The sequence below is a fragment of the Peribacillus sp. NPDC097295 genome, assembly GCF_044761665.1.
Taxonomy (GTDB): domain Bacteria; phylum Bacillota; class Bacilli; order Bacillales; family DSM-1321; genus Peribacillus.
This window is the reverse complement of sequence record NZ_JBIWCW010000002.1, coordinates 115,344-230,686: the sequence shown is the minus strand read 5'-3', so window position 1 is coordinate 230,686 and position 115,343 is coordinate 115,344. Positions and strand designations below refer to the sequence as shown.

Annotated in this window: 116 protein-coding genes, 1 tRNA gene and 1 riboswitch (2 of these 118 cut by a window edge); of the genes, 17 read left to right on the top strand and 100 right to left on the bottom strand. The window is 42.5% G+C overall.

What is annotated here, in order from left to right; translation table 11 throughout:
* From murA to ACIQXN_RS04160, 45 genes are all read right to left on the bottom strand, one after another.
* On the bottom strand, window positions 1–310 hold the beginning of the coding sequence (gene murA, locus ACIQXN_RS04380) for a UDP-N-acetylglucosamine 1-carboxyvinyltransferase (protein ID WP_402962212.1). The gene continues 992 nt to the left of window position 1, outside the view; only the first 310 of its 1,302 coding nucleotides appear in the window; the start codon lies at window positions 308–310; its stop codon lies off the left edge, out of view.
* A gap of 32 nt (window positions 311–342) precedes the next feature.
* Window positions 343–1,092, bottom strand: a complete 750-nt coding sequence (locus ACIQXN_RS04375) for a YwmB family TATA-box binding protein (protein ID WP_402962210.1) — start codon at window positions 1,090–1,092, stop codon at window positions 343–345.
* Between the two features lie 166 nt (window positions 1,093–1,258).
* Window positions 1,259–1,501: a DUF1146 family protein gene (locus ACIQXN_RS04370; RefSeq protein ID WP_402962209.1), complete on the bottom strand. Its 243-nt coding sequence runs from the start codon at window positions 1,499–1,501 to the stop codon at window positions 1,259–1,261.
* 141 nt (window positions 1,502–1,642) lie between these two features.
* Entirely contained in the window at window positions 1,643–3,169 is a 1,527-nt protein-coding gene (gene nuoN, locus ACIQXN_RS04365; RefSeq protein WP_402962207.1) for an NADH-quinone oxidoreductase subunit NuoN, read from the bottom strand.
* A 2-nt stretch (window positions 3,170–3,171) separates the two neighbouring features.
* On the bottom strand, window positions 3,172–4,695 hold the full coding sequence (locus ACIQXN_RS04360) for a complex I subunit 4 family protein (RefSeq protein WP_402962205.1): 1,524 nt from the start codon (window positions 4,693–4,695) through the stop codon (window positions 3,172–3,174).
* Entirely contained in the window at window positions 4,692–6,563 is a 1,872-nt protein-coding gene (gene nuoL / locus ACIQXN_RS04355) for an NADH-quinone oxidoreductase subunit L (RefSeq protein WP_402962203.1), read from the bottom strand. Before nuoL ends, ACIQXN_RS04360 begins: the two co-directional genes overlap by 4 nt.
* A 43-nt stretch (window positions 6,564–6,606) precedes the next feature.
* A complete protein-coding gene (gene nuoK, locus ACIQXN_RS04350) occupies window positions 6,607–6,921 on the bottom strand; it encodes an NADH-quinone oxidoreductase subunit NuoK (protein WP_402962201.1) in 315 nt (104 codons plus the stop codon).
* On the bottom strand, window positions 6,918–7,442 hold the full coding sequence (locus tag ACIQXN_RS04345; RefSeq protein WP_402962199.1) for an NADH-quinone oxidoreductase subunit J: 525 nt from the start codon (window positions 7,440–7,442) through the stop codon (window positions 6,918–6,920). Before ACIQXN_RS04345 ends, nuoK begins: the two co-directional genes overlap by 4 nt.
* Entirely contained in the window at window positions 7,439–7,858 is a 420-nt protein-coding gene (gene nuoI, locus ACIQXN_RS04340) for an NADH-quinone oxidoreductase subunit NuoI (RefSeq protein ID WP_402962197.1), read from the bottom strand. The genes ACIQXN_RS04345 and nuoI overlap by 4 nt, the downstream gene beginning before the upstream one ends.
* 34 nt (window positions 7,859–7,892) lie before the next feature.
* Window positions 7,893–8,900 (bottom strand): NADH-quinone oxidoreductase subunit NuoH, encoded by a 1,008-nt coding sequence (nuoH, locus tag ACIQXN_RS04335; RefSeq protein WP_402963329.1) that lies wholly within the window; start codon window positions 8,898–8,900, stop codon window positions 7,893–7,895.
* A gap of 1 nt (window position 8,901) precedes the next feature.
* Window positions 8,902–10,002, bottom strand: a complete 1,101-nt coding sequence (locus tag ACIQXN_RS04330; RefSeq protein ID WP_402962195.1) for an NADH-quinone oxidoreductase subunit D — start codon at window positions 10,000–10,002, stop codon at window positions 8,902–8,904.
* A gap of 4 nt (window positions 10,003–10,006) precedes the next feature.
* Entirely contained in the window at window positions 10,007–11,014 is a 1,008-nt protein-coding gene (locus ACIQXN_RS04325; protein ID WP_402962193.1) for an NADH-quinone oxidoreductase subunit C, read from the bottom strand.
* On the bottom strand, window positions 11,015–11,491 hold the full coding sequence (locus tag ACIQXN_RS04320; RefSeq protein WP_402963326.1) for a NuoB/complex I 20 kDa subunit family protein: 477 nt from the start codon (window positions 11,489–11,491) through the stop codon (window positions 11,015–11,017).
* A 26-nt stretch (window positions 11,492–11,517) separates the two neighbouring features.
* Window positions 11,518–11,892, bottom strand: coding sequence for an NADH-quinone oxidoreductase subunit A (locus ACIQXN_RS04315; protein ID WP_402962191.1), 375 nt, complete (start codon window positions 11,890–11,892; stop codon window positions 11,518–11,520).
* A gap of 353 nt (window positions 11,893–12,245) precedes the next feature.
* The gene (locus ACIQXN_RS04310; RefSeq protein ID WP_402962189.1) at window positions 12,246–12,647 is read right to left on the bottom strand and encodes a F0F1 ATP synthase subunit epsilon; all 402 of its coding nucleotides are present in this window, start codon (window positions 12,645–12,647) and stop codon (window positions 12,246–12,248) included.
* Between the two features lie 24 nt (window positions 12,648–12,671).
* Complete coding sequence (gene atpD / locus ACIQXN_RS04305) at window positions 12,672–14,069, bottom strand: F0F1 ATP synthase subunit beta (protein ID WP_402962187.1); 1,398 nt, start codon at window positions 14,067–14,069, stop codon at window positions 12,672–12,674.
* 87 nt (window positions 14,070–14,156) lie between these two features.
* Window positions 14,157–15,017 carry a F0F1 ATP synthase subunit gamma gene (locus ACIQXN_RS04300; RefSeq protein WP_402962185.1) on the bottom strand — a complete coding sequence of 287 codons (861 nt, stop codon included), beginning with the start codon at window positions 15,015–15,017 and terminating at the stop codon, window positions 14,157–14,159.
* 37 nt (window positions 15,018–15,054) lie between these two features.
* Window positions 15,055–16,563, bottom strand: a complete 1,509-nt coding sequence (gene atpA / locus ACIQXN_RS04295; RefSeq protein WP_402962183.1) for a F0F1 ATP synthase subunit alpha — start codon at window positions 16,561–16,563, stop codon at window positions 15,055–15,057.
* Window positions 16,564–16,587: 24 nt separating this feature from the next.
* Window positions 16,588–17,124: a F0F1 ATP synthase subunit delta gene (locus ACIQXN_RS04290; protein ID WP_402962181.1), complete on the bottom strand. Its 537-nt coding sequence runs from the start codon at window positions 17,122–17,124 to the stop codon at window positions 16,588–16,590.
* Window positions 17,121–17,642 carry a F0F1 ATP synthase subunit B gene (atpF, locus tag ACIQXN_RS04285; RefSeq protein ID WP_402870335.1) on the bottom strand — a complete coding sequence of 174 codons (522 nt, stop codon included), beginning with the start codon at window positions 17,640–17,642 and terminating at the stop codon, window positions 17,121–17,123. Before atpF ends, ACIQXN_RS04290 begins: the two co-directional genes overlap by 4 nt.
* A gap of 168 nt (window positions 17,643–17,810) precedes the next feature.
* Window positions 17,811–18,035 (bottom strand): F0F1 ATP synthase subunit C, encoded by a 225-nt coding sequence (atpE, locus tag ACIQXN_RS04280; protein WP_048685857.1) that lies wholly within the window; start codon window positions 18,033–18,035, stop codon window positions 17,811–17,813.
* A gap of 63 nt (window positions 18,036–18,098) precedes the next feature.
* Window positions 18,099–18,794, bottom strand: a complete 696-nt coding sequence (gene atpB / locus ACIQXN_RS04275) for a F0F1 ATP synthase subunit A (protein ID WP_402962179.1) — start codon at window positions 18,792–18,794, stop codon at window positions 18,099–18,101.
* Between the two features lie 22 nt (window positions 18,795–18,816).
* Entirely contained in the window at window positions 18,817–19,185 is a 369-nt protein-coding gene (locus ACIQXN_RS04270) for an ATP synthase subunit I (RefSeq protein ID WP_402962176.1), read from the bottom strand.
* A 479-nt stretch (window positions 19,186–19,664) separates the two neighbouring features.
* On the bottom strand, window positions 19,665–21,899 hold the full coding sequence (locus tag ACIQXN_RS04265) for a S8 family serine peptidase (protein WP_402962173.1): 2,235 nt from the start codon (window positions 21,897–21,899) through the stop codon (window positions 19,665–19,667).
* A gap of 84 nt (window positions 21,900–21,983) precedes the next feature.
* Entirely contained in the window at window positions 21,984–23,123 is a 1,140-nt protein-coding gene (wecB, locus tag ACIQXN_RS04260; RefSeq protein WP_402962171.1) for a non-hydrolyzing UDP-N-acetylglucosamine 2-epimerase, read from the bottom strand.
* Between the two features lie 21 nt (window positions 23,124–23,144).
* Window positions 23,145–23,774, bottom strand: a complete 630-nt coding sequence (upp, locus tag ACIQXN_RS04255; protein WP_402962168.1) for a uracil phosphoribosyltransferase — start codon at window positions 23,772–23,774, stop codon at window positions 23,145–23,147.
* 231 nt (window positions 23,775–24,005) lie between these two features.
* Window positions 24,006–25,247 (bottom strand): serine hydroxymethyltransferase, encoded by a 1,242-nt coding sequence (locus ACIQXN_RS04250; protein WP_402962166.1) that lies wholly within the window; start codon window positions 25,245–25,247, stop codon window positions 24,006–24,008.
* A 337-nt stretch (window positions 25,248–25,584) separates the two neighbouring features.
* A complete protein-coding gene (locus ACIQXN_RS04245; RefSeq protein ID WP_402962163.1) occupies window positions 25,585–26,178 on the bottom strand; it encodes a TIGR01440 family protein in 594 nt (197 codons plus the stop codon).
* 62 nt (window positions 26,179–26,240) lie between these two features.
* Window positions 26,241–26,687 (bottom strand): ribose 5-phosphate isomerase B, encoded by a 447-nt coding sequence (rpiB, locus tag ACIQXN_RS04240; RefSeq protein WP_402962161.1) that lies wholly within the window; start codon window positions 26,685–26,687, stop codon window positions 26,241–26,243.
* 127 nt (window positions 26,688–26,814) lie between these two features.
* Window positions 26,815–28,104 (bottom strand): methyl-accepting chemotaxis protein, encoded by a 1,290-nt coding sequence (locus ACIQXN_RS04235; RefSeq protein WP_402962159.1) that lies wholly within the window; start codon window positions 28,102–28,104, stop codon window positions 26,815–26,817.
* Between the two features lie 19 nt (window positions 28,105–28,123).
* Window positions 28,124–28,567, bottom strand: coding sequence for a low molecular weight protein arginine phosphatase (locus ACIQXN_RS04230; RefSeq protein WP_402962156.1), 444 nt, complete (start codon window positions 28,565–28,567; stop codon window positions 28,124–28,126).
* Window positions 28,568–28,783: 216 nt separating this feature from the next.
* Entirely contained in the window at window positions 28,784–29,350 is a 567-nt protein-coding gene (locus tag ACIQXN_RS04225; RefSeq protein WP_402962154.1) for a manganese efflux pump MntP, read from the bottom strand.
* 87 nt (window positions 29,351–29,437) lie between these two features.
* The gene (locus tag ACIQXN_RS04220) at window positions 29,438–30,487 is read right to left on the bottom strand and encodes an L-threonylcarbamoyladenylate synthase (protein ID WP_402962151.1); all 1,050 of its coding nucleotides are present in this window, start codon (window positions 30,485–30,487) and stop codon (window positions 29,438–29,440) included.
* A gap of 292 nt (window positions 30,488–30,779) precedes the next feature.
* Complete coding sequence (gene spoIIR, locus ACIQXN_RS04215; protein ID WP_402962148.1) at window positions 30,780–31,562, bottom strand: stage II sporulation protein R; 783 nt, start codon at window positions 31,560–31,562, stop codon at window positions 30,780–30,782.
* A 131-nt stretch (window positions 31,563–31,693) separates the two neighbouring features.
* A complete protein-coding gene (gene prmC / locus ACIQXN_RS04210; protein WP_402962145.1) occupies window positions 31,694–32,563 on the bottom strand; it encodes a peptide chain release factor N(5)-glutamine methyltransferase in 870 nt (289 codons plus the stop codon).
* Entirely contained in the window at window positions 32,556–33,626 is a 1,071-nt protein-coding gene (gene prfA, locus ACIQXN_RS04205) for a peptide chain release factor 1 (RefSeq protein WP_402962143.1), read from the bottom strand. Before prfA ends, prmC begins: the two co-directional genes overlap by 8 nt.
* Window positions 33,627–33,787: 161 nt before the next feature.
* A complete protein-coding gene (locus ACIQXN_RS04200) occupies window positions 33,788–34,240 on the bottom strand; it encodes a hypothetical protein (protein ID WP_402962141.1) in 453 nt (150 codons plus the stop codon).
* Between the two features lie 150 nt (window positions 34,241–34,390).
* Window positions 34,391–34,996, bottom strand: a complete 606-nt coding sequence (locus tag ACIQXN_RS04195) for a thymidine kinase (protein WP_402963323.1) — start codon at window positions 34,994–34,996, stop codon at window positions 34,391–34,393.
* A 136-nt stretch (window positions 34,997–35,132) separates the two neighbouring features.
* Complete coding sequence (gene rpmE, locus ACIQXN_RS04190) at window positions 35,133–35,333, bottom strand: 50S ribosomal protein L31 (protein WP_402962139.1); 201 nt, start codon at window positions 35,331–35,333, stop codon at window positions 35,133–35,135.
* Window positions 35,334–35,484: 151 nt separating this feature from the next.
* Window positions 35,485–36,774: a transcription termination factor Rho gene (gene rho / locus ACIQXN_RS04185; protein WP_402962136.1), complete on the bottom strand. Its 1,290-nt coding sequence runs from the start codon at window positions 36,772–36,774 to the stop codon at window positions 35,485–35,487.
* A gap of 315 nt (window positions 36,775–37,089) precedes the next feature.
* Window positions 37,090–38,052, bottom strand: a complete 963-nt coding sequence (glpX, locus tag ACIQXN_RS04180; RefSeq protein ID WP_402962134.1) for a class II fructose-bisphosphatase — start codon at window positions 38,050–38,052, stop codon at window positions 37,090–37,092.
* 97 nt (window positions 38,053–38,149) lie between these two features.
* Window positions 38,150–39,433: a UDP-N-acetylglucosamine 1-carboxyvinyltransferase gene (locus ACIQXN_RS04175; protein WP_402962131.1), complete on the bottom strand. Its 1,284-nt coding sequence runs from the start codon at window positions 39,431–39,433 to the stop codon at window positions 38,150–38,152.
* 213 nt (window positions 39,434–39,646) lie between these two features.
* Window positions 39,647–40,297, bottom strand: a complete 651-nt coding sequence (fsa, locus tag ACIQXN_RS04170) for a fructose-6-phosphate aldolase (RefSeq protein WP_402962128.1) — start codon at window positions 40,295–40,297, stop codon at window positions 39,647–39,649.
* Between the two features lie 139 nt (window positions 40,298–40,436).
* The gene (locus ACIQXN_RS04165) at window positions 40,437–41,294 is read right to left on the bottom strand and encodes a class II fructose-bisphosphate aldolase (protein WP_402962126.1); all 858 of its coding nucleotides are present in this window, start codon (window positions 41,292–41,294) and stop codon (window positions 40,437–40,439) included.
* 239 nt (window positions 41,295–41,533) lie between these two features.
* Window positions 41,534–41,905 (bottom strand): response regulator, encoded by a 372-nt coding sequence (locus ACIQXN_RS04160; protein ID WP_402962123.1) that lies wholly within the window; start codon window positions 41,903–41,905, stop codon window positions 41,534–41,536.
* Window positions 41,906–42,187: 282 nt separating this feature from the next.
* Between ACIQXN_RS04160 and ACIQXN_RS04155 the strand changes: the two genes are divergently transcribed.
* Entirely contained in the window at window positions 42,188–42,724 is a 537-nt protein-coding gene (locus tag ACIQXN_RS04155) for a DUF2529 domain-containing protein (protein WP_402962121.1), read from the top strand.
* 48 nt (window positions 42,725–42,772) lie between these two features.
* Here the strand turns inward: ACIQXN_RS04155 and ACIQXN_RS04150 are convergent, their stop codons facing one another.
* The 9 genes from ACIQXN_RS04150 to ACIQXN_RS04110 all read right to left on the bottom strand — a co-directional run bounded on the left by ACIQXN_RS04150 (window position 42,773) and on the right by ACIQXN_RS04110 (window position 56,582).
* Window positions 42,773–44,377, bottom strand: coding sequence for a CTP synthase (locus tag ACIQXN_RS04150; protein ID WP_402962118.1), 1,605 nt, complete (start codon window positions 44,375–44,377; stop codon window positions 42,773–42,775).
* Window positions 44,378–44,801: 424 nt separating this feature from the next.
* Complete coding sequence (rpoE, locus tag ACIQXN_RS04145) at window positions 44,802–45,374, bottom strand: DNA-directed RNA polymerase subunit delta (protein ID WP_402962116.1); 573 nt, start codon at window positions 45,372–45,374, stop codon at window positions 44,802–44,804.
* A 490-nt stretch (window positions 45,375–45,864) separates the two neighbouring features.
* Window positions 45,865–49,131: a fused isobutyryl-CoA mutase/GTPase IcmF gene (icmF, locus tag ACIQXN_RS04140; protein WP_402962113.1), complete on the bottom strand. Its 3,267-nt coding sequence runs from the start codon at window positions 49,129–49,131 to the stop codon at window positions 45,865–45,867.
* Window positions 49,118–49,759: a TetR/AcrR family transcriptional regulator gene (locus ACIQXN_RS04135; protein ID WP_402962111.1), complete on the bottom strand. Its 642-nt coding sequence runs from the start codon at window positions 49,757–49,759 to the stop codon at window positions 49,118–49,120. Before ACIQXN_RS04135 ends, icmF begins: the two co-directional genes overlap by 14 nt.
* 101 nt (window positions 49,760–49,860) lie before the next feature.
* Window positions 49,861–51,000: an acyl-CoA dehydrogenase gene (locus ACIQXN_RS04130; RefSeq protein WP_402962108.1), complete on the bottom strand. Its 1,140-nt coding sequence runs from the start codon at window positions 50,998–51,000 to the stop codon at window positions 49,861–49,863.
* A 25-nt stretch (window positions 51,001–51,025) separates the two neighbouring features.
* A complete protein-coding gene (locus ACIQXN_RS04125) occupies window positions 51,026–52,156 on the bottom strand; it encodes an acyl-CoA dehydrogenase (RefSeq protein WP_402963320.1) in 1,131 nt (376 codons plus the stop codon).
* Between the two features lie 37 nt (window positions 52,157–52,193).
* Complete coding sequence (locus ACIQXN_RS04120) at window positions 52,194–53,045, bottom strand: 3-hydroxybutyryl-CoA dehydrogenase (RefSeq protein WP_402962106.1); 852 nt, start codon at window positions 53,043–53,045, stop codon at window positions 52,194–52,196.
* A gap of 27 nt (window positions 53,046–53,072) precedes the next feature.
* Complete coding sequence (locus ACIQXN_RS04115) at window positions 53,073–54,266, bottom strand: acetyl-CoA C-acetyltransferase (protein ID WP_402962103.1); 1,194 nt, start codon at window positions 54,264–54,266, stop codon at window positions 53,073–53,075.
* A 186-nt stretch (window positions 54,267–54,452) separates the two neighbouring features.
* A complete protein-coding gene (locus tag ACIQXN_RS04110) occupies window positions 54,453–56,582 on the bottom strand; it encodes a heterodisulfide reductase-related iron-sulfur binding cluster (RefSeq protein ID WP_402963317.1) in 2,130 nt (709 codons plus the stop codon).
* 320 nt (window positions 56,583–56,902) lie between these two features.
* Here ACIQXN_RS04110 and cls point away from each other — a divergent pair, with 320 nt between their 5' ends.
* Together cls and uvsE are read left to right on the top strand one after the other, a co-directional pair.
* A complete protein-coding gene (gene cls / locus ACIQXN_RS04105) occupies window positions 56,903–58,099 on the top strand; it encodes a cardiolipin synthase (RefSeq protein WP_402963314.1) in 1,197 nt (398 codons plus the stop codon).
* Between the two features lie 26 nt (window positions 58,100–58,125).
* Entirely contained in the window at window positions 58,126–59,082 is a 957-nt protein-coding gene (uvsE, locus tag ACIQXN_RS04100; protein WP_402962101.1) for a UV DNA damage repair endonuclease UvsE, read from the top strand.
* Between the two features lie 38 nt (window positions 59,083–59,120).
* On the opposite strand, the gene argS is transcribed toward uvsE, so the two are convergent.
* The 4 genes from argS to speE all read right to left on the bottom strand — a co-directional run bounded on the left by argS (window position 59,121) and on the right by speE (window position 63,200).
* Window positions 59,121–60,791, bottom strand: a complete 1,671-nt coding sequence (gene argS, locus ACIQXN_RS04095) for an arginine--tRNA ligase (RefSeq protein ID WP_402962098.1) — start codon at window positions 60,789–60,791, stop codon at window positions 59,121–59,123.
* A 3-nt stretch (window positions 60,792–60,794) separates the two neighbouring features.
* On the bottom strand, window positions 60,795–61,235 hold the full coding sequence (locus ACIQXN_RS04090) for a YwiB family protein (RefSeq protein WP_402962096.1): 441 nt from the start codon (window positions 61,233–61,235) through the stop codon (window positions 60,795–60,797).
* A 245-nt stretch (window positions 61,236–61,480) separates the two neighbouring features.
* Window positions 61,481–62,359, bottom strand: a complete 879-nt coding sequence (gene speB / locus ACIQXN_RS04085) for an agmatinase (RefSeq protein ID WP_402962094.1) — start codon at window positions 62,357–62,359, stop codon at window positions 61,481–61,483.
* A gap of 13 nt (window positions 62,360–62,372) precedes the next feature.
* Window positions 62,373–63,200, bottom strand: coding sequence for a spermidine synthase (gene speE / locus ACIQXN_RS04080; RefSeq protein ID WP_402962091.1), 828 nt, complete (start codon window positions 63,198–63,200; stop codon window positions 62,373–62,375).
* A 205-nt stretch (window positions 63,201–63,405) separates the two neighbouring features.
* On the opposite strand from speE, the gene ACIQXN_RS04075 reads away from it, so the two are divergent.
* Window positions 63,406–65,472 carry a transglycosylase domain-containing protein gene (locus ACIQXN_RS04075; protein WP_402962089.1) on the top strand — a complete coding sequence of 689 codons (2,067 nt, stop codon included), beginning with the start codon at window positions 63,406–63,408 and terminating at the stop codon, window positions 65,470–65,472.
* Window positions 65,473–65,620: 148 nt separating this feature from the next.
* Here ACIQXN_RS04075 and ACIQXN_RS04070 read toward each other — a convergent pair whose 3' ends face one another.
* Together ACIQXN_RS04070 and ACIQXN_RS04065 are read right to left on the bottom strand one after the other, a co-directional pair.
* Window positions 65,621–66,130, bottom strand: a complete 510-nt coding sequence (locus ACIQXN_RS04070; RefSeq protein ID WP_402962086.1) for a YwhD family protein — start codon at window positions 66,128–66,130, stop codon at window positions 65,621–65,623.
* Between the two features lie 38 nt (window positions 66,131–66,168).
* On the bottom strand, window positions 66,169–66,837 hold the full coding sequence (locus ACIQXN_RS04065) for a site-2 protease family protein (protein WP_402962084.1): 669 nt from the start codon (window positions 66,835–66,837) through the stop codon (window positions 66,169–66,171).
* 138 nt (window positions 66,838–66,975) lie between these two features.
* Between ACIQXN_RS04065 and ACIQXN_RS04060 the strand changes: the two genes are divergently transcribed.
* Window positions 66,976–67,161 carry a 2-hydroxymuconate tautomerase gene (locus tag ACIQXN_RS04060; protein ID WP_402962081.1) on the top strand — a complete coding sequence of 62 codons (186 nt, stop codon included), beginning with the start codon at window positions 66,976–66,978 and terminating at the stop codon, window positions 67,159–67,161.
* A gap of 29 nt (window positions 67,162–67,190) precedes the next feature.
* On the opposite strand, the gene ACIQXN_RS04055 is transcribed toward ACIQXN_RS04060, so the two are convergent.
* The 3 genes from ACIQXN_RS04055 to ACIQXN_RS04045 form a co-directional block, all read right to left on the bottom strand.
* Window positions 67,191–67,700, bottom strand: a complete 510-nt coding sequence (locus ACIQXN_RS04055; RefSeq protein ID WP_402962079.1) for a YwgA family protein — start codon at window positions 67,698–67,700, stop codon at window positions 67,191–67,193.
* A gap of 34 nt (window positions 67,701–67,734) precedes the next feature.
* A complete protein-coding gene (locus ACIQXN_RS04050) occupies window positions 67,735–69,042 on the bottom strand; it encodes an HD domain-containing protein (protein WP_402962076.1) in 1,308 nt (435 codons plus the stop codon).
* Between the two features lie 229 nt (window positions 69,043–69,271).
* Window positions 69,272–69,493 (bottom strand): YuzB family protein, encoded by a 222-nt coding sequence (locus ACIQXN_RS04045; protein ID WP_402870227.1) that lies wholly within the window; start codon window positions 69,491–69,493, stop codon window positions 69,272–69,274.
* Between the two features lie 306 nt (window positions 69,494–69,799).
* Between ACIQXN_RS04045 and ACIQXN_RS04040 the strand changes: the two genes are divergently transcribed.
* A complete protein-coding gene (locus tag ACIQXN_RS04040; RefSeq protein WP_402962074.1) occupies window positions 69,800–70,561 on the top strand; it encodes an RsfA family transcriptional regulator in 762 nt (253 codons plus the stop codon).
* Window positions 70,562–70,752: 191 nt separating this feature from the next.
* Here the strand turns inward: ACIQXN_RS04040 and lipL are convergent, their stop codons facing one another.
* Window positions 70,753–71,604, bottom strand: a complete 852-nt coding sequence (lipL, locus tag ACIQXN_RS04035) for an octanoyl-[GcvH]:protein N-octanoyltransferase (RefSeq protein WP_402962071.1) — start codon at window positions 71,602–71,604, stop codon at window positions 70,753–70,755.
* A gap of 33 nt (window positions 71,605–71,637) precedes the next feature.
* A complete protein-coding gene (gene pta, locus ACIQXN_RS04030) occupies window positions 71,638–72,624 on the bottom strand; it encodes a phosphate acetyltransferase (protein WP_402962069.1) in 987 nt (328 codons plus the stop codon).
* A gap of 258 nt (window positions 72,625–72,882) precedes the next feature.
* Between pta and hemQ the strand changes: the two genes are divergently transcribed.
* Both hemQ and gerQ read left to right on the top strand, forming a co-directional pair.
* Window positions 72,883–73,632 carry a hydrogen peroxide-dependent heme synthase gene (gene hemQ, locus ACIQXN_RS04025; RefSeq protein ID WP_402962067.1) on the top strand — a complete coding sequence of 250 codons (750 nt, stop codon included), beginning with the start codon at window positions 72,883–72,885 and terminating at the stop codon, window positions 73,630–73,632.
* Window positions 73,633–73,970: 338 nt separating this feature from the next.
* Window positions 73,971–74,492, top strand: coding sequence for a spore coat protein GerQ (gerQ, locus tag ACIQXN_RS04020; RefSeq protein ID WP_402962065.1), 522 nt, complete (start codon window positions 73,971–73,973; stop codon window positions 74,490–74,492).
* A gap of 107 nt (window positions 74,493–74,599) precedes the next feature.
* On the opposite strand, the gene ACIQXN_RS04015 is transcribed toward gerQ, so the two are convergent.
* From ACIQXN_RS04015 to ACIQXN_RS04005, 3 genes are all read right to left on the bottom strand, one after another.
* Window positions 74,600–74,968: a DUF423 domain-containing protein gene (locus ACIQXN_RS04015; protein WP_402962062.1), complete on the bottom strand. Its 369-nt coding sequence runs from the start codon at window positions 74,966–74,968 to the stop codon at window positions 74,600–74,602.
* Window positions 74,969–74,995: 27 nt separating this feature from the next.
* A complete protein-coding gene (locus ACIQXN_RS04010; protein WP_402962060.1) occupies window positions 74,996–75,253 on the bottom strand; it encodes a YwdI family protein in 258 nt (85 codons plus the stop codon).
* Window positions 75,254–75,494: 241 nt separating this feature from the next.
* On the bottom strand, window positions 75,495–76,193 hold the full coding sequence (locus tag ACIQXN_RS04005) for a uracil-DNA glycosylase (protein WP_402962057.1): 699 nt from the start codon (window positions 76,191–76,193) through the stop codon (window positions 75,495–75,497).
* 128 nt (window positions 76,194–76,321) lie between these two features.
* On the opposite strand from ACIQXN_RS04005, the gene ACIQXN_RS04000 reads away from it, so the two are divergent.
* Both ACIQXN_RS04000 and ACIQXN_RS03995 read left to right on the top strand, forming a co-directional pair.
* Window positions 76,322–77,755, top strand: coding sequence for a phospholipase D family protein (locus ACIQXN_RS04000; RefSeq protein WP_402962055.1), 1,434 nt, complete (start codon window positions 76,322–76,324; stop codon window positions 77,753–77,755).
* Between the two features lie 138 nt (window positions 77,756–77,893).
* Window positions 77,894–78,241 carry a YflT domain-containing protein gene (locus ACIQXN_RS03995; protein ID WP_402962052.1) on the top strand — a complete coding sequence of 116 codons (348 nt, stop codon included), beginning with the start codon at window positions 77,894–77,896 and terminating at the stop codon, window positions 78,239–78,241.
* A gap of 76 nt (window positions 78,242–78,317) precedes the next feature.
* Here ACIQXN_RS03995 and ACIQXN_RS03990 read toward each other — a convergent pair whose 3' ends face one another.
* From ACIQXN_RS03990 to mobA, 4 genes are read right to left on the bottom strand one after another with little or no spacing between them, the layout of a single operon-like run.
* Window positions 78,318–79,337: a thiazole biosynthesis adenylyltransferase ThiF gene (locus ACIQXN_RS03990; protein WP_402962050.1), complete on the bottom strand. Its 1,020-nt coding sequence runs from the start codon at window positions 79,335–79,337 to the stop codon at window positions 78,318–78,320.
* A 19-nt stretch (window positions 79,338–79,356) separates the two neighbouring features.
* Window positions 79,357–79,590 (bottom strand): molybdopterin converting factor subunit 1, encoded by a 234-nt coding sequence (gene moaD, locus ACIQXN_RS03985; protein ID WP_402962047.1) that lies wholly within the window; start codon window positions 79,588–79,590, stop codon window positions 79,357–79,359.
* On the bottom strand, window positions 79,583–80,047 hold the full coding sequence (locus ACIQXN_RS03980) for a molybdenum cofactor biosynthesis protein MoaE (RefSeq protein WP_402962046.1): 465 nt from the start codon (window positions 80,045–80,047) through the stop codon (window positions 79,583–79,585). The genes moaD and ACIQXN_RS03980 overlap by 8 nt, the downstream gene beginning before the upstream one ends.
* The gene (gene mobA / locus ACIQXN_RS03975; protein ID WP_402962043.1) at window positions 80,037–80,672 is read right to left on the bottom strand and encodes a molybdenum cofactor guanylyltransferase; all 636 of its coding nucleotides are present in this window, start codon (window positions 80,670–80,672) and stop codon (window positions 80,037–80,039) included. The genes ACIQXN_RS03980 and mobA overlap by 11 nt, the downstream gene beginning before the upstream one ends.
* A gap of 439 nt (window positions 80,673–81,111) precedes the next feature.
* Between mobA and pdxK the strand changes: the two genes are divergently transcribed.
* The 3 genes from pdxK (at window position 81,112) to bshB2 (ending at window position 83,174) form a co-directional block, all read left to right on the top strand.
* Window positions 81,112–81,930 (top strand): pyridoxine/pyridoxal/pyridoxamine kinase, encoded by an 819-nt coding sequence (gene pdxK, locus ACIQXN_RS03970; protein ID WP_402962041.1) that lies wholly within the window; start codon window positions 81,112–81,114, stop codon window positions 81,928–81,930.
* 125 nt (window positions 81,931–82,055) lie between these two features.
* Window positions 82,056–82,403, top strand: coding sequence for a YojF family protein (locus ACIQXN_RS03965; RefSeq protein ID WP_402962039.1), 348 nt, complete (start codon window positions 82,056–82,058; stop codon window positions 82,401–82,403).
* A 105-nt stretch (window positions 82,404–82,508) separates the two neighbouring features.
* Window positions 82,509–83,174 carry a bacillithiol biosynthesis deacetylase BshB2 gene (gene bshB2, locus ACIQXN_RS03960; protein WP_402962037.1) on the top strand — a complete coding sequence of 222 codons (666 nt, stop codon included), beginning with the start codon at window positions 82,509–82,511 and terminating at the stop codon, window positions 83,172–83,174.
* 142 nt (window positions 83,175–83,316) lie between these two features.
* Here bshB2 and ACIQXN_RS03955 read toward each other — a convergent pair whose 3' ends face one another.
* From ACIQXN_RS03955 to ACIQXN_RS03850, 22 genes are all read right to left on the bottom strand, one after another.
* Window positions 83,317–84,525 (bottom strand): MFS transporter, encoded by a 1,209-nt coding sequence (locus ACIQXN_RS03955; RefSeq protein ID WP_402962035.1) that lies wholly within the window; start codon window positions 84,523–84,525, stop codon window positions 83,317–83,319.
* A gap of 15 nt (window positions 84,526–84,540) precedes the next feature.
* Window positions 84,541–84,966, bottom strand: a complete 426-nt coding sequence (locus ACIQXN_RS03950; protein ID WP_402962033.1) for a MarR family winged helix-turn-helix transcriptional regulator — start codon at window positions 84,964–84,966, stop codon at window positions 84,541–84,543.
* Window positions 84,967–85,111: 145 nt separating this feature from the next.
* Complete coding sequence (locus ACIQXN_RS03945) at window positions 85,112–86,188, bottom strand: PQQ-dependent sugar dehydrogenase (protein WP_402962030.1); 1,077 nt, start codon at window positions 86,186–86,188, stop codon at window positions 85,112–85,114.
* 28 nt (window positions 86,189–86,216) lie between these two features.
* Complete coding sequence (locus ACIQXN_RS03940; RefSeq protein ID WP_402962028.1) at window positions 86,217–87,086, bottom strand: Cof-type HAD-IIB family hydrolase; 870 nt, start codon at window positions 87,084–87,086, stop codon at window positions 86,217–86,219.
* A 151-nt stretch (window positions 87,087–87,237) separates the two neighbouring features.
* Window positions 87,238–88,356 carry a PRK06851 family protein gene (locus tag ACIQXN_RS03935; RefSeq protein WP_402962025.1) on the bottom strand — a complete coding sequence of 373 codons (1,119 nt, stop codon included), beginning with the start codon at window positions 88,354–88,356 and terminating at the stop codon, window positions 87,238–87,240.
* Between the two features lie 101 nt (window positions 88,357–88,457).
* Complete coding sequence (gene ybaK, locus ACIQXN_RS03930) at window positions 88,458–88,934, bottom strand: Cys-tRNA(Pro) deacylase (protein ID WP_402962023.1); 477 nt, start codon at window positions 88,932–88,934, stop codon at window positions 88,458–88,460.
* A gap of 89 nt (window positions 88,935–89,023) precedes the next feature.
* On the bottom strand, window positions 89,024–90,568 hold the full coding sequence (gntK, locus tag ACIQXN_RS03925) for a gluconokinase (RefSeq protein ID WP_402962020.1): 1,545 nt from the start codon (window positions 90,566–90,568) through the stop codon (window positions 89,024–89,026).
* A gap of 564 nt (window positions 90,569–91,132) precedes the next feature.
* A complete protein-coding gene (locus tag ACIQXN_RS03920; protein ID WP_402962018.1) occupies window positions 91,133–91,717 on the bottom strand; it encodes a cob(I)yrinic acid a,c-diamide adenosyltransferase in 585 nt (194 codons plus the stop codon).
* Between the two features lie 13 nt (window positions 91,718–91,730).
* Entirely contained in the window at window positions 91,731–92,159 is a 429-nt protein-coding gene (locus tag ACIQXN_RS03915; RefSeq protein ID WP_402962015.1) for a bifunctional adenosylcobinamide kinase/adenosylcobinamide-phosphate guanylyltransferase, read from the bottom strand.
* Window positions 92,093–92,731, bottom strand: coding sequence for a histidine phosphatase family protein (locus tag ACIQXN_RS03910; RefSeq protein WP_402962013.1), 639 nt, complete (start codon window positions 92,729–92,731; stop codon window positions 92,093–92,095). Before ACIQXN_RS03910 ends, ACIQXN_RS03915 begins: the two co-directional genes overlap by 67 nt.
* Window positions 92,689–93,480 carry an adenosylcobinamide-GDP ribazoletransferase gene (gene cobS / locus ACIQXN_RS03905; RefSeq protein ID WP_402962010.1) on the bottom strand — a complete coding sequence of 264 codons (792 nt, stop codon included), beginning with the start codon at window positions 93,478–93,480 and terminating at the stop codon, window positions 92,689–92,691. Before cobS ends, ACIQXN_RS03910 begins: the two co-directional genes overlap by 43 nt.
* On the bottom strand, window positions 93,477–94,052 hold the full coding sequence (locus tag ACIQXN_RS03900; RefSeq protein WP_402962008.1) for a bifunctional adenosylcobinamide kinase/adenosylcobinamide-phosphate guanylyltransferase: 576 nt from the start codon (window positions 94,050–94,052) through the stop codon (window positions 93,477–93,479). The genes cobS and ACIQXN_RS03900 overlap by 4 nt, the downstream gene beginning before the upstream one ends.
* A complete protein-coding gene (gene cobD / locus ACIQXN_RS03895) occupies window positions 94,025–95,098 on the bottom strand; it encodes a threonine-phosphate decarboxylase CobD (RefSeq protein ID WP_402962005.1) in 1,074 nt (357 codons plus the stop codon). The genes ACIQXN_RS03900 and cobD overlap by 28 nt, the downstream gene beginning before the upstream one ends.
* The gene (cbiB, locus tag ACIQXN_RS03890; protein WP_402962003.1) at window positions 95,073–96,038 is read right to left on the bottom strand and encodes an adenosylcobinamide-phosphate synthase CbiB; all 966 of its coding nucleotides are present in this window, start codon (window positions 96,036–96,038) and stop codon (window positions 95,073–95,075) included. Before cbiB ends, cobD begins: the two co-directional genes overlap by 26 nt.
* Window positions 96,035–97,507 carry a heme ABC transporter ATP-binding protein gene (locus ACIQXN_RS03885; RefSeq protein ID WP_402962000.1) on the bottom strand — a complete coding sequence of 491 codons (1,473 nt, stop codon included), beginning with the start codon at window positions 97,505–97,507 and terminating at the stop codon, window positions 96,035–96,037. Before ACIQXN_RS03885 ends, cbiB begins: the two co-directional genes overlap by 4 nt.
* Window positions 97,508–97,512: 5 nt before the next feature.
* Window positions 97,513–98,523, bottom strand: a complete 1,011-nt coding sequence (locus ACIQXN_RS03880; RefSeq protein WP_402963312.1) for a FecCD family ABC transporter permease — start codon at window positions 98,521–98,523, stop codon at window positions 97,513–97,515.
* A gap of 7 nt (window positions 98,524–98,530) precedes the next feature.
* Window positions 98,531–99,496, bottom strand: a complete 966-nt coding sequence (locus ACIQXN_RS03875; protein WP_402961998.1) for an ABC transporter substrate-binding protein — start codon at window positions 99,494–99,496, stop codon at window positions 98,531–98,533.
* Window positions 99,497–99,688: 192 nt separating this feature from the next.
* A riboswitch (cobalamin riboswitch) is annotated at window positions 99,689–99,869 on the bottom strand.
* A 145-nt stretch (window positions 99,870–100,014) separates the two neighbouring features.
* A complete protein-coding gene (locus tag ACIQXN_RS03870; protein ID WP_402961996.1) occupies window positions 100,015–100,860 on the bottom strand; it encodes an ABC transporter ATP-binding protein in 846 nt (281 codons plus the stop codon).
* Complete coding sequence (locus tag ACIQXN_RS03865; protein WP_402961993.1) at window positions 100,857–101,855, bottom strand: FecCD family ABC transporter permease; 999 nt, start codon at window positions 101,853–101,855, stop codon at window positions 100,857–100,859. The genes ACIQXN_RS03870 and ACIQXN_RS03865 overlap by 4 nt, the downstream gene beginning before the upstream one ends.
* Window positions 101,856–101,869: 14 nt before the next feature.
* Window positions 101,870–103,000, bottom strand: a complete 1,131-nt coding sequence (locus tag ACIQXN_RS03860; RefSeq protein WP_402961991.1) for an ABC transporter substrate-binding protein — start codon at window positions 102,998–103,000, stop codon at window positions 101,870–101,872.
* A gap of 12 nt (window positions 103,001–103,012) precedes the next feature.
* Window positions 103,013–103,609 carry a hypothetical protein gene (locus ACIQXN_RS03855; RefSeq protein WP_402961988.1) on the bottom strand — a complete coding sequence of 199 codons (597 nt, stop codon included), beginning with the start codon at window positions 103,607–103,609 and terminating at the stop codon, window positions 103,013–103,015.
* A complete protein-coding gene (locus tag ACIQXN_RS03850; RefSeq protein WP_402961986.1) occupies window positions 103,609–104,226 on the bottom strand; it encodes a hypothetical protein in 618 nt (205 codons plus the stop codon). Before ACIQXN_RS03850 ends, ACIQXN_RS03855 begins: the two co-directional genes overlap by 1 nt.
* A gap of 674 nt (window positions 104,227–104,900) precedes the next feature.
* Here ACIQXN_RS03850 and ACIQXN_RS03845 point away from each other — a divergent pair.
* Window positions 104,901–104,974, top strand: a tRNA-Arg gene (locus tag ACIQXN_RS03845).
* A gap of 110 nt (window positions 104,975–105,084) precedes the next feature.
* On the opposite strand, the gene ACIQXN_RS03840 is transcribed toward ACIQXN_RS03845, so the two are convergent.
* Window positions 105,085–105,768 carry a DUF421 domain-containing protein gene (locus ACIQXN_RS03840; RefSeq protein WP_402963309.1) on the bottom strand — a complete coding sequence of 228 codons (684 nt, stop codon included), beginning with the start codon at window positions 105,766–105,768 and terminating at the stop codon, window positions 105,085–105,087.
* A 356-nt stretch (window positions 105,769–106,124) separates the two neighbouring features.
* Here ACIQXN_RS03840 and ACIQXN_RS03835 point away from each other — a divergent pair, with 356 nt between their 5' ends.
* A complete protein-coding gene (locus tag ACIQXN_RS03835) occupies window positions 106,125–106,286 on the top strand; it encodes a hypothetical protein (RefSeq protein ID WP_402961983.1) in 162 nt (53 codons plus the stop codon).
* Between the two features lie 138 nt (window positions 106,287–106,424).
* Here the strand turns inward: ACIQXN_RS03835 and ACIQXN_RS03830 are convergent, their stop codons facing one another.
* Both ACIQXN_RS03830 and ACIQXN_RS03825 read right to left on the bottom strand, forming a co-directional pair.
* Window positions 106,425–106,568: a hypothetical protein gene (locus ACIQXN_RS03830; protein ID WP_402961981.1), complete on the bottom strand. Its 144-nt coding sequence runs from the start codon at window positions 106,566–106,568 to the stop codon at window positions 106,425–106,427.
* 445 nt (window positions 106,569–107,013) lie between these two features.
* A complete protein-coding gene (locus ACIQXN_RS03825) occupies window positions 107,014–109,206 on the bottom strand; it encodes a DNA topoisomerase III (RefSeq protein WP_402961978.1) in 2,193 nt (730 codons plus the stop codon).
* 268 nt (window positions 109,207–109,474) lie between these two features.
* Between ACIQXN_RS03825 and ACIQXN_RS03820 the strand changes: the two genes are divergently transcribed.
* Window positions 109,475–111,025, top strand: coding sequence for an ABC-F family ATP-binding cassette domain-containing protein (locus ACIQXN_RS03820; RefSeq protein ID WP_402961976.1), 1,551 nt, complete (start codon window positions 109,475–109,477; stop codon window positions 111,023–111,025).
* A gap of 174 nt (window positions 111,026–111,199) precedes the next feature.
* Here ACIQXN_RS03820 and ACIQXN_RS03815 read toward each other — a convergent pair whose 3' ends face one another.
* The 3 genes from ACIQXN_RS03815 to ACIQXN_RS03805 are packed head-to-tail and all read right to left on the bottom strand — an operon-like array spanning window position 111,200 to window position 114,872.
* Window positions 111,200–112,405, bottom strand: a complete 1,206-nt coding sequence (locus ACIQXN_RS03815; RefSeq protein WP_402961973.1) for a class I SAM-dependent methyltransferase — start codon at window positions 112,403–112,405, stop codon at window positions 111,200–111,202.
* 29 nt (window positions 112,406–112,434) lie between these two features.
* Complete coding sequence (locus ACIQXN_RS03810) at window positions 112,435–113,343, bottom strand: phosphotransferase (RefSeq protein ID WP_402961971.1); 909 nt, start codon at window positions 113,341–113,343, stop codon at window positions 112,435–112,437.
* Between the two features lie 14 nt (window positions 113,344–113,357).
* Window positions 113,358–114,872, bottom strand: coding sequence for a DEAD/DEAH box helicase (locus ACIQXN_RS03805; protein ID WP_402961969.1), 1,515 nt, complete (start codon window positions 114,870–114,872; stop codon window positions 113,358–113,360).
* A gap of 299 nt (window positions 114,873–115,171) precedes the next feature.
* Here ACIQXN_RS03805 and ACIQXN_RS03800 point away from each other — a divergent pair, with 299 nt between their 5' ends.
* Window positions 115,172–115,343: the beginning of an NCS2 family permease gene (locus ACIQXN_RS03800; RefSeq protein WP_402961966.1), read on the top strand. 1,121 nt of this gene lie beyond the right edge of the window; the window shows 172 of its 1,293 coding nt (coding positions 1–172); the start codon lies at window positions 115,172–115,174; its stop codon lies off the right edge, out of view.

Genomic DNA, 115,343 nt, shown 5'->3' with positions numbered 1-115,343 from the left:
CTAATAATGACCCCATTACTAAAACGGAAGCTCTCATTTTACGTACATACTCAAATGGTGCTTCGTCTAATAACTCTCTTGATGCATCTACAGTTACTTGATTATCTTGAAAGGCAACATCAGTGTTTAAGTTGCGCAATACTTCGTTGATTGTATATACATCGGAGAGCGTAGGAACGTCTTTAATGATACTTTTCCCATCACTTGCTAATAATGTTGCAGCGATTACTGGCAAAACGGCGTTTTTAGCACCTTCTACTTTTACTGTTCCGCTAAGCCTGTTTCCGCCGCGAACGATGATTTTTTCCAAAAGTATTCCCCTCCGCGTCCATTTTCTCTATATTAATATTCAAACGTTATGATTGGTGTGCCAACTACAAAGTTCGTCCGGTCACCCAATCCTTCTGTCCGTAGCCCAAACTGCAAATTTAATTTTTCTTTAGTCAAAGGTTGTTTAAACAAAGTTGAATGTGCAGATATAGATGTAAAGTTTGTTTCATGCACACTCTCAATTTCCCTCGCTTCGAATTTATCTAATAGGCTCTCGGTTTTAGAGTTTAAAATCGAATCCATATTATCATTGATAGACCCTGTAATACAAGAAAAAATTGAAGGAGTTCCCCTAAATATGTCATCCACTCTGTTTTGGTACGTGCTGGTAAAGTAGGCTGGATAGCCTTCCCTCCATTCTTGTCCCTTCACTTCGTAAATAACATAGGTAACTTTATCAGATTCATCTCCGGTTGTCATTAATTTAATAGATTCCGTCAGACCCGAATCGACATGGTAAAAGAACGCCTCAGCCTTCAAGGCGGATGCGCCATCTTCCCGGTACCAATTAAATTGAGGATACTGTTGTTTTAAAGCGACCACTTCTCTTTCAAACTCTTGTTTATTCGTGATCTCTTCATTTATCTCTCGTGCATACACAGACCAATTTCCTATGTTTACTGAATTATCTTGTTGCAGCAGTTCCACCATTTTGACTACATCGGCTTTACCCTTTGCCGCAATTGTACTATTCCCAATTAAAATCACCGTCAAACCAAGAATTACTATGTATGATAACATTTTTTTCTTCACTACAAACATGTTAAATCCCTCCCCTTTTATGCATTATTTCCATAAAAGGGAAGTTCATACTTCGCATTTCCCGACAATTGGTGATGCTTTCTTCTAATGCTATAAAAATCAGTAGAATAATGGCGAATACAAGAGTAGAATCATATTTTGCTATAAATGAAACCTTATAGCCTTTTTAATCCTCACTAAACATATAAGGAAGTTGGTTAGCAAACCCAAGGTAGTCAAGGAAGAAGTTACTCACAACAGAACCTATCGCCACCGTTAATAAAATATATAATACCCTGGCCTTAAGGACCGAATTAGATCTTAATATCTTATCAAAATGTAAGGCCTGTAGAGCCCACCATGTAACTGCAATGAAAAATAAGTGGGAAACTATCCCCAGCAAGGCTTGCTGTCCCATTGGTGAAAACATGTACATACCTCCTAAAAGACACCCGTCTTCCATTCTATCACAGATTCCCTTGAAATTTGGAATTAAAAAGGAAAAACCGCAAGAAATATTTCAGAATTGAAAGACAGAGACTGAATACCAGCCTCTGATAAAGGCATTATATCATTCACTTGATATAAAGTCTTTAAAATCACCAAAATGGTTATGCAGGAAATCAAAGGCCAGGTTAGGAGCTAATCCAAAGAGAATCGTGCCTCCTATACAAACCATTATAACGATGGACAAACCTGTGCGCACCTTTATTAACTTGTCTGAATGGGCCGGACGGAAAAAGACTTGGACCAATAAGCCAAAATAATAGACATAAGACACGATCGTCCCCGCTATCATGATCCCGGCAAGGACATAATGTCCAGGTTCCGTAATGAAAGTACCGAGAAAGATATTCAGTTTCCCTATAAAGCCAGCCGTTCCGGGAATGCCTGCTAATGAGAGAATAAACACGGTAAAGGCTATGCCAAGATATGGCGATTTCCTACCTAAGCCTGCAAGGATACTGATATCCTCTGAACCACTTTGGCTCGAGAGCACTTGAATGATCGCGAAAGCACCCAAGTTCATAAGTAAATAGGCAAGTAAGTAAAACCAGACTGTATCCATCAAGAAATATCCGCCACCCAATGTGGTCACGGCTACCAGAAGGTAACCTGCATGTGCGATGCTCGAATAAGCGAATAATCGTTTTAAATTTTGTTGCCTTAACGCCACCACATTACCTACTATGATCGTCACCCCTGATACAAAAGCAACATATCCATTGTTTTTCTCAAAAAAGTCGAGCGCCCCGATAGTATCCCCGGGTGCAGATAGGAACAATGAAAGGAAAATACGCAGGAGGATGACAAATCCCGCTGTTTTCGATATGACGCTTAAAAAGGCTGTAACCGGTGTAGGTGCCCCCTCGTAAACATCCGGGGCCCACATATGAAATGGAGCAGCGGCAAGTTTAAAGGCTAATCCGATGAAAACCATGAAAAAAGCAATTCCCGTAATGTATAGGAGCTGCCCATCTGTCATGCCTGCCATCGTTCGACTCATTTCCCCCAAATTGACCGATCCGGTCACACCATACAAATAACTCATGCCAAACAGAGTGATAGCGGTGGAAATCCCCCCGTTTATTACATATTTCATGGCCGCTTCATTGGACTTACGATTTTGTTTCCGTACGCCCGCTAATATATAGGAAGAAAGTGAGAGTAACTCCAGACCGATAAACAACGTTATCAAATCTCCACTTGAAGTCATGATCATCGCACCAAGCAATGCCGCAAGGAATAGATAATAAAATTCCCCGCGATGTTCCTTCAAGCCTTCCTTGGGCTCATAGCTTTCTGCAAGCAGGATGATAAGCCCCCCTCCGAGCAGTAAAATTAGCTTAAACGCTTTTGCAAATGAATCTAAACGAAACGTATCGGATAAAATGCTTACCGTTTCAAAAGACAACAAACTAATCAGAGAGAAAAAGGCTAGTATGATTCCCGTCACAGCCAGCCAGGCAAGCTTCCTCCGATTAAAATGCTTCGGCCAGAATATATCCAATATGGAAAGTGCCATCGCCGTTCCAAGGATGATGAACTCCGGCATCATCGCTCCCCAATGATATGAAAGCATCGTGTTCCAATCCACCTTCATCGCCCCCCTACGGCTAGCATGATCGCATCAATCGTTCCTTGAAGAGGCCTGCCAATTAGATTAGGATATACACCGACAGCTATTATTAGGCCAAGAAGAACTGCCGTCGATACAAATTCCGCACCCTTAAGATCATATTTCTCATTCTCTATCAAACTATTATCCTTGCCAAACGTCATCATGAGTACAGCTCTCAGCACATAGACAGCCGTTAAAATGAGGCCGATGGAGCCAATTGCCGCGAGGACAGGCTGACTCTTAAACAAGCCGAGAAAGACCATGAATTCGCTGATGAACCCAGACATGCCCGGTAACCCAAGAGAGGCCATTCCACCCGCTAATAGCAGCCCCGAAAAGCGTGGCATTGACTTGGCTAGGCCCCCCAGCTTAGTAAGCACCATTGTACCTGTTCGCTCATACAGCACAGCAACCAAGAAGAATAGTAAAGCAGCAATCAAACCATGTGAGACCACCTGAAAAATAGCACCCTGCAAGCCCACTTCATTCAACGCACCAAGCCCCATCATCACAATTCCCATATGTGAAACGGACGAGTAGGCTAAAACGAGCTTGAAATCCGTCTGCACCAAAGCTAAGAAGGCACCATACAGCAAGCTGATGACCCCAAATAGAACAAGGACGAAGGCAAGGCTTCGATATTGGTCTGGAAAGATCCCCATTCCAAACCTTATGATTCCGTAAGCACCAATTTTCAAGAGGATTCCTGCATGAATCATGACGACCGATGGTGGTGCCTCGCCATGAACCCGCACCATCCAGGTATGGAAAGGAAACACGGGCAACTTAATGGCAAAAGCAATAAGAAGGGCCAAGCATAGCCCATACTTCATCGAAGCGGAAATGGGGGCAAAAAGTGAAACACCGCCCATTGTCATCATCTGGGACAGTGCCGCAATATTCGTTGTCCCTGTCCGGGCAAATAAAATCAGAATCACCACCAATAAAATGGCCGACCCAATTCCGTTATAGATTAAAAATTGGTAGGAAGCTTTTTCTTTCTCGAAATATCCCCACTTGCCAATCAAGAAGAATGTTGGTATCAGTGTCATTTCAAAAAAGATAAAAAACAAAATAAGGTTTTCCGCTGTAAAGACGCCCAGCATACCAATCTCTAAAAGTAAAAATAATAAGTAATATCCCTTCCACTCCCGCTTTATATAAAATGAGGCCAAGGACGCCAACGAGGAGATAATCGTCGTCAGCAAGAGGAAGACGAGGGCTAATCCATCCAGACCCAATTCAAAGTTAACGGCGAATAAGTTTGGGTCGTACATCGATAGATTCCCAAATCGAATCCAATTCACCTTGGTGTCAAAAGACGAGATTGCTGTTCCTGAATGATACTGCACAAATAAAAATAACGTCAGTATCAGGGGTGGCAATGTCCCGAAGAAACCGAATTGCTTAATGGTCCTTTCCTCCGTTCGAGGCATGATGGCCACCATTGCCATACCAAGCAGTGGCGAAAACACCAATAGCGTAAGCAAGTATCCGTTCATCTCAAATACCCCCCCGTGAACGCAAAGATGACCATCAGTACCGCAAGTCCGAGAAAGGCAATCACGCCATACTGCTGTACCTGTCCCGTTTGAAGCTTAGCCCCTATTTTCCCTAACCCTTCTATTGAGCTAGTCACGGTAGACACCAATCCCCCGACAATGAACTTTTCCATATAAGATAGGAACAAGCTAAAGCCTCTAGTAAGATAGCCTACAGTAAAATAGTACGCTTCATCTATGAAGTACTTATTATCCAAAACTCTATATAGAATGGAGTCCTCTCCTATGAGCCAGTGGCGTGATAGCCCCTTTTTTGCGTAGATGAGATAAGCTAGGAACATACCACCAAGGGAAACGGCCACAGCCAGCAGCATGATCCATATCGGTCCCTCATGGTGACCGACGCCAAGCAGCGACTCATCTCCCTCGACGAGCCAATTACCCAGGAAGGAACCGAACCACGGAGTTTGTATATATCCACTGACTATGGAAAGCACCGCAAGGACCACCATCGGAAGCAACATGTAGCGAGAGGACTCTTGAACGGGATTGACAGCTCCTCTCGATTCTCCCGCAAAGATCATGAAAAATAAGCGGAACATATAAAACGCCGTTAAAAAAGAGGTGATCAAAGCGAGCGTGAATAGAAAATAGCTCCCATTCCCCCAGGTTGCCATCAGGATTTCATCCTTACTGAAAAACCCAGACAAAAGGGGAAATCCCGATATCGAGAGCGTACCAATTAAGAACAACGGGCCCGTTATCTTTAACTTCTTCCATACCCCTCCCATTTTTTCGGCATCCTGTGTATGTAAAGCATGAATGACACTACCCGCTGCCAAAAACAGCAAGGCTTTAAAGAAAGCATGTGTCATTAAGTGAAACACTCCTGCGACATATCCTGCTGTACCCAACGCTAGCATCATAAAGCCAAGCTGACTGATAGTGGAATAGGCAAGCACCCGCTTCACATCTTTTTGGACTAGGGCGATGCTTGCAGCGAAGATGGCTGTAAGTCCCCCGATTACCGCGACGACCTGCATGGCTGACGAGCTTGCCAGAAACAAAGGAAACATCGTGGCTACCAAGTAAACGCCGGCGGCTACCATAGTCGCAGCATGAATCAAGGCAGATACCGGAGTAGGTCCTTCCATCGCGTCAGGAAGCCATGTATGGAGCGGGAACTGTCCGGATTTCCCGACTGCCCCGATAAAAATCAATATTGCAATCAGGGTCAACCTCCCACTTGAGATCTCACCCGTTTGAACAGCCGAGAATATATCCCCATATTCAAAGCTTCCAGTTTCCCAGAATAACAGAATGATTCCAATCAGAAGCCCCACATCACCAATCCGGGTCATGATAAATGCCTTTTTCGCAGCGAGCTTTGCTTCCTGTTTATAATAATAAAAGCCAATTAATAGGAAAGATCCGGCTCCTACAAGCTCCCAGAAAAAATAAAGCTGTAATAAATTCGGTGCCATCACAAGCCCAAGCATGGCAAAGGTAAAGAAACCAAGGTAAGCATAAAAAGTGGAAAAGCGCTCTTCGCCTTTCATGTATCCCACGGAATAAATCTGAACAAGCAGGCTTACGAAAGAAACGATCACAAGCATCATGGCATTGAGTTGGTTGACCTCAAAGCCTGATGTAAGCTGCAACCCGCCGATAGATAGCCAATCCAACGTCACCTTATAAGTAGGCTCCTGCAGCCGTTCCACCAAGACGAATACAGATAAAATGAACGATGTGAGTGTAAATAATATTCCAATATAGGCGCCTTTTTCCCGCCATCGTCTACCGTATAAAAGCAGCATCACAAACGAGACGAGTGGAAAGATCGGTATGACCCAAGCATTCTCCATCATCTTATCAAATCCCCTTCTTCATACACTTCATTTGTATGAACGATCAATGCTTCATCGTATCCATTTCATCAACATTGACCGTTTTTCGATTTCGGTAAAGTGCCATTAATATGGCTAGCCCAACAGCCGCTTCAGCTGCAGCAATCGTGATCGTAAATAATGAAAACACTTGACCCGTGATAGACGGAGTGACCCCGAATTTACTGAAGGCGACCAGGTTTATATTCGCAGCGTTCAGCATCAGTTCAATCGATATCAAAACAATAACCGCATTTCTTTTGGTCAAGGCACCATATAGACCGATACAAAATAAAACGAGTGCCAAGACGAGGTAAGCAGACAAGGGGACACCTGTCATAATTGTCCTTCCTCCTCTTCATCATCTTCTTTTTTTGCTAACACTATGGAACCGACTAATGCGACGAGCAAGAGCACTGACAACACTTCAAACGGAATCACATATTTCGAAAACAGCTCGATACCGATTTGCTTCGTATTTTCCTCATGTAGATTTGTTGGCTGAACTGGTATATCCAGATTGTAAATGCCTAGATAAACCACTAAAGCAAAGCCGGCAATCCCTAAAATCAGAAAGAATTTCCGCCAACCGTCCTTAGCCGGTTTTTCCGTTTCATGATGGCGGGTCAGCATGATCCCAAATAGCATTACGATCGTAATCGCCCCCGAATAGATGAGGATTTGTACGACAGCCACAAATTCCGCCGACAAAAGCAAGTAAATGCCGGCAATGCTGAGGAATGTAAAGACCAGCGCAATCACCATGTGCACCACTTTCGTTAACGTAATCAGCAGCAACCCGCCTACTATTGCGACGATCGCCAAGCCGATAAAAGCAATTAATTCACCAGACAAACTCATACTTTATTCACCTTCCGGATATTTTCATCATTTTCATCCAACCACTCCAGATTTTTAAATAGCTGGTCACGACTATACTCGGCCAGTTCAAATTCGTTCGTCATCACGATTGCTTCCGTCGGGCAAACTTCTGTACATAGATCACATAGAATGCATATTTCAAAATTGATGTCATACGTATCGATGATTTTTCCTTTTTTCGTTGTATCCGGATGTTTTTTTCCTGTTAACTGAATGCAATCCGTCGGACAAATCGTCACGCACTGATTACAAACAATACATTTTTCGGGATAGAATTTTTGAATTCCCCGGAACCGATCAGGGAGTGGCAGTGGTTCATTCGGATAGTCATACGTCACCTTTTTCCTGGTCAAGTTTTTCAGCGTATACGTTAGACCTTTTGCTAACCCCAGCATATCGATCCCCCGCTTTCTGAAATCTAGAACGTTTTTAAAATAGATTAAATAATTCTTTAAAAAGTGCTGTAAGAAAAATATTGGCTAACGCTACTGGCAGCAGGACCTTCCAACCGAACTCCATCAATTGGTCAACCCTTATCCTTGGGAACGTAACACGGATCCAAACCAAGACGTAAAAGACAAGACTAAACTTCAAGCCGAACCAAATAGCTCCTGGAATAAAATCCAGAAACGGTATAGAATTCCATCCTCCTAAAAATAATACAGTGGTTAACGTTGCCATTGCAAACATATATACATATTCCGATAGCATAAAGAAGGCCCAGCGGAATCCAGAGTATTCGACATGGTAGCCAGAAACGAGCTCTGATTCTGCTTCCGGAAGATCAAAAGGGACCCTGTTCAACTCGGCCACGGAAGCGATAAAGAACACGATGAAAGCAAGTGGCTGAAGGAAAATGAACCAAACTTTATCCTGCGCGGCAACGATTTCATTCAGGTTTAAGCTCCCCGTCAACAGGACGACTCCCACTAGTGACATGACGAGGGGGATTTCATAGGAAATCATTTGTGCCGCCGCGCGCATCCCACCAATCAAGGAATACTTATTGTTGGACGCCCATCCAGCAGTGACGATTCCTATCGTCGTTATGCCCGATACGGCCACATAATATAGGAGGCCGACACCGATATCCGCAAATTGAAAAGCATCGGTGAAAGGCAAGGTGGCCAATACCATAAAGGCCGGAGCAAAGGCAATAACAGGAGCTAGTATATATAGCGGTTTATCCGCTTTTTTCGGTATCGTATCTTCCTTGATCAAAAGCTTCAACACATCGGCGACCGTCTGTAAAAGCCCCCATCTACCCCCAATTTGGTTCGGGCCAATCCTCATCTGCATGAAGCCCATGATTTTCCGTTCCGAAAGGATGCCATAGGTGACAAACCCTAAAACGACGAATAAGAGCAGAACCGCCAAGCCAAAAAAGATACCAAAATTGAGTAGGCTAGGAGCTGATTGAAGCAGATTAAGTATCATTTTATCCATCCACCTCCCCTAAAACGATATCAATCGCTCCTAATATCGTTATCAAGTTCGCCATGTTTTCTCCCTCGAGCAGTTTTGGCAGGATTTGCAGATTATAAAAGGACGGGCGCCGAAATTTTAAGCGATACGGCTCCTTTTTCCCTTCACTCGCAATATAGCAGCCTATTTCACCCCTTGGGGATTCAATCCGGACGAAGGCTTCTCCTTTTGGCACCTTGATGATCTTCGGGACCTTGGCAAGAATCGGTCCATCAGCTGGAAATTGCTCCACTGCCTGTTCTAGGATTTTCAAGGATTCTTCTATTTCCTCCATCCTGCAGTGATAGCGGGAAAAAGCATCTCCTTCTTCACGGGTGGGCACATCAAATTGGAACCGGTTATAAATTGAATAAGGCTCATCTTTCCTTAAATCAAATTTCACGCCCGTACACCTTAAGTTAGCACCACTCAACGAATAGGAAAGTGCCTCCTCCTTCGAATAAACACCCACACCCTTGACCCGGTTCACAAAAATCTCATTTCCTGTAACCAGCTCGTGGTACCCAACCAGCTGCTCCCTCATATAGGGTATAAACTCTGCCACTTTTTCAATCCAATCCTCCGGCGCATCCCACTTCACGCCTCCTACCCTCATGTAATTGAACGTGAGCCGTGCCCCCGACAATTCGGTTAATAGATTGATGATCATTTCCCGTTCACGAAAGGCATATAAAAAGGGACTGGTTGCTCCAATATCAAGCAAATATGTCCCCCACCAAACAAGGTGGCTTGCCACACGGCCCAACTCCATCGCGATAATCCGTAAGTATTCTGCGCGGTCAGGTACCTCCACCCCCATCATGCTTTCAACAGCGTGACAAAGGACATAGTTGTTCGTCATCGCCGCTAAGTAATCCAGACGGTCGGTGTAGGGGATAATCTGCGTATATTGAAGATTTTCTGCGAGCTTTTCCGTTCCACGGTGCAGGTACCCGATCACTGGGGTCGCCTCTTTAATGATTTCACCGTCGATTTTGATGACAAGCCGGAACACCCCATGTGTACTTGGATGTTGTGGCCCGACATTAAGTAACATCTCTTCCGTCCGTAACATTGAGCTACACCTCCACATCAAAGGGCTGATAATCTTTTCGAAGCGGAAATCCAACCCATTCCTCCCCGAGTAAGATCCTTTTTAAATCCGGATGTCCTTGAAATTGGATACCCAGTAAATCGTAAGCCTCGCATTCCGGCCAATTTGCGCCTGGCCATAACGGCACCAATGAAGGAATAGAAGGAGAATCCCTATCAAGCTTCACCTTCAGGGCAACAGGATGTTTTGTCAGAAAGGAATAAAGGTGAACATACATTTCCATATGCGTCTCATAGTCAGTACCATGCAACTCTGATAAATATTGAAAATTTAATGTTTCATCGTGACGTAAAAAATCTGCTATTTGAAAATATGTAGCTGGTTTAGCAACCAAGGTGGGAATATCTTTTGAAAGGGAATTAATATAGTAATCTACTAGGGTATCTTCTCCCAAATGCCGTTCAATGGCCTGAATAAGTTGATCGAGGATAGGTTGGTTGGGTGAAGGTTCTTCTGGGCTCGCATCTTCCGGACTCTCTTTTACAGTGTTCCTTGCTTTCGCAGCTGCCGCGGCTTTTGCTTTTGCTACAGCAATGGCTTTGGCCTTCTCAGGATCTTCTTCTTTATTTGTTGTCCCTTTCTTTTTCGCTAGTGCAGCTGCCTTGGCCTTCGCTACGGCAGCTGCCTTTTGTTTCACTATATCTTGTTCTTCTCCTGCTGCCTCCGCTCCACTCTCTTTTGCCTGCTTTCGCGCCAGGGCTGCTGCTTTTGCCTTCGCTGCGGCGGCTGCCTTTTGCTTCGCTATATCATGTTCTTCTCCTGCTGCCTCCGCTCCACTCTCTTTTGCCTGCTTTCGCGCCAGGGCTGCTGCTTTTGCCTTTGCTGCGGCGGCTGCCTTTTGCTTCGCTATATCTTGTTCTTCTCCTGCTGCCTCCGCTCCGCTCTCTTTTGCCTGCTTTCGCGCCAGTGCTGCTGCTTTTGCTTTCGCTGCGGCCTCCTTTTTCTGCTGCGTTAGGTCTATCTCTTCACTCATTTATATCACCCGCTCTCCAGTTTTAGCTTCAGACCTAATTTTCTCTTTCAATTTATTAATTCCATAGATAAGGGCAGCGGGATTCGGTGGGCACCCCGGAATATAAACATCTACCGGAACAATCTGGTCTACCCCTTTGACGACAGAGTAGGAATGAACATATGGACCTCCAGCCGTTGCACATGAACCCATTGCTATGACCCATTTGGGTTCAGGCATTTGGTCGTACAAGCGCCTTAATATAGGGGCCATTTTCTTCGTTACCGTGCCTGAAACGATCATGACATCCGATTGTCTCGGAGAAGTACGGAAAAAGGAGCCAAAGCGGTCCAGGTCATAATGGGAAGATCCCACCCCCATCATTTCGATGGCACAGCATGCGAGACCGAAAGTCATTGGCCATAACGAATTGCTTCTAGCCCATGCCTTTACTTGCTCAAGCGTGGATAAAAAAACACTATGACGCATTTCTTCCATTTCTTCGCGAGTAAGGTTATCTAATTTCAATTCCACTTTAACACCTTCTTTTTCCAAGCGTAAATTAGGCCTAACAATAGGATAAGGACAAAAAATAACATCTCAATCAGAGCAAATAAACCCAATTCTTCATATGCAACTGCCCAAGGATAAAGAAACACTGTTTCCACATCAAAGATAACGAACATCAGACCAAATAAATAATACCTGACATTGAACTGAACCCTGGAATCCTGGAAAGGCTCCACTCCACTTTCGTAGGTCGTATATTTCATCTCATTCGGCTTATGAGGTCTAAGAAGCTTTCCGAGAAAAAGTGCTACCACTGGCAGTAAGATCCCCAAGCTAAGGAATACGAAAACAATCAAATAATTATTTTGGTAAATATGCAACTCTTCCATGTCCCATCTCCCTTACAAGGAATCATGTTTAAAAGGTACATTCACAGTTTGCTTGTCTTCATTTTCATATAGAAAACCCGTTTAAAAAAAGTATGCGACGTAACCCTTTTTTAGAAGCAAACTGCCACTTGAAGAATAAAGGCATTAAATGTAAGCGTATACATTATACCATCCAAAAAAGCGGAGTGTCATCGAACAGAGAGTCTATACGATAAATACTTTCCTCTCTTAATCGATATTATATGTTACTGGTCAACATGAACCTACACAATGTGACAAGAACTAACTTTCAGCAGGTGTTTAAAACATAGAAAAAGCACCCCGATTACACGGAGTGCTTTTTCTTTTGAAGTTTATCGCATTTCTGCAATTTGAATCCGATTTACAGCTCGTTTAAGAGCTAAGCCAGCTCTATTAGAGTCATAAGATCCATCATTATTCTGCAATCTTTGTTCTGCGCGTGTTTTTGCTGCTTGAGCACGTGCAAGATCGATAGTTTCAGCTCTTTCAGCAGATTGAGCTAAAATGGTTACCACATCAGGGCGAACTTCTAAGAAGCCACCATTTACAGCTACATAGTCTGTGTTGTTTCCATTTTTAAGACGAACAGCACCGATTGTAAGGGGAGCTACAGTTGGAACGTGTCCAGCCATAATTCCTAGCTCACCACTTTTAGCTTTCGTGCTTACCATTTCAACTTCTGCTTCATATACTGGGCCATCGGGAGTAACAACATTGACTTTAATGGTCTTCATTTCATTACCTCCTAGTTCCCTTAATTAAGCCATTTCTTTTGCTTTAGCAATAACTTCTTCGATACGGCCAACTAAACGGAAAGCATCTTCAGGAAGCTCGTCATATTTTCCAGCTAGGATATCTTTGAATCCTTGAACTGTTTCTTTTACTGGTACGTAAGAACCTTTTTGACCAGTAAATTGTTCAGCCACGTGGAAGTTTTGTGACAAGAAGTTTTGGATTCTACGAGCACGAGCAACGATTACTTTCTCGTCTTCGCTTAATTCATCCATACCCAAGATTGCGATGATATCTTGAAGTTCTTTATACTTCTGTAAAGTTGATTGTACTTGACGAGCAACATTATAGTGCTCTGCTCCAACGATCTCGGGGCTAAGTGCACGAGAAGAAGAAGCCAATGGATCAACCGCAGGGTAGATACCCATTTCAGAAAGTTTACGTTCAAGGTTAGTTGTTGCATCTAAGTGAGCGAAAGTTGTAGCTGGAGCCGGATCCGTATAGTCATCGGCAGGTACATAAATTGCTTGGATAGATGTAACAGAACCTTTATTAGTTGAAGTGATACGCTCTTGTAATTGACCCATTTCTGTAGCAAGAGTTGGTTGGTAACCAACCGCTGAAGGCATACGTCCTAGAAGGGCAGAAACCTCAGAACCTGCTTGTGTGAAACGGAAGATGTTATCGATGAAGAAAAGAACGTCTTGTCCTTGTTCATCACGGAAGTATTCAGCCATTGTCAATCCACTTAGAGCTACACGCATACGTGCACCTGGTGGCTCGTTCATTTGTCCGAATACCATCGCTGTTTTCTTAATAACACCAGAATCAGTCATCTCGTAGAAAAGGTCATTACCTTCACGAGTACGCTCACCTACACCAGCGAATACCGAGATACCGCCATGTTCTTGTGCGATGTTATTGATAAGTTCTTGGATAAGTACAGTTTTACCAACACCGGCACCACCGAAAAGACCGATTTTACCACCTTTGATGTAAGGTGCAAGTAAATCTACTACTTTGATACCAGTTTCAAGGATTTCAACTTGTGTTGAAAGTTCCTCAAAAGTTGGTGCTTGTCTGTGAATTGGATCACGACGTACATCCGCTGTAAGTGGATCAAATAGATCGATGTTTTCCCCTAAAACGTTGAAAACGCGACCTAAAGTAACATCACCAACAGGAACGGAAATCGGTGCTCCTGTATCAAGTGCTTCTGCACCACGAGTTAAACCATCCGTGGAAGACATTGCAACAGTACGAACTGTATTATCACCTAGTTGAAGGGCTACTTCAAGAGTTAGTCCTGTACCAGACGCTTTATTTTCGATTCTTAACGCGTTATAGATCTTAGGAAGTTGTCCGTCTTCGAATTTCACGTCAACAACCGGACCCATAACTTGAGTAACGCGTCCTATATTCATCGTTTTCCCTCCTTACGTTGCTTATAACGACTATCATATTCATGGAACGGCCAAGCATCGTCCGCTGGACCGCCCCCATAATTACATCTATTCTAAAGCAGCAGCGCCACCGACAATTTCCGTGATTTCTTGAGTGATTGCGGCTTGACGTGCACGGTTATATTGCAATGAAAGTGAATCGATCAATTCTTTCGCATTGTCGGTTGCATTTTTCATAGCTGTCATACGTGCAGAGTGCTCACTTGCTTTACCATCTAACAAAGCACCATAAATTAAACTTTCTGCGTACTGAGGTAATAATACCTCAAGAATTTCTTCCGCATTCGGTTCAAATTCATAAGATGTCAATTGAGCATTGGAAGTATCAAAGTCCGATAACGGAAGAACTTGCTTTTCCGTTACATCCTGTTGGATTGGGCTGACATAATGGTTGTAGTACATATAAAGCTCATCGCACAGTTCGTTTAGATACAAATTCACTGTCGATTTAGCAAGAGTGTTAATGTCAGCGAAAGAAGGCTGATCAGGAACACCGATTACTTCAAGCTCTACGTGCATACCACGGCTGACAAAGAAATCACGGCCAACCCTTCCGATTGCGATAATGACAAACTCATCATTGGATTTATGGCGTTCAAGAATTGTTTTATGAACTTGGCGAAGGACGCTACTGTTGTATGCCCCTGCCAAACCACGGTCCGATGTGATTACCAGGTAACCGGTTTTCTTCACGGGACGCTTGGCAAGCATTGGATGAGATGCATCCGTGCTTCCGTTCGCAATACTAGATACTACTTCTTGAATTTTTTCCATATATGGAACATATGCTTTAGCATTAGCTTCTGCACGGTTCATTTTTGAAGCGGATACCATTTGCATCGCTTTTGTAATTTGACTCGTCTTTTTCGTTGAAGTTATCCGAGACTTTATATCGCGTAAAGAGGCCATTCATTCTCACCACCCTTTAAAAATTAGTTAGACCTTATTATTCAGAAATAACGAAGTTCTTTTTGAATTCGTTAATTGCAGCAACGATAGCAGCGTCTTCAGGAAGACCTTTTGTTGTGCGAATGTGATCTAATAATTCTGGATGAGAACGATCTAGGAACACATAGTATTCTTCTTCGAAACGAAGGATATCCGAAACTGGAATATCATCTAGGAAGCCTTTTGTTAATGCGTAGAAAATCATAACTTGTTTTTCTACTTTAATTGGTTTGTTCAAATCTTGTTTAAGAACTTCAACTGTACGAGCACCACGGTTAAGTTTAGCTTGAGTAGCAGCATCTAGATCAGATCCGAATTGAGAGAATGCCTCTAATTCGCGGTATGAAGCCAAGTCAAGACGTAATGTACCGGCAACTTTTTTCATCGCTTTGATTTGCGCAGATCCACCAACACGTGATACGGAAAGACCAGCGTTAATCGCAGGACGTACACCTGAGAAGAACAAATCAGATTGTAGGAAGATTTGTCCATCAGTGATGGAAATAACGTTTGTTGGAATGTATGCAGAAATATCGCCTGCTTGTGTTTCAACAAATGGAAGTGCAGTAATTGAACCAGCACCTAAAGTGTCATTCAATTTAGCAGCACGCTCAAGTAAACGAGAATGCAAGTAGAATACATCCCCTGGGAATGCTTCACGACCTGGAGGACGGCGAAGCAGCAAGGAAAGTTCGCGGTATGCAGATGCTTGTTTAGAAAGATCATCATAAACCACTAGAACATGCTTGCCTGAGAACATGAATTCTTCAGCCATAGTTACACCAGCATAAGGTGCTAGGTATAATAGTGGAGCTGGTTGAGAAGCTGATGCAGATACCACGATTGTGTAATCTAAAGCACCATTCTTACGTAGTGTTTCAACTGTTCCACGAACTGTTGATTCTTTCTGACCGATAGCCACGTAGATACAGATCATGTCTTGGTCAGCTTGGTTCAAGATTGTATCGATTGCAACTGATGTTTTACCAGTTTGACGGTCACCGATGATTAACTCACGTTGTCCACGTCCGATTGGCACAAGAGCATCGATTGCTTTAATTCCTGTTTGTAGTGGTTCATGAACTGATTTACGGTCCATAACACCTGTTGCAGGACTTTCGATTGGGCGAGTTTTTGTAGTAGCAATTGGGCCAAGACCATCAATAGGTTGTCCAAGTGGGTTTACTACACGTCCGATTAATTCTTCTCCAACTGGTACTTCCATGATTCTGCCTGTACGACGCACTTCGCTGCCTTCTTGAATGTCTCTGAAAGGTCCAAGAATAACAACACCAACGTTATTTTGCTCAAGGTTTTGTGCTAATCCCATTGAACCATTAGAAAATTCTAAGAGCTCCCCAGACATTGCATTATCTAAACCATGAACGCGAGCGATACCATCACCAACAGTGATAACTGTACCTACATCGCTTACTTTAATTTCCGACTGATAGTTTTCAATCTGCTTTTTAATCAGCGCACTGATTTCTTCAGCTTTGATGCTCATGAATTTCACCCCTATCTGTGAATATTAACCTAATAGTTGTTTGCTTAGGCGATCAAGCTTGCCGCTAATCGTTCCGTCATAAATGCGGTTACCGATTTGAAGTTTGATGCCGCCAAGAATATTGCTATCCGTAACATTAGTAATACGTAAATGTTTTTTGCCGATTTTTGCAGCAAAAGATGAAGACACTGCTTCCATTTCGTTTTCAGTCAATGGACGAACTGTATAAACAGTAGCATCCGCCACTGAATTTTCTTCATTCGCAAGTTCAATGAACTCTTTTGCCATGGCAGGTACTTCATCTGTACGATGACGTTCTACCATTAACAATACAGTGTTAAGAATGGATGGAGAAATGCTTGTAAATGCATTGGCAACTACAGTGCGTTTTGCATCTTTAGTCATTTTAGGATGAGCTAAAAAACCTAATAGCTCATTATCATTTGTAAAAACTTCATTTACTACGCGAAGTTCTGCTTCAAGTTGGTTAATGAGGTTTTGCTCTTTTGCAATTTGGAAAAGGGCAACGGCATAACGTTTTGCTACTGTTATATCGCTCATTTCCCTTCTCCTGCCTCTTGAATGTATTCGTTAATCAATTGTTCTTGATCAGCTTCAGACAATTCTTTTTCAATCACTTTAGAAGCAATAAGTACGGATAGAGATGCCACTTGCTCGCGTAATGCATTGATGGCTTTTTCTTTTTCCTGTACGATTTCACGCTTAGCTGATTCTTTCACACGATCAGCTTCCAGACGTGCTTGTTTCACGATATCTTCACGCTGTGCTTCACCTTGAAGTTTTGCGTTTTCGATAAGTTGTCCAGCTTCAGTGCGAGATTGCTTAACGATCTCACGTTGTTCTTCTAAATATTTAAGTGCTTCTTGTCTGCTAGCTTCAGCTGCTTGAATTTCATTTGCAACGTGTTCTTCACGTTGAGTCATGATGCCCATTAGAGGACCCCATGCAAATTTCTTCAGCAACGCTAACAAAATTATAAACATAACTAATTGGAATATCATATCTCCGCCATTGAAGCCGGCAGTTGATGACCCAAGTACAAAGCTGCTTGTTAACACGCTTGGTTCACTCCCTTCACGAGTTTCACTTCTTAAGCGTTCATTTATGAATGAACTTTTAGAAAACTGTGCTCTTAAAATGTATTAAAACAGGATTGTGGACATAAAGGAAAGGCGAAGGTTCACATGGAACGAACTTCGCCATTTTTGAACTTTTTAAAGGTTCTATTAACCACCGTATACCATGAATGCGATAACTACTGCGATGATAGGCATTGCCTCAACTAAACCTACACCGATGAACATTGTTGTTTGAAGCATACCGCGAGCTTCTGGTTGACGAGCGATACCTTCTACTGTTCTTGAAACGATAAGACCATTACCAATACCTGCACCTAGTGCTGCTAAACCAATTGCGATTGCTGCTGCAAGAAGACCTACTGAACCTGTCATTATAAATATCCTCCTTAAAATTGTATCAAAATTTTATTATTTCAGTTCTAAATGAACTTATAATTAATGGTCGTCACTGACTTTATGAGACAGATAAACCATTGTTAACGTAACAAAGATAAATGCTTGGATACTGCCGACGAAAATACTATAGCCTTGCCATACTAATGTAGGAACGATCGCTCCAACAAATCCTAGGGCTCCACTCATGGCCAGCGTACCGGCTAGTAAGCTTAGTAAAACTTCACCTGCATAAATATTACCATATAGACGCAGACCAAGTGTCAAGGAATTGGTAAACTCCTCTACGAAAGTCATTGGGTTTTTATAAGCTTTGAAGTAACCCTTCGCGCCTTTCATTTTTATAGCATAGTAATGCGTTAAACCTAAGACCATGACCGCAAGAGTCAATGTGATAACTGGGTCGGCTGTTGGTGATTTCCACCAAAGGACACCATCGTAACTAATTGCAAATGGAAGACCGAGCATATTGGACACAAAAATGTACATCAGCAAAGTCATACCAAGCAGTTGAAACTGACCACCTGTTCTCCAGTCCATATTACTATTGATAATACCCTTAACAAAATCCATAATCCATTCCATGAAATTCTGCATGCCAGTTGGCTTCATTGCAAGCTTGCGTGTACTAATCACTGCAAGGATAAATACAACTAGGCTTGCTATCGTTATCATTAGGACATTACTCAAGTTAAAGGTTAGACCCATAAATTCATGTAAGGGTGCTTCATGATTCAACTATATTCACCTCTCTTCCCCGCTATCGACGTATTAATTGGATGAAAAAATCTATAAAAATGACAATATAAGCTGTCATTAATCCCCATACAACACTAATCAGATGAAAATGCTCCGGATATTCCAATGCAACGAGTACCGCAAAACCTGCGGATGCCATTCGTGTCAATGTACCAAGAGATTTGACTTTTTTGCCCTCATCAAGCGCTCGACTGAATTTCTTGATTTTTTGGTTAATCAGCCATAAATTATACAAACTCAAAACCGTACCCAGTATAAGCCCCGCAAACACGGCTTGGTAACTCGTAAGTCCCCATCCAACAACATAAACCGCCAGAAGATAAACTATATATTTACTCTGCCTGTTGAACATGATTTTTATTTCTGGCATTTACATTTAATCTCCTGAGAAATATTTTCGTACTGAATGGAGCATTGCTTGTAAACTAACTAACGCTAGTCCACAAAGAAGGCCAATTATTAATTGCAGCGGTTCGAATCATAGTGCGTCCATACATCTCCCTAAGAAAGTGAAACGGATTGACAAAAGATCCGACTAGTTGAGAAAGAATCGCTAACATCAAAGCAACAGCCATAGCCATAAAGGAAGGCGATTTTTTTGATGAAAAGTTGCATCCTCGCGGTTGAATTTAGTGGAGGATAGAAAAAAAATCCATGCTGTAAAATTCTGCATGTCGGGCATTTGAAAACCCTCTCATTTTACATCCTTAGTTAGCATACAATAGGCTAGTTTCATTGTCAATGTGTCGTTAGTGAAATTTGTCACAGGTTTGTAAATATTACTGAATTGTTCACAGAATATCTTTTTTTAGCCATTGACATAGATTTCATTTTACATATTTCTATTGTTTACTCAATAAGTAACGTCTTTTCTATTCGATCTTCCCTCCCTCCCCTTCTCGCAAAGATAATGGCCTTATATATTCCATTGGGTGGCAAGTCCTTCTTCATAATGGTTTTTTTGGTTAAGCCGGATGCCGCTGGTCTGGACCAATCCAGAAATCCCGCAAACCTCAGACTATCCACATCATAGAGAGCAATCCCGAATTCTTCTGCCCCTCTTGGGAGATACATTTCATAACGGTATGTACTCGCTTGATCTCCTTTACCAAACTCGAATCCCATCACTCTTGGATAATTAGGTTCTTCTTTTACATATAGATAGGGGAGGGATATCTTTTTACTGCCTTCCATTATGGCAAGGTAACCATCATACACTCCCTTATTAAGTTTTTTCGGACTTACTTGAAGGCCCACGCGCACCTCTTTCTTTTCACCAGGCTTTAACATAAAGGACTGAGGCAAGTCCCATATGAGGCTCTTTTCTCGCAAAGGGACGACTAACGTATAACGCCTTCTGCTATTTCCTGTATTTTCAAGAATCAACGTTTGATGATGCTCTTCGATTCCATCCCTTTTAGTGTACATTCCGAATGATAGGGAACTTGGTTGTAAGACTGTGTCTGCTTTCAAGGCCTCATCAATTTGAATTCGGCCTGCTCCTTGTTCATAAGTATGGTATAACTGTTGATTAGACTTATTCAAGGGTTTGGAAGTACTCATCAGCGCCGACTTTACTTGGTCCGGAGTCCAGTCCGGATGTTTCTGCAAGATAAGTGCGCACGCCCCAGCCACGTGCGGGGCAGACATACTCGTTCCCGCTAAGGCCATATATCCATTTGGGATCGTGCTATTAATTTCAACTCCCGGGGCAAGCAAATCAGGTTTAATATTCCATGAAACCGTCACAGGGCCCCTTGAGCTAAAGTCAGCCAATCTATCCTGCTCCTTCTTATAGGTAAAGTGAACCTTTTTGGATACATCATCCACCAATTCATTTTTAAGGCGTAATCCATCTTTTCTTATAATAGAAGCAACTGGAATCTTCATCTCTTTCTCCAGGCTACCCGTAAAAGATCCATTTGTATTATTAAATATGATGACCCCCTTTGCCCCCGCCCTTTCAGCGTTGGTTACTTTTTCTTGAAAGGTGAGTACACCACGCTCCAATAAAACGATTTTATCCTTCGCATTTTTTATTTCATTTTCCTTTCCAAGTCCTCCATAGGTGATATCTTCCGAAAAAGTAAAATTCCACTTAGTTGAGCCTTGTAATACGGATAGGTTCGATTGATATTTACCGGCACCAAGCCCGTAAATCATTACAGGTACCTTTAAGGGAGGAGTGGATGCTCCCACCGATATAGCTTTCTCCGAGGTTCCCGGTGATCCTACCGTCCAAACGGCCGGACCTGAATTACCGTTGGAAGTAACCGCAACGATTCCCGATTCCACCGCTTTGTTTAATGCAAGGGAGATAGGCAAATCGGGCCCATTGATATCATTGCCCAGGGATAGGTTCAGCACGTCGACTTCATCCTTTATCGCTGATTCGATAGCGGCTAAAACTTGCTCGGTATCCCCCGACCCTCCAGGTCCTAAAGCACGATAAGCATATATTTCAGCTTCCGGGGCCACTCCCCTCAATTTACCGTTCGCTGCAATGATGCCAGCTACATGGGTTCCATGAAGCGTATCTAACTCTCCCTGGTTTTTTGTTTCCATTGGGTCAGCATCGTCATCCACCAAATCCTTGCCACCCTTATACGCATGTTGGAGATCCGGATGGGTGTAATCGATACCCGTATCAATAATTCCGACCTTCACTCCTTTTCCAGTAATTCGCCGGTGCTTCTTATCAAAGAAACTTCTTACACGGTTCCCGCCAATATAAGGTACACTTTCATCGAGCACCGCGTGGTAATTCGAGACTTCCGATACTGCCTGTATATTATTCTCCTTCCAAAGCCTTTCCACTTCACTTCTTTCCCCTTGTACTGAAAATCCATCAAGGGCAATCGAGTAGACATTACGTAAATTTAATGTTGGGTATTTTTCAAGCAATTTCACAATCTTATCTTTCCCTATCGATTGATCCATCGTCACAACAACCGTTACTTTTTTGGATTCACCCGTGTCGGGTAGTGGGGGTAGGATGACAGATGAAAATCCCTTTTCTATTGGAAGGAGGTATGAAGATAAGATTATGGAAAAAGTTAAAATAATCGCTCTCAATTTACTCACACTCCTTAGCCATTATCTTTTTCCAATTACAGAGGAGTATGCAATAAAAAAGGAAAAGCCGTTTATTTGGCTTTTCCTTTTTTATTATTCAAATCTTGTTGGCGGTACATTTATTTGCTTGAAATAATAGCGGACCGCTTCAGCAATACGGACTGAAGCGTTTCCGTCACCATATGGGTTTGAAGCCTTGGACATTCTTTGATGTTCTTCGGGATTGTTCAGCAATTCATATGCCATATGAACAATCGTCTGTTCATCCGTTCCCGCAAGCTTCAAAGTCCCCGCTTTGATTCCTTCCGGACGTTCAGTCGTATCGCGCAATACAAGGACAGGAACTCCCAGTGAAGGAGCCTCTTCTTGAATCCCTCCTGAGTCTGTTAAAATCAAGTAGGCCCTGGAAGCAAAATTATGAAAATCCAATACATCCAGGGGTTCGATTAAATGGATACGTGGATCATCACCGAGAATCTCATTTGCAAGTTCTTGTACAGCAGGATTCAAGTGGACTGGATATACCACTTGGACATCATCGTGATCTGCGACGATCCTTTTCACAGCTCTGAAGATATTACGCATCGGTTCGCCTAGGTTTTCCCTACGATGAGCCGTTAGCAAAATAAGTCTATCATTACCTAACCCCGTTAATACCGGATGTGAATAGGTGGAGCGAACGGTCGTTTTCAAAGCATCCGTTGCCGTATTCCCAGTCACGAAGATGTTATCCTTCTTGTTTTCATTCAATAAGTTCTCTTCCGCTTTCGCAGTCGGCGCAAAATGCAGGTCGGCCATCGTACCCGTTAGTTGACGATTCATTTCTTCGGGATACGGGGAATATTTATTCCATGTACGTAACCCCGCTTCTACATGCCCAATGACAATTTGATTGTAGAAGGCTGCTAAACTCGCCACAAAGGTTGTCGTTGTATCACCATGCACAAGAACAATATCGGGCTTGGCTTCTTTCATTATGGAATCAAGCCCACTTAAAGCTCTCGTCGTAATATCTGACAGGGTTTGCCTTTCCTTCATAATGTTCAAATCGTAATCAGGAACTATGGAAAACAAGTCCAGGACTTGATCTAGCATTTGTCGATGTTGGGCCGTCACAGCCACAATCGGTTTGAAAAATTCTGGGTGTTTTTGAAATTCGAGTACTAAGGGAGCCATTTTGACAGCTTCAGGCCTCGTTCCGAAAATCGTCATGACCTTAATCGGTTGTTTCATTCGTGACACCTCAGTTTCTTTCTATTTTGTGCCGAATAAACGATCTCCTGCGTCTCCTAGACCCGGAACGATATATCCGTGTTCATCCAATTTTTCATCGAGCCCTGCAATGTATATATCAACATCCGGATGGGCTTCTTTCAATGCCTCTACTCCTTCTGGAGCTGCAATGAGGCACATGAATTTGATATTAACTGCCCCACGTTTTTTAATAGAATGAATTGCTTCGATGGCTGAACCGCCTGTAGCTAACATCGGGTCAACGACAATGCATTCTCTCTCTGCTAAATCACTTGGCATTTTTACATAGTATTCAACCGGTTGTAGTGTTTCAGGGTCACGGTACAGACCAACATGTCCTACTTTTGCAGCTGGTATCAATTTAATGATTCCATCAACCATTCCTATACCTGCACGTAGAATGGGAACGATGCCCACTTTCTTACCGGAAAGCATCTTCACTTTAGCCTTGCTGACTGGCGTTTGGATTTCCACTTCTTCAAGTTGCATATCTCTAGTGATTTCAAAGGCCATTAATGAAGCCACTTCATCTACTAATTCACGGAATTCTTTTGTTCCAGTATTTATATCGCGTATATAAGCTAATTTGTGTTGAATTAACGGGTGGTCAAAAACATAAACTTTTCCCATTTTTCATCTCTCCAATTCCAGTGCGTGATTTTGTTTATTTCTCTACATGCAAATTCTTTTTGTGCCCTATAAAATTCACTTCTACCCATTTTACAGAAAAAAGACTCAATCTTCAATAAAGGTTTAGATGTCAGACTTATTTCAAATATTAAGATTCTTCAGTATTCAACAATTATTCACTTTGTCTCCACCTTATAAAAAAACCGCTCCTAAAAGGAAGCGGTTTAATGCTTAGAATGAAGGATACAGATCGAACTTATTCGTTAAAGCTTCAACACGTTGTTTCGCTTCATCAAGTTTCGCTTCATCTTCGTTATTTTTCAAAACAAGCCCAATGATTGCCGCAATCTCATCCATATCTTCTAAACCGAAGCCACGAGAAGTCACTGCCGCTGTTCCAATACGGATACCACTTGTTACGAATGGTTTTTCCGGATCGTATGGGATGGCATTTTTATTAACGGTGATCCCGATTTCATCCAATGCTTTTTCTGCAATTTTCCCTGTCAATCCTGTTGAACGAACATCAAGTAAAATCAAGTGATTGTCCGTGCCATCAGAGACAAGGGTAAATCCTTCTTTCTTTAGACCTTCACCCAAACGTTTAGCATTATCGATGATTTGTTGAGCATACCCTTTAAAGTCATCTTGAAGAACTTCACCGAAAGCCACGGCCTTAGCTGCAATAACATGCATCAATGGTCCACCTTGAATGCCAGGGAAGATTGATTTATCGATCTTTTTGCCGAATTCTTCTTTACAAATGATCATACCGCCACGTGGTCCGCGAAGTGTTTTATGGGTAGTTGTCGTTACAAAATCTGCATAAGGGACTGGACTCGGATGCAAACCTGCAGCTACTAAACCTGCAATATGCGCCATGTCGACCATTAAATATGCTCCCACTTCATCCGCAATTTCACGGAACCGTTTAAAATCGATTTCACGCGGATAAGCACTAGCGCCCGCAACGATTAATTTCGGTTTATGCTGACGGGCTTTTTCCAATACATCATTGTAATCAATACGGTGATCTTTTTCGTCTACACCATATTCAACAAAATTGTAGTTAACTCCACTAAAGTTAACCGGACTTCCATGCGTTAAATGGCCGCCATGGGAAAGATTCATTCCAAGCACCGTGTCGCCTGTTTGAAGAATAGTAAAGTAAACAGCCATATTCGCTTGAGCACCTGAGTGAGGTTGGACGTTTACATACTCACCACCAAAAATTTCCTTGGCGCGATCGCGTGCTAAATCTTCTACAATATCGACATATTCACAGCCGCCATAATAGCGCTTGCCAGGATACCCTTCAGCATATTTATTGGTTAGAACAGATCCTTGAGCTTCCATGACAGCTTCACTAACGAAGTTCTCAGAGGCAATAAGTTCGATCTTACTTCTTTGCCGCCCTAATTCCAGTTGGATTGCGTTAAATACTTGTTCATCTTGTTTTGCTAAACGATTCATTCCGTAATTCCTCCTCCATGTGTGCGGGATATTCGCTTTTTCCATTATGTACAACATGCCCTCAAAAAGACATGAAAAAGCCTCAGCCTTAATTGTTTGAAAATTCTACTCTATTTTAACATGTCTATTTTAGAAGTGGTAGTTTATTTTAGTCGAATATTTTTTCTTTCTTATTACACAATGTTCGTATTTCGTGTGAATATTAAGGGAAAATATTCTTTATAGTTAAAAATAAATAGTAAAAAACTCTTCCCATGAATAGCCAGGCTTACTTCATGAACTATTTATCTGCCACCATTAAAAACAGCATCCCAATTAATGGATGCTGTTTTTCTTATTAAGTACACCTTTTGTTTTCAGGAGCTTTTTGATATACGGCTCGTTCTCCACCAATCAATTTGGGACGAGTTTTTGCCAATGTCACATGTGCATGACCTATTTCTTTAATCGACGTTCTAACCGGCACAGCGACGTGCTTCAAGTGCATGCCAATAAAGGTATCACCAATATCAATTCCCGCGTCGGCCTTGATATGTTCGACAACAACGGCATCATCCCATTGCCCAAAGGCATGGGTCGCCATCGATCCGCCCGCTGTTCTCACAGGAATAACCGCCACTTCTTCATAACCTCGTGAATCCGCTGACTCCCTTGGAATGACTAGAGCTCTATTCAAGTGTTCACAACATTGATAAGCAACCTGGACTCCCGTTTCTTCTTGGAACTCCTTCACTACGCCAAAAATCATTCCCGCCACATCAAGTGTTCCCTCGGTACCAATTCGTTTTCCTATCACTTCACTTGTAGAGCAGCCAATTACTAATAGCTGTTGCTTCTTTAATAAAGCTGTTGCCTGGAATTCCTGTAACAGTTTTCGAAACTGGTTTTTCCACTTCCCGAGATCTTCTGATAACAAAGTATCACTTGTCATGAAAAACGCATCCTTTCATCATGGATACCTCGCAAGATGTTCTTTACGAACGTTGAGCGGTATTAGCTATCTTTTACTTCATACTCTGCAATCTTACCAATCCGGTTTTCGTGACGACCACCCTCAAATTCAGAAGTCAACCATGTTTGGGCTATTTCCCTAGCAAGGCCCGGACCGATGACGCGTTCACCCATCGCTAACACATTACTGTCATTATGCTGACGGGTCAATTTTGCACTGTACACATCATGTACCAGTGCGCAACGTATTCCTTTGACTTTATTGGCAGCAATGCTCATTCCGATGCCAGTACCGCAGATTAAGATTCCCCGATCAAACTCACCTTTCGCCACTTTTTCGGCAACAGGCAAGGCATAGTCCGGGTAATCCACGGATGTAGTGCATTCACAGCCAAAATCTTCAAATTGGATATTCAATTCAGTCATTAAATTCTTTAGTTCTTCACGGATTTGAATTCCTCCATGATCTGATGCGATGGCAACTTTCATAACAAAGTCCTCCTAGATGTTCTTATTTATTTTATTGTGTCACAAAATTATTAAAAGATAAAGTGAAGCAGGTCTCCTATATACAAAAGCAGGAAATCAGCGACCGATTTCCTGCTTGTAAGTAGTGTTACGTATGAAAACGAGTGATGGTCTGCTTTAGTTTGTCCGCTTGCCCTTTAAGTTCCATGGCCAGTTTATCTACGTTTTCCATAACAGAGGCCTGTTCATGGGTTGCAGCCGTTACTTCTTCCGCTCCAGCAGATGTTTCTTCTGCAATGGCAGCCACTTCCTGCGACTGCCTTGATGTTTCCTCGACGCTTTCCATCTGACGGTCGACAAGCTCAGTAATATCTTTTACAGCCACAACAACGTTATGTACCGTTTTGGTCATGCCTTCGATTGCTACATCTGTATCAGTACCTTTTTGTGCCTCTTTATTTGCCGATGCAACCTGATCACTGATTTGCTTCACAACAGCCTGAACTTCAACCTGAATATCCTTTATCAGGCTTGAAATACCTTGAACAGCTTTTGCGCTCTCATCCGCCAAGAGACGGACTTCCTCCGCCACAACAGCGAATCCTTTTCCATGTTCTCCGGCACGGGCCGCTTCAATGGAAGCATTCAATGCCAAAAGATTGGTTTGGGCTGCTATATCACCGACAAGTTCAATGATTTGTTCCACCTTTTTCGCATTTCCCTCTAAACGCTTAACCGTTTTGAGAGACTGTTGGTTTTCTTGAGCCAATTGTTTAATCCCAGAAACCAAGGAATTGACGACTTCCTTACTCTGGAATAGTTCTTCAGCCATTTTGCTGGAAAGTCCAACGGATGCCTTCGCTTTACTTTGAACCTGTTGCGCAATCATGATGACATCATCGATGGATTCTGCCGTATTCATGATGGAGACAGCTGAGTTATCTGCCCCTTTGGATATTTCCTCAATGGTTCTTGCGATGTTTTCAGCTTGTTCCGAAGCTCTCGAAGACTCTTGGGAAATATGAATGACTTTATTATTGGTCTCTTGAAAATTCCCTTCAATGCTTTGTACCATTTCCCGCAGGTTAAACAGCATTAAGTTAAAGGCCGTTCCCAAAGAACGGATTTCATCATCCGTCTTCGAGAGTACCACTTCTTCATTAATACTCCCCTGCGCTGCACTTAAAGCAACTTTTTCCAGCCTTTGTAGGGGCTTAGTAATCACACCGGCTGCAAAAAAGGCAAGAAGACCTGACCACATTATGCCTAGTAACAAAGTAGCAATGCTAAAACTTATCGAATTGATATTTTCGAAAAACATTGGATGAACAACGAAAATAAAAAATGCCGAGGTCGAATAAGTGATTAAAGCAAGGACTGTAATAAAGACAACTAATTTCTTCCGCAAACCAAACTTATAATGTGTTCTTTCCGCCATTCTCTTTCCCCCTGTAGACTTACTCTTTAAGCCTTTTAACCAATTCTATAATTAAACCATGAAGCTCCTTGAATGTTTCCCGATACAGCTCTTCCGGACCTCCAAACGGATCCATTATGTCTCTATCATATTTATCGTCCTGAACAAATTCTTTTAAAGTAAAAGTTTTATGATTTATTGTAGGGAACGTATTTAGAATGATTGATTTATGTCCTTCCGTCATCGTCAAAATATGTGTGGCCCAGTCTATATCCTGCTTGGATAATGGTGTTGAGTGATGATGATTCCACATGTCATTTTCCTCTAACACTCTTTTGGCATGAATAGAAGCGTCCTGACCAGATGAAGCATATACGCCTGCGGACCTTACTTCAATACCTGATATGTTCTTACTTTTTAAAATCGCTTCTGCCATGGGGCTTCTGCACGTGTTGCCGGTACATACAAATAATACTCGGATCATAAGTAACGCCTCCTTTTTTATTCATTATAAGGCATAGATCCATTTTGAATAGTCCATCTATAAACCTACTCATAATTAAAATAACATAAAAATTCCCACTAATGCGAATAAAATAAGGCAATTTTATAAACCTTTTGACCTATGTATATTACAAATAAAAACCGCTCCGGTATATCGGAACAGTTAGAGGGTAAAAAGATAGGAAATGAATACTGTCTAAAAGGAGAATAATAGCTTTAGGCCAAATGCACATAGAATACTCCCACCAAGAATCTCACTGTACACTCCCAACAAACCCTGCATTTTTCTCCCAAGCAGAAGTCCCGCCCATGTTAAAAGAGTGGCAGCCAATCCAAAGCATAGAATGGTCACGATTGTTTTCGCCCCATAAATCCCCAGTGTCAACCCTACCGAAAAGCTATCCAGGCTCACTCCTAATGCAAAAATGAACAACCCTTTTCCAACCGGAGCTAGCAGGTTGCTTTCTCTATCCCCTGATTCACCCACCTTTCCAGGTAAGAACATCTGGATGCCAAGAATAATTAACAAAAGACCGCCTGCATATGTAGCAAAAGTTCCAAATTTATCAGAAATGAACCGACCCGCCCCCATTCCAAGCAGGGGCATCCAAACATGAAAAAAGCCGACTGTCAGCCCGATGAAGAAAATCTGCTTCAACCTTAGCTTGAACATACCCATTCCAAGTCCGACTGAAAAAGCGTCCATCCCTAATGCAAACGCCATGAGCAATAAGGTGATTATTTCTCCAGTAACTGTATCCATTCCAACCCCCCTCGGACGTGCCTACTACATGTTATGCATGTCCGAAAAGAAATAGAAGATAAATCTTGAATCCTATGTGTTGGGTACTTACATGTCTTCCTCGATGGTTTGATGACCTGCAGCTTTAACTAGCCGGTTCATAACAGCAACTCCAATTCCCGACTCCGGAAACATTTCACTAAAGATGATATCCGTATCAAGTGCATCGAATTGTCTTAAAGTATCATACAACCCTGCTGCAACCGTGTGTAAATCTGCCAATGATCCAGGTGCTATGACATAGTCCGCTTCATATTCATGTTGATGTTCAGTAGAACTAATTACACCGACTTTTAATCCATCGCTTCTTTTTTCATTCACAAGTTTTTGAAGAAAGGCTTGATTTCCTTTCACTAAATATAGAGGCGCTTTCGGTGCGTAGTGTGTATATTTCATGCCCGGAGCTTTTGGCGCCGCGTCCTTATGTTTCAAAGCGACATCCTGCCTAACCCTACCGATGACCGCTTCGATTTGTTCGAACGTCACCCCACCAGGTCTTAATATAACGGGGACATCTACGGTACAGTCAAGCACAGTGGATTCAACCCCTACCCCGGTTACACCACCATCCACGATACCGGCAATTCGACCGACTAAGTCATCTTCGACATGCTTAGCGGAAGTCGGGCTCGGTTTCCCCGAAGTATTCGCACTTGGTGCTGCTATGGGCAAACCGCTCGCGTTAATAAGACCAAGGGCAATCGGGTGATCTGGCATTCTTACCGCAACTGTATTTAAGCCAGCTGTCACTATATTTGACAGCTGTCCTGGTTTTCTTTTCATAATCAAAGTCAATGGACCCGGCCAAAATTCAGCCATCAATTTTCTTGCTTTCTCCGGAATCTCTTCAACTATCTCGATCAATTGTTCTTCAGAAGCTACATGAACGATTAATGGGTTATCACTTGGTCGCCCCTTTGCTTCAAACACTTTTTTTACCGCCTCATCACTTTTGGCATTAGCTCCCAACCCGTAAACGGTTTCAGTCGGAAAGGCAACCACTTGATTGGCCCCTAATAATTCGGCCGATTGTATGATCTGGGGATAACTTTGTAAATTATCCACATTTTTATCCACTAACCAAACTTTCGTTTCCATTATTAACACCTTCACTTTTTTACTTTTCTAATTTTAGGTAATTGCTTTAGTATAAACGTTTTTTAGCCTTATAATCTGGTTTTTTCTGAAAAGATACTTTGAAAGTATAAAAGATGTATACACATTATTCAAGTGTTATCCACAAATTGTGGGTAACTACAGTTAAACTGTGGATAATATTGTGGATATTAGACATTAAAGACTGATTTTTTCGATATTTTGTTAATAAGCCTGTGGATATGTACGAATTTCCTTTTTCTAAACTAAAAATCGGGGGCAATTGCCCCCGCGTTCAAAAAATCTCGTGGAAAATTTCCGCAAATAATGATTTCACTTCAACTTCAGGTTCATTTTCCCCATCATAAACTTGTTTGTCCGGCTTAGCAGAGGCAGTCAAATCCTCATCCTCAACTTCCTCGTCCTCTTCTTCTCTACCCTTTTCTGTCTCTTTTTCGGTTATCCCATCATTCGCTCGTGCATTGGTGTCTTTTACAACTGCGGATACCTCCACTTTTTCGGCAGTCACCGTTTCCTTTGGTTCTTCCTCTACGATGGGACTTTGACTTACTGCCGTACCATTTGAAAAATCAAGGAAGCATAATGGAGGAAATAAGACACACCACCAATTAGCTCCTTCCCCTTCACCAAGTGTAATGATCACGGCTTCGTACTCACCTGCAGGATAGAGGAACTGTCCGTAAAGCTTGGTCGGAAACTTAGCTTGGCCAAAATCAACGGTCACCGACTGTTCCAAACCATTTTCCTGAATCACTCTCCTGGCTGTTTCCTGGATATCAGGTAGATGGGATCGAATCACTTCTCTCGCTTCATCCAATGAAGAAAGCTCTTTTACCCATTCCGTAATATCGGCATTCACTTCATCACGAATCAGGCGTTTAACAGCTTGGTCTTCTTCCTTATCGCTGTTAGCCAGTATCCGAAGACGTATGGCTTCATCCGGTATGACCTTTGTCGCTTCAGTCCCGACTGCCTCTACTTTTGGCAAATATATACTTACAATCGTTCCTATTGTTAAGATTAATAGATAAATAATGGCTAAATTCTTAGTTTTCATTACTCTCGCCCCCTCATACAAAATAGTCTCGCCAACTCCCGGCTATCTTAAACTAGTAAATATGAATGAGGGTGAGATTTCCTTCTCTAAAAAAGAATTTCACAAAAAAATCCGTCCCCATCGGAGACGAATCAACTCAATACAGCAAAGACCATTCGATCTTTCCCATTAATATCATTTTCAATAGAAACCTCAGCCTGTACAAACGTTTCTTTCAAAAGCCCCGCCACAGCCTTGCCCTGCCCTACACCCACTTCAAAACCAATGAGCCCAGGCACTTGCAGTACTTGGGGCAATTGCTCCATAAAACGTCGATAAAAATCCAACCCATCTGTACCTGCAAACAAAGCCCGATGTGGTTCATGTTCAGTTACGACCATGGACATCATCTTTTCATCTTCATTCGGGATATATGGAGGATTGGATAAGAGGATGTCCAACTTCTTATTTCCCTGGATAAAGGGCAGTAGTAAGTCGCCTTGGAGAAATTGCACATCGGCCTCTAGTAATTCAGCATTCTTCCTCGCCACTTCAAGGGAAGGGGCCGCGATATCCGTGGCCGTCACTTCTAAACCCGGCTCCTCAAGCTTCATCGTTATGGCAATGGCTCCACTACCCGTCCCGATATCTGCCATATACAGCTTCTGATCTCCCTTAAAAATGCTTGGAAGCTTTCGGACTGTATGATAAATCAATTCTTCCGTCTCTGGCCTAGGAATCAACACCTCTTCATTCACGAGAAAGGTACGCCCATAAAACTCTTCGCTACCCATTATATATTGAATCGGTTTCCCTTTTACATGTTGGGTAACTCCTTCCTTAAACAGTTCAAAATCCTCTGTACTCAGTTCATCATGAAGGTTTGCCAGCAGCTGGGAACGTGTTTGCTTTAAATAATGTTGTAGCAGAAGCTCTCCTGCATTGGCATCACGATCATTGTCCATTAAAAAAGAAGAAGCCCACTTTAGGGCTTCATATACTTTCACAACCGGTTTATTCATCTGCATTTTCCAGCCTTGATGATTGATCTTCCATAATTAATGCGTCCACAACATCATCTAACTTACCTTCCATTATTTGATCCAACTTTTGAATCGTTAAGCCAATACGATGGTCAGTAACACGGTTTTGAGGGAAATTATACGTACGGATTCGTTCAGAACGATCCCCCGTACCCACTGCAAGCTTCCGGTTTTGGTCATATTCTGCCTGTACTTCTCGATTGATTTTGTCGTAAACGCGAGCCCGTAAGACTTTCATCGCCTTTTCCTTGTTCTTGATTTGCGATTTTTCGTCCTGACAAGATACTACCGTATTCGTCGGGATATGGGTTAACCGGACCGCCGACATGGTCGTATTAACACTTTGTCCTCCTGGTCCACTGGATGCAAAGGTATCTACACGAACATCCTTATCATGGATTTGTATTTCCACTTCTTCCGCTTCCGGTAAAACGGCAACCGTTGCAGTGGATGTATGAATGCGTCCACCGGATTCCGTTTCAGGTACGCGTTGAACACGATGTGCCCCGTTTTCAAACTTCAATTTGGAATAGGCACCATTTCCGTTAATCATGAAGATGATTTCCTTGTAACCACCCAGACCCGTAGGACTTGCTTCGATTACTTCCGTTTTCCAGCCCTGCACCTCAGCGAAACGGCTGTACATCCGATAAAGGCTTCCGGCGAATAAAGCCGCTTCATCTCCACCTGCAGCCCCACGAATCTCCATAATAACGTTTTTATCATCGTTAGGATCTTTGGGAATGAGCAATATCTTCAGTTTTTCCTCAAGTGCCTGGATTGTGGATTCAAGTTCACTGATTTCCTCTTTCACCATTTCGCGCATATCCGCATCTAGTTTATCGTCGAGCATCGCTTTTGCTTCCTTATGTTGGTCTCGGGCCTCTTTATATTCTTTATACGTTGAAGCCGTTTCCTGTATACTAGCTTGTTCCTTGGAAAATTCCCTTAGCTTATTTGTATCATTAATAACTTCCGGGTCACTCAAAAGTTCATTCAGTCTTTCATATCTATCTTCTACCGCTTGCAATCGATCAAACAAGTCATTCACCTCTTAAGTTTTCCAATCTCTACTTTACATGAGATTGGAAGGATCTTTTTATTTACTACATATAATTAATTCAGTGCCTCATTCGAGCCCACTTCTAAGGTTAATTATAGTATAGGTGAATAAACAACGTCAAAGCGGATTCTAATTTGTGGTTATTTCTTTAACTTCACATCTATGTTATATTGCGGCACAGCCCTTATTATAATGTCTTCCACTCTTTTCTTTTCTCTTTTTCTCTCCTCATCCGTCTTAATTTTCCCCTTGGTGAGAACCGTCACATGAATCGTATTCCCGTTATGCCATACCATCCCAGTTTCATAATCGGTTTCCGATTTTATGGCGGCACGGATTTTGTCTACTTCTTGCCCCATTGATGGAGAATTGTTGGATGTGTGATGAGGTGTGTTCAAGAGCTGATCGGAAGGCCTTTCCGCTTCATTATCCCAATCACGAGATACATTCTTCGGATGATTACCCACGAATTCATGCCCATCTCTGGTTTGATCTCTGTATTCTGAATCATTATTTAACGCATTGTCATTTTGGCCGCAAGCTGTCAATATACTAAGAAAAGTAGCTGCCAAAAAAAGTAAGGTGTTTTTCATAATTTACCTCCATTTGGTTATGTCTTTAAACGCTTCCTCTTCAGCATTCCCAAAATGGAGGTTTATCTTTCTTCAATTCTCTTCCAGGTCATGCTTACACCAATAAAAAATGCCCTAAGACCTCATCGGTTCTTAGGGCATTGCATAACCTTACATTTCTTCTTTTACCTCTACGGCTTGCTTACCAGGAACTTCGTGATGATGGCGGCAACGTGGCTCATATGATTCCGATGCACCAACAAGAATGACCGGTTCATCATAAGAGGCCGGTGATCCATCGATTAGCCGCTGTGTCCTGCTTGCAGGTGACCCACATACTTCGCATACAGCCTGTAGCTTTGTAACGGATTCAGCAAGCGAAAGCAAGGTAGGCATAGGGCCGAATGGTTCACCCCGGAAATCTTGATCTAGTCCAGCCATGATCACTCGATAACCGCTGTCCGCAAGATGCTGGGCAACCCCGATGATTTCAGGATCAAAAAATTGAACTTCATCTATAGCAATAATATCCAAGGGCTGATCCAGATACTTAAATATATCTGTTGAATGGGCAATCGGTTTTGCCATCACGGAGGAACCATTATGTGATACAACAGCCTCTTCCGCATAGCGATTATCTATAGCCGGTTTAAAAACCGCTATACTCTCTTTTGCAAATTGAGCACGGCTGACCCGTTTAATCAATTCCTCAGACTTACCTGAAAACATGCTTCCGCAAATAACCTCGATCCAGCCTGTTTGTTTCATTACATACATGGAAACAGCTACTCCTTCCACCTGTCGATCCCTTGGCCATAATTTTTTTGGACCCGGTTTTATATATAAAATCTAATTAATTTTCAAAAGAAAAAACAGGCAAGAAGAATACTTGCCTGTTTTTTGAAAGTCCGGCTTATTTAATACCGTATTTTTTGTTGAAGCGATCAACACGTCCGCCAGCTTCAGCGAATTTTTGACGACCAGTGTAGAATGGATGGCATTCTGAACAAGTCTCAACTTTGATTTCTTCTTTAACTGAACCAGTTTCAAAAGTATTTCCGCAAGAGCAAATCACTTTTGATAGTTTATAATTTGGGTGAATTCCAGCTTTCATTCTTTTCAGCTCCTTCTGCCCTGAATCATTCGAAACAGAGTTATATACTTCAAGATGAGGAAAATGCATCCTCACATTTATTGTAAAAACAAACACATGAACTCATTATAGCAATTTAAAAGTCGTTGTGCAACATTTTGTTTTTATCTCTTCAAGACCTCTTTAAACTTGATGAGCCTTTTTTCATTTCTAACATCTCTTCATCCAATTTACTGAAAAATTCTTCATTGCTTTTTGTCTGTTTTAGACGGCGAAGGAATTTCTCAGCAAAATCAGGGGAATCGGACATAGTTTTGCGAATGGCCCAAAGTTTATCCAAGCGATCTTTCGGAATCAACAACTCTTCCTTACGCGTACCCGAGCGACGTATATCAATGGCTGGGAATATGCGTCTTTCAGCAAGAGAACGATCTAAGTGAAGCTCCATGTTACCCGTACCTTTAAATTCTTCATAAATGACATCATCCATACGCGAACCTGTATCTACCAATGCTGTAGCAAGAATAGTTAAGCTACCGCCTTCTTCAATGTTCCTTGCTGCTCCAAAGAACCGTTTCGGCCGATGGAATGCAGCCGGATCTATCCCACCCGATAATGTTCTACCACTTGGGGGAATAACCAGGTTGTAAGCACGTGCCAAACGGGTGATACTATCCATTAGAATGATAACATCCCGTTTGTGCTCAACAAGACGCATGGCCCGTTCCAATACCAGTTCAGCCACTTTGATGTGGTTTTCCGGCACTTCATCGAATGTCGAACTGACAACGTCACCAGCCACAGAACGTTCAATGTCCGTTACTTCTTCAGGGCGTTCATCAATTAGTAAGACAATTAATTCCGCTTCAGGGTGATTGGTTGTAATGGCATTGGCCATTTCTTTAATCAACATCGTTTTACCCGCTTTTGGAGGCGCCACAATCAAACCACGTTGCCCAAAGCCGACAGGGGCAAGGACATCCATAATTCTTGTGGATAAGTTCTTCGGTGTTGTTTCCAATTTGATCTGCCTATTTGGATACAATGGTGTTAATCCTGGGAAATGGACTCGTTCCTTAGCGGATTCCGGATTGTCGCCATTAACGGCTTCAACATGCAGTAATCCATAATACCGTTCGTTTTCTTTCGGTGGCCTAACCTTTCCTGATACCTTATCTCCATTACGCAAATCAAATCTGCGGATTTGAGAAGCAGAAATATAGATATCTTCCGAGCTTGGAGAATAATTGATCGGACGAAGGAAACCAAAGCCCTCGGAAGGGATTATCTCTAAAACACCTTCCATGAATAGAAGGCCATCTTGCTCGGCTTGTGCTTTTAATATCGCGAATATGAGTTCTTTTTTTGACAGCTTGCTGTAATAAGAAACTTTATATTCACGTGCATGTTCATAGAGATCTTTTAATTTCATGTTTTCTAAATTGGAGATCGTTAAATTCATCATGACACCACACTTTTATTAATTAAACGTTTTCACCCATACTGAAAAAGGATTGGTTTGTTAGATGGAAGAGAAACTACAATCCATGTACCCGACCAGAGTTTTCGTAGAAAGGATGATACATTTTACATGTAAAGAAGAAAATTATTTGAAGGCTTCTTGAAGTTTGGAGTGAAAGGGCAGATTAAAGTCCATTAGTAGAACAAGCTTTATTTTACTTTTTTTAAATGAATTATTCAACTTAATTTTTTTAAAAGAGAAAGCGTGCATTGACACACGCCCGCTTTCCCAGTAGCTATTTAAAATAAGTGAGTCTTATCCGATTAAGCCGTTTGGCTTCATTTTCAGAACATGTCGTCCATCAATGAAACGGACCGTTCCTGACTTGGCACGCATGACCACTGATTGAGTTTCACCATGGTGCGCCTTAAATTGAACACCGCGAAGAAGTTCTCCATCCGTTACGCCTGTCGCAGCGAAAATTGCATCGTCACCACGCACAAGATCTTCCATTCTCAAGACTTTCCCTAGATCAAGTCCCATTTTCCCACAGCGTTTTACTTCTTCTTCACTTTGAGGAAGGAGCTTACCTTGGATTTCTCCTCCAAGACACTTTAAAGCTACAGCAGAAATAACTCCCTCAGGAGCTCCACCTGATCCGAATAAAATATCTACACCCGTATGATCGAAAGCCGTATTAATGGCACCGGCTACATCTCCATCGTTGATCAACTTGATACGGGCACCCGCATCACGAAGTTCTTCGATGATTTTAGCGTGGCGTTGACGATTCAAGACCGTAGCTACAACGTCTTGAATATCCTTATTTTTCGCTTTGGCAACAGCCTTAAGGTTATCTAATACGGATGCATTGATATCGATCAGGCCTACCGCTTCAGGGCCGACGGCAATTTTATCCATATACATATCAGGAGCATGCAACAAGTTCCCTTGATCGGCAACAGCCAAAACGGCTAGTGCATTCCATCCGCCTGATGCAACGATATTCGTTCCTTCTAAAGGATCGACCGCTACATCCACTAATGGCCCAAGGCCTGTACCAAGTTTCTCACCGATATAAAGCATGGGTGCTTCGTCCATTTCCCCTTCACCGATAACGACCGTACCTTGCATGGGTATGCTATTAAAAACATCCCTCATCGCCGTTGTTGCCGCGTCATCCGCTTCTTCTTTCTTTCCTCTACCCATCCAACGCGCAGATGCAAGAGCAGCCGCTTCAGTTACACGGACAAGCTCCATCGACAAACTTCTTTCCATTTCTCGTTCCCCCTCAATGTGCACACATGTTTTATTTATCTAATAGTATAGCACATTAGAGCATATAATGTAACACAGTCAGACAAGAAGAAATGGATCAGCTTTTCAGCTGCTCCACTTCTTCTTCTGTCATTTCTTCACGCCAGATCGTTGCACCTAAACCAGAAAGTTTCTCTACAAGATGACTATATCCTCGATCTATATGTTCAAGACCCGTCACTTCCGTTATTCCTTCTGCCATTAAACCGGCAATAACCAAAGCGGCTCCTGCACGCAAATCACTTGCCTTGACCTTTGCCCCATGAAGTTGGACCGGTCCATTAACGATACCCGTCCTACCTTCCGATTTAATCTTTGCATCCATGCGTCGTAATTCGTCTATATGCTTAAAGCGTGCTCCGTAAATCGTATCAGTCACCATGCTTGAACCGCTCGCCTTCGTTAACAGGGATGTAAAAGGCTGTTGCAAGTCTGTCGGGAATCCAGGATAGACCAAAGTCTTGATATCCACAGATTTCAACTCCTGCCCCGGGGCCACGAACACCTGGTCATCTCCGGCCTCGATGCTGACGCCCATCTCTCGCAGTTTGGAAGTCAGCGATTCTAAATGTTGGGGAATGACGTTATCAATCAGTATCCCCTCGCCAACTGCTGCAGCTAAAATCATGAATGTTCCCGCTTCTATACGATCAGGTATGATAGTATGTTTGCACCCGTGAAGGCTATCTACACCATCAATCCGGATGATATCGGTTCCTGCACCCTTGATCTTCGCTCCCATATTGGTTAACAAAGTAGCCACATCAATTATTTCCGGCTCTTTTGCGGCATTTTCAATAACGGTCCGCCCTTTTGCCAAGACAGCGGCAAGCATGATATTAATCGTAGCCCCGACACTGACTACATCCAAATAGATACGGGCACCACGTAGCTCGTCTGCTCTTAAATAAATGGCACCTTGTTCATTCGTCACTTGTGCCCCAAGTGCTTCAAACCCTTTAATATGCTGGTCAATTGGACGTGGCCCTAAATGGCAGCCTCCAGGCAGTCCAATCACAGCCTTTTTAAATTTCCCGAGCATCGCGCCCATCAAATAATAGGAGGCACGTAATTTTTTTACTTTACCATTAGGCAGAGGCATAGAAATCATCTTGCTCGGGTCTACAGTCATTTCCCCATCGTTAAAAACGACCTCACCGCCAATTTCCTCCATTAACTCTTTTAGCATTTCTACATCAGAGATATCCGGCAAGCCTTCTATCGTTACTGGAGAATCTGCCAGAATCGTCGCAGGAATTAAAGCCACTGCACTGTTTTTCGCACCACTGACTCGAATGGTCCCCTTTAAAGGATAGCCACCGGCAATTTTAAGTTTTTCCATAATGAACTCCCTTCCACGCTAAGCACTCAAGAAGCAGTATTTCAAAAAAGTAATAATTTACCACAAGAAAATTGCGTAATCCGACAACATTCACTATCTAGTTTCTTAGTTTACACAAAAATAGAAAAGTCATGTAGAAAAATGAGAAAAATTTCTAATTTTTTTCTTTTTCAATCCATACATGCAGTGTTAAGCCCTTAGCGTCAGGGTTCATTATGCTTCAGTACGAGAGTTCCAGTCCTTCAAGAACGCTTCAATCCCTTTATCAGTTAAAGGATGATGGAATAATTGCATCAATACTTTGTAAGGAATCGTTGCAATATGTGCTCCATTAAGCGCAGCTTGTGTAATGTGCATTGGATGGCGAATTGAAGCCGCGATGATCTCTGATTGAATCCCATGAATCGTAAAGATATCCGCTATGTCGGAGATTAAGTCCAATCCATTTTGACCGATATCATCTAAACGTCCCAAGAACGGAGACACATAGGTTGCTCCTGCTCTAGCCGCTAACAGCGCTTGGTTCGCACTGAAAATAAGAGTGACGTTCGTTTTAACCCCTTGTTTCGTTAAAGCTGCAACAGCTTTCAAACCGTCCGGAGTCATCGGCACCTTGATCGTAATATTTGGTGCAATCGCAACAAGTTCTTTCGCTTCTTCCATCATTCCCTCAAAATCAAGTGCGATGACTTCTGCAGAAACAGATTCCTGTACAAGGCTTGTAATTTCTTTTAAACGGTCATGAAAAGAAACGCCTTTTTCTCTTGCAACAAGGGATGGGTTAGTCGTAACCCCTCCTAAAACACCTAGTTCATAAGCTTGTCTAATTTCTTCCATATTAGCTGTATCGATAAAGAATTTCATAAGTTCCTCCATATGTAATAAATTTGGGTGCTCGCACTCTAAATTCTAATTGTTCTAAAAATGAAGAGCAATGCCGCCATATCCCTATATTGCCATCAGAGAATGAATCTCTGATGGACAAAGGACCCTTTTTAACAAGTTAAGCTTTATTATTTGAACCAAATTCGCGAATTTTACCAATGACGGTTGCCTTAATTGCTTCACGGCCAGGTCCTATGAATTTACGTGGATCGTATACTTCTGCATTGCTATTTAAAACTTCACGAACAGCTTTCGTGAAAACAATTTGATTTTCTGTATTCACATTAATTTTTGATGTCCCAAGTGAAATTGCTTTTTGGATATCTTTTGTCGGAATGCCTGTACCGCCATGCAAAACAAGCGGTTTTTTCGTTAAATCACGAACCTCTTCCATTTCTTTATATCCAAGGTTCGGTTCTCCTTTATAAGGACCATGAACAGAACCCAATGCTGGAGCAAAGCAGTCTACATCCGTTTCCTTAACAAGAAGTTCACATTCCTTCGGGTCTGCATATACAACACCGTCGGCGATGACGTCGTCTTCTTGTCCACCTACTGTTCCTACTTCAGCCTCAACTGAAACATTACGTGCGTGAGCATATTCCACAACCTTCTTAGTCGTTTCAATATTCTCTTCGATTGGGTGATGGGAAGCATCGATCATTACTGAAGTGAAACCAGCCTCGATAGCTTCTTTACACTTATCAAAACTAGAACCATGGTCAAGGTGGATAGCCACAGGAACTGTGATTTTCATATCTTCCATTAAACCTTGAACCATCATCACAGTTGTTTTGAATCCACCCATGTGACGGGCAGCCCCTTCAGAGACACCAAGAATGACCGGAGATTTTTCTTCTTCTGAAGCAGCAAGAATTGCCTGCGTCCACTCCAGGTTGTTAATGTTAAATTGACCTACTGCATACTTTTCATCAAGAGCTTTATTCAGCATATCTTTCATGGAAACTAAAGGCATTTGATTTCCTCCTAATAATGAATGTATTGTTTAAAGTGGTTTCTATCTAGATATTCCCGTAATCGTAAGCATCATACACGTGATAACCAGAATATCTCTACTTGTTTAGCATATCAATACATGAAAAAAACAGCAACAAATTCACCATATCATCAAAGCTTATCACTAAAAAAACGGCATATCTTAGTAGAAGATTGCCGTGGCGCTTCTTTATTGAGAGTAAAGATTCAAAAAGCTAGTCAACTAGATTGAATGGGTAAATATTCACGGACAGCATTTCTGATATCATCGATGTCAAAAGGCTTTGCAAAATGTGTCATGGCCCCTAAATCTTTTGCTTCTTGTATCATATCTAGCTCTCCATATGCCGTCATGATAATGACACGAATGTCGGGATTGACCGCTTTCATGCGCTTTAAAATCTCTATTCCATCCATTCCAGGAATCTTCATATCCAATAAAACAAGATCAGGTGAATCATTATTAAGAACTTCTAAAGCTTGAATGCCATTTGCAGCTTGAAACGTTTCATATCCTGCTTTATGTAAGACCTCGTTCAATAAAATGCGAATCCCAAACTGGTCATCGACAATTAATATTTTCCCTGACATTTAGCCACCTCTGTTCTTCTATTTGTATTGTGGAAATGAAACAGTATAATTTACCCCTCTTAATGGGCGATTAATTAAAACTAGATGACAAAGTTCCTAGAGGTTTGTTTCTTCTATGTTCATATTCAATAATTGTAACAAAATTCCTGCTATAAGGGTAAATTGATTTTTTATTTTCAGATAACCTTCCTGCCCCATGATAATCTGAAACATCACGAAACCTGTTAAAGGAGTAGAAAGTCCTTTATAATAAGGATACTATTTTTAAAGGAGTTCCTAAATATGTTGAAGATATTTTCTACACAGTTAAGTGGTGTATTCAAAAAAATCATGGAAATGGATTCTTTCGAAATGGAGGACGCCGGACGCCTGTTAGCTCAGGCCGTGGTGGGAGATGGGTCTGTTTTCATCCATGGATTCGGTGAAATGCAAGGGGTTGTGGCAGAAAGCATGGATGGCGAAGAACCCTTTCCAAAAGCTAAAAGATACACCGATGACGCTGTAATATCCCGAGAAGATCGACTTCTTTTATTCAGCCGTCATTCAAACGATCCGGAAGCCATTAAGCTCGGGCACCGGCTTTTGCAGTTGGACATACCTTTTGTTGCCGTATCCACAGGTGTTCAATCTGAAAAAGACACACTTGTGGAGCTCGCGGATGTCCATATTGATTTGCGTATTCAACGTGGATTGATACCCGACGAAACGGGAAATCGTTTTGGTTATCCCACTCTCATCGCTGCTCTTTTTGCTTATTATGGGATTAAATTCACAGTGGAAGAAATCATCCACGAATATGAAGATGAATCGGGAGAATGACTCATTTACGCATAAAAAAAACAGCCAATGGCTGTTTTTTTAATCTTATTATTTTTCATTGTGTTTTAAAGACATACCGATGAAGTCACGGAAAAGTGGCTGTGGACGGTTAGGACGTGAAATGAACTCCGGATGGAATTGTGAAGCCACAAACCAAGGGTGATCTTTCAGTTCCACGATTTCCACTAAACGGCCATCTGGGCTTGTACCAGAAAAGACGAATCCTGCCTCTTCCATAGCTTGACGATAATGGTTGTTAAATTCATAACGATGACGGTGACGCTCGTATACAACCTCATCGTTATATGCTTCATAGGCTTTTGTACCTTCAATAAGCTTACATGGATATAGACCAAGACGTAATGTACCGCCCAAATCTTCTACATCTTTCTGCTCTGGAAGAAGGTCAATGATTGGGTCTGGCGTTTTTGCATTGATTTCGGCAGAATGCGCTTCAGACAAACCTAGAACATTACGTGCAAATTCGATGGATGCCAATTGCATACCTAAGCAAATACCGAAGAATGGTGTTTTAGTCGTACGTGCATATTCAGTTGCCGCGATTTTCCCTTCAATTCCACGGTCTCCAAATCCACCAGGAACAAGGATCCCATCTGCATCTTTAAGCAACTCAGCAACATTTTCTTTCGTTACATCTTCGGAATTGATCCAGTCGATTTCTACATCCGCATCAAATGCATACCCTGCATGTTTCAATGCTTCGACAACCGAAAGATAGGCATCTTGCAATTCAACATATTTTCCGACAAGGGCAATTTTCGTTTTCTTTGTCAAAGAAGTAACTTTTTTAACAAGTTCTTTCCAATCTTCCATATCTGCCACTCCACAATCTAGTTGCAGGTGGTCACAAACGATTTGATCCATGTTTTGTGCTTGCAAGGCAAGAGGAATCGAATATAGTGTATCTGCATCAAGGCACTCGATCACTGAGTTCTTATCGATATCACAGAATAAAGCGATTTTATCCTTCATATCTTGTGAAATCGGTCTTTCAGTACGAGCTACGATGATATTTGGTTGAATACCAAGACTACGCAGTTCCTTAACACTATGCTGTGTTGGTTTTGTTTTCATTTCACCGGCAGCTTTGATGTAAGGAACAAGTGTACAGTGAATATACATAACGTTATTGATTCCAATGTCACTTTTGATCTGGCGGATGGCTTCAAGGAATGGAAGAGACTCGATATCCCCGACCGTTCCACCGATTTCAGTGATTACGATATCAGCATTCGTTTCGTTTCCTGACCGGAAAACCCGTTCTTTGATTTCATTGGTAATATGAGGGATAACTTGGACAGTTCCGCCTAAGTAGTCTCCGCGACGTTCTTTTCTTAGGACGGTAGAATAAATCTTACCTGTTGTCACATTGCTGTGTTTACCAAGATTGATATCAATGAAACGCTCATAGTGACCTAAGTCCAAATCCGTTTCTGCGCCATCATCCGTAACGAATACTTCACCATGTTGGTAAGGGCTCATTGTCCCTGGATCCAAATTGATATAAGGGTCGAATTTCTGAATCGTTACATTTAACCCTCTATTTTTTAAAAGTCTTCCTAGAGAAGCCGCCGTTATCCCTTTTCCCAAAGAGGAAACTACTCCACCCGTTACAAAAATATATTTTGTCATCTCATATCCTCCTATGAATGTTTTCGTCAACTGCCGTCCTCTTGCTTTTTCAATCAAATCCGGACCAACTTGATTTCATGAACCTTCTGCCTTTTCTGGCAGATATAAACGAACAAACCAGGTCTTACACTCTTATCTCTTAGAAGAAAAGAGCTTGAACGGTAAGAGGGGTATGCCTGGGATGCCAATTAGTAAAATTCCCGTAAATAACATTAACTTTTACTTATCTATAGTTTTTACCATTTTACGAGTATTCATTGTAAAAATAAAAAAATGATATCATTTTACATTCCATCATCAAAAACAAAAACGCTCCTCTTACCACAAAAGTAAGGGAGCGATATAATTTTAAGATTGTGTCCTTTTTTAAGGAGCCCAAAAATGATTCTACAAATTTCGCCTTAAAAAGTCAAGGGGCGATTACTTATTTATCTTTCTCTTCATCGTCTTCATCTTCGTCTTCATCTTCATCGATTTCGAAAACTTCATCTTCAATAATTTCTTCTTCTAAATCGTCATCATCGTCAACGTCGTCTTCTAAAAGTACTTCGTCGATAACTGCTACGCCTAGGATTTCATCATCGTCGTCATCATCGTCATCTTCATCCAAATCATCAATATCTTCTTCGAAATCAAGATCTTCCTCTTCAATATCATCGAAGTCGTCAACGACCACAGCGGCTTTTTTCGCTTTCTTTTTCTTCTTCACTTTTACAACATGCACGACTTCTTCTTCGATTTGGTCAACAGGGTACCAAGTTTTCAATCCCCAACGATTTTCTCCAAGTGAAGTAAAACGGCCATCTACATTCAAATCCGTATAGAACTGGGCAATCCTTTTTGCTACTTCTGCTTTAGATAAATGTTGAAGTGTAGCTATTTCACTCATTAAGTCTTTAAATAGAATTGGTTCGTTTTTTTCAACCAAAATTTCATATGCGATTTCTATTAAGGACATTTCCATTATTTGCTCTTTCGAGTATGTTTTCAAACTCAAATTCCGCACTTCCCTTCTCTATTCAAACACGATGAGTCGTGTTTTTTTACATAAAAAAATAATCTAAAACAGTATTTCGATAAAATAACGACAATTCCTGCTAGACATATAATCCATTATAAACAATCTAAATGGGTTTATGCTAGTTCTATCTGATACTTTCACAGATTTTCCCTACCGTTCAAATTAACTAAAATCTATTTCAAAATGAATTTCCTCTAATCTTTCAATCATTTCATACGAAAGCAGTCGAGAGAAACGATCATCAATAGAATGAAAAAAAGAGAACAAGGCTAAGGCGCGAACTAACAAAGAGCGTAAAACACCTTTTGATAAACTTTCCATTCACCTTATCAATCCAATAAGGGCTGAATCATCATCTTTGCCCCTTTTCAAAAGATTTATAACGTGAACATTTCATTTTGGCTCAAAAAAACTAAAAACGTTCTAGAAAAAGGAGCACCCTAAAAATCAGGATACTCCTTGTTCCTTACATATTTCTTCGATATTGCCCGCCAACCTCATATAATGCACCTGTTATCTGGCCTAAACTCGCAACTTGCACACAAGTCATCAGTTCACCAAATATATTCTCCCCATTCATTGCAGCGTCCTTTAAACGCTTCAGGGCTTCATCAATACTTGCTTTGTTTCTTTCTTGGAATGCACGTAGGTTCGTGATTTGCCCTTCTTTTTCTTCTTTTGTCGCCCTGGCAACTTCCATGCTGTTCACCGCTTCTTCTGTAGGCGGATTGGGATTCAAATACGTGTTCACCCCAATGATCGGCAATTCCCCGGTATGTTTTTTCATTTCGTAATGCATGGATTCATCCTGGATCTTTCCTCGCTGATACTGCGTTTCCATGGCGCCCAGTACACCACCTCTATCGTTAATGCTATCAAACTCCCTCAATACGGCTTCCTCTACTAGATCAGTCAATTCTTCGATAATGAAGGCACCTTGCATCGGGTTTTCATTTTTCGATAAACCATGTTCCTTCGTGATGATCATCTGTATAGCCATGGCACGGCGTACAGACTCCTCTGTAGGCGTTGTGATGGCCTCGTCGTATGCATTTGTATGAAGGGAGTTACAATTGTCCTGGAGTGCCATTAGAGCCTGTAGCGTTGTTCGTATATCATTAAAGTCAATTTCTTGTGCATGAAGGGAACGTCCTGATGTCTGGATGTGATACTTCAACTTCTGGCTCCGTTCATTGGCACCATACTTATCACGCATGACCGTCGCCCATATCCGTCTTGCGACCCGCCCAATTACGGTGTATTCCGGGTCAAGGCCATTGGAGAAGAAAAATGATAGGTTCGGGGCAAAATCATTAATGTCCATGCCACGACTTAAGTAATACTCGACATACGTAAATCCGTTCGCCAAGGTAAAGGCCAGTTGCGAAATAGGATTGGCACCCGCCTCAGCGATATGATAGCCGGAAATAGAAACGGAGTAATAATTCCGGACCTTTTTATCTATAAAGTAGGCTTGGATGTCCCCCATCAGCCGTAAAGCGAATTCCGTAGAGAAAATGCAAGTGTTTTGCCCTTGATCTTCTTTGAGAATATCAGCTTGAACTGTGCCGCGTACCGTTTGGAGGGTATAATCCTGAACTTGTTCATATTCTTCCTGTGTAAGCGATCGTCCTAATTCTTCTTCTTTGAGACGAACCTGTTGTTCGATCGCTGTATTCATATACATGGCCAAGATAATCGGTGCCGGACCATTGATCGTCATGGACACCGAGGTGGATGGGGCGCATAAGTCGAACCCAGCATACAATTTTCTCATATCATCCAACGTACAAATGCTGACGCCACTCTCTCCTACCTTCCCGTAGATATCAGGTCTGTAATCAGGGTCCTCTCCATATAACGTAACCGAATCAAAAGCGGTACTGAGACGTTTGGCATCATCATCTTTGGATAAATAATGAAAACGTCGATTCGTTCTGTCCGGTGACCCTTCACCTGCAAACTGCCGCTTAGGGTCTTCCCCCTCCCGTTTGAACGGAAAGACTCCGGCTGTATAGGGAAAGTGACCCGGAACATTTTCCCTGTAGACCCACCCTACTATCTCTCCATAATCCTCATATTTCGGAAGAGATACCCGTGGGACCATTAACCCGGATAAACTTTTCGTTTTTAGGTTCGTTATGATTTCCTTATCACGGATTTTCGTTACAAGCTGTGTGGCTGAATATTTCTCTTTTAACTCGATCCATCCAGCCAGGATGTTTTTCGTTTCTGCCGATAGTTTGGAAGCGGTTTCTTTTTTCGACAACTCAAGGGATTCTATAACAGCGGCATCACATCCATTTTCTTTGACTGCCTCAATTGCCCCTTCCAACTGAAACAATCTTCTTGCTAATTTAACTTGTTCGCCAGCCCGTTTATGATAAAGGCGGACCGTCTCACTGATTTCACGTAAATAGTAGCGTCGGTCGGTTGGAATGATGACATTTTGCTTGTAGACTTCCGCTTCTTTTGAAAAAGACGTGTTCCAGTTTGTCCCGGCCTTTTCATTTAACTTCTCTATAAGAACGGCAAATAAAGCATTCGTACCCGGGTCATTGAATTGGGAAGCGATGGTACCGTAAACGGGCATTTCAGAAGTTTCTCGATCGAATAAAGTGTGGCTTCTTTGATACTGCTTCTGAACTTGATTTTTAGCGTCCTCAGACCCTTTGCGCTCATATTTATTTATGACTATCAAATCGGCATAATCGATCATGTCTATTTTTTCAAGCTGTGAAGGGGCACCAAATTCACTTGTCATGACATACATGGACACATCACAAATTTCGGTAATTTCCGCGTCTCCCTGACCGATTCCGCTCGTTTCTACGACGATTAAGTCGAACCCAGCAGCCTTCACTACTGAAATGGCATCTTGAATGGCTAGTGAGAGCTCACTTTTTGAATGGCGTGTTGCTAAGCTTCGCATATAAACACGATCAGAAAAGATGGCGTTCATCCTGATTCGGTCACCCAGCAACGCACCGCCGGTTTTTTGTTTTGTCGGATCGACAGATAGAATCGCCACCTTCTTTTCCGGGACCTCATTTATAAAACGACGGATCAACTCATCGGTCAATGAGCTTTTCCCTGCACCACCCGTGCCTGTAATGCCAAGAACCGGCACCTGTTTTTCCGATGACTTGACCTGTTCGAAGAGACTTTCTACCGTTGCTGCCGATTCATGTGTGGCCTCGAGCCTGTTTTCCGCAAAGGTAATATATTGAGCAATGGCACTCGTTTCTCCTGCAATCAATTCATCAAAGCGTTCCTGTAGGGACGCCTTGACCGTCGAAAAATCACATTCTGCCATCAAAACATTGATCATGCCCTGCAGCCCATACTCACGACCCTCATCAGGAGAGAAGATTCGAGCGATCCCATACTCATGGAGTTCCTGAACTTCCCTTGGCAGGATGACACCCCCACCGCCAGCGAAGATTCGAATGTGCTCAGCTCCCTTTTCTTTCAGCAAATCATACATATACTTAAAATATTCCACATGCCCACCTTGGTAAGACGACATCGCTATGCCTTGGACATCCTCTTGAATCGCCGCGTTCACAATCTCTTCGACCGAGCGATTATGACCTAAATGAATGACTTCCGCCCCACTTGCTTGAAGAATCCTTCTCATAATGTTAATAGATGCATCATGGCCATCAAACAAACTCGAAGCCGTCACGAACCGGATATGATTTTTAGGTTGATACACTTCAACTGTACTCATTGGACTCCTCCTTATATACACTTTGGGTCAATAATGCTGTTTGGATTTCAACATACTCTTGAAGCGTAAATCGTTTATGCAAAGCCCATCTTCTAAAACTCCACATCTGTCCCTGTACAAAAATATTATGGGAGACAAGACTGATCTGTTTCTTTGTCAAATGAAGCTCTCCATTTTTGACGCAATTGGTTATAACTCGTTCAAACATGCCCACCATTTCGATTTCTTTATTTAAAACATAAGGCAAGGCATCCTTTGTCAATGCTTTCACTTCTTGATACATGACCAATACTTCATCCTGCATCTCATCCATCACCTGATAAAAATAGCTGATCGTCAGTTTCAGACTTTCTAGCGTCCCATCACTCTGTTCGATTTCCCGCTGAAGTTTATCCCGGACTTCATCATAAATATAATCACAGACGAGATATAAAATATCTTCCTTCGTCCGAATATACTCGTATAAGGTACCAATACTAAAGCCAGATGCTTTTGCAATCTCCCTCGTTGTCGTCCGGTGAAACCCTTTCTCTTTAAATAGATTCACAGCACCCTTAATCATCTGCTTACGCCTTTTCTCAACCAATCTTTCATCCTTTACAGACGCAAGAACTTCTCTTTTTTCCATTTCCTACCCCCTTTTAGAATCGTTTATCAGGCAGCCCTTCTGAAAAATGAAAAGGGTATTCCGGGAGGCAGGAGGCCTCACCGGAAAACCTAGTTTCCATGCTATTTAGTAATCATCCTTGAGATGACCAGTTTTTGGATTTCTTGTGTTCCCTCATAAATTTGGGTGATTTTTGCATCGCGCATAAACCGTTCAACCGGATAATCCTTCGTATATCCATATCCCCCAAACACTTGAACAGCCTCTGTAGTCACTTTCATGGCCGTGTCCCCGGCAAAAAGTTTCGACATAGCGGACTCTTTCCCGTACGGAAGGCCAACAGACTCCAGCCAAGCCGCTTGATATGTTAAGAGTCTCGAAGCCTCTACACCTGTCGCCATTTCCGCTAATTTAAAACCGATTCCTTGCTGTGCGGAAATGGTTTTTCCAAACTGGACACGTTCTTTTGCATAATCAACCGCTGCATCCAAGGCTCCTTGAGCGATACCGACAGCTTGAGCCGCAATACCGTTCCGCCCGCCATCAAGAGTCATCATCGCGATTTTGAAGCCCTCTCCTTCACTTCCTAGAAGATTTTCCTTTGGTACCCGGCATTCATCAAAAATGATTTCAGTTGTCGGCGATGAACGAATCCCAAGTTTTTTCTCTTTTTTGCCTACACTGAAGCCAGGGAAGTCCTTTTCAACAATGAATGCACTCGTTCCTTTTTGTTTGGATTCAGGGTCTGTCAGTGCAAAGACTACATACGTATCCGCGATGCCACCGTTGGTGATGAAGATTTTCGAACCATTGATGATGTATTCATCTCCTACAAGCTTTGCAGTCGTTCTCATGCCGCCTGCGTCAGACCCTGAACTTGGTTCCGTCAAACCATAGGCCCCGATTTTTTCGCCTTGAGCCATCGGGCGAAGGTATTTTTGCTTCTGCTCTTCCGAACCAAATTTGTAAATCGGCCAACCGGCAAGAGATGTATGGGCTGATAGTGTTACTCCTGTAGAGGCACATACACGGGAAAGTTCTTCAATTGCGATACAATACGCGAGATAATCACTTCCGATACCACCGTATTCTTCAGGCCAAGGAATACCCGTCAGTCCAAGTTCAGCCATTTTATCGAAAATCTCACGGTCAAACCGTTCTTCTTCATCTCTTTCCGCTGCTGTTGGAGCGACTTCATTTTCAGCGAAATCACGTACCATTTTCCTAATCATTTCGTGTTCCTCTGTCAATTTGAATTGCATGTTTATATCCCCCGTCTTCTCGAATTTAGAGATGCTTGCTAATGACTATCTTCTGTATTTCACTGGTTCCTTCATAAATTTCGGTTACCTTGGCATCCCGGAAATAGCGTTCAACCGGATATTCCGTTGTATAGCCATACCCGCCATAAACCTGGATGGCTTCCGTTGCCACTTCAACGGCAGTCTTCGAAGCTAACAGTTTGGCCATGGACACTTCCTTACTGCATGGCAACCCAAGGGATTGGAGATACGCCGCTCGATAGACTAATAGCCTGGAAGCTTCGATATTGGTCGCCATTTCTGCAAGTTTGAACCCGATTCCCTGCTGCACGGCAATCGGCTTTCCAAATTGAATCCTGCTCTTTGCGTAATCGACAGCATGTTTCATGGCGCCTTCAGCGATACCTAGCGCCTGGGCTGCGATGCCTATCCTTCCGACATTCAGGTTGGCCATTGCAATTTTGAAGCCTTCACCCTCACTGCCAAGAAGATTCGCAACTGGTATTCTCATGTCTTCAAATGTTACTTGAACAGTGCTCGAGCCATGGAGTCCCATTTTCCGTTCATTCTTTCCGAAGATTAGGCCAGGTGTACCCTTTTCCACGATAAAGGCAGAGATTCCCCTGCTTTTCATAGTCGGATCAGTGGAAGCAAAGACGATATACACATCTGCTTCAGCACCATTTGTAATGAAAACCTTCGATCCATTTAGGCGGTACATGTCACCTTCCTTCACTGCTTTTGATTTCAAACTGGCAGCATCGGAACCAGAGCTTTGTTCCGTTAAGCAGAAAGCACCTAAGTATTCTCCTGTGGTAAGTTTGGGCACGTATTTTTGCTTCTGTTCTTCCGTCCCAAAATAAACGATGGGGTTCGTACCAACAGAAGTATGGACGGAAAGGATAACACCAAGTGTCGGACTCACTTTGGAAATTTCATTGATGGCAATGATATAAGATATAAAATCCATGCCCGAGCCGCCATATTGCTCTGAGATTGGAATTCCCATCAGTCCAAGTTCGCCCATTTTACGGAGGATCTCTTTCGGAAACTCCCCTCGTTCCATCGACTCTATATGAGGCTCTATCTCATTCTCGGCAAAATCCCGAACCATTTTCCTCATCATTTCCTGCTCTTCAGTAAATCGGAAATCCATCCCCATCATTCCTCCCAGATGCCTATGCTCTATAGAACTAGCTATACTCATAAAATCCACGTCCTGATTTCTTACCGAGCCATCCTGCTTTTACATACTTCCTCAACAATGGACATGGACGGTATTTATCGTCGCCGAGGCCCTCATGAAGGGTTTCCATTATGTATAAACATGTATCTAGACCAATGAAGTCTGCAAGTAGCAGTGGTCCCATGGGATGGTTCATGCCTAACTTCATTACGTCATCAATCGACTCTTTGGTCGCAACACCCTCATAAAGGGTATAGACTGCCTCATTTATCATTGGCATCAGTATCCGATTCGCGACGAATCCCGGGAAATCGTTCACTTCGACCGGGACCTTGCTTAAGGATTTTGCCATCTCTTCGATTTCTTCATACACTTCGTCGGCTGTAGCAAGGCCACGGATAATTTCGACCAACTTCATGACCGGAACGGGATTCATAAAATGCATCCCGATTACTTTTTCCGGCCTTTTGGTCGCAGCGGCTATTTCCGTAATCGGAAGTGATGAAGTATTGGTCGCAAGTATGACATGTTTCGGAACGATTCCATCCAATTCTGCGAAAAGCTTCGTTTTGATTTCCATATTTTCGATGGCCGCTTCAATGACCAAATCCACATCTTTTGCATTGTTCAGATCTGTCGATGAAGTCAACCGGGATAACGCTGCCTCTTTATCCTCAGCAGTCATTTTCCCTTTTTCAACTTGTCGGGAAAGATTCTTCGTTATCGTCCCTAATCCCTTTTCTACGTATTCTTCTTTCAAATCATGCAATAGAACATCATATCCGCTCATTGCGCATACTTGGGCAATGCCAGATCCCATTTGACCTGCACCAATGACCATCACCTTTTGAATGTCCATGAAATCCCTCCTTAGTAATCTAGCTCTTTAGTTTTCCTGCTTTGGCACTTCAATTAAAATGGCATCCCCCTGACCGCCGCCACTACAGATGGCCGCAATGCCCAACCCGCCACCACGACGTTTCAGTTCATGCATAAGAGTTATGATAATGCGGGCACCACTCGCCCCGATTGGATGTCCTAATGCTACGGCACCCCCGTTGACATTGATTTTTTCCGGATTGACATTTGCAATCTTCCCACTAGCTAGGGCCACAGCAGCAAATGCCTCATTGATCTCAAACAAATCTATGTCTTCTATAGATTTGCCCGACTTTTTTAAGATTTCATTGATGACCAAACCAGGTGTTTTGGGAAAGTCCTTTGCTTCAACAGCCACTTCTGCATGACTCAAAATATAGGCAAAAGGCGTCTTCCCTTCTTTTTCTGCACGTTCTTCACTCATTAAGACAAGCGCACCCGCCCCATCATTTACACCCGGGGCATTACCGGCCGTAATCGTTCCTTCGTTATTAAAGGCAGGACCTAATTTGGCTAGTTTCTCAGGCGATGTATCTTTTCTTGGCCCTTCATCATGTTCAATCATCATGGGCTCGCCTTTTCTTACAGGCACCTCTACGGCAGTTATTTCTTCAGCAAGGATTCCGTCATCGATTGCCTTGATGGCCTTTTGATGACTTTCATAAGCCCAGCTATCCTGCTCATCACGAGTAAGCTCCAGTTCCTCGGCCGTGCTGTTTCCATACGTCCCCATATGCACGCCTGTAAAGCTACAACTAAGTCCATCCGAGATCATCGTATCCTTCAGCTGCCCATCTCCCATCCGAAGTCCCCATCTTGCCTTTGGGAGGATGTAGGGAGCGTTACTCATCGATTCCATCCCTCCGGCAACGATGATTTCTTCCTCCCCTAAGCGAATTATCTGATCAGCCAATGTCACGCTTCGAAGACCCGAAGCACACACTTTATTTATTGTCTCGGTTTTCACTTCCCAAGGTAATCCAGCGTTGTGAGCTGCTTGGCGAGAAGGAATTTGGCCTTGCCCTGCTTGAAGCACATTCCCCATTATGACCTCGCCAACCTTGCTTCCATCAATCCCTGCCCGTTGAACCGCTTCCTTGATGGCTATTCCACCAAGTTGCGAAGCAGTCAAACTGCTTAGACCTCCGCCGAACTTACCAAAAGGTGTTCTCACACCGCTAATGATCACTGTTTTCGCCATTATTCATTTCCTCCTCAGGTAATTGATTGAACGCTCGCTCGATGCCATGGTAAATTTTTTTGAAAGCGCTTTAAACTTATTTTACATAATTTTTACAAAAATATAAATATTTAGTTTATATAAAATAAAAATCGCCTGCTTCTAGTGAATATATTCATTTAGAAGAAGCAGGCAATTCTATTTAACTTAAGAAGCTACTGGCTTACTGTCGCCAATAATGGCTTTTTCGAGTAATTCGGCTACATCGTACGTTTTTACGTTTTCTTCCACTTCTTTTGCCTTCGTACCATCAGACAACATCGTCAAACAGTATGGGCAACCCGAGCTGATAACCGTTGGATTTACAGCAAGTGCCTGTTCGGTACGGGATACGTTTATGCGGTTTCCTGTTTCCTCTTCCATCCACATTAAGCCGCCTCCAGCTCCACAGCACATCCCTTTTTCACGATTACGTTCCATCTCGACAAGTTTGACGCCTTCAATAGACTGCAAGATTTCACGTGGAGGGCTGTATACGTCGTTGTATCTTCCCAAATAACAGGAATCATGGAAGGTAATCGTTTCATTGACCGGATACTGCGGCACCAGCCTGCCTTCGCCGACAAGCTTGGCGAGTAGTTCGGTGTGATGGTAAACTTCCGCTTCCAGTCCAAAATCCGGATACTCATTTTTGAAAATATTATAGGCATGCGGGTCAATCGTCACAATTTTTTTGATATCGTTTTTCTGGAATTCCTCGATATTTTTCATAGCAAGTTCCTGGAAAACAAACTCATTACCTAAACGGCGAGGCGTATCGCCTGAGTTCTTCTCCTTATTTCCTAAGATGGCAAATTTAACGCCAGCTTCATTCAATAATTTTGCAAAGGAAAGGGCAATTTTCTGGCTGCGGTTATCGTAAGAACCCATTGATCCCACCCAGAATAAGTATTCAAATTCCTCATCTGCTTTTTTCATTTCTTTGACTGTAGGAATGACAACATCTTCACGTAACCCTATCCAATCTTCTCTTTCTTTACGGTTCAATCCCCAAGGATTCCCTTGTCGTTCAATGTTTGTCATCGCACGTTGGGCATCCGGATCTAAACGGCCTTCCGTCAGCACTAAATAACGACGCATATCAATGATTTTATCAACATGCTCATTCATGACCGGGCATTGATCTTCGCAGTTCCTACACGTTGTACACGCCCAAAGTTCCTCTTCCGTAATGACTTCCCCAATCAAACTCGCACTGTAAACTTCAGTTGCCGCTGCAGACTCCTGCGCTCCCTGCCCAGCACTCGCTAGAGCGATTTGATTGCCCTTCGTATTGCCAAATACGAACGACGGTACCCAAGGCTGCTTAGTCGTAACGGCTGCTCCTGTATTCGTTAAGTGATCGCGCATCTTGATGATGATATCCATCGGTGATAGCATTTTTCCTGTACCCGTTGCCGGACACATATTCGTACAGCGACCGCACTCCACGCAGGCATACAGGTCAATCATTTGATATTGTGTCAAGTCTTCGATATATTTAGCGCCGTAATACTGATTACCTTCTTTATCCAAGATCTCTTCCTCTAAATCGACAGGCTTCAGCTTACCCGGGTTATCCAATCGATTCAGGAAGACATTAACGGGTCCAGCAATTAAATGAGCGTGCTTGGACTGCGGGATATAGACAAGGAACGATAATATGATGATCAAATGCAGCCACCAGGCTACGTAGAACACAACAGTCGCTGCGGTCGGCCCCATCCAGTTAAATAAAAACGCAATGCTGGACGCTACTGGTTCTGACCACGTAGCATCATGACCATGCCAGATCATTCCCATCCCATTTCCCGTCAATACCGTTACCATGATCCCGGTAATGAAAATGACGACTAATCCTGCTTTAAAATCTCTTTTCAAACGCACAAGCTTCTCTACATAACGACGGTATGCCGCCCATAATATTGCCACAAGAACGGTAAGCGTCACGATTTCCTGAAAGAAAGTGAACGCCGGGTATACCGGACCAAATGGTAAATGCCACCCTGGCTTTAACCCTTTAATGAAAAAGTCGATGGCTCCAAATTGTACTAAGATGAAACCATAAAATAACATGGAGTGTATGATTCCGCTCTTCTTGTCTTTAAAGAGCTTCTTTTGTCCAAATACATAAACCCCTATTTTTACCAGTCGTTCCTTCACCCGATTATCGAACTCCACCTTTTTGCCAAGCTTTATATAGGCCATTCGAGTCCTAATCAAATAGACAAATAATCCAGCAGAGTAAGCGGTTACAAGTAAAAATGCAATTAAGTTAATCCATAGCAGACCATTCATTTCCATTGCATGCGTTCCCCCTTTTATAAATTTGCGAAACAAGTAAAAATGCCACGTCACAACTTTTAAAATATAGAAAAAATGACATTTTCTGAAATTTTATTTATCTCCATTATATAATGAATGAGCATTCAGTCAACTTTTTTCTTTGTGAATATTGTTATTTTTCTACACTTAACAGTAAAATTCGACAATTCTGCCAATTTACCTTCTTCCTTTGTATAAAAAAATTCATTTTCTCTTATTCTTTAATAAATGGGTTACAAACACACTATTTGAGTCAAACTAATTTCAACCATAAAGGGGGGATCATATTGAAAGTGTTCAGTACGCTATTTTCTATAATAATGTTGATCCTCACTTGGTGTTGGATTGATTTCAAATTAGGACACAAAAAGCATTTAAAGCAGGCAACGAACATTACTTTTCCGCCTCGTAAAAGTGAGTTGACCGTCTTTACCTCTGGGGAAATTCTATTTGAAGATTTCCTGAAAGAAATCGAACTGGCTCAGGATTCCATTCATATTCTTTTTTATATCGTTACAGATGATCAATTTAGCAGAGACTTTTTAAAATTACTGCAAAAAAAAGCAGAATCGGGTGTAGAAGTGAGGCTGTTGGTCGATTTGATCGGCGGGAAAAAAATGTCCCGGCAGTCCATTCAAGAGTTAAAAAGAAGCAAGGTTCATTTTTCGTTTAGCTTTCAGACAAAACCCCCTTTCCTTTTCTATTCCACACAAAGAAGAAATCACCGGAAAATAACCGTTATCGATGGTCGGATTGGGTATCTAGGCGGTTTTAATGTCGGTAAAGAATACATTAATCAAGGGGAAAAGTTGAATCCTTGGCGAGATTATCATCTAAAAGTGACGGGGGAAGGTGTAAAGGACCTGCAGGAAGTGTTCCTTACTGACTGGTTTCACGATACAAAGGAAGATTTAAGAGGGACGCCGGCCTACTTTCCCCATTTAGTTCCTGCCTCACAAGCTCAAGAGTTCATCGTGACCAACGGAAGCGACCTTGAACAGACTTTAATAAAGTTGATTCAAAAGGCTAATAAGGAAGTTATTATCGGCACGCCCTATTTCATCCCGAGCCAACCATTATTCCAAGCATTAAGGGATGCTCTTGCAAGAGATGTTGCGGTGACGGTCATCGTTCCGGATATGTCAGACCACGCTCTAGTTAAAGAGGCTTCCTTCCGCTACTTTAGAGTTTTATTAAAAGATGGGGCTTCCATTATGCAGTTTCAAAGAGGGTTCTACCATTCTAAAGTGATATTGATCGATGATACAATGTGTGATATCGGTACGGCTAACTTTGATAAACGGAGTTTATTCTTAAATAGTGAAATCAATTGTTTAATATATGACCGCAGCTGCATAGAAGATGTAAAGAGAGAATTGGCAATTGACATAGCTGAATCCAAACCAATAGCGGAGAAGACACTCTCTTCCCCTAATATCATACGTTCAGCAAAAGAATCACTAGCTGCCATCTTCTCCCCTTTTCTTTAACATGGCTGGCAATGGGAGAGAAAAAAATGAAAATACGATTCGGATTCGTATCCAATGCGACCTGCCTATGGGAGGCTTCCCCTGCAAAGACTCTGACTTTCAAACGTTATAGCACGCTTGGTCAGGAAGAAGGAATGCAAAAGCTACTAGATGTTACCAAACAGAATATCGAGAATACATTAAGGGTCCTGCAGTACAATACGGCCCACCAGGTCGAGCTATATCGCTTGTCCAGTTCCATTGTACCGTTAGCGACCCACCCTGAAGTCAATTGGGATTTCGTCACGCCTTTTAAAAAGGAATGGAAACAGCTGGGAGATTGGGTATTGGCGAACAACATGCGTGTTAGCTTTCACCCGAATCAATTTACGCTTTTCACCAGCCCTAAACCCAGCATTACGCAAAATGCCGTAAAGGATATGGAGTTTCACTATAAAATGCTTCAAGCGATGGGGATTGAAGACCAATCCTTCATCAATATCCATATCGGCGGCGCCTATGGCGATAAAGATTCAGCGATCACCCGCTTTCATGATAACCTCAGGTCGCTACCTGCGAATGTCAAAGCAAGGATGACCTTGGAAAATGACGATAAAACCTATACAGCATCCGAAACTTTACATGTATGTAAAAAGGAATGCATTCCTTTTGTCTTTGATTATCATCATCATCTTGCCAATCTATCCGAGGAGCCGCTTAACGAGCTGCTCACCGGTGTTTTTACCACTTGGGAACACGCCAATGCGGTACCTAAAATACATATTTCGTCCCCGAAATCGGCAAGCGAGTTTCGTTCACATGCTGATTATATTGATATTACATTCATCACGCCGCTTCTGAAAGCACTCACAGAATTGGGGAAGGATGTAGATTTCATGATTGAAGCGAAAATGAAAGACCAGGCGATGTTGAAACTGATTGAGGATATCTCTAGGATCCGCGGAGTGAAAAGATTAAGCGGGGGGTCGGTGTTCATCAAGTAAAAAAGCGGTCGTTCCCTCGGAACGACCGCTTTTTCTTATTACATTTTTTCCGGTGCCGAAACGCCAATTAGTGCCAGTGCGTTTCTCAACGTGATTTGAACTGATTTCACTAGAGCAAGACGAGCTTTACTTCTATCCATCTTCTCACTATCCAATACTTTGTCAGCATTGTAGAAGCTGTGGAATGTAGAAGCCAGGTCGAAGATATAATTCGTCATGCGGTGCGGCATCCGTTTTTCGGCTGCTTCAGCGATTGCTTGTGGGAATTCCCCCAATTTCTTCAATAACTCGAACTCTTTTTCCGTAGAAAGAGCGGAAAAATCAGTAATGCCTTCGTAGCTGATTCCTTGTTCCACACCTTGACGCAAAATGCTTGAAATACGGGCATGAGCATATTGTGAATAATAAACCGGGTTATCATTGGATTTAGATACAGCTAAATCAAGATCGAAGTCCATATGCGTGTCCGCGCTTCTCATCGCAAAGAAATAACGTGTTGCGTCCAGGCCAACCATTTCAACCAAGTCGCGCATTGTCACCGCTTTACCGGTACGTTTGCTCATTTTCATTTTCTCGCCATCTTTGAATAGATGAACAAGCTGGATGATCTCCACTTCAAGCTGCTCACGATTATAGCCCAATGCTTCGATTGCGGCTTTCATACGTGGGATATAACCATGGTGATCCGCTCCCCAAATATTGATGAGGGTGTCGAATCCACGCTCCAATTTATTGCGGTGGTACGCAATATCCGGGGTCAGGTATGTGTAAGAGCCATCCTTCTTGATAAGTACGCGGTCCTTATCATCGCCAAGTTCTGTCGAACGGAACCAAGTCGCACCGTCCTCCTCGTAAACATGGCCCCTCTCTTTCAGAACGCTTAACGCTTCGTCGATTTTCCCATTTTGATAGAGGGACGTTTCCGAGAACCACACGTCAAAGCCGACACGGAAATTTTCCAAGTCCGTTTTTAGCTTTTCCATTTCACATTTCAATCCGTACTCACGGAAAAAGGCATACCGTTCTTTTTCGTCGACGTTAACATACTTATCGCCATATTCCTTCGCAAGCGTTTTACCAATTCCGATAATGTCTTCGCCACGGTAACCGTCTTCAGGCATCTCTTTATCCAGGCCAAGCGCTTGGAAGTACCGTGCTTCGATTGAAATCGCCAAGTTATTGATTTGGTTACCAGCGTCGTTGATATAGTATTCACGCGAAACGTCATACCCTGCTTTTGATAAAACATTACATAACGTGTCACCAACGGCAGCACCACGTGCATGACCAAGATGAAGATCACCAGTCGGATTCGCGGAAACGAACTCCACTTGGATTTTTTCGCCTTTTCCATAATCGCTTTCCCCATAGGCTTCATCTGCTTTCAGGATGACTGGAACCAGTTCTGTCAAATAGGAGTTGTTCATGTAGAAATTAATGAATCCCGGACCTGCGATTTCAATTTTTTCGATCGATGCCTTGGATAGGTCAAAGTTCTCGATAATCGCTTCCGCAATCATTTTCGGCGCTTTCTTTGCGATTTTCGTTAATTGCATCGCCATATTTGTGGAATAATCTCCGTGTGTTTTATCCTTTGGAAGTTCCAGCACCGCTTGGGGAACCTGTTCTTCCGATGCCAAACCAGCCTTGATAACTGCAGCTTTAATTTCCTCTTTCAGTTTTCCCTGTACCTCATTTACTATATTCATGTTCTATGCTTCCTCCTTGTAGGAAATCGTCATCTCATATTGCCCGGGTTCGCTTCCCTGCATATGTAGTGTATAGCGAAGGACCAGTTTCCCTTCCTTATCCTGTTCATGCCATTCATGCTGGATTTTTTTCGTTGTCGTCAATAGCCCCAGCCTGCCATATATACTTTCATAATGTCCATTTGTCACTTCTTGCAAGCGGAAAAGCTGTCGCATTTTAATGGCACCGTTCCTAAGCAGAATCGTTTCGTTCGGTTTATGCTTGATGGTCGTCTGCGTTTTACCGGCTTCATTTTCCTCTGCATACTGCAAATACAAATCGGACCCTTTATACATCCTTGTACCAAAAGTGACGAGCTCATACGTTTCCGTTTCAGAGCCATGCCTGATTTTCGTCTGCAATGTCACTTTAATGTTCTGTTTATCTATATCATGAAGAGTCAAAGCTACACTTCCTTCATCATCTCGTTCTTAACTTTATAAGTATAAATATTCTTCAATGAAGTTTCAACTTGGAGTGGAAAATAAAGTTTCAATTCTTATCTTAGTATGCAATTCAATTGAATGTAACGCAAGACCAGCTTTTAGTGGAGGAAAAGGAGGAGATGTTGAATGTACCGGTTTTCATTAAAACAAATAAAAAAAGACCATTCCCGCAAAAATCGCAGGAACAGCCTTCCCTTTTAAGATTACCCCTTTTGGATCCAACCAAGAATCATTTCGCGAATCAGCTTGCTTGCGGTATTCGCTGTTTGCTCGGATGGATCATAAATCGGTGCGACTTCAACTAAATCACAGCCAACTACATTCACTTCTGAACGGGCTATCTCATGAATGGAAGCTAAAAGCTCTTTAGACGTAATGCCTCCGCAATCGACGGTACCGGTTCCTGGTGCATGCGCAGGGTCAAGCACATCGATGTCAATCGTCACATAAACCGGACGACCGGCTAACTGTGGCAATACTTCCTTCAGGGGCTCAAGCACTTCGAATTTAGAGATGTGCATACCATTTTCTTTGGCCCATTGAAACTCTTCCTTTAACCCGGAACGGATTCCGAATGAGTACACATTTTTCGGTCCGATGAGCTCAGCTGATTTACGGATGATGGAAGCATGGGAAAGCGGCTCTCCCTCATAGTCCTCTCGTAAATCTGTATGGGCATCCATATGGATGATGGCCATATCGGGATACTTTTTGAACATGGCTTTAATGACAGGCCATGTGACAAGATGTTCTCCCCCCATGCCCAATGGGAATTTACCGGCATCAAGTACACCGTCGACAAACTCTTCAATCATATCGATACTCCGCTGCGGATTTCCGAAAGGCAACGGGATATCCCCAGCATCATAGAATTTCACTTCTTCCAATTCACGGTCTAAATATGGACTGTATTCTTCCAGCCCGATTGAGACTTCACGAATTCTCGTTGGTCCAAAACGGGACCCTGGACGGAAGCTAACGGTCCAATCCATTGGCATACCATAAAGCACCGCCTCGGATTCCTCGAAATCCGGATGGCTTTTAATGAATACATTACCTGAGTACGCTTCATCAAATCGCATGTTCAAGCCCCCCTTATTTCACTAAGTCTTGAACAAATTTAGGCAGAACGAAAGCTGCTTTATGAAGTTCTTTTGTATAATATTTTGTCTCTATTTCATGGAAACGCTCGTCTGAAACTTCAAGCGGGTTATATTTTTTAGAACCGATCGTGAATGCCCATAGTCCACTTGGATACGTTGGGATATTCGCTAAATAAAGGTTGGTGATCGGGAATATTTCTTTCACGTCGCGTTGTACATCACGGATTAAGTCGGCTTTAAACCAAGGGTTATCGGATTGGGCAACGAAAATTCCGTCTTCCTTCAAAGCTTTCGAAATACCTGCATAAAAGCCTTTAGTAAATAGGTTAACGGCAGGTCCCACTGGTTCGGTAGAATCCACGAGAATCACGTCAAATTCATTTTCACTCTTCGCGATGTGCATGAATCCATCCCCTACTTGTACATCGACACGTGGATCTTCAAGCATGCCTGCAATTTCAGGTAAGTATTTCTTGGAATATTCGATAACCTTACCATCGATATCTACCAATGTAGCTTTTTTGACGCTTGGATGCTTAAGGACTTCACGGATTACGCCTCCGTCTCCACCGCCTACAACCAAAACATTCTCTGGATTAGGATGGGTGAACAAAGGAACATGGGCTACCATTTCGTGGTATACGAACTCATCGCGTTGCGATGTCATCACCATGTCATCTAACAAAAGCATATTGCCCCATTCTTCTGTTTCAATCATATCCAACTTTTGAAACTCCGTTTGCTCCGTATGTAAAGTACGATTCACTTTCATCGTAATACCAAAATTTTCTGTTTGTTTTTCAGTAAACCAAATGCTCATTTATTAACGCTTCCTTTCCGGAATCTTATAGTCAATCGCCAAATAGGTTTTACCATATTCGATATAGTCATTGGCTAGAAAAATTATAGACGAATCTACCAGAATTGCAAGATAAATATTACAATTCCAGTTCTTACGTTTAAAAATATCTTTTTTTTCCATAATAGTAATAGATTCTTTTTTTAAAACAAGAGAGGTGAAAGCCATGGAACTCATTCCAAGCGAAAGATTTAAAAAGACAACCAAATATGTGCGGGCCTTCATCATTCTTGCCACAATAGGTCTTGCTATTCTCTTTGTCTTGCTTCTCTCTCTACTGATGTATGCGAAAATACTAGGTCCACCGCCTTTGGTTGTACCCCAATCCACTCTTTATTATAGTGATGACGGAAATGTGATTGGAGAAACCGATAATGGTCAAAAGCGCTACTGGATCGGACTCGACACCATCTCACCCGAACTAGTCAAGGCAACCGTCGCCGTAGAGGATCGCCAATTTTATACTCATAAAGGCTTTGATATAAAGCGGATTGGCGGTGCCATTCTCGCTGACATCCGTGCCATGTCCAAGGTTCAAGGGGCAAGTACAATCACCCAGCAATATGCCCGAAACCTCTTTCTTGACCATGATAAGACTTGGTCAAGAAAGCTCAATGAAGCTTTCTATACGATACGCCTGGAAATGAATTATTCAAAAAAAGAAATTCTAGAAGGCTATCTAAATACGATTTACTATGGTCATGGCGCCTATGGAGCACAAGCCGCAAGCCAGTATTATTACGGCAAGGATGCCAAGGACTTAACGCTTTCCGAGGCAAGTATGCTAGCCGGAATCCCAAAAGGACCATCCAATTATTCTCCCTTGGACAATCTGGAAAAGGCAAAATCCAGGCAAAAGGTCGTGCTTCATGCAATGGCAACAAAGGACTATATTAAAGAAACCGATACCGAAGAAGCCATTCAGGCACCACTTTCATTAAAAGGCTCACATGGCACTGTAACCAAAAAAATGGCGCCTTATTTCCAGGATGCCGTCAAGCAGGCGCTAAAAACCCAACTCCATTTAGATGAACGGACCATCGAGCTCGGGGGCTTAAAGGTTTATACAACACTGGATGAAGATCAACAGCACATCGCTGAGGAGGCCCTTTCTACTGTCATACCCAAGCAGGCTGGCATTCAAGCATCATTAGTGGCGATGGATCCTAGAACAGGCGAAGTCCGTGCACTTGTCGGTGGTACAGATTACACTGCGTCGCCGTTCAACCGAGCTACACAGGCCGTACGCCAACCGGGCTCGACAATAAAGCCACTTCTTTACTATTCGGCGCTTGAAAAAGGGTTCACACCGTCAACCACCTTAAAAAGCGAGACCACAACGTTTACATTCGATGATGGCCATGCTTCCTATAAACCGCATAACTATAATTATCAATATGCGAATGACGACATCACGATGGCTCAAGCCATTGCTTTGTCCGATAATATTTATGCCGTGAAGACACATCTTTTCCTCGGTGAACAGACTTTGGTTGATTCGGCTCATCGTTTCGGCATCACATCGAAAATGGATGCGGTCCCTTCCCTTGCACTTGGTACATCCGGTGTAAGGCCCATCGAAATGGTAAATGCATACGGCATATTAGCTAATGGCGGTAAAAAGGTAGAACCCGCTTTCATCAACAAGGTAGAAGACAGAAAAGGCGAAGTGATTTTCGAACGCAAACAGAAAACCGAACAGATTTTGGATAAAGATAAAGCATTTGTCATGACAGAGATGCTTACTGGCGTTTTTGACGAAACGCTTAATGGATACACGAAGGTAACCGGTAGCACGATCAGTTCCCAATTGACGCGCCCCTTCGCGGGAAAGTCCGGATCTACTTCTACGGACAGCTGGATGATCGGTTATACACCTCAACTAGTTGCTGGGGTATGGACTGGCTATGATCAAGGGAAGAAGATTGAAATACCGGCTGAAAAAAGCTATGCCAAGAAGATATGGGCTTCCTATATGGAGAAAGGATTGAGAGGACAACCTCCCAAACCTTTTAAGGAAACGAGTAACGTAGTAGGTGTAAAGGTGAATCCAACCAGCGGTAAACTGGCGACAGATGCCTGCCCCGTCTCCCGATTAACTTACTATGTAAAAGGAACCGAACCTGTGGAATACTGTGAGGAGCACTTCAAGAAAAAGAAATCAAAAAGTGCTCCAAAAGAAGAAAAGCAAAGTAAGCCCTGGTATAAAAAGATCTTGAAACCCTGGGGATAACGAAAAAACCCGAAGCCATTAACGGCTTCGGGTTTTTTCTGTCCTAGTTCCACAGTGTCTAAACTGCTGTCTCTAAGTTTACTGATTTTATTCGCTTCCCACAAGTGATTTTTTTACTAAACTTCACATTTCATACAATAAATCACATTCAGACAATCAAAGACTGTTTGAGCTTGTCGGATGAACGCTCCCACATCCCTGCATCATGATTTTTCAGGAAGTCGGCAAGGATTTGTTTTGATTTGTCATCCATATCCTCGACGATGATATGGCGTTTCAACGATTTATCCATCCGGTTAACATGTTCCGGCAAGGATTTGTACCCACGTCTGATTGATCGGTCTACCGTCATCTCGCAAGCAGTCACCCCTGCATAATACGGACCATCTTGCATGGCTTCAATGGTCACCCAAACGAGCCAGTATGGTTTTCCATTCGGTACTTCTTCTTTTGTCTTTAAAAACTTAATCCCTTTTTCCACCGCACTTCTTGCATGCATCGCGCCGATGTCGACTTCGGCTTCACCCGCATCCACATCGATGATGACCGGTGAAATATTATCGAGCGTCAAAACACCCGCTCCATACCCGCCATGGCCTTTCATTGGATCATTTTTAATAATGTTGAAGCCTACCTTTTTCTTTGGTTGTTCTTCCATGTTAATGTCCCCCTTCATGTTTCGTCATTTACTTACTATTAGAAAAACAAAAGACTTAAATATTGACCAAGATTGTCACGGACAAATGGTACAAGTTCATTCATGATAGGACTGATTGTATATTTACCCAATGGCGTAATCACTAAAATCAGGAAAACCAGGGATCCGTATTGTTCATATTGAGTCATCTTCGCACGCATTTTCACTGAAACCAAATCCTCTACAATCCGATACCCATCAAGTGGTGGCAACGGGATCAAATTGAATATGAATAGGACGATATTTAAGTGGATCAGCATCGTAAAGAACGGCTCAACGTAAAACGGCATTTCGGTAGGCCCCAATCCTGACGCGAGTAACCCGTACCAGATTAAATAGCCTATCGTCGCTACAAGTAGATTGCTGAGCGGACCTGCAAAGGAAACCAGTATCCCTGCCAGTCTCGGGTTCTTAAAATGAAACCGGTTGACCGGGACCGGCCTCGCCCATCCAAAACCTACAATCAAGATCAACAGCGTACCAATAGGATCCAAATGTTGTATGGGATTCAATGTGACTCTGCCTTGATTCTTCGCCGTCGGGTCCCCCAATTTATAGGCCACATAGGCATGGGAAAATTCATGAACCGTAAACGCGATCAACAGAACAACAATCACGTAAGGAAGCCTATCCAAACTAAAAGCTAAAAATTGCCCTAATTGATCCATTAGCTTCTCCCCCAATGTTTATTACCGTTAGTATACATGAAAAATTCAGGATGTGAAAAAACTCTGATTTGAGTATCTTGCAAATATTTCCCTAATGTGAAACACTACAATTATTAATGGGAATGGGGGAATAAGATAATGCCATATGTAACAGTCAAAATGCTTGAAGGCCGTACAGAAGAGCAAAAAAAAGCATTAGTTGAAAAAGTAACAGCAGCGGTGACGGAAACAACCGGAGCACCCGCTGAAGCTGTAACCATTTTCATCGAAGAAATGACTAAAAACCACTTAGCCGTTGCAGGTGTTCGTAAAAGCGACCAATAAGAGGTACATAATCGGTAAAAGCTAAGCCATCAATTCGGCTTAGCTTTTACTTGTAGTTCCCCTATATATGCATATGCTTCATCTATTTCTTCAAGCGTATATTTTTGCTTACTTTTCAGGGTGAAGATTTTTTCAATGACCTCTTCCTTTTCCAATGTATCAAAATAAAGCACCGTTGAAACAAGCTCCAAAAACCGAGCACTTTGTTCGTTCATATCCAATAAGCATGTGTCCAGAGCAGGCATATCAACTTCTTGGATCGACAAGAAATCCTTTCCCGCATCCGTAATAGAGTAGCAGTATTGATAATAGCCCGCCTTTTTTTCCTTCACTTCATTCAAGTAACCCATTTCGCAAAGTTCTTCTATTCGTAAAGTCAATTCCTCCGAGTATGGTCCGTAGAAATGAAATTGAAACTTTTCGTGAAAAGGAAAGGAAAGCTTCTTCGCGATATACACAATTTTTTGTAGCTTTTTCCGACCCGAAATTTCACCTGCAGTCGAAATGGCGTTGATAATGTTTGCATGATCCTTAAACAAGGCTCGTCACTCCTCACCCAAAATGTACACCGTTTTACATCGACAGCTCCAACAGCTGTCGGATTTGTTTTTTTATATCTTTATTCGTTGTTTCATCACGCAGTAAATCCGCGGGGAAGTATAGCTTATGATCCGTTCGTCTTTTTCCAGAGATGGCATCGACTATTTCGGATTCACGCGACAATTCACGAAGCTCACCATTCGTTTGTAACAAATGGATCGGCAGTCGCTCTTCTTCCTCACCTGGACGATAGAAATCATAGGGCAGGTCAGATGAGGAATCGACGACTAAATAATAATCAGGATCGATTCCTGCCTCGATAAATAGCGTCCTTAATTCCATTAATTTGTTCATTTGACTATTCGAAGGATGGAACTCTACATATTTAAAGAGTTTTCGATTAACAAAACGACTACATAAATCCTTTAAAATCGGATCCTCTTCTTCTTCCCAAGCCTCAAAATAGTAGAGCATCACCGATTCATCCATTTTCAAGTAGTCTTCCAACGTGACTTCTTCCTTGAACATTGAATAAAAATGGCGGGGTTCCTGTGCAAAGCGATAGTTCGATTCGAATAAATACTTTGCCCTATGCAAAATTTTCGTAAGGATGACCTCGGCACTCCGTGTAACCGGGTGGAAATAAACCTGCCAATACATCTGGTAGCGGCTCATAATGTAATCTTCCACTGCATGCATCCCACTTTGCTTGATCACAGCATGCTCCTCACGCGGCCGCATCACTCGTAAAAGTCGTTCCATATCAAAATGGCCGTAGCTTACTCCAGTAAAGTAAGCGTCCCTTTGCAGATAATCCATTCTATCAGCATCAATTTGACTAGAAATCAAGCTGACTACTAATTTGCCTTTATACGTTTTAGCAATGACTTCCGCCACTTTTTTGGGAAAATCAGGCCCTACTTTAAGAAGGATCTCATTCACTTCCGTTCGGCCGACAATAATCCGTTGGGTGAATTGTTCATGATCCAAATCAAAAACCTTTTCAAAAGAGTGGGAGAATGGACCATGTCCTAAGTCATGCAGCAAAGCGGCACATAAAGAGAGCAACCTTTCTTCCGGGTTCCATTCCGGTCTTCCCTCGAAGACATCATCAATAATTCTCCGTACAATTTCATATACTCCAAGCGAATGGCTAAATCTACTATGTTCAGCACCATGAAAGGTAAGATACGTCGTTCCTAGCTGCTTGATTCTGCGCAGACGCTGGAATTCTTTAGTACCGATCAAATCCCAGATCACCCGGTCCCGGACATGTATATACCGGTGTACCGGGTCTTTAAATACTTTTTCTTCCTGTAGTTTTTCGCAAGAATATTCCATGGACTACCCTCATTTTCATAATCTCATTGCTTTCATTATAGCTTGTCTTTATAAAAAATCCTAACTTGGCTCTTAATAGAAAGCCTGTTCATTTTATATGAAAACGGGAGTTTATATGGTTTTTGATAGAGAAAACACCGCAATTAAAAAATCACCACAGTTTAATGAATCTGGGTGACGAGTTGCGTGTTTTACATATCAATACTGCTGGATTATCTATGCATGGGGCTTACTTTAGCTTCTTATCTATTTTCTCTAGTAACTCGTCTTCTGTCGGAGCCGCAACTGGACGGTTATTGACAAAGGCAAAGGATTTCTTCCTACCCGGACCGCAATAGGATTGACAGCCAATTTCAATTTTCGCGTCAGGATCAAGCTTCTCCAGCCGGGGAATCAATGTTTTAACATTTACTGCCAGGCAATCATCACACACTCTGAATTCATTGGACATCCTCGGTCACCATCCTTTCTATAGCAAATATTTTTCGTCCTATTTACGTGACTAAAAGGTATTTTACCGTTTCTATCTATGAATATCAAGAGACGGTATGGAAGGAAAAAGGGTTGCAATGCCGTAGATAGATGCCGAATCGGCCATGCGCCATGTAAATTCACAAAAAACTAGTATCCTTTCAACCTTTTTGTATAAAAAACCCTATTTTTGTCCAAAATGCTAGTAGACCACGTTAGAAATCATTGTTACAAGATATTCATATAATTACCATATTAAAAGTTACCAGAAAGGGAGTATGTAGAAATGAAGGTTCGTCAAGATGCCTGGACAGAAGAAGATGATTTGCTATTGGCAGAAACGGTACTGCGCCATGTACGGGAAGGCAGCACGCAGCTGAACGCGTTCGAAGAGGTTGGGGATAAATTGAACCGTACCTCCGCAGCTTGTGGCTTTCGCTGGAATGCAGTGGTACGCCATAATTATGACAAGGCGCTTTCTCTTGCAAAAAAACAACGAAAGCAGCGACAAAGAATCCTGGGGAAAGATCAGGGAGGAAAAAAACGTCTGCTCTATACACCGCCTTCTCCAATAATCTCAGATATTATGGTCCCTCACCTACAGGAAGAAGAGATGGAATCAGATGTTGAATCGGCAGTCATAGAGTCTACTAATTATGAAACGGCGGAAGAATTTACGATAGATGATGCGTTCGTTCCACTACAACAAAGGAACACTACCATACCTACCAACAGTCAGGCAATGAGCCTCGATATGGTTATCGCTTATTTAGAGTCCATAAATGGCCGTTTGCTACAGGCCGAAGTATTGCAAACTGAAAACGAAAGATTGAAATTGGAAATCAAAGGATTAAAAGGACGGAATGAAGAGCTACAAAATAAAATTTCTCATCTTGAACAGAATAGCGGTTTGATGCAGGAAGATTATGAAACATTGATGAATATTATGAATCGTGCCAGGAAGCTAGTCCTACTAGAGGAAGAAGAGCGCCCGGCAACCAAATTTAAGATGGACCGAAATGGAAATTTGGAAAAAATGGCTGAGTAAAGATAATGTGGGGACCTTTTTACAGGTCAACCACATGATAAATAGCCAAATTCCATAAGTAACTCTCGAAAAAGAGTCTGAAAAGGGCTCTTTTTTCATTTGCCGGGCCTTTTCTTTATCAGTTTCAGTGAATGCTATACTTGAAGCGACATCAAAAGAGCTGTTTCTTCATAAGAAACAGCTCTTTTCAGTCAATCCTCTTCCAATGAATCAAAGACTTTATTGTTACGTTCTACCACTCTTGTTAAGTACGATTCATATAAGGGCCATTCTTGTGCCGAGAGGGAGTTGGAAAAAATCTTTCCACTATGCTCCTTCAATACTTTCAGGAACCTGAGCATCACGTCCTGGACACTCAATGTTGTACTTAATAATTCTGAAAGGGAAGCCATTACGGAAGGAACGATATCGGGATAAGTGAATTTCGTGTCTGCCTGCCTTTTGGCTGTTTCATAAAACCCTTTTACAAGTTCGGCCCTTTCTGCACCACTTCCATTAATGCATATGTAAATTTGTACAGCCACGCCATTACGGATTCGGCGTTGTGAAATACCGGCAAATTTCTTGCCTTCTATACTTAAATCAAAACTTCCCGGGCAATAGGATCCCACAATTTCTTTAGCCTCGATTTTGACTGGGAAATCACTGAACATCAGTCTGATCAGTTCCCACATGGCTTCATACCCACGGTTTATTTCGATTTTCCGCTCGCTTTCAGGGAAAACGAGTGAGAAATTTAGAACCCCTTCATCTAACACGACGGCTAACCCGCCCGAATTCCGTACAATTGCCTTAAAATCATGCTTTCTCAAATAATTCATTCCCTCTTGGAGAAAAGGAAGTTTCGTATCCTGGATACCAAGCACGATGGTTCGATGATGCACCCACGCTCTGGCCACGGCCGTTGATTGGCCAGAGCCAACCGAAGCACAAAGCGTATCATCCATTGCAAAGGATTCTAGAGCGGGAAACTGAGGACCGATGGATGATTGATCAATTACCCGCCATTCTTGCTGCATTAATAATGAATCTGTTTCACTCATAGACTTCTCCTTCTATTTTCATACTTCATGGCTTTATTGGTATTGCGCCACGAATCCCTGTGCAGCCGTGATGAGTGCCAATTTATATACATCCTCTTCACTGCAGCCACGGGAAAGATCATTTACTGGACGGTTAAGCCCTTGCAGGATTGGACCCACTGCTTCGAATCCACCCAGGCGCTGTACCATCTTATAACTAATATTACCGGATTCAAGGCTTGGGAAGATAAAGACATTCGCATCCCCTTGAATGAGGGAGTCCGGAGCCTTTTGCCTGGCAACCGAAGGAACGAAAGCTGCATCGAATTGAAATTCCCCATCTAGAAGAAGGTGCGGATCCATTTCTTTTGCTAACGTGACTGCCTGAACGACCTTTTCCGTCTCTGGTGAATGGGCCGACCCCTTCGTTGAGAAACTCAGCATGGCGACGCGTGGTTCAATATCGAATGTCAGGGCCGTCTTGGCGCTTTCCAATGCGATTTCAGCCAAATCACGGGAATCCGGATTTATATTGATTGCACAATCAGCAAACACATATCTTTCCTCTTCACGTACCATGATGAAGACTCCTGACGTTTTTTGAACACCTGGCTTTGTTTTAATAATTTGTAGCGCCGGGCGGACCGTATCGGCTGTAGAATGGGCTGCACCACTCACCATGCCATGTGCCTGTTTCATGTGTACGAGCATCGTTCCAAAGTAATTCTCATCCAAGAGGATTTCACGGGCTTGCGTTACGGAAGCTTTGCCATTTCGGACTTCTACAAAGGCTTCGACCATTTCATCCATCATGATATAATTTTTCGGATCGTAAATTTCGATGGCATCAAGGGAAATTTTTAGATTTTTTGCTTTCTCTTGAATTTTTTCGATATCCCCAATTAATATGGGTGTTAATAATTTTGCCTTAGCGAGCCTTCCAGCTGCACCTAAAATGCGTCCATCCAACCCTTCTGGAAAAACAATTTTCAGGTTATTTCCTGTAATTTTCGATTCTAAAATTTCAAATAAATCGCTCACAAACTCATCCTCCTTGAATGTATGTCTGTTCTAGTTATTCCTACAATTCCCACTTTGTAAACTTCCGGTCTCTTCTTCTAAGAATACTCTAGCCGTTATTTAAATTCCAGAAACATTGGTCTTTCTCATAAAAAACGCACTTATGAACTTTCCAAGAACATGGGGGGAAAAACGAAGGCATTTGCGGGTTGATATAAATTTCCTTATACTGAAACTATGTTATATTAAAGTTATAATTAAGACATAGGAGTGATTGCAATGAGTGAAGCAGCACAAACACTGGATGGATGGTATTGCCTACATGATTTCCGTCTGATTGATTGGGCTTCATGGAAAACGTTATCAAGTGATGAACGCCAATTAGCCATCTCGGAATTCCAAGGTTTATTGGATAAATGGAATACGACTCAAAGCAACAACGAAGGCAGTCATGCCCTTTATTCCATCGTAGGGCAAAAAGCCGACTTCATGCTAATGTTCGCCCGTCCAACTATGGAAGAATTGAATGCCATTGAAAATGAATTCAATAAAACGAAGCTTGCCGAGTATACAATCCCTGCTTATTCCTACGTTTCTGTAGTCGAATTAAGCAACTATCTAGCCGGCGGCGATGGTGAGGACCCTTATCAAAACCCTCATGTACGTTCAAGACTTTACCCTATCCTTCCAAAGGCAAAGCATGTATGTTTCTACCCGATGGACAAGCGTCGTGAAGGTGAAGACAACTGGTATATGCTTTCCATGGAAGATCGCAAAAACTTGATGCGTTCTCATGGCTTGATCGGACGCAGCTATGCCGGTAAAGTAAAACAAATCATCTCCGGTTCTGTCGGTTTTGACGATTATGAATGGGGCGTTACCCTATTTGCAGAAGATGTCCTTCAATTCAAAAAACTGATTTATGAAATGCGTTTTGATGAAGTGAGCGCTCGTTATGCTGCGTTTGGCTCATTCTTCGTTGGGAACATCCTTTCAGAAGATAACATACCAGCTTTCTTATACGTGTAAGACATAAGCTTCCGGGATTCCGGGAGCTTTTTTTTCAAACTCCCCCTATTTTTTTCTTCAGCCATGACATAAATCCAGGAATCATCCCATACATTTTCTTTAGTGATGTAAATTATTTTTTTATAGCCTTATACAGCTCAAATACTACCGGTTCATGTAGTCGATATGTACCTGTTAAACTCATTGTGGTTTTTTGAGCCGTCCGGGTATTGTTAGATAATCATTTTAACCTGTACCATTCCGGCTGCTATAAATCGCACTGTTTCTTCCATCCAACGCACTCGGATGTTTTTTTGTTCAAGAACCGAAATAAACCTAGAATTTCAGGAGGGAATGCAATGTCACAAAATAATCCTTATGGTAATTACCCTTATGGAGGGAACCCCTATAACCCATATGAAAACAACGACCCTTCCCAAAGGCAGCAGCAGGGCCAGGGTCAAGGCACATATCAACAGCAACAAGGTTACCAGCAACAGCCCTATCAGCCGCAGATGCCAACCTCAACCGGCAACCAACAGCAAATCCCGATGCCGATGAATGCACCAACGACCGGTCCACAAGTGCCAGGCATGCTTCCAGTCGAGCAATCGTATATAGAGAACATATTACGGCTAAATAAAGGGAAATTAGCCACCGTGTATACCACCTTCGAAAACAATACAGAATGGAATGCAAAGATCTTCAAAGGAATCATCGAAGCGGCAGGACGCGACCATCTAATCATAAGTGATCCGCAAACCGGAAAACGTTATCTAATTCCAATGGTATTCTTAGATTACATTACCTTCGATGAGGAAATTGAGTATGACTATCCATTTGGTGGGGGATCTGGGCTTTCCACCTTCTCCCCAAGATAAAAGGAAACAATTTAGTTAAGACAAACAGCCTCAAGACTCTTGAGGCTGTTTGTCTTAACTCTTCATAATAAGCAAAAGCTGACCTTGAAAGTGGCCAGCTCAATCATTTACAAATATTTATAGGCAGCAATGATCATCAAGACCCATGCTGCTAAAAAGGAAACTCCACCGATTGGCGTAATCGCACCTAGCACTTTGATTTGAGTGACACTAAGGATGAATAGACTGCCGGAAAATATAAGGATACCTATGAACATCAGCCAACCCGACCAATTAATGAGCGGACTCGATATTTTTCCTGCCAACAAGCCGATAACCAGTAAGCCTGCCGCATGGAACATTTGATAATCGACAGCCGTATTCCATGTTGCTAAATATTTATCAGGGATTTTCCCTTCCAGTCCATGTGCTCCAAAAGCTCCTAGCGCTACGGCTATAAATGCATGCACTGCTCCTAAAATGATAAACAATTTCACTTTTGCCCCGCCTCTCTTGCCTTTTATTTAAAAATCAAATAAGGAATCCCCATTGGCTTCTTCCATCTTAACCGGTTCTGCATTAGTAACGGTCGATATAACAGGTTGTGTGAACGTTATTGGTTTAGATGTTCTATTATCTTCTATCTTTTCATCCACCATCACTTCACAAAGAGCCTGAATGGCAATTACATATCCTTGCACCTTAGCCTCTGAATTCGACTGTTTCGCTTTTGAAACGAGCTCTTCCATTTTATCTAGCATGTGTTTGGATGAAATATCCACAATACCACCCCATCTGCATATATATCATAACTTCCTACCCTAGCATAGCAAACATTAGGGATGAAGAAAACTTACTTCTTCATTGCCTTGGATTCAAATTTCAAACAAGGTTCCCCCGAGGAACGGTACACATCAAGGGAAGGCAGATTAGATGTTTTAAACTGGAAGGCTCGGCACCCTTTCGGAAATTGAGGATCCCAGGTAACATAAAAGTGATTACATGCCATACAATTTATTCTTTTCAATCTACTATGCCTCCTTTACGGTTCAATATTTTCCAGTTGATTGGAGATTCCCCCATTTCCATAAGCATATCATTGGTTTTGGAGAATGGTTTACTTCCAAAGAAACCGCGGTTTGCAGATAGTGGGCTCGGGTGCACCGAGGTAATGATGTGATGGTGTCTTTTATCTATCAAGGGTATTTTTGTTTGAGCCGGCTTTCCCCAAAGGATGAAGATGACTGGTTTCTCCCTCTCATTCAACAGGCGGATGACTTGATTCGTAAAGGTCTCCCATCCCTTGCCTCTATGGGAATGCGCTTCCCCCTCACGGACCGTAAGAATGGTATTGAGCAATAGCACTCCTTGCTCCGCCCACTCACCCAAGTACCCATTGTCGGGGATTTCACAGCCAAGATCACTTTGCAGCTCTTTAAAGATATTTCTCAACGAAGGCGGAATGCGAACGTCCGGCTGCACGGAAAAGCTGAGGCCATGAGCCTGTCCCGGTCCATGGTAAGGGTCCTGACCAAGTATGACGACCTTCACCTTTTCATATGGCGTAGAGTGAAGTGCATTGAAAATATCTTCCGGATTGGGATGAATGGCCTTCTGATTGTATTCTCGTGCTATAAATTCCCTTAACTCCTGATAATATGGCTTGTTAAATTCCTCTTCCAATAGAGGCCACCAATCATTTGTTAAAATTTTCTTTGCCATTTATGTTAGCCCCTTTCTCTCTTTCCAGCTATTATATCAAACTCTTTTTCTGCTTTTAGTTTCTATATACCCCTAAAATGGGAATAAAGATATTTAGCAAGCACTTTAAGTAAGATGGAGGATTTCCCATGAGAAAATGGTTCAGACGTAAACGGTTTTATATGCTTGTTAGTGTGCTCCTCGTTGTTATGGCCGTCATCGCCTATAACAGCTATAAACCCCTACCCAAAGGAATATCCTACGAAGGGAAGATACATCATGTCGAGGATATCGATTTCATTTATGACCTCTCTTATCATGATGAAACAGGAAACGTCCAGCATGAACAGCGAATCTTCCAGACCATCTACCAAGCGATTGAAGAAGCCGATTCTTTTATCGTAATCGATATGTTTTTATTTAATAGTTTCTATGACGAAAAAGTAAAGTTCCCGCAATTAAGCAAGACTTTAACAGATAAATTGATTGCCCAAAAGGAGAAGAAACCAGAACTTCAGGTCATGTTCATCACCGATGAGGTGAACACCTCCTATAATGCCTACCAACTTGGGGAATTAGAAAAGCTGAAGGAGAGTGGCATCGAAGTCATCGTGACGAATTTGGACCGGCTTCGGGATCCTAATCCACTCTATTCCGGAGTATACCGAACCTTTTTCCAATGGTTCGGGGAAAGCGGAAAGGGATGGATTGTCAATCCCATGGCTAAAAGTGCACCAAAAGTCACTGCCCGTTCTTATCTTCGCCTGATGAATATCAAAGCGAACCACCGGAAAGTGGTCGCTACGGAAAAGACAGCCATCATTTCATCGGCCAACCCACACGATGCGAGTGGGTTCCATTCCAATATTGCTTTCCAGATGGATGGAAATATCATACGTGATTTCGTCAGGGCAGAAGAAGCCGCTTCGAAATTCTCGGGAGGTCCGAAGACTTTTCCTGAAGGTACAGAATCAAATGAAGAAGAAGGCCCGATTTCTGTTCAGTTACTGACAGAAGGTAAAATCAATAAACATGTCCTTAAATCGATTAGGGAAACAAAAAAAGGAGATCGCATTCAACTGGCCATGTTCTATATCGCCGATCGCCACGTCGTTGAGGCATTGACCGAAGCAGCCAAGCGTGACGTACAGATTCAAATGATATTAGATCCGAATCAAAATGCATTTGGCAGTGAAAAAATCGGACTTCCCAATCTTCCCGTTGCAGCTGAATTTGAAAAGCTTGATGAAGGCAATATCAATATCCGCTGGTACAAAACCGACAAAGAGCAGTTCCATACGAAACTCATGACGATTCAAAAGGAAGATAAAACCATCGTCATTGGGGGGTCTGCCAATTACACAGCGAGAAACCTGGACGACTATAATCTAGAGGCCAATATTGAAATTCACGCTCCGAATGAAACGGAAATCGCTCAGGAGGTCGATGAGTATTTCCAACGCCTTTGGAATAATGAAGAAGGAACTTACACTACGGACTATAGTGAATATCAAGATAAATTGCCCGCTTTCAAATATGCAACCTACCGATTACAAAAGCTGTTCCGTTTTACCACCTATTAATACTTATCATGGATTAATGTTTAACAAGCTCCAATTAAGGTTATATACTACTATAGCTAGTTAACAAGCTGAAATAAACAAGATTCCATTTACCCAATTTACGAAAGTCTTACATTAAAATTTCAAGGAGGAGTTTATATGTATCAAGTACATGTAGTAGAAAACGGCTTACAAGCTAAGGAAAAAATCGATGAGTTAGTTACAACAGGTTATACGAAAGATGATGTATATCTATTTGCTCACGATAAGACCCGCTCTAAGCATCTTACCGAAAATACTAACACTGAAGATGTCGGCATGAAAGAACAAGGCTTCCTCGATACAGTTGGAAATCTCTTTAAATCACGTGGAGACGAACTTCGTAACCGTATGAGCAACCTTGGACTTACAAAAACAGAAGCAGAGCGTTATGAAGAAGTATTGGATGAAGGTAAAGTCGTCATCGTTGCATCGAAACAAGATAACAAAGACAGAGTCACTCATTAATTCCCGCTAACTCATTACCCATTACCCTATATTATTCTAAAAAAACGAGGCGCCTTTTGGCAGCCTCGTTTTTGTGTTATCCCAGAATCCTTTGGTACAGGACCTTTGCATGGACAATATCTTTGGTTCCATGGATTAACGCCCGTCCATCTTGGAAAACGACCATTCGTTCGCCGTCCTTTTCACAAGAAAGAAGGAAGGGATTCACTTTAATCAGGTAGCCACTCCCCTTTAAATCGTTAGCTAACTTCCCGAGTTGAAGTTTTAGTGGCTTTGAAGGTCTGACCTGTACAGTATCCCTTCCACAGAGGACAGCAGTTTTGGTCCTGTTTTCCGGGTTTAAGAAAGGATAGGTCCTCTGCTCGCCACAGGAAGGACAATCTTTCTTTTTTGCCTTCGTTAATTTGATCGTTTGATATTGGTTTCGCCACAAATCGAATGTGACGAGAGTCGGCCGGACCGATTCCCAATCTTCAACCAATATTTTCAAAGCTTCGGCAGTTTGGTGAGCCACAACCATGGTGACGGCCGGCGAGATAATTCCACCTGTATCACAGGTCATACCTTGAACTGGAATGGTCTTCATTAAACAGTTCATACAAGGCGTTTTGCCCGGAAGGATTGTCATCATCATGCCTACACTGCCTACACAGGCTCCGTAAATCCAAGGTATCTGGAGCTTTTGTGATAAATCATTGATGATCATCCGCGTTTCAAAGTTATCTGTCGCATCTATTATTAAATCTACATCATCCAGTAATGGTTCAAGTGTTTGTGCAGACGCATCCATGATGATTGCCTCTACGTCAACTTCATGATTAATAGCGTGCAGATGCTGCTTTGCCGCTTCTGCCTTGGGTAGTTTATCCTCAACATCTTGTTCCGTGTAGAGCTGTTGACGTTGCAGATTACTGGATTCAACATAATCCCGGTCCACAATGGTGACCTTTCCCACACCTGCACGAGTCAATGCTTCTGCATTAGCGGAACCAAGCGCCCCAGCTCCAAGAAGCAAGACGTGCTTATGACGAATGTGGGCTTGTCCTCCAACACCAATCGGAGAAAACAAAGTTTGTCTTGAATATCTTTCATCCACTATGATTCCCCCTATCTAATTAGCCTCCACTAACAGGTGGTATAAAAGCAATCGTATCTCCATCTGCCACTATCTCTTCGTCTCCGGCAAACTCTTCATTGACCGCGGTCATTACCGTATCAAGACCTTCTAAATGAAACTCCGCCCTAATCTTTTCCTTTAGCTGAGCCACGCTCAAACCATTTCCTTCTATAAATAAATTCTCTTTGCCTAATTCATCCTTTAATTGTGCAAATAAAAGTACATTAATCATTTAGATCCTCCTCTTTTGGCTTTCCATCTGGATAAGAGACGGTTTCTAGTTGATTGCCGACCCATGTTTCCCCATCCTCCCAATGTTCCTTCTTCCAGATAGGGACAATCTCTTTTATTCTTTCTATTGCATATCGATTCGCCTCATATGCATCATTACGATGCGGCGTACTTACGGCGATGACCACTGCAATATCCGTAATTTCCAATTTACCTACACGGTGAGTGATCGCCGTTTCTGCGTCAGGCCAGCGCTCCTTAATTTCAGATCCAATTTGTTCTAACTTCTTGACCGCCATCGGTTCATACGCTTCATAAATCAAGAATAGAGTCTTCTTCCCCTTCGTCATTTCCCTAACGGTACCAATGAAGGTGGTGACTGCACCTGCATCCCGCTTAACTACTTTATCCACTACTTCTTGAATGACGATCGGTTCCTTCGAGATTTCAAAATTCATGTTTACCTTCCTTTCTAACAAATTCAGTTTGATATATATGTTTCGCTTCTTCATAATCTTCCATTGTATTCATATTAAAAAAGAGAAGCCGAAAATGCTCGGGGTCATTATGGTATAGCGCAAAATCACTTTCCTTGATGATTTTCACCGTAAGCTTTTCTAGAAAATGCTTCATTTTCAATTCCTTCTTCTCTAGACAATCCATAAGGATGGGTAAACAATTTTTGTGATAGACCGCAAAAAGTGGTTGAAGTCGGCCGTTGATTTCCGGAATGATGGCATCAAGACCTGGTTCATAGTAAGAAAGCATTTCATTGACAGCTTCGGCACTTACAAAAGGCATGTCACAGGCGCTAAGGACCTGCAACTCTGTTTCGGAAAAGGACATTCCAGCATGAAGGCCACTAAGGGGTCCTTGACCTATATATATATCAGGGATGAAAGGGAGTTGAAGAAAGCGATATTCCTCGGGTGAATTCGTAACAACCAGAATGTTTTCCGTAACTTCCTTAAAGACGTTTGCCACCCTTTTGATGTTCACTTCCTCACCAATTTTCAGCAAGGCTTTATTCACACCCATGCGACTTGATTGGCCACCGGCTAAAAGCAAGATCGTACAATTCATCTGATATACCTCCCTATGTGTGGTTGAGCTTTTTACCTATTGGAAACATTATAATGAAAGAGTCATTTTTTCAAAAAATTCAGTGGCACCTCAATAGTTTAAATCAACTTTTAAAATATTAACACTTTCACAACTTTATCAAAAGATTGAATATAGCATATTTCTCCGATGAATCACATATTCAAAAAGAATTTGTTCATAATAGCGGTCTTTTCATTGAATATTCCACTATCATTATCCAAAATTTGGTTTATAAACCATAAATATAACAAGTTGATTTTTATTCGGCTGACTACTTTTACGTCCCATATTAGCGCACGTATTTCCAATCATCTTCTTAGTTTTACATAATATAAATTTTGGTATATTCTAAAAACAAGATATTTATTGGCACACTGATAATATCCATATCATTCAATATTTCTGAGGAGGTCAAATAATGACCATGAATAGAGCTATGACTATTGCTGGTTCAGATTCCAGCGGCGGTGCAGGTCTTCAAGCTGATTTAAAGACATTTCAAGAATTCGGGATTTACGGAATGTCCGCCTTAACGACGATTGTCACCATGGATCCTAAAAACGGTTGGTCTCATAATGTTTTCCCTACACCGGTCGAAATTTTAGAAGCACAACTTGAAACGATTCTTTCTATCGGGATAGATGCCATGAAAACTGGCATGCTTGGTTCAGTGGAAATCATTGAACTTGTTGCCCGTAAAATAGACGAACTGAAATTGGACAAGGTGGTCATCGATCCCGTTATGGTATGTAAAGGGGAAGATGAAGTCCTTCATCCAGAAACAGCTGTCGCACTTCGTGAGCTTCTTGTTCCACGTGCAACAGTCGTAACTCCAAACCTTTTCGAAGCCGCACAATTAGCTGGGACAGCCCCCCTCAAAACGATCGAAGATATGAAGAAGGCTGCCGAAAAAATTCATGCACTAGGTGCTAAATATGTGTTGATCAAGGGTGGGAACAAGCTTGATCATGAAAAGGCAATCGATCTTTTATACGACGGAAAAGAGTTCGAAATCCTTGAATCCGAAAAAATTGAAACCACCAATACTCATGGAGCCGGTTGCTCATCTTCAGCTGCGATTACTGCTCAATTAGCTGAAGGCAAAAGTCCTCGTGAAGCCATTTATGTGGCTAAAGACTTCATTACAGAAGCTGTCCGTCATTCATGGAAAATGAATGATTATGTAGGTCCAGTCAATCATGGTGCCTACCGTAAATATGGAACATCCGGAAAATAAAAACAATAAGATATAGAGGGTTGCTCAAAATACTCGAGCGGCCCTCTTCGCTTTTTTCATTTATCTTTAGTAAAATAGAAAGATAGAAAATGCTTAGAATTGCCCAGTAAAGGAGGAATTGTCGAATGAAGCCTATAAACCGTACAGAGGTGCAGAAAGCCATTGATTCATTTGCAGGACAAGATGTATATCTTCACCTTGAAACGACGAACGGAGCTTATGCCACCCATGTGGATGAAGCTTTTTTTTCAGCAGGCGCTTATATTCGTAATGCTCATATTCAATATGAACACGGAAAGATTGTTGGGGACGGGCCCTTTCGCGTCGGCTTAAAACTCAAAATTGGCTGGGTATACGCTGAAGGCGTAAACCACTTCGAAATCGATGATCAAGGGAGATTATTGTTGGCAGGTCTTGATTTCACAGGAAAACTTGCCGTTTCCTTGCAAATTAGCCCCACTCCCTTCGAATAATCTAATAAATGCTACACAAATACTTTAGTTATCCCGCTGAGTAAGCTTGTCTTTAAGCGGACCACTTTATATTTAATGTAATTAGAAGGAAAGGAGACAAGTAATATGGAAAAAGAACAGCATATTTTAGTGATTTTCCCGCACCCCGATGATGAAGCCTTTTCTGTTTCAGGGATGCTTGCCTTACATAGTCAAGCTGGCACACCGATTACCTACCTCTGCTTGACTCTTGGGGAAATGGGCAGGAATTTAGGAAACCCTCCTTTCGCAACAAGAGAGTCCCTTCCTAAAATTCGCAAAAGAGAATTAATGGATGCAGCGAAAGCCATCGGCATTCAAGATTTGCGCATGCTTGGCTTACGGGATAAAACCATTGAATTCGAGGATGACGAAAAATTGACTTCCATATTCACTGAAGCCATTAATGAACTCAACCCTTCATTGGTCATTACATTTTATCCGGGTTACAGCGTTCACCCCGACCATGAAGCAACAGCACGAGCAGTCGTGCGCTCTATAGAAAGAATGGAGGAGAAAAATCGTCCTAAACTCCATTGTGTCGCATTTTCCAACAACTGCATTGATGAATTGGGAGAACCTGATATCGTCCATGACATCACGGATGCCGAAGATCACAAGGTTGCGGCTATAACAGCACACCGGTCGCAAACACAGGCAATGGTCGTCGATTGGAAAGAAAAATTTGAAAACCAAGACGCTGAATTTCTCGATTGGATTCGGAAAGAGCGTTTATGGACCTATAAATTTTAAAAAACCGCCATTTGGCGGTTTCTTTTTTTTCAAGCTCATAAAAAAACGCCTGTTTATAACAGGCGGAGAAAAAGGGGGATTACTTTAAGAAAAGTAAATCATACTTTCAGCTTACCCTTTTTTCATCATTTTAAACAAAAAATCAAGAGATTAATCGGTCATCCGCATTCTGCTTGGATGCCCTTAGCGAAGCTTTTTTACCATGAACTAGATAGTAAATGCCTATTAACACGAATGACAGAACCGCCGTACAGATGAATAACCCCTTGAATCCCGTATAAGGAACAAGAAAGCCTAATATAAACGGCCCTAAACCAATACCGAAATCATAAAAGGTAAAGAATGTGGATGTGGCCAATCCCATACGATTTGATGGGGATTCCTTGATGGAAATCGCCTGCGCGCTAGATTGGAACGTTCCGTATCCCACTCCAATGAACGCACCTGCTATTAGGAGCGTCAGGGCATGTTGTGATTGGCTGAGTAGGACCATCCCGATTGCAAATAGCAAAAGAGACGGATAAATGACAGCATTTTCACCTTTCACATCAAACATGCGCCCTGTAAATGGACGGGTTACCAATAAGAATATAGCAAACACTACAAAGAAAAAGCTTGCGGCATCCAGTAAGTTTATTTCCTTTGCAAAAGATGTTAAATAGGAAAGGATGCTCGAATAGGCAAAACCTGCAAACCCGACAAGTATGGAAATTGGCAATGCACGTTTTTCGAAATAATCTTTGATATGGAAGCCCTTTGGTCGAGGTGCTTGATCTTTTGGTGCCTCAGGTACAAATAGAAACAAAGAAGCCACTAAAGAAAATGCAGCGAACAGGGACGCAGCATAGAAAATAAAGGAGTAGTTAAAATGTTGTGTAATAAACAATCCGATAAACGGACCGAATGCCATGGCCAGGTTCGTACTCATCGCAAAGTACCCCGTGCCTTCTCCCCGTCTTTCATTCGGTATGATATCAGCCGCTATCGTTCCGGTGGCGGTCGTAGCAAGACCGAATGAAATCCCATGAACCAACCGATCAATAAATAAAAGGGATAAACTATCCACTTGCGTATAGAGAACAGAGGCTAGAAGAAATAATACCAATGATCCCAGAAGCATTTTTCTCCGGCCTAATTGGTCAATCTTTTTTCCGGCGATTGGTCGTACAAGCACAGCCCCCAAGACAAAAATACTCGAGGCGAGTCCAGCTTGAGCTTGAGAAGAATGGAAATTATCCATCGTATAAAGGGTCAAAGTGACCATTAAGACATAAAAAGTTAAAAAGAGAAAAAAGTTTGAAGACGAAACAATGATGAAGTCTTTCGTCCACAATTTTGGTTTTTGATTCATTTCAATCCTTCTTCCTTACGATTGTTGTAACTTTTCCTTTAAGAATTTCAAGGTCCGTAACATTGCTATCCGGTCCTCTTCAGGCAACCCATCCATAAGATGAAGTTCGAACTCCTCAACTGCCTTTCTAGCTTTGAGGTACGTTTTTTCACCTGAATCAGTTAACTGAATTCTCCGTTCCCGTTTATCTTTCCCTGGTATTTGTTCGATTAATTTTCGTTCTTCCAGCCGATTCACCGTCCGTGTTACTGTCGGTTTCTCGACATCCAGGTAATTGCTGATTTCGACCATAGTGGAACTGCCATATTGTTTCAAATAAAAGATAATCATCCATTGAGAATGAAAAAGATCGACTTTGGCTAACTGTTCATTTAACTTTTTGGTAAACGTTCTTGAGAATTGCAGGTTATGGTGAAAAAATAAACCATTGCGTAAAAACAAAGGGATTCCTCCTGAAAATTAGTTACCTAGGTAACTATACTCCTATATGACCAAAATGTCCAGCCCAGAAAGTATTTACTCATAAATGACTCATACCATTACCATTCCAAAAAGCATTAAAAAAATGCCCATTTCAGGACATCATTCATTGCAACTTCGCTAAAGGCATGCGATAAAGTTTATCGTCTTCACTAGCCGCCTTTCCACGGCCATCTGTATTATTGCTGATGAAATAAAGAAAATCACCATCTACCAACACATCTCTTATCCGTCCGAAATCTGTTACCAAATTCGACATTTTCCCTGATTGAATATCATAACTTTTCAGTGCTTCACCTCTTAAGGCGGCTACAAAAAGCTTTCCGTCTGAATATGCAATTCCAGAAGGAGCCCAAGTATCATCCCCGGAATGAATCAATGGAACTTCCATATCCGATTTGGTCTTATTTCCCTCAATCTCCGGCCAGCCATAATTTTTTCCTGGTTGAATTTCATTTAATTCATCATGTGCAATTTCGCCATGTTCACTTTCGTAAAGTTGTCCCACACTATCCCATGCAAGACCTTGTGGATTTCGATGGCCGTATGAATAAATATAGGAATGATCAAGTGGATTATCTTCTGGGATGGTACCATCGAGGTTCATACGAAGGACCTTCCCACCTAAAGATTTAAGATCCTGAGCAATCACCGCTTCCCGTGCATCCCCAGTAGTTGCAAATAATGTACCATCGGGACCAATCTTTATACGTCCACCATGATGATAGTCGCCGCTCGGAATCTTATCGATTAAGCTTTCCTTTTCTATCCAACTATCATCTTCATGCTGCAGCGAGATAATTCGATTCAGTGGTTGTCCACTTTCTTCATAGGTGTAATATGCAAATGCTCGATGACTCTCAGGGAAATCTGGCGTGAGTACAAAACCGAGTAATCCCGCTTCCGCCTTTGAGGACAATGTTTTTTCTAACTTAACCTTCTGTCTCACCATTTCGGTGTTCTTCCATTGCACGATGTTACCTGAACGTTCTGAAACGTACAACGTCTCTCCGACTTTCTGAATGGACCAAGGAGCATCTAAATTTGTTAACAATACCTCTGGCCCTTCGCTCGTGGTTTCTGTTGAGTCTTTCTCCGAATTTGGCTTTGCTTTTTCGTCCTCCACGGTACAGCCCGTCAATGCCAACATGATCATTATGAGCAATGAACCCCATCTTTTCAAAGAGCTTTCCTCCGATCGATTTCTGAAATTAGTCGACTGAGTGCTTGAGAACCTTTAAAATGGCCTTGGCGACGCCATGTTCCTCATTTGTCCCCGTCACTTCATCACAGAGTTTTTGAATCTCCACTGGTGCATTTCCCATAGCAACTGATAAGCCCACCCGTTCAAACATCGAAACATCATTATAATTATCTCCAATGGCCATCGTTTCCTGCATGGAACCTCCTTTTTCATTCACATATTTTTCAAGAACAATTCCCTTTTGGGCCTGGTCACTCGTCACTTCCACATTTTCACGACCTGAAGAGGTGACAGCGGCCCCTTGATCTTTGTTTAACCGGGAAGCAACTTGTTTCAAATTATGTAAATCAGTGGAGAAGCTAAGGATTTTATACAGTTCCAAATCAGCTTGTTCAAGTATTTCAGTGTAATCAGGAATGGATTTCACATGTCCTAACCGCAAGCGTTCCTCTGCATACTTTCTGATTTGAGATGGGTCAATATCTGGATTTGCCGTGACCATCACATCTACAAGAGCGTCAATCGCTGTCTCGTAATTTTTAGAATAAACGCCTTGGCTGGTATAAATCTCAAAATAAATCCCCTGTTCTTCAAGGTATTCAGTTGCATTCTGCACAGAGGCTGGACGCATCGGATGGGAAGCTGCCACCTTTCCTTCTTGTGTGAAAAGGGCAGCCCCATTCACGCAGATGATCGGGCATTCAATGCCTACTTTCTCCAAAGCAAATCTTGCTTCCTCAAATGATCGGCCGGTCGCGATGATGACTTCTATCCCTTCTTTTTGAGCCTGCTGGATCGCCTCTTTATTTTCTTCGCTCACCATTTGCATTTTATTAAGTAATGTTCCGTCCATATCTATAGCAATCGTTTTAATCAATCTAACCGCTCCTTTTTCTTCCATTTACCCTTATTTTACCTTAATAAGAATGGATAAACATCTTTGTGCGTTTGAGGGATACCAAATATTTGTCCAAACCTTCTATGTAGGAATCTGCACCCACTTTTTAAAATAGGTGCAGATTATCTTTTTAATGTAGAATCGTAGGATTATCTACTTCCTGCGCCCGCTCAACAATCTGTTCCTGAATATCTTTCGTCAAGTCGTCGACCGCAGAAAAGTCCATGGCTTTTACATAGATTGCTTCCAGTTCATCATGCTGCTCTTTCGCTTTCGCCAGACAAGCTGTTGCTTCATCCATTTTCTCCCTATACCTGGTTGAGACATCCTTAATTTGATCGGCATAAATTTCATCGGTTCCCGAAAGGATGGCCGTTTTATATATATCGATGATTTCATCACCTTCAAGGCTTGGAAAGTATTCATGGGGAGCCGTGCTATCAAAAATGGCAATCCCCACTTCACGTACAATGACCATATCCAAACTGTCCGGATCGAAACCGCAGTGATACATTTCCACATCAAAGCCCCGTTGCTCAGCAGACTTGGCAATTTTCTTTAGCATCGTCGATTTACCCGATCCGGGTCGCCCTTTTAGAAAGTAACGCTTCTGCACATCTTTTGTAATATTCGGAATATAATCGACAGCACCCTCTGGTGTGGCTGCACCTAAAAACCTATGCCGTACATCGGCTTTTTTATTCAAGTAAATATCTCGATAAAACCCCTGAATCAACTTATTGGTCAATCCATTTAATTTAACAAAGTCAATATTTGCCTTATAAATTTCTTCCCATTCATCATGTATCTCCAACGCTTTAGCGAAATGAGCATAAGCCGTCTCAAAGCTCTTGCTTCGGGCATTGGTCAATTTGATGATGTTCGTCCTTTCAGCCACCAGCTGCTGGGAATACCAAGCAGCCCCCAGGTTAACGTATTCCTCCACTGCTCCTGGCGCTTTTGGTTCAATTACATGTGGTGCCGTACCATCGACAACACCCACTTTTAAAGCGGGTATGATAACCCCATCAATGGAATTTTTATCGGAGGAACAATGTAAAAATTCAATGTCATAGTCTTTATCCAGCCATTCCTGGCCAATTTTTTTCATAATCGTCGATTTGCCTGATCCAGGTCCACCTTTTAAAATAAATAGTTTCTCCAAACCTGTTAGGTTTGAATCATATAAGTTATAAAAACCTTTGGCCGTATTGCCTCCAGCAAAATAATGCAACACTTTCCCTACCACTTCCACACTCTCCTTTACATACAGATGTACCTTCATGACAGCGTATGCCGTTAAGCTCAGGTAGGTGAATGCCTAAGGATTTTGAACGTTTCTCATATCTTTTACTTTATGAGGTCTATGGATTCCGCCTCTGCCCCCAGTAAGAAATCGGTTGGCTTCAGGACGATTTGTGTTCCAATCTTCCCTCCGCTCACGATGATTTCGGGTAGATTTAATGCGCTTTTATCGATAAAGGTCGGGTACTGCTTTTTCATACCTATCGGTGAGCAGCCCCCACGGATATATCCGGTGTATTTTTGCAAATCTTTGACGGCAAGCATTTCGATTTTTTTCACAGCAGCTGCTTTGGCTGCTTTTTTCAAATCCAACTCAGCATCGACAGGGATGACAAACACATAAAGCTGTTGAGGTCCATTATGAGTAACAAGCGTTTTAAAAACCATTTCCGGTGCTTTTCCAACCTTATTAGCGACCGAGATTCCGTCAATATTGCCATCTTTCACATCATAGCTCATCATCTCATACTTTATTTGCTTTTTGTCTAGTAGACGCATGGCATTTGTTTTACTGGTACCCATCTTACAAGTCTCCTTACTTTTTCTACTATCTTACCATTTTTGGATATAAGCCAAAAGAAAGCACAGCTTATAAGCTGTGCTTTTTCTACTTATTCTAAATGACGACGTTGAAAATCGGCAATTCGCTTATAATCGCCTTCTAATAGTTGGCTGACGGAAAGGTAAATCGGCATCAACTCTTGATATACCTTCACATTCTCCTTTATCGGCAGGAGTTCATTCGTGTTTCCAATCATATCCTCGACCGCATCCAAACTTTCGATTTCACCTAACGCATAGAGCCCTAGAATAGCCGCACCTAGACTCGAGCTTTCAAAGCTTTCAGGAATCGTGACTTTCTGATTAAATATATCAGCCATGATTTGACGCCAAAGCTTGGAACGGACAAACCCTCCGCTCGCATGGATTTTTTCCGGGACTCCAGTCAGCTCTCCTACAGCAAGAAGTACACTGTACAGATTATACATCACGCCTTCAAGCACAGACCGGACCATATGATCGCGGGTGTGGTGCAGAGCCAGTCCGAAAAAGGATCCTCTTGCATCAGCACTCCATAACGGTGCCCTTTCTCCAGCCATATAGGGATGAAAAATCAGCCCATCTGAACCTGGTGCGATATTCGTGGCCATTTCAGTCAAGATTTCATAAGGGTCCTGACCTAATTCTTTCGCTCTCGCAATTTCTTCCCGTCCAAATTGATCCCGAGCCCAACGGAAGGTAATTCCACCATTATTGACCGGCCCACCAATCACCCAATGCTTATCAGTAAGGGCATAACAAAATGTTCTGCCTTTCGGATCAGTAAGCGGTCGGTCACTGACAGTACGGACTGCCCCACTTGTGCCGATTGTTACCGCAAAAACGCCTGGCCTAATCGCATTTTGCCCTAAATTAGCAAGCACCCCATCACTGGCACCAATGATCATTGGCGTATTGGCTGAAATATTCATGTTGGCAGCCAACCCTTCATCCAGGTTCGAAAGGACATGAGTTGTCGGCACCAGTCTTGGCAGTTTATCCGGGCCAATTCCGGCAATCTCCATTGCCTCTTCATCCCACGTCATGTTGAAGATGTTAAACAGGCCCGTTGCCGATGCAATCGAATAATCCATCACATACTCATTGAAAAATTTATAGAGGATATATTCTTTAATCCCTAAAAACTTTTCCGCTTTGTTAAATAGTCCAGGATGTTCATTTCTAAGCCAAATGATTTTCGAGATGGGTGACATCGGATGAATCGGTGTTCCTGTCCTATGGTATAATCTCTCGCCTTTTTCCGTCACCTTGAGTTTCTCGGCATAGGCCGCACTTCGATTATCTGCCCAAGTAATGCTGTTGGTTAGCGGGTTGCCCTCTTTATCCATGGCAATTAGGCTGTGCATGGCCGAGCTAAACGAAATAAAGCCCAATTCTTCTTTTTCTATCCCACTCGCAATCATGACCTCTCCGACTGCAAGCAGTACCGCCTTATAGATTTCTTCAGGATCTTGTTCTGCAACGGAAGGGGTGGGGCTATACAAAGGATAGCCTTTAGAACATGATTGAACTACCTTACCGCTTTTCGTAAAAAGAACAACCTTCGTACTTGTCGTCCCAATATCGATTCCCATCATATAACTAGAATGTTCCATGCTATAACATCTGCTCCTTTCTCTTAAACAATTGTATTCAATAGTAAGATTAGGATAAGGCAAACGACTAAAATGTCTCTCCATTTTTGATCATACATTTATCAGTACATAGATAGATACAGTCTGGAAAGGTGAATCCAGTTTGCTACGTTCTTCTTTATTAAACCTCTTGGCATAGACCCATGTAAAGAAAGAAACAAGGCTACATCGGTTAAATCTCTGAATGCCCCGGCAACCTTGTATACTAGCGAGGCAAGGAGAATCTACATCATTTTTAGAATACATTAAGCCAGTCGAATGTACTAAGTCATGAATCAAAAACTATTTCTGTAGCTTAGCCAAATAAACGTATCTTTAAAATACGGCTGAATATTGTCCTTTCTTACTATACCCTCTTCTATAAATATCCTTCTATGAACGACTCGAAAAGTTCACATGGCTGCCGTAAACAAAAAAGGGAGAAACCCGACTCATTGAGCAGGTATCTCCCTATAGACTTTCCGCGTCTTTTGGACCGAACAGGGTCGAAGGTGGAAGTCATGCTGATTTCTCATGCATCCATGTTTATTCTTTGTCCTTTCTTTTGCCTCCGCGGAATACGTTGGCACTGCGGATGTATTCAACATCCTTCACACCAAGACGGAAGTTGATCACGCGTGCTACCGCGAAGAAATAATCCGATAAACGGTTTATATATTGCAGGGATAACGGAGAGACGGCTGCACCCGACTTGATTAAAGAAACCACCAATCTCTCCGCCCTTCGTGTCACCGTACGGGCAATATGAATCGTTGCCGCCGCTTTCGAACCCCCTGGCAATATGAATTTTTCCAATTCAGGGGCCTCTGTGATGAAAGCATCGATTCGTTCTTCTAAATAAGTGATCGCCTCATCCGTCAGCTTTTGAGGGGCCTTATCAGAAACTGTCGCCAAATCACCTCCACAGTCAAAGAGCTCGTGCTGGATTTTTTCCAAATCAGCTAAAACATCAGCAAATATCGTCGGATTCAATTCAGATACAGCAAGCCCGATATAACTATTCACTTCATCCACGGTACCGTATGATTCGACGCGGATATCATCCTTATCCAATCGCCCCCCGATTACGCTTGTTTGCCCCTTATCTCCTGTACGTGTATATATTTTCATCTTTATTCCTCCTCTATTTGATTTGTTGGTTGATTCCGTACCAAATGATATCCACGCGAGTAGAAATGGAGACCATGTCCTGAAAGACCCATCCGCATGCATCACGCCACTTGCGGTTCTGTGCTTCCATCGGAACGATTCCCTTAGTTATATCCGAACCGATGACGATGCACGTGCGACCATCTTCTTCTTTCTCCCATATTCGCCAATCCTCCATGATTCCCTTCCATTTCTTTCGGATTGACCCTGCGTCCATTGTACGCGCGTCCTGTCCAATCCACGCGTCCAACCCTTGTACCACTGCGATATCTCCTTGGAAATTTCCTATATCAGGTTGATTGTTTTGATAACCTGATAGCCAAAGACATTCATTATTCAACCCGTAAAATTGCTTTGCCCATTTAGTTTTCCCATTATAGGCACCTCCTGTAATAAAGTGCACCGTTCACCCCTCCTCAAACTTTCCCGATCATCCCAAGTCAGCTCATATCCCCTCGCATGAGTTATCGACCAATCCCAAAAAGGTCTTTCCCTCGGCGCATAGCGGGAAAGCAGCTCACGTATCACTCCCCCGTGAGTCATCACCGCATAGTTCCGCCCATTCTCCTCGGTGGTCAACTGAATCCAGCCAGCTTGCACCCGCCTCGAAAATTCCGGATAGCTTTCCCCTTTGGGCACCTCTGCTCCCATGGGATTCTCCAACCATTTTTGATACTCGGCATTCGTCTTCAACTCATCATATGTGAGACCTTCCCAGGTTCCGAAATTCATTTCACGGAACGAAGGGTTTTTCACAGGAATAATATCCGGGAACAACTGCCTTACCGTTTCTGTGCACCGACATAGGTCACTTGTATGAATTCTTTCATACGTTGGGTAGAGGTGCTTCAATTCTTGGATATCCCTTTTCCCTTCCATGCTTAAGGGAGAATCCGTCCATCCTAAATAGGCCTTTCGCTCATTGGCTTCCGTCAGCCCATGGCGAAGTAATGTAATAGCCACAGAATCAGCCATAACCAGACCTCCACTCCTTCAACCGATGCACCCAGCACATCACCCGTTATTCCACCGAACCAACGGAGGATTTTACGCCTTACATAAAAGAGAAAGAGTAATGCGGCGAACCCCATGATCGCGAATAAAATGACGAGCTTGATATCGATGAAATAAGCGACTACAAAGCTTAAAATCAGGTAAATCCAGTAAATATGCAGGCTATTTTTCCTTACTGCGCTTTGGAAAAAGGCACCCAGCCCCTCTTTTTTTGCCAGATGCATCCGGCTAAGTAAATAACCCATCACGCATTTACTAAAAAAGGGAATCATGATGATTAAAAAATAAGTCCATTCATTGGTCCGTTCAACGATTTCATAGATCCATATAAACCGGGCAGCCAACAGGACGATGACAGAAATGACACCGAATGCTCCTGTCCTGGAATCCTTCATGATCTCCAGGCGCCGCTCTTTATCCTGGTATGAAAAGAAGGCGTCACTAGCGTCAATCCAGCCATCCAGGTGCAGGCCTCCAGTTAAGGCTATCGTTAATACCCATAACACGAAAGCAATGGCAAGGGAGGAAAATGGCGTCCATTCCCCAAGTCCATATAACACTCCCGCTAAAATCAAACCTAAAAAAACCCCGACTAAAGGAAACGTTTGAACTGCCCGGTGAATAAATTTCTTATCCATCGGAAGCTGTTTTTTTATGGGAAACACCGTAAAAAATTGTAGGTTAATTAAGAAACCAATCCAGGTATTCATTCAGGGATACCCTCTTTCTTCCTTATGGGAATGCCTGATTCCACAAGATAAGCCTCGTCGGCCTTACCGACGATCGCTTGATGAAGCAGCCCGAGCATTTTTCCGTATATATGTAGGAATTCATCTTGAAAAATAGTCTCCTGTACCACTTCATTGCTTACAATGATCAAGCATTGAGCTTCATTCCTGATTTCATCGATACCCTCGATTATTTTCGTGAATGTATGATGTAAAAATTCCTCTTCAAAGGGCACGCCTGGAAGGAATAATTCATTATCCAACAGCGTTGTGAGGCAATCGAGCAGCACGATTGATTTTGAATTCAGATCCTGCCCGATCCGTGTTATATCCGTCGGATATTCAGCTGTCCTCCAAGCAAGTGGACTGCTCTCCCTATCCTTTCGGTGCCGGTCAATACGCTTCTCCATTTCGTCATCGGCACTACGGCTACAAGCAAGATAATGAAGGTTTCCACCCGATCGAGTCGCTAGGTCCACCGCCTTTTTTTCCGCAAAGCTGCTTTTGCCGCTGCGTACGCCTCCCGTTATAAAATAGAGCCTCGATTTCTCCACTGTTTTACCCCCTCCATCAGTGCCTCATTATCCTGTTGGCTCTTCACGGCAAAACGGAGCCACCTACCATCCAGTCCTGGAAAGTTAACGGTGTGTCTCGGTACGATTCCCTTTTTTAATAAAAAAGGGAAAAGGGACATGGATTCATCTTTGACTAAATAAAAATTCACCGTGCTATCGGACACCACCATATCCATTTCTTTATAAAAGCGGAATAGACTCCTTTTTTGCCCCTGAATGTACATTCTCGTTCTATTCACATATTCCTCTTCAGCCAGACAGAGTTTTCCGACCTCCATGGCGATATGATTGACGCTCCAATGTGGCTTTAAGGCCTTGGTCCGTTTAATGATGACCGGGTCAGCCAGCAGGAAACCCAGCCTCAATCCGGGTATGGCAAAGATCTTCGTCATCGATCGTAAAATCAGCAAATGGGGGAAATTCGGAATAAGAGGGGCATAGGAAAAGGCTGTATCCGTATAATCATAAAAGGCCTCATCCAACACAACCAAGCATTCAGCTTTTTGACACGCTTTAATCAAGGCCAGCACTGCCTCCTCTTTATAAGAAATCCCCGTCGGATTATTGGGCGTACACAAAAAGACCGCAGCATAATCAGGCAAAAGAGGGACTAATCGCTCTAAATCAAGATCCCATTCAGGTGCTTCAAGTTGATAAAAGTCTACCTCGCAGCCCGCGGCCAAACAGGACTCTGCATATTCGGCAAAAGCTGGTTGTATGATTAAAACCCGTTCGTTCTTCAGCTCATTCGCCACAAGCGTTATGATTTCCGCTCCTCCATTCCCGACTAGCACGGACGCTTCAGGAAGTTTTTCCTGTTTGGCAATCAAATGCGTCAGCTCAAAAGCATGTGGATCGGGGTAATCCAAGATTCCTTCAAAAAATTCTGACCATCTCTCTTTTATACTAGAGGGCGGACCCAATGGGTTGATATTGGCGCTGAAGTCGAGAAACGATTGTGGCATCTCGATACCCAATGCTTCGTAAAGATAGTGTGGATTAGAGCCATGAGTTGGTAATTGCATACATAAGTCCTCCTAACCAAAGCATCAGCAAGAATAAAAAAGAAGCCCGATGCATGATGGTAATCGTTTTTTGTATATGAATCGCTTCTAACGGAACAATCGGAATGCCCATCCTGGCCCGGTTGGACACCACACCTTTGTATACATTCCTTCCCCCCAACTCGATGCCCAAGAGAGCCGCAACCCCCGCTTCACACCATCCGCTGTTCGGACTAGGATGTTTTTTGGCATCCTGGAATAATATAATCCAGCGCCCCCTCCAGTCATGATGGCCTGATTTCGATCCAAGCAACATTAAAAACCCGGTTAATCGGCTTGGGATCCAGTTCACGATATCATCGAGCTTGGCAGACGCCCAGCCAAAATCACCGTATTTATCATTTTTGTACCCGACGATGGAATCGCATGTATTGATTGCCCTATACATCATGGCAAACGGTGCCCCACCAATGGCAGCCCAAAAAAGGGGAGCTGTGATACCGTCACTCGTGTTTTCAGCAACCGTTTCAACGGTACCCCGAACGATTTCCGACTCATCTAGATCAGCTGTATCGCGACCGACAATATAAGAAAGCTTCAACCTTGCTTTGGCCATGTCTTGCGTATGTAGTGGGTCATAAACATCCATTCCGGCCTGTTTTAAACTCTTTTGGGCAATCGTCGTAGAAATCACGAGCGCTTCCCAAACGATCCCGGCAAAAGGATGAACTCTATAAGCTAAATAGACTGTCATGGATGTGACTGTCAATACGATCAGTAAGATGATCAGAAGCATGAACAGGCCTTTTCCCTTTTTTCTTCTTCCGTTATTGAGAGCTCTATCAAGCTTATTAATCAGCGATCCTATCCATTTGACCGGATGCGGCCAATCAGGAGGATCTCCAATTAATAAATCAAGGATAAATGCCAATGTAATCGCATAGAGATGGTAATAAATCATAGGTTCTCAATCCGTTTCCTACTATTCTCAATTGCCTCTACCGTACATTCATACACACCACGGCTAATCAACTTCCCAAGCGGTGTGATGGTCCCCGCATATTGAAGGGCTGTTCCTCTTTGTGTAGCCGCAATCAAGATACTGTCCGTCGAAGTTCCTGTCGCCCATGTGTTTGTCACCTGGTCGAGCACGTATAAATCGTGAAGTGCTTTTACTTTCGCTTCGGTCGCCGTCACAATACTGTGAATGAACGCTTCTTCCGCTAGGTGGCCATTCACAAAGATCCAGGTATTGATTGTACCCGGAGACGAAGTCCATAAATGCTTATCTGCTAAAGAAGCATCGATGGCATTCCCAACCCCCGCCGTCACCATGACGAATATTGAAAAATCCTCAACTCTTAAAAGTCGGTATGCCACTGTATCAAGAAAAACAGCTGTCATCATTCCGACGGTTTCCTGTGGTTCAAAGCCGTATGTCTTTAAATAATCAGCCATTTCAGCAATATGGTCTTCGCAATTATAATCGTAATGGACATGACGATTCACGAAATGCTGATGCCATCCCGTCCCCGAACCAGTCACACCCGATGACATTGTTCTAAGTGGGATGGGTGAACTCAAATGAATAAATTCTGAATTCTGCTTCAGGTGACTTTCATTGATTTCCAAGGGAGCGAACTCACCAGCATGCTTCTCGGGTACAATGAACATTTGCGGCTTGGGCAAGGCTGGGTGCGGATGTTTTTCAATTCTCGTCCGGTACACCTCCTGAATCCTTTCCTGTTGAAGTACCTCATTCGGAACATCAATCACCTGGACGCGCCCTTTTTCAAGCAGCATGAGCCGATCGCAATATAGGCCTGCCAAGTTTAAATCGTGAAAAATCGAAATGACGGTTAACTGTTGCTCTTTAGCCATTTTCTTCATTAAATCGAGAAGCTCTTTTTGATAGGAAAGATCCAGATGATTCGTCGGTTCATCCAGAAAAAGGATTTCCGGTTCCTGAGCAAGGGCCTGCGCCAATAAAACACGCTGCCTTTCTCCGCCTGAAAGCCGTTCAAATTGCATTTCCTGAAATTCCATCACTCCCGTTTGCTTCATCACGCGTTGGACAATCTCTTCGTCTTCTGCCGTCCAACTATGAAACCAACCTCTTTGATGGGCATATCGCCCAAGGGAAACGGTCTCTTTTACTGTATAGGAAAAAGCTAACGAGGAATGTTGCGGCAGGACAGCGATGACCTGCGCCAATTGTTTGGCCGAATATTCCTGTATGTCTTTCCCCTTAATTCCGATCGTTCCCGCCTTATATTCAAGGATACCGCTAAGCATGCCCAATAACGTCGTTTTCCCACTTCCATTTGGTCCCAAAATACCGAATAGCTCCCCCTTGTTTACATCAAACGAGACAGAGTCCAAAACAGCTTTATTGTCATATCCTCCTGTTAACCCTTTCACTTCAAGCATGCTATTTACCCTTCTCTCCGTCTCTTTAATAAAATAAATGCGAACGCCGGTGCACCAATCAGTGAGGTGATTACACCTATCGGCAACTCTGATGGTGCAATGATCGTTCGAGCCACCAGGTCAGCCAATATTAAAAAGCCGCTTCCCACAATCATTGATAACGGCAGAAGGTGCTTATGGTCAGGACCCCAAATCCGGCGGACCAAATGAGGGATGACCAACCCTACAAAGCCAATCGTCCCTGAAACGGCAACGGCCGCCCCAGTCAGTATCGAACCGGCTACCAGGATCAGCATTTTTCTCCGTTGGACATTCACGCCTAAGTGCCTCGCACGCTCTTCCCCAAATGTCATCGCATTCAGTTCGTGGGTGTTCATCATCAAAATCAGCGAACCGACGATGAAAAATGGCAATATAATCGCAATATAATTCCAACCGCGCATAGAGACGCTTCCCATCAGCCAGCTGATGATTTGCCTTAATTCCTCACCCGTCAATGCAATCATCAACGAGATGAAGGCACTTAGAAACGAGCTGAAAATGATACCGGTTAAAATAATCGTTTCCACCTTCATCGATCGATCCATTTTTCTGGCGAAGGTCAGTACGCAAAAAATCGTAATCAATGAAAATAGAACGCTTAATGTAGGCAATGTATAGAGGCCAAAAAACGGCAATGAAATATTTAAGAACAACGTTAACACGGCACCAAGAGAAGCGCCTGAGGAGATTCCCAATGTGTAGGGATCAGCCAGTGGATTCCGGAGCAACCCTTGAAACGCTGCCCCTGCAATTGCAAGCGATGCTCCAACCAAACCTGCAAGCAACACCCTCGGCAGGCGTATGTTCATCACGATATTCGTCAAGGTCTCATCTGGTTCTACGGCAATGGGCAAATGAAGAACTTCTGTGCCGATGATTTGTAAGAGCATCGGTACCGGTACTGATACCGAGCCTATCGAGATCCCAATTACCATCGAGATAATCAAAAACGATAGAGCAAATATATAGGCCATTGCCCGTTTAGTTGTCAAATACGTTCGGATAGACTGATTTGGCAAGTTCCTCTACTCCCTCTATAAGCCTTGGACCGGATCGAGTGACAAGATCCGAATGAACATCGAAGACCTCTCCATTCTTAACTGCCTTGATGTCTTCCCATCCACTTCGTCCCGTGACTTCTTTGACTGGGTTTCCTGTGTAATACCCATAGGTTGTAATGATGACATCCGGATTGGCCGCAATCAATGACTCTTCATCAAGTTTTACCCATCCATCCAATTCTCCCGATACATTATCCGCTGAGATGATGCCCAGCATTTCGTCCATGAAAGTGTTTTTCCCCGTCGTATAAATTTCTGGTGACGGTGAAACTTCCACTAACACGCTTTTTCTTTCCTCATCCTTTATGGCCTTGGCTTTTACTTTGATCTTTTCTAGCTTGTTCTGCATCGTCGCAACGATTTCCTTTGCTTTATCAAGTTCCCCCGTTGCCTTCCCAATCATCTCCAAAGACGTATATACATCTTTAAAACTTTGAGCATCGTTTACGGTAAGTACCGGAATTCCAGCATCCTTAAGCTGCTGGATACCTTCTTTGGAATTATGAGCACTCTCGTGAGCAAGAACGATATCCGGCTGTAAGGATACAATCATCTCGGTGTCTATTTCCATTCCGCCAACTTTTTGGATGTCTTTCGTTTCTTCCGGGTAATTATCATTCTCGGAAACTCCAATAAGTTTCTCCCCTAACCCAAGGGCGAAGACCGCTTCGGTATTACTCGGGATTAATGAAATGATTTTTTCCGGCTTCTGCTCGATGGCGACCTTTTCACCAACTGCATCTTGTAAAGTAAGTGGGAAGCTTTGATTTTCAGCTTGATTTGTCGACTGCTTCTCTTTTGTTCCTTCCTTAGATGTATCGTTGCAGCCAATCAGCATACTGATCGTCAATCCAACCACAAGGATGAAACTATATATCTTCCTCATTTTAAAACCCCCATCATAATTGCGTTTCTTTATCGTTTTAAAAGCAAAGGTCAATCAATTAACTCTCTACATATGGTTTGTAATTTTCCAAGGCATACAAAAAAGCATCCCCCATCAAAACGGAAGATGCTTGTATGGCATTAAACATACGGACGCATAGCTCTGCCACACACCTCCCTATCCGCGTAGGTAACTGGTGTACGAATTTTGGCAGGTCTCCTGGCTCATGGTCATTGTTAACGGCGCCTTCCCATACGTTCGTTCATACAGTGGCATTCGTCCGTTTACTCCCATTTACAGTGGCGCGACCGCGTTGGTATTTCACCAACTTCCCTTTCAAGTCTTTTCAGACACCAAATCGTTCATAGGTATATCATTTCACTGCCTCTCATTATACACTATTTCTGAAACCGTATTATATGATATTTCAGATTACTTTCAAATCGCATTCATTAACATTCTGTAACTCTCGAACGCAAAAGAAGGCAACCAATCAGTTTGGCTGCCTTCTTTTGCGATTAAAAGTTATTAAAACGACAAGTACTTTGATCACGTAAAAGACCTAGATCTTTCGGCACCATCGTTTCGATCAAAAAGTCATCTTCTTCCTCGTAAATGATTTTCTTCATTTCGATTCCGAAATACTCCTTCATCCGGGCTTCCGTCATCACTTCGCGGACTTCGCCATACACCACACGCTTTTCCTTTGCAGTCATTAAAACATGGTCAGCCAAGTAGAATGCGTGGTTCGGATAATGCGTGTTGATGATACAAGAAATGTTCTTCTCTTTCGATAACCGCTTTAGTGTCTGTAAAATCACGATTTGTTTTTGAATATCAAGATGCGACTCCGGTTCATCAAGAATCAATACATCCGGCTCCGACACAAGCGTCCGAGCAATCAAGGCCAGTTGCAGTTCCCCACCACTGACGGAATTACAGGACTTTTTGGCAAGGTGAGCAATGCCAACCATTTCAAGAGCAGCGATGGCAGCCTCCCGATCCTTTGCAGAAGGCTGGGATAGCGTACTGATATAAGGCGCCCTTCCCATAATGACAAGCTCTTCCAAAGTAAACCCGAAAACCATTTTATGTGCCTGAGGAACATAACCGATTCGTTTCCAGATCGTTTTGCGTGATAACGCAGTAAGCGGTTTTCCGTCGATGAGCGTTTGACCTTTTTTCCAATCCAGAAGGCCGGTGATGCACTTCAGCATCGTGGTTTTACCCGCACCGTTCGGACCAAGAATCGCCATGATCTCTCCGTCATTCAACGAAAAGTCAATGTCGGTCTGGTAAAGGAAAGGAGCTTTCTCTCTTTTTTTAGCATAGAAAAAATTCCCTCCCTGCACCTCGATTTTCATGACCACCCACCTCCTGTCTTTCTAAGTAGAATCGCAAAGAATGGTGCGCCGATAATGGCTGTCAATATCGATAGCGGAATTTCCGTAGCGGTTACAGAACGAGCCAGATTATCGATCAGGAGTAAATAGGCGCCACCAATCGATAGGGATACCGGTAATACAAGTTGATTGTTGTTCCCGACGAGCATTCTTGCCACATGAGGGATAATCAATCCTACCCAGCCGATGATACCGGCTATCGCTACAGATGAAGCGGTAATTAACGTCGCACCAAGAATGACCGTCCACTTCAATCTAGTAACCGGGATACCTAGCGATTTTGCTTCATCCTCAGGTAAGGTCAGTAAATTGATTCTCCAGCGTAGTGAATACAAAATCAAGATGCCGACAAGGATGATCGGGCCACCGACATATAAATCCTTGTATGTCGCAGTACCAAGGCTCCCCATTAACCAATAGGTGATTGCTGGAAGTTTTTCCTCAGGGTCGGCGACAAACTTAATTAACGATATCAACGCTTGGAAAAGGGCGGAGGTGACAACCCCAGCCAAAACAAGCATGAAGACCGGTGAATCTTTTTTGCCGCTGATTATGAACGTGAAAACGATGGCAGCTAAACCACAGCCAAGTGCCAAGACTTGTGATGCGAAGCCATGTCCCATCAATAAGATCCCAAGAGAAGCACCGAATCCAGCACCTGCAGACACTCCTAGGATATCAGGACTGACCAAGGGATTACCGAACATCCCTTGGAAAGAGGCCCCTGCAATGGATAGGCCGGCACCGATTAACAGGGCCAATAAAATACGCGGCAGGCGAATTTGAAGGACCACTGTTTCTTCCATCTGTGTCCATGTTGGTTCAATTGGAAACACGGTTGAAAGCAATATTTTAATTTGAGTCCCGACATCCATCCCGTAGCGCCCTATGCTTAAAGACAGAAGAACCATCCCTATGGGCAAGAGCCAGAAGAAAATCATTTTCCATTTTTTCATGTACTATCCCTACTTTACTGTTTAGCGGCATTTGAAGATGGGTGAAGAATCTTCTCAACTTGCTCTTTTGTTACATCATAATTGTAGAAATCCGCATAATACTCCGTGATTTCTTCTTTAATATCATAATCAAATAGCTCTGGGTAATTTTTCTGTGCCATCCATTTTAACATGAGGGGCGCATCACCATTTGGTGGGAACCATCTATAAATACCAAGCGGAATCTTATATACCTTCCCTTTTTGGACTGCACTCACCTGACTCCAGTCTTGCCCGTTCACCTTATTGTCGAGTAGATCTTCAGGCTGTGTTGTCGTGAAGTTCGTAATATAGATGATGTCCGGGTTCCATTTGTAGATTTGTTCCATGTTCACTTCTTTCATTCCTGTAACTTCTTTCGCGGCAATATCGTAAGCCCCAGTAGCTTTAAGCCATTGGCTACTGAAGAAATTATTGCCGCCGACGATGATATTCTTATCGCTGTGCTGATGCAGGATCAAGGCTCTTGGCTTGTCTTTTTCTTTTATGCCATCCAATTTCTTATTTAGTTCAGCTTGTACAGCTTTTCCATTTTCCATGAACTTGTCCGCTCTTTCGGTCGTGCCCGTGATTTCTCCGGTCAATTTCAACCAACTATTAAAGGTGGCTAATGGTTCGGCCGCTGCTGCATCGATTGGGTTGAGTGCTACAACGGAAACGCCCGCATCCTCTAATTTATCGATGGTTTTTTGGTCCTGTGCTTTTTCAAAGTAAAGCTGTGGATTTACTTTCATCAACTCTTCCACATTCACTTCACCATTTTGAATGAAGGATGTATCCGCTTTTAAAATGTCGGGTGACATCTCAGCAAGAATGGAATTTTCTGCAGCATTATACGCATTAGGATGTAATCCGACTACTTCCTTAGTCGAGTTCGTCGCTACATACCAAGTAGAGAAATACGGGAGGATGCCACCGACCACGATGCGTTCCACATCAGCTGGAACCGTTACATCACGGCCGAGCTGATCTTGAATGACTTTTTCCTCTGCTGTCGTCTGTTTTTCCGAAGTATCGCCTTTTGTATCATCCTCAGAGTTCCCACATCCTGTAATCAAAGCGGCCATCGCAGTGGTTGCCGCTAACATTGCCCATTTGTTCTTCATGATACTTCCTCCTTATTCTTCTCTAAGCCACTTAGCCATGCCATGTAAAAATGGTTTGGATTGGTCAATGAATCCAAGCCCAATATGGAATATTGGATCAAGGGTAGTAATGATCAATTCCCCTTTATAAGAAACATCATCCGTATAAATGATCGAGCGACCGTCAGGAGTATTCACAAGTGATTTTGCCCCTTCAGGAACTTTGAACGTACCGTGATAGTGCCATTTCATATCTGATAAAGATACATGCTGGTATAGAGGGTGATCTGTGTTATCAGCTATTAAAGGCAAATCTCCATGCTCCTTTACCCACCAACTGAAATTCACTTCGGATTCCTCCCAATCTATTCCTGGAAGCCAATTATCAAGCACTTCACCGAATACGACAAGACGTTTTCCCTCCTGAAGGAATTTAACGAAATAGGGTTGGTAACGCTTTAAGAGCATAAGGGACATCCGATCGTTAACAATTAGCGTGTCATATTGACTTAAATCATATGTATGGAGCTGACGAATTTGAAGAATATCATCATACATATAGGCAAACTCGTCCATTTGAAAGAAACGATGGTGAAAACTATAACCGTTATCTAAAATTGCAACTTTCATTACTTTGTTTCCCCCTTGTTTGCTTCATACTCTTGGCGCATCCAGTTCAAAATTTGTTTAGGTAGAACGCGCGAACTATTTTCCCTGATTCCAAAGCGGTACAAATCAGTTCCCGCACCTGCTACAATTGTTCCGCCTGTCGTTTTTCGGTCGATGTAAATGATTGCTTTGCCTTCTTGATCTTCGACGATCACTTCGGAATGTTCCGGTGCCTCGAGATACCCTCTTGAGAAGAAGCCACGGACTCCTTTTTTATAATTCAAATCGTAAGGATCGATTCCTGAGAACATAGGATGTACGGGCTCAGTCAAGAGGATTTCACGGTCTTTCAAGGAAATCGGTGAACGCATCCAATTCCCGCAACCAGGTAACCAAGGGAGGAAATTTTCAGTTTGCGAAAGAATGACGCCGCCATCATTCAAGTAATTTTCAATAATTTCTTTATGTTCAAGCAAAAAGGCCTCTTCCACAAAATTCGTGACGATGACCCCGGCATATGCAGATAAATCAGCAAATGGAATATCATACAGTTGCAAGAAAACCAAACCATTTTCACGATCGATGTCTTTCAGTCTTGTAAATTGTATATCCGTACTTATATAGGCAATAGGTTTCATAATCAACCATCTTTCTTATATTAATATAATATTATTTCGATTGTAAATATTGTCAAAAGTTGATTAAACGGAATAAAAATCCATTTTTTATTACTTTGAAATAGAATCTATTTATGTTTATCAGTATAGGTGATAATGATTATCATCGTCAATATAAACTTTTATCCAATATGTTGCAATGGGTCATACATGCTGATTCCGTATAGTATCTATCATAAATAGCATTCATTTTCCAAATAAAAAAGCATGATAGTTAACGGCCATTAACCGTTTCCATCATGCTTTAAGAAAGCTACCTACCTTTCATTTCATCCCAAGGTCCTATAATTGGAAAGGTATTTACCAACTCGTGAAGTCCAATATTTTGATTCCCTTTCTTATCAGCCAAAAGACTAAACGAAATGGCATAAAGAGCAATTCAGGAATATAAAAGAGAAGATCGCCGAGAAACTCTAATACAGTTGATTCTCTTTTAGCACTCTTATTTTTATGCTCTTTCCTTCTTTTTCGTAAATTGGACATCCGCATCACCTGCACTCTTTTGGTGCCCACAATATTACCAAATTATAACATCAACTGAGCGGTGTCCATTAATATTTTCATAACAAGAGGCTATTACCTTGAAAAGTTTCCATATAACAAATATAATAAGAAAGTCGTCGTTAACTTTACATGTCCCAGTAGCTCAGCAGGATAGAGCGACAGCCTCCTAAGCTGTAGGTCGTAGGTTCGATTCCTATCTGGGACGCTAATGAGAAACAGCCAAAACCTTGTTATGCATAGGTTTTGGCTGTTTTATTTTATATAGTTATCTGTCTCCATTAAGGATCCGTCCAGGATGCCAGGTTTTCCATTGCTTTACCGATTATGAAGGTGGTCATTTTTACTGTCGATATAAAGTGTATGATCTGGTTGAACTTCTGCATAAAAGACGCCGGAAACTGTTGAAATTCCGTTTTGTAATAATTGTTCATTCAGCCAGTCCGTATCAAGATTCAACTTTTCCAAATTACGCTTGTTAATCACTCCATCTGATACAACTCCTGTTATGATGGGCGACAGTTTCTTTTGGGGATTGACAATATTTATATCTTCTCTCGTGACCGGTTGTTTATTATCTTTTTTCATAACGGAAAGTTTACCCGTAATTTCAAAAATGGCATATTCCACTTCAGTGATTGAAAAAATATCTTTTTGCCTCAGCAATGCCGTTAGCGTATCTGTATCCAAATTAACCTTGCGAAGTGATTTTCCCACCATTTTACCATTTTTGATAATGAAAAGGGGCTCTCCATTCAGTACTTTTCGTGCCCTTTTCGATTTAATGACAACCCGTCCTGATAAAAGTGTAAGTAAACTCCATACAATTAACGCGATAATACCATTCAGAATGCTTAAACGATGGTTAAAAGAAAGATTCCCCGCTATTGAACCAATTGAAATGGCTGAAGCAAAATTAAAGAATGTCATCTCCGAGATTTCTTTTCTCCCCATAATCCGCGTAAGACTCAATAAGACAAGAAATGACAATGTACTTCTTATGATTATTTCGGTGATCCCAAATTATCACCCCCTTTTTTACAATATTGTTACCTTAAGTGATAGGAATATTGTAAAAAGGTTCATCTTCAGGCAGTCGAAAATCATTGTTTGTTAATTATTTAATTTTACTTTTTTTGAAAAAATTGTTTAAGTTTGTCCCACCCGGGTATATAAATAGTGTAAGACATTCTCACCAAAGGAGATGATGTGCAAGATGAGTACTATCAGAAGCCAATGGAACAAAGAGAATGACGCAGCGGTGTTTAGTCCCGGTGATCAGCGTTAGAAGTTATTGAAAAGTTCGATGAAGCCATGAAAGAAACGACAAATCTTCTCACCCAAAGGAGGATACTAACATGAGTATTTACAGCCAATGGAATCCAGAGAATGATGAAGCGGTTTTCAGTCCAGGTGATCAGTCGCCATTCAGTACGCTCACACCATTAGAAACGGTCAAACAAACGACCGACAAAACGCTTGAATTTGATTTACAAGGCACCGTACTGAATAAAATTTAAATGATCTTTTAATTGACGAGTGATAGAGAAAAGGATGGAGCAAACGCTCCATCCTTTTCTCATTAACCATTTAGATGAATTTTGCCACTTCATCCAACGACAATCTTGTTGTTGTTAAATCCACCCATTGTAACTGTGTCATAAGACTTCGCTATTAGCATAAGCTGGCATGGAAACAAGTCCTGCATCGAGGCTAGCAATACTTTCCCTGGCTTCCTTTGAGGCATGAGGATACGTATTCATCGTATTTTCTACGATGCGTGCACGCGTCCCTTCGTCCATGAATCCAGCCTCCACATTCATTCTGCATGGTATATTTTATCTACATTTTTGTACATTTCTGATTCTCCCAATACCACAATGACGGCAGAAGAGATTTCGACAGATTCCTGATTATTGGCTATCTGGCGTAGTTCCTTTTTAATCTCTTGATCCTCGATGACCATAAAGCGCCAAGGTTAAGATTGCTTGAAGAAGGTGCTAGGATGCTTCATTCATGATTTTTGATTTCTTCTGTTGGAATTTTATAAGTGGTATCGAATTTCCTGACAGAGTGACGTTCTTTTATAATTGCCGATAAGCTTTGATCAGTTGGTACATTCATGGTGGTTACCCCTTATTTTTTAAAACTAATTTTATATAAATTACTATTAGTATGTTAACTCCCCCATTTGCTCAAAAAAAAGTCCAGTAGCGATTGGCATTCCCGCTACTGGACCCTTTTCTATTATTTATCGAATTTTAGCTTTGCCAACGCATCCGCTAATGCGGTATTGATTGGCTCTTCTTTATTTTGTTTTTTCATATAATTCGAGACTTCGTTTTTCGACACTTTCTTGTTTTTATTTTGCCCTTTTCGCTTGTTGTAGGAAGACAGTTTTTCATGAAAACCACATTTACATGTAAAGGTCTGTGCTTCGCCTTGCCCTCTCATTTCCATTTTTTTATGGCATTGCGGGCACCTTGCATTTGTTACACGTGAAACACCTTTTTTATGACCGCATTCACGGTCTTGGCAAACGAGCATTTTTCCTTTTTTACTGTTTACTTCAAGCATTAACTTGCCACAGTCCGGGCATTTTGTGCCGGAAATGTTATCATGCTTGAATTTTTGATCACTTGTCTTAATTTCGCGAACGATATTTTGCGCATAGGTGCGCATATCGCCAATGAACGTACGCTTCTCTAGCGTTCCTTTAGCGATGGCCGTAAGTTTTTGTTCCCACTGTGCCGTTAACGCAGGTGAACGTAGATCCTCAGGAGCCAACTCGAGGAGCTGTTTGCCTTTTGAGGTAACATGAAGACCTTTCCCACGCTTTTCAATCAAAAAGCTATTGAACAATTTTTCAATGACGTCAGCCCGGGTTGCAACGGTACCAATACCACCGGTCTCTCCTAACGTCTTAATAAGGTCTTTACTTTCACCAGCCATGAAACGAGCGGGGTTTTCCATTGCCGATAACAAGGTCCCTTCATTGAATGGTTCCGGTGGTTTCGTTTCCCCTTCTGTTTGTTTCACTGCTGAGATGTCTAGGATGTCCCCTTCCCCAAGTGTCGGAAGCAATTGCTCTGCAAGACCATCTTTTGCCTCCTCTTCCTCGAACTGATGATCATAGACTTCCTTCCATCCTGATTTCAAGATGACTTTTCCTTTAGCGATGAACGTTTCACTGCCCACTTTTGTGATGACCGTCGTTTGCTCATACTCAAATGGTGGCATAAGGACAGCAAGAAAACGTTTGACGACTAAATCATAGATTTTTGATTCCTTGTCACTCAATTTACCCGGTAGAGGCGTTTGCTCTGTCGGGATGATGGCATGGTGATCAGTAACCTTGCTGTCATCCACAAACGATTTATTAGTATTGATCGGGCTACGCAATATCCTCGATGCATACTGGGCATATGGTTTGATGCTGACTGCTTGTAATCTTTCCTTCAGCGTATCGACCAAATCCGACGTTAAGAAACGAGAATCCGTTCTGGGATAGGTCAATACTTTATGGCTCTCATATAAACGTTGCATGATGGATAGCGTCTCTTTCGCCGAATAACCAAATTTCTTATTGGCATCCCTTTGTAGCTCGGTTAAATCATATAGCTGAGGAGCAAAATTCTTCTTATGGGCTTTTTTCACTTCCACCACTTCAGCCTTTTTATTTTTCACACCAGCAAGTACCTTTTCTGCCTTTGCCTTATCGAATGTGCGTATATCTTTCGAATGGACATCCTGCCAGACAAGACGCAGTTTAGATTCTGCCGTAGCCGTAACACCGTAATATTTTTTGGGCTGGAATTGTTTAATTTCCCGTTCCTTGGCAGCAATCATCGCAAGCGTCGGCGTTTGTACGCGGCCGCAGGATAACTGAGCATTATGCTTTGTTGTCAGTGCTCTCGTAGCATTCATACCGACGATCCAATCTGCCTCAGCCCTTGCCACTGCAGAGGCGTATAGATTTTCGTACTCTTTCCCATCCTTCAGCTTATTAAACCCATCCTTAATCGCCTTGTCAGTGACGGAAGATATCCAGAGACGCTTGATTGGTTTTTTAACATGGGCCTTTTCCAAAATCCAGCGTGCGACGAGCTCCCCTTCTCGTCCTGCATCCGTGGCAATGATGATATCTTTGACATCACTTCGGTTCAACTGCGTTTTTACAGCTTGGAACTGTTTCCCGGATTGCTTGATCACTACTAGTTTCAACGACGGAGGCAACATAGGAAGGTCCTCGAGCCGCCATGTTTTATATTTTTCGTCATACGTTTCCGGATCGGCATGGGTCACCAAATGTCCGAGTGCCCATGTGACGATATACTGGTTGCCTTCCAAGTAACCGTTGCCTTTTTTTTCACAATTCAACACTTTTGCTATATCTCTTCCGACCGATGGTTTCTCGGCCAGTACGACTGTTTTACTCATAAAAAACATCCTTTCCCTTTTAAACTGCTTCCCTCATTATCTCATATATCTTATGTCAGAGCGATAAAGTCCATGGGTAAAAACCGGAGCCAACTTGGTCAGAAACGAGTGGGTGAAGCCGGTCCCTACACTATCCCTGCCCTAGTGGTTACATGCTGTTATATCTAAGTACAATATGTAAATTACTAGATTAGATAGCAATCTAGTACAGATTTTAGTATGATGAAACGTAGAGATTTTTTCAAATTAATTGGGAGGTTCAACATAAATGAGCTTACTTTCTATAGATAAATTGGCACACAGCTTTGGCGATCGGACATTATTCAAAGATGTTACTTTCCGCTTGATGGCTGGGGAGCATGTAGGCCTCGTCGGTGCTAACGGCGTAGGGAAATCAACGATGATGAATATCATTACTGGACAACTGATTCATGATGAAGGCCGGGTTGAATGGACTCCAGGTGTTGAATATGGTTATCTGGACCAACACACGGTCCTGACTAAAGGCAAGACGATACGCGATGCTTTAAGAGACGCTTACTTACCATTATTCGAGCAGGAAAAAGCGTTGAATGAAGTGACCGAGAAAATGGGGTCGGCAACTCCTGAAGAACTAGAGGAGCTTTTAGAACAAATGGGCGAAATCCAGGATAAACTCGAGGCTGGGGATTTTTATAATCTGGATATGAAAATCGAAGATGCAGCACGCGGACTAGGGTTAGATGCCATCGGTCTCGACCGTGACGTATCTGCCCTGAGCGGCGGACAGCGGACAAAAGTTTTGCTAGCGAAACTACTCTTGGAACAGCCCCAGGTTCTACTGCTAGATGAGCCGACAAACTACTTGGATGTGGAGCATATCCGCTGGTTGAGCACCTACTTGAAGGAATATCCACATGCATTCCTATTAATTTCACATGATACCGAGTTCATGAATGGCGTCGTTGATGTCATCTTCCATCTTGAATTTTCGAAATTGACCCGTTACACGGCGACATACGAAAAGTTCCTTGAACTTGCTGAACTCAATAAGAACCAACACATCAATGCGTACGAAAAACAGCGGGATTTCATTAAAAAGCAGGAAGATTTCATCGCAAAAAATAAAGCCCGCTATTCAACTTCTGGTCGGGCAAAGAGCCGGGAAAAGCAATTGAATCGTATAGAACGAATCGACCGCCCGGAAACGGCAATGAAACCAACTTTCGACTTTAAAGAGTCACGCGCAAGCAGCCGCTATGTATTTGAAGGGGAAGATATCGAGATCGGCTATGACCGTCCGCTCCTTCCAAAACTATCAATGAACATTGAACGCGGAGAGAAAATTGCCATTGTAGGTTGCAACGGAGTGGGGAAATCTACGCTATTAAAAACAATCCTTGGTAAAATCGAACCATTAAGCGGGAAAAGATCGCTTGGTGACTTCCTCTTCCCTTCTTATTTTGAACAAGAAGTACAAGCTGGCAATACCACGCCGATTGATGAAGTGTGGAATGCCTTCCCTCATCTTGATCAACCTCAAGTACGGGCTATCCTCGCTCGGGTTGGCTTGAAAAATGAGCATATCACTCGGCCTATGGCTCATTTAAGTGGTGGGGAGCAATCCAAAGTTCGCTTATGTAAGTTGATGCTTACGGAAAGCAACTGGCTTCTGTTCGATGAACCGACAAACCATTTAGATGTTGTAGCCAAGGAAGAATTGAAACGTGCGTTGAAAGAATATAAAGGAACGGTCCTCCTTGTCTGCCATGAACCGGATTTCTACGAAGATTGGATCACTAAAGTCTGGGACGTTGAAGAATGGTCAAACAATAATTAAATCAACCAAAAATAAGGGGCTGTCTCATAAGTCCCTTTTTTGAGTGAAATAACGCAAAAAATGAAGAGGCATAAATGTTGTTAAATCAACATTTATGCCTCTCTTTATTTATTCAATTTAGGCTTAACTACCCTTTTTGGGACAGCCCCTCTTTTCTATTATTACCATTCCTCATTATGCTCCATGCGTGTCGCTGATACGTTCAGCTACCAATGTATAAGTTTTAGGTATCCCGATATCATTGATTTTATGGTTTGGCTCCTCTTCCAGGACTTTGATGACGAGACCGGATTGTCCGACAGCCGTTATGAGCTCACCTATCGTCCATTTTCGTTGTACCACTTTTGCCAATCCACGTTTATCTTCTTCAGGCATATGTTTAGAGAAAGCCACCTCATTATTTTCGATGGCGGGGGCAAAGTAATTGCCTGTCACCTTATGCTTTTTACCCGTAGAAGTAATGAGCTTCGTCGATATTGGATGGAATTCATGCAATACGAATCGTCCCCCTGGCTTCAACATCCCTTTAACCTTTTCGAATAATGGGTGAAGATCTATGAGGTAATGCAGTACGCCGAGTTCCATTAGAACGAAGTCTTGATCGCCCAATACGTTTTCGGGAGGCAAAGACAATACATCAGAAACAACGTACTCGACGTCCACATCTGATGATACTGCGAGTTCTTTCGCAAAGGTCGCATTTTCCCGAGAAAAATCCACGACCTTGACTTCAGCTCCCAAAATAGCCATGGCAACCGCTTTAACACCGTTCGATCCCATTAAATGAGTGACTTTTCGACCTGCCATTTCTCCCATATATTTATAAAACGGATGCAATCTCCATTTCGGATTATGTTTGATCTTATCTGCCAGTTCCTCCGGTCTTCCGTAACGGTTCACTAGAGCCTGATAATTATTCTGATTCCAGGCCTGTTCATTTTCCGCCGTGAATCCTTGTTGTGCAGCAGAGAGATAAGAATGAATTTCAGCACTATTTCTCTGCATTTCGGCATGATATAAGTAGCTGTAAAGCGATTGGCACCAGAGTTCCGTTTCACCGACTGGTATGGGTAGCCGATAGGGATCCGTTTTGATCGTCATATTGAACAAACAACGAACCGTGATTTGTATCCCATCCTTTTCTAGCTGAAAAAAGGCTGTTTCGGGATTTTTTTGGGGCTGTGAAGGAGCATGATCTATAAAAAGGGCAACCGTTTCGTCAAAGACATCCCATTGCACATCGACCATTATGTTTAAATAGTCCTTTATTTCCACCCCTTGTATAAATAGAGCGGAGGGACCCATAAATTGATAGGGGATATTCCCGCTTTCAAGCAATTCACCTATCCACTTAATTGTATGTAAATATTTTGCGTTCATATGAACCTCCTAATCGTTAAAGATAAGAATCAATCTTCCATGGCCAACCCTAAACCCTTTCGTGCGAGAGTTATCAGTTCATTGTCTTCCCGATCAATTCCATACACAAGCAGTCTGACAAGCATGTAAACGGCTCTATATCTGGCTAAACTTTCCACTTTCGCTTCAATTCCACCATAGATTTCAAAAAAGGCCTGTCTCGCCTCTTTTGGAAAGTAGCTGTACAGAAAGGAAAAATCGATGGCGGGATCCCCAATATGGACGTCTCCCCAATCGATGACACCCACTAACACACCTTCCTCATCGAGCAAGACGTTACGGACATGAATATCACCATGAACAAGGGTATTGCATTGCGGGGTGTACGATAAATCTAAATCCTTCAAAAAATCCGATATGGCATGTGCCTGCTCGGAATAGCCCAGTGTCATCAATGTCGAGAGATGCTCATCTAGGCTGATCTGTCGAAAAGATACATCGAGTCGTTGCATTCCATCAGGCCGTATGCCCAATTGTTTCGCCTTTTGTACAGGAAATCCGTGAAGCATTTTCAGAAAGTAGGCTAACCTTATTGCCGAGGAAATCTTACTATCCTTTGTTTCTTCTATAGGTAAGTATCCCTTCACCATCTTATAGCCGGTAAAGGGATACGGATAATCAGCACTTGGTTCTCCAAAAAAGACCGGTTCAGGTATAGCTAGTGGAAGGTGTCCCGCCAGTGAAGGCAGAAGCATATTTTCCACTTGAATTAAGGTTACGGCAATGGGCCTGCGGGGAAATCTGAATACATATTCCTCATTCAATTGAATGACTGTATTGTCAAACCCTTCCCCTAGTTGCCTCACCTCTTTCAAATTAATATCCGGAAACTGTTTCTTTATCAAATGCTCTGCAAGTTCCAAGGAAACTGGATATTCTGCCAACCAAGGTTTATCCACTTTCTCATCCCCCCTTACCGGTTTCTGCCCCTGCTTGGGGAACTACCTGAATCCCCCCTGCGGTTACCATTCGGGCTATGGGTATTTCCCCTTCTAGACCCTTGGCTTCCTCCTTGTCGTTCACCCCGAGAATTTTCGCGACTGCGCCCACGGGTATCTTCTCTTTGTCCTCCACGCGGGTTTTCGCGTTTAGGACCACGGCTTCCAGTGCCCTCACGTGGGTTCTCTAGACTCAGCTCGCGATTGTCTGCCTGATTAGCTGATCGGTGACTTCCTCGGTTCGGCCCTCTCGTATCGATTCTTTCTCTATGACGGCGGCCACCTCCCGTACGTGGACGATGTGATTCCCCATCGGATGAGTCACGATTATGGCGTTTACGCTTGGTCTCGACCTCTCCCGGCTGGAACATCTTAACTCCTTCGATCTTTCTCCGTTCAATTTTCATTGAGATGCCTTTTTCAATATCATTCAGTAGCTGAAGATCTTTCGTAGCGATAAAGGTTACGGCTAGTCCATGCTCACCGGCCCTTCCTGTACGCCCTATCCTATGGATGTAGCTTTCAGCATCTTCTGGGACATCGTAGTTAAAAACATGGGTCACGCCTTCAACATCCAGACCACGCGCTGCAACATCCGTGGCCACAAGATATTGAAGCTTCGCATCACGGAAGTTTTTCATGACTCGTTCTCGTTTTGCCTGTGATAGGTCGCCATGAAGCTCATCAGAATTGAAACCGGCGGCCTTTAGAGCATCGTTCAAAACAGAAACGCGACGCTTTGTTCGGCAAAAAACAATGGCCAAATACGGCTGTTCTTCCTTTATGATGCTGATCAATGAGGATTGTTTGGCACGGTCCGTCGTCTCGATGACAAGTTGGCGGATTTGCTCCACCGTCACCTGCTCAGCTTTAACTGCAGCTGTTAATGGTTTATTCATATAGCGCTTGGCCAGCTGATGGACTTGTTCAGGCATCGTAGCTGAAAAAAGCAAGGTTTGTCTATTCTCTGGAAGTTGCCCCATGATTTCTTCCACTTCTGGTAAGAATCCAATATGAAGCATTTGGTCCGCTTCATCCAAAACAAGCGTTTCCGTTTGAGACAGATCAATTGTGCCCCTTCGTAAGTGGTCCAATAATCGGCCCGGTGTGGCTACGACGACCGAAATGTTCCGTGTCAGCTTTTTCATTTGCTGTTCCACATCTTGTCCACCATAGACAGCTAGCACTTGCAACTCCTCAATCTCATTAGCGAATTTTTTCAGTTCCGCTGTTATTTGTAGCGCTAATTCCCTCGTTGGTGTGACAATCAAGGATTGAACGTGGGAAGCTTTGGGATCGACCTTTTCTAATATTGGAAGTAAAAAAGCCAATGTCTTGCCGGTTCCTGTCTGTGCCTTCGAAATGACGTCCCTGCCTTCCATAATGTCCGGTATTGATTTTTCCTGGATCGGTGTTGGGTTTGTAATGCCATTTTGCTTCAATATCGCGTTAATCTCCGGGCTTATGCCCAGCTCTATGAAATTTGTCATGTATTGGCCTACTCTCTAAATTTGTCATTTATATTTATAAATCATCGTAAATATTCACATAGTATCTTTATTAAGGTTAATTTCTTTACTCCAAGTTCCTTGTTAGTATATCATTATCTATTTTCGAGAGAAAATTTTTCATGGTATTGTGCTTTATATGTTTTTCTAATATAATTTATAAGATTTTAAATTTCTGAACTAACTATACTATTTGAGCTACTCGCTGGAAAAAGGTGGGCGTCTCCTCCTTGTAAATGTCTGTACAAGGAGTTTTTGTATATAAAAAAAGGAGTGGCCGCATGTTTAAATTAAAAGAACGGAAAACGAATTTTAAGACAGAAGTCCTTGCGGGGCTTACAACCTTTTTAACATTAGCTTATATTATCGTTGTAAATCCCAAAATACTATCTGATGCTGGTGTTCCCTTTGAACAAGCCTTTACAGCAACGATCATCGCTACCCTAATCGGTA

Bases quoted from the DNA above. Each gene is read 5' to 3' on its own strand.
- ACIQXN_RS04375 (WP_402962210.1), bottom strand. From the start codon at position 1,092: ATGTTTGTAGTGAAGAAAAAAATGTTATCATACATAGTAATTCTTGGT.
- ACIQXN_RS04370 (WP_402962209.1), bottom strand. From the start codon at position 1,501: ATGTTTTCACCAATGGGACAGCAAGCCTTGCTGGGGATAGTTTCCCAC.
- ACIQXN_RS04360 (WP_402962205.1), bottom strand. From the start codon at position 4,695: ATGAACGGATACTTGCTTACGCTATTGGTGTTTTCGCCACTGCTTGGT.
- nuoL (WP_402962203.1), bottom strand. From the start codon at position 6,563: ATGATGGAGAATGCTTGGGTCATACCGATCTTTCCACTCGTCTCGTTT.
- nuoK (WP_402962201.1), bottom strand. From the start codon at position 6,921: ATGACAGGTGTCCCCTTGTCTGCTTACCTCGTCTTGGCACTCGTTTTA.
- ACIQXN_RS04345 (WP_402962199.1), bottom strand. From the start codon at position 7,442: ATGAGTTTGTCTGGTGAATTAATTGCTTTTATCGGCTTGGCGATCGTC.
- nuoI (WP_402962197.1), bottom strand. From the start codon at position 7,858: ATGCTGGGGTTAGCAAAAGGTCTAACGTATACGCTGAAAAACTTGACC.
- nuoH (WP_402963329.1), bottom strand. From the start codon at position 8,900: ATGATACTTAATCTGCTTCAATCAGCTCCTAGCCTACTCAATTTTGGT.
- ACIQXN_RS04330 (WP_402962195.1), bottom strand. From the start codon at position 10,002: ATGTTACGGACGGAAGAGATGTTACTTAATGTCGGGCCACAACATCCA.
- ACIQXN_RS04325 (WP_402962193.1), bottom strand. From the start codon at position 11,014: ATGAGTGAAGAGATAGACCTAACGCAGCAGAAAAAGGAGGCCGCAGCG.
- ACIQXN_RS04320 (WP_402963326.1), bottom strand. From the start codon at position 11,491: ATGGAAGAAATGCGTCATAGTGTTTTTTTATCCACGCTTGAGCAAGTA.
- ACIQXN_RS04315 (WP_402962191.1), bottom strand. From the start codon at position 11,892: ATGGAAGAGTTGCATATTTACCAAAATAATTATTTGATTGTTTTCGTA.
- ACIQXN_RS04310 (WP_402962189.1), bottom strand. From the start codon at position 12,647: ATGAAGACCATTAAAGTCAATGTTGTTACTCCCGATGGCCCAGTATAT.
- atpD (WP_402962187.1), bottom strand. From the start codon at position 14,069: ATGAATATAGGACGCGTTACTCAAGTTATGGGTCCGGTTGTTGACGTG.
- ACIQXN_RS04300 (WP_402962185.1), bottom strand. From the start codon at position 15,017: ATGGCCTCTTTACGCGATATAAAGTCTCGGATAACTTCAACGAAAAAG.
- atpA (WP_402962183.1), bottom strand. From the start codon at position 16,563: ATGAGCATCAAAGCTGAAGAAATCAGTGCGCTGATTAAAAAGCAGATT.
- ACIQXN_RS04290 (WP_402962181.1), bottom strand. From the start codon at position 17,124: ATGAGCGATATAACAGTAGCAAAACGTTATGCCGTTGCCCTTTTCCAA.
- atpE (WP_048685857.1), bottom strand. From the start codon at position 18,035: ATGACAGGTTCAGTAGGTCTTCTTGCAGCAGCAATCGCAATTGGTTTA.
- ACIQXN_RS04270 (WP_402962176.1), bottom strand. From the start codon at position 19,185: ATGCCAGAAATAAAAATCATGTTCAACAGGCAGAGTAAATATATAGTT.
- wecB (WP_402962171.1), bottom strand. From the start codon at position 23,123: ATGAAACAACCGATTAAGGTCATGACGATTTTCGGAACGAGGCCTGAA.
- upp (WP_402962168.1), bottom strand. From the start codon at position 23,774: ATGGGAAAAGTTTATGTTTTTGACCACCCGTTAATTCAACACAAATTA.
- ACIQXN_RS04250 (WP_402962166.1), bottom strand. From the start codon at position 25,247: ATGAATCGTTTAGCAAAACAAGATGAACAAGTATTTAACGCAATCCAA.
- ACIQXN_RS04245 (WP_402962163.1), bottom strand. From the start codon at position 26,178: ATGACAAGTGATACTTTGTTATCAGAAGATCTCGGGAAGTGGAAAAAC.
- rpiB (WP_402962161.1), bottom strand. From the start codon at position 26,687: ATGAAAGTTGCCATCGCATCAGATCATGGAGGAATTCAAATCCGTGAA.
- ACIQXN_RS04235 (WP_402962159.1), bottom strand. From the start codon at position 28,104: ATGGCGGAAAGAACACATTATAAGTTTGGTTTGCGGAAGAAATTAGTT.
- ACIQXN_RS04230 (WP_402962156.1), bottom strand. From the start codon at position 28,567: ATGATCCGAGTATTATTTGTATGTACCGGCAACACGTGCAGAAGCCCC.
- ACIQXN_RS04225 (WP_402962154.1), bottom strand. From the start codon at position 29,350: ATGGATACAGTTACTGGAGAAATAATCACCTTATTGCTCATGGCGTTT.
- ACIQXN_RS04220 (WP_402962151.1), bottom strand. From the start codon at position 30,487: ATGGAAACGAAAGTTTGGTTAGTGGATAAAAATGTGGATAATTTACAA.
- spoIIR (WP_402962148.1), bottom strand. From the start codon at position 31,562: ATGAAAACTAAGAATTTAGCCATTATTTATCTATTAATCTTAACAATA.
- prmC (WP_402962145.1), bottom strand. From the start codon at position 32,563: ATGAATAAACCGGTTGTGAAAGTATATGAAGCCCTAAAGTGGGCTTCT.
- ACIQXN_RS04200 (WP_402962141.1), bottom strand. From the start codon at position 34,240: ATGAAAAACACCTTACTTTTTTTGGCAGCTACTTTTCTTAGTATATTG.
- ACIQXN_RS04195 (WP_402963323.1), bottom strand. From the start codon at position 34,996: ATGTATGTAATGAAACAAACAGGCTGGATCGAGGTTATTTGCGGAAGC.
- rpmE (WP_402962139.1), bottom strand. From the start codon at position 35,333: ATGAAAGCTGGAATTCACCCAAATTATAAACTATCAAAAGTGATTTGC.
- rho (WP_402962136.1), bottom strand. From the start codon at position 36,774: ATGAATTTAACGATCTCCAATTTAGAAAACATGAAATTAAAAGATCTC.
- glpX (WP_402962134.1), bottom strand. From the start codon at position 38,052: ATGGAAAGAAGTTTGTCGATGGAGCTTGTCCGTGTAACTGAAGCGGCT.
- ACIQXN_RS04175 (WP_402962131.1), bottom strand. From the start codon at position 39,433: ATGGAAAAACTTAAAATTGCCGGTGGCTATCCTTTAAAGGGGACCATT.
- fsa (WP_402962128.1), bottom strand. From the start codon at position 40,297: ATGAAATTCTTTATCGATACAGCTAATATGGAAGAAATTAGACAAGCT.
- ACIQXN_RS04165 (WP_402962126.1), bottom strand. From the start codon at position 41,294: ATGCCTTTAGTTTCCATGAAAGATATGCTGAATAAAGCTCTTGATGAA.
- ACIQXN_RS04160 (WP_402962123.1), bottom strand. From the start codon at position 41,905: ATGTCAGGGAAAATATTAATTGTCGATGACCAGTTTGGGATTCGCATT.
- ACIQXN_RS04155 (WP_402962121.1), top strand. From the start codon at position 42,188: ATGTTGAAGATATTTTCTACACAGTTAAGTGGTGTATTCAAAAAAATC.
- ACIQXN_RS04150 (WP_402962118.1), bottom strand. From the start codon at position 44,377: ATGACAAAATATATTTTTGTAACGGGTGGAGTAGTTTCCTCTTTGGGA.
- icmF (WP_402962113.1), bottom strand. From the start codon at position 49,131: ATGAGTACAGTTGAAGTGTATCAACCTAAAAATCATATCCGGTTCGTG.
- ACIQXN_RS04135 (WP_402962111.1), bottom strand. From the start codon at position 49,759: ATGGAAAAAAGAGAAGTTCTTGCGTCTGTAAAGGATGAAAGATTGGTT.
- ACIQXN_RS04130 (WP_402962108.1), bottom strand. From the start codon at position 51,000: ATGCAATTCAAATTGACAGAGGAACACGAAATGATTAGGAAAATGGTA.
- ACIQXN_RS04125 (WP_402963320.1), bottom strand. From the start codon at position 52,156: ATGGATTTCCGATTTACTGAAGAGCAGGAAATGATGAGGAAAATGGTT.
- ACIQXN_RS04120 (WP_402962106.1), bottom strand. From the start codon at position 53,045: ATGGACATTCAAAAGGTGATGGTCATTGGTGCAGGTCAAATGGGATCT.
- ACIQXN_RS04115 (WP_402962103.1), bottom strand. From the start codon at position 54,266: ATGGCGAAAACAGTGATCATTAGCGGTGTGAGAACACCTTTTGGTAAG.
- ACIQXN_RS04110 (WP_402963317.1), bottom strand. From the start codon at position 56,582: ATGAATGGTCTGCTATGGATTAACTTAATTGCATTTTTACTTGTAACC.
- uvsE (WP_402962101.1), top strand. From the start codon at position 58,126: ATGAAAATACGATTCGGATTCGTATCCAATGCGACCTGCCTATGGGAG.
- argS (WP_402962098.1), bottom strand. From the start codon at position 60,791: ATGAATATAGTAAATGAGGTACAGGGAAAACTGAAAGAGGAAATTAAA.
- speB (WP_402962094.1), bottom strand. From the start codon at position 62,359: ATGCGATTTGATGAAGCGTACTCAGGTAATGTATTCATTAAAAGCCAT.
- speE (WP_402962091.1), bottom strand. From the start codon at position 63,200: ATGAGCATTTGGTTTACTGAAAAACAAACAGAAAATTTTGGTATTACG.
- ACIQXN_RS04075 (WP_402962089.1), top strand. From the start codon at position 63,406: ATGGAACTCATTCCAAGCGAAAGATTTAAAAAGACAACCAAATATGTG.
- ACIQXN_RS04070 (WP_402962086.1), bottom strand. From the start codon at position 66,130: ATGGAAGAACAACCAAAGAAAAAGGTAGGCTTCAACATTATTAAAAAT.
- ACIQXN_RS04065 (WP_402962084.1), bottom strand. From the start codon at position 66,837: ATGGATCAATTAGGGCAATTTTTAGCTTTTAGTTTGGATAGGCTTCCT.
- ACIQXN_RS04060 (WP_402962081.1), top strand. From the start codon at position 66,976: ATGCCATATGTAACAGTCAAAATGCTTGAAGGCCGTACAGAAGAGCAA.
- ACIQXN_RS04050 (WP_402962076.1), bottom strand. From the start codon at position 69,042: ATGGAATATTCTTGCGAAAAACTACAGGAAGAAAAAGTATTTAAAGAC.
- ACIQXN_RS04045 (WP_402870227.1), bottom strand. From the start codon at position 69,493: ATGTCCAATGAATTCAGAGTGTGTGATGATTGCCTGGCAGTAAATGTT.
- ACIQXN_RS04040 (WP_402962074.1), top strand. From the start codon at position 69,800: ATGAAGGTTCGTCAAGATGCCTGGACAGAAGAAGATGATTTGCTATTG.
- lipL (WP_402962071.1), bottom strand. From the start codon at position 71,604: ATGAGTGAAACAGATTCATTATTAATGCAGCAAGAATGGCGGGTAATT.
- hemQ (WP_402962067.1), top strand. From the start codon at position 72,883: ATGAGTGAAGCAGCACAAACACTGGATGGATGGTATTGCCTACATGAT.
- gerQ (WP_402962065.1), top strand. From the start codon at position 73,971: ATGTCACAAAATAATCCTTATGGTAATTACCCTTATGGAGGGAACCCC.
- ACIQXN_RS04005 (WP_402962057.1), bottom strand. From the start codon at position 76,193: ATGGCAAAGAAAATTTTAACAAATGATTGGTGGCCTCTATTGGAAGAG.
- ACIQXN_RS04000 (WP_402962055.1), top strand. From the start codon at position 76,322: ATGAGAAAATGGTTCAGACGTAAACGGTTTTATATGCTTGTTAGTGTG.
- ACIQXN_RS03995 (WP_402962052.1), top strand. From the start codon at position 77,894: ATGTATCAAGTACATGTAGTAGAAAACGGCTTACAAGCTAAGGAAAAA.
- moaD (WP_402962047.1), bottom strand. From the start codon at position 79,590: ATGATTAATGTACTTTTATTTGCACAATTAAAGGATGAATTAGGCAAA.
- ACIQXN_RS03980 (WP_402962046.1), bottom strand. From the start codon at position 80,047: ATGAATTTTGAAATCTCGAAGGAACCGATCGTCATTCAAGAAGTAGTG.
- mobA (WP_402962043.1), bottom strand. From the start codon at position 80,672: ATGAATTGTACGATCTTGCTTTTAGCCGGTGGCCAATCAAGTCGCATG.
- pdxK (WP_402962041.1), top strand. From the start codon at position 81,112: ATGACCATGAATAGAGCTATGACTATTGCTGGTTCAGATTCCAGCGGC.
- ACIQXN_RS03965 (WP_402962039.1), top strand. From the start codon at position 82,056: ATGAAGCCTATAAACCGTACAGAGGTGCAGAAAGCCATTGATTCATTT.
- bshB2 (WP_402962037.1), top strand. From the start codon at position 82,509: ATGGAAAAAGAACAGCATATTTTAGTGATTTTCCCGCACCCCGATGAT.
- ACIQXN_RS03955 (WP_402962035.1), bottom strand. From the start codon at position 84,525: ATGAATCAAAAACCAAAATTGTGGACGAAAGACTTCATCATTGTTTCG.
- ybaK (WP_402962023.1), bottom strand. From the start codon at position 88,934: ATGGGTACCAGTAAAACAAATGCCATGCGTCTACTAGACAAAAAGCAA.
- gntK (WP_402962020.1), bottom strand. From the start codon at position 90,568: ATGGAACATTCTAGTTATATGATGGGAATCGATATTGGGACGACAAGT.
- ACIQXN_RS03920 (WP_402962018.1), bottom strand. From the start codon at position 91,717: ATGAAAATATATACACGTACAGGAGATAAGGGGCAAACAAGCGTAATC.
- ACIQXN_RS03910 (WP_402962013.1), bottom strand. From the start codon at position 92,731: ATGGCTGATTCTGTGGCTATTACATTACTTCGCCATGGGCTGACGGAA.
- cobS (WP_402962010.1), bottom strand. From the start codon at position 93,480: ATGAATACCTGGATTGGTTTCTTAATTAACCTACAATTTTTTACGGTG.
- cobD (WP_402962005.1), bottom strand. From the start codon at position 95,098: ATGCAATTACCAACTCATGGCTCTAATCCACACTATCTTTACGAAGCA.
- cbiB (WP_402962003.1), bottom strand. From the start codon at position 96,038: ATGATTTATTACCATCTCTATGCGATTACATTGGCATTTATCCTTGAT.
- ACIQXN_RS03885 (WP_402962000.1), bottom strand. From the start codon at position 97,507: ATGCTTGAAGTGAAAGGGTTAACAGGAGGATATGACAATAAAGCTGTT.
- ACIQXN_RS03880 (WP_402963312.1), bottom strand. From the start codon at position 98,523: ATGGCCTATATATTTGCTCTATCGTTTTTGATTATCTCGATGGTAATT.
- ACIQXN_RS03875 (WP_402961998.1), bottom strand. From the start codon at position 99,496: ATGAGGAAGATATATAGTTTCATCCTTGTGGTTGGATTGACGATCAGT.
- ACIQXN_RS03870 (WP_402961996.1), bottom strand. From the start codon at position 100,860: ATGAAAATCGAGGTGCAGGGAGGGAATTTTTTCTATGCTAAAAAAAGA.
- ACIQXN_RS03865 (WP_402961993.1), bottom strand. From the start codon at position 101,855: ATGAAAAAATGGAAAATGATTTTCTTCTGGCTCTTGCCCATAGGGATG.
- ACIQXN_RS03860 (WP_402961991.1), bottom strand. From the start codon at position 103,000: ATGAAGAACAAATGGGCAATGTTAGCGGCAACCACTGCGATGGCCGCT.
- ACIQXN_RS03855 (WP_402961988.1), bottom strand. From the start codon at position 103,609: ATGAAAGTTGCAATTTTAGATAACGGTTATAGTTTTCACCATCGTTTC.
- ACIQXN_RS03850 (WP_402961986.1), bottom strand. From the start codon at position 104,226: ATGAAACCTATTGCCTATATAAGTACGGATATACAATTTACAAGACTG.
- ACIQXN_RS03835 (WP_402961983.1), top strand. From the start codon at position 106,125: ATGAGTATTTACAGCCAATGGAATCCAGAGAATGATGAAGCGGTTTTC.
- ACIQXN_RS03830 (WP_402961981.1), bottom strand. From the start codon at position 106,568: ATGGACGAAGGGACGCGTGCACGCATCGTAGAAAATACGATGAATACG.
- ACIQXN_RS03825 (WP_402961978.1), bottom strand. From the start codon at position 109,206: ATGAGTAAAACAGTCGTACTGGCCGAGAAACCATCGGTCGGAAGAGAT.
- ACIQXN_RS03820 (WP_402961976.1), top strand. From the start codon at position 109,475: ATGAGCTTACTTTCTATAGATAAATTGGCACACAGCTTTGGCGATCGG.
- ACIQXN_RS03815 (WP_402961973.1), bottom strand. From the start codon at position 112,405: ATGAACGCAAAATATTTACATACAATTAAGTGGATAGGTGAATTGCTT.
- ACIQXN_RS03805 (WP_402961969.1), bottom strand. From the start codon at position 114,872: ATGACAAATTTCATAGAGCTGGGCATAAGCCCGGAGATTAACGCGATA.